Raw genomic sequence first — 89,482 nt, forward strand, 5'->3', positions numbered from 1 at the left:
TCCGTGCGCCAGCTGTTCGGCGAGGCGGGACTGGACAAGCTGATCACCCAGCGCGAAGAGGAAAGCCGCGGCGCGTATGCCTTGGCGTGCTCGGCGCCGGACTTGCCCACGCGGCTGCGGCAGCTGGCGGCCGTGCGCGACGAAGAGGGCTATATGGCGCGCGTGGAAGAGGACGGCGAAGACTGGCTGCTGATCGAAGACCATTGCCCCATCTGCGCCGCCGCGCGCACCTGCCAGGGCTTTTGCCGCTCCGAACTGCAGCTGTTCCAGGAAGTGGTGGGGCCGGGCGCGACCATCGTGCGCGAGCAGCATGTATTGGCCAATGCGATGCGCTGCATCTACCGCATTTCTACCGTGTCTTGAGTGAAACCTTGGGAAACAGGGGCCGGGCCAGCAGCGCCACCAGGCCCGCCAGCCACCAGACGACGGACCAGTTGCTGGCCGCCAGAAGGTGGGGGATGGCGATGGGCGTGAGGAACAGGCCCACGTACACAGCCGTGTTCGCCATGCCCAGGGCCGTGCCCGCGCTGGCCGCGCCAGCCTGCGTTGCCAGTTCCGTGTAGGCCACACCATGCCAGGCGGAAACGGCGATGCCGGAGAGCGCCACGGCGGCCATCAGCAGCCAGCCCGGCGCCTGGCACGCGGCAGCAATGCCCAGCAGCACGAAGGTGGCCAGTGCCACCAGGGCCGAGCCGCGCAGGTAGGCGGGCCGGTTCGCATGGCGGTCCGTGTGGCGTCCACTCCAGATGCGCATCGCCATGGCGCCCGCCTGCAGGGCCACCATCACGGTCGTGATGGCCGCCAGGCCCAGGTGGCCATGGTCGTGCAGGAACACGGTGGCATAGCTGAGCACGGCAAACTGCGGCACGCACAGCAAGCCGATGGCGCCTACCATGCGCCAGACTCCGCGGTTTCTGAGTGGACCTTGCGGCGGCGCCGCTGGCCTGGCATCAGACAGGCCCGTGGACGCGATTTGCGGGCCTGTGGCGGCCTCGGCAGAGAAATCGGGCTCATGCATCCACCGCCATGTAAAAAACGCCGACAGCGCGCATACGCAGGCCAGGGCGCCGAAGACGGGCATGAAGCCGTAGCGCGACGCCAGGTTGGGCAGGACGAGCGCGCCGAGGCCGCCGCCGAGCGGTACGGCCGTCTGGCGGATGCTCATGGCGAAACCGCGTTCGCCGGCGCCGAACCAGCGCATCACGGCGCGGCCGCTGGCGCCGTTCACGCTGCCGCCCAGCACGCCGACTGCCGCCAACCCGGCCGCCAGCGCCCACAACGGCGGCACCGTGCCGTCAGCCGGCGTGATCCAGAAAAGCAGGGCCAGCAGCGCCAGCATCGTGCCCAGCAAGCCTGTCAGCAGCACGGGGCGGTCGCCCCAGCGGTCGGTAGCCATGCCCCACGGCAATTCAGACAGGGCCACGCCCAGGCCCATGGCGCCCAGCGCCACCCCCAGTTGCGTATTGCTCAGGTGATAGCCGCTGCGCAGCCAGATGGCCGTCGTGGGCATGCCGTTGGCGGCGGCGGAAAAGCTGGCGTTGGCGGCCACGCCGACGGCCAGCACCTTCCAGCGGTGCGCGGCGCCCAGGGCGGGGACGGACAGATCGGATGTGGCGGCGGGGCAGGCAGTGCTCATGGTCATGAAGGATAGTGGTTGACCCTGACAGTGTTGCGCGCTACGATCATTCTGAATATCAGATAATTTACGATCCACCATCCCATAAAAGCGGACGATTTACGCCATGAGCCTGCTCAATTTCGACATCGCCTTCCTGCGCAGCTATGTGGCCGGCGTCGAGCTGGGCAGCTTTGCCCGCGCGGCCGACAAGGTGGGCCGCTCCACTTCGGCCGTCAGCGCGCAGCTGAAAAAGCTCGAGGAGCAGGCGGGCCTGCCCCTGTTCCGCAAGGACGGCCGGGGACTGGCCCTGACGCCGGCCGGCGAAGTCCTGCTCGGCTATGCGCGCCGCTTGCTGGAACTCAATGACGAGGCGGCCGTTGCCTTGCGCGGCGTGGAGCTGGAAGGCTGGATCAAGCTGGGGCTGCAGGAGGATTTTGGCGAAGCGCTGCTGCCGGACGTGCTGGGCCGCTTTGCGCGCGCCCATCCGAAGGTGCGCATCGAAGCGCACGTGGCGCGCAACACGGAGCTGATGGAGCGGCTGGCCATGGGCCAGTTGGACCTGGCCCTGTTGTGGGGCGGCGCCTGCATCGCCGACGTGGCCGACTATCCGCTGCTGCAACGGCAACGCATCGCCGAGCCGGACATGCGCTGGATCGCCTCGTCCAGCCTGGCATGGCGGCCCGACTCGGGCGAACCCTTGCCCTTGATTACGTTCGACCGCGAATGCCTGTTCCAGCGCTGCGCCACGCAGGCGCTGGACCGGGCCGGCATCGCCTGGCGCACGGCGTTTACCAGTCCCAGCCTGGCGGGCCTGTGGGCGGCCGCGGCGGCCGGGCTGGGCGTGACGGTACGCACCAGCCTGGGCTTGCCGTCCACCGTGCGCGCCCTCGACGAGGGGGAGGCCGGCTTGCCCGCCCTGCCCGCGCTGGCGCTGGAATTGCTGTATGGCGCCGCCACGCCCAGGCCGCCCGTCGAACGGCTGGCGGCCCTGATCGTCGCCTCGCTACAGGATGGCGACGCTTAAAACTCTTGCACCGTCGGGCGCAGCACGATTTCATTGATGCTCACGCCGTCCGGCTGCTCGATCGCATACGCGACGGCGCGGGCCACGGCGTCGGCGGGAATGGCTTGCTTGTAAAACTCTTGCAAGCCAGCCGCGCTTTCCGCGTGGCTGCTGCCGCCGGCCAGTTCCGTGTCCACGGCGCCGGGCAGGATGGTGGTGGTGCGGATGGTGCCGCCGCTGGCGGCCAGTTCATGGCGCAAGCCTTCCGAAATGGCGCTGACGGCAAACTTGGTGCCGCTGTAGACGGTGCCGCCGGGGCTGAACACTTTCGCGCCCGCCACCGACGAGATGTTGATGAAGTGGCCGCTGTTTTGCGCGCGGAAATGCGGCAGGGTGGCGGCGATACCGTACAGCACGCCCTTGATGTTGATATCGATCATGCGCTCCCATTCCTCGACCTTCAGCGCGTCGATGGGGGCGATGGCCATCAGCCCCGCATTGTTGATCAGCACGTCGACCTTGCCGAACACGGCCAGCGCCGTGTCGATCAGGCGTTTCAGATCGCCAGCCTGGGTCACGTCGGTCTGCACGACGGCCGCCTGGCCGCCGGCGGCCGTGATTTCCTCGGCGATGGTGTTAAGCAGATCCATGCGGCGCGCGCCGAGCACGACGAAGGCGCCCAGTGCCGCCAGGTGGCGCGCGGTGGCTTCGCCCAGGCCGCTGCTGGCACCGGTGATGACGACGACTTTCCCTGCAATTGCTTGACTCATGATGGATTCCTTATGGAGGCAGCACCGTGCTGCGGATGACATCGATCGAGGATGCGAACGCCATGCGGCGTATCGCGCGCAGTGCGGCTGTGCTGGCGAACCAGGCATCGTCAGGAAGCGGCCACGCGGCAGGCATAGCTTAGCGTATTTGCTGTAATAATGATAATTATGCGGTGTGCGCGATCAGCACCTGCACGGGCGCCATGGGGAAATCGCTGGCCTGGTATTGCTCGACGCGTGCAAAGCCGGCGTCGCGCACGTGCTGCGCCAATTCGCCCTGCCGCGTGACGGCGCGGCCTAGCATGCGCATCGGCAAATAGTAGGGCAGCACCCGGGCCGCCGCTTCCGGCGTGGCCGCGATTTCCGCCTGCACGCATACGAGCACGCCGCCCGGTTTCAGGGCCGCGCGCATCTTGCGCAAGGCCGCTGGCATGTCGGGCACGAAGTGCAGCACGGACGAGCACCAGATGAGGTCGTAGCCGCCGCCGATGTCGTCGCTCGCCAGGTCGCCGCCCAGGGTCTCGAGGCGTTCAGATAGTTGCGCGTGAGCGATATTCGCGGCCGCCACGGCCACGGTTTCAGGCCAGTCGAAGACGCAGCCGCGCAGGCCGGCGTGGGCTTGCGCCAGCGCAATGGCAACCCAGCCGGGACCGCCGCCGAGGTCGAGCAGGCGCAATGGCGTCGCGCCTGCCGCAAATGGCGCGATGCGCTGCATCACGGACAGGGCCGCGCGCATGGTGACGGCGCGCTGCTCCTGGCCGATTTGCTGCTGCGCGGCGGCGGCCCAGTTGACGCCAGTGGCCGTGCGGTAGGGCGCCACCTTGCCGCCGTCGCGCACGAGGGGGCCCAGCTGCGTGGCGAAATGGCGCAGCGCATGCAGCCGGTACAGCCAGGCATCGCCGCAAAAGGCGGCCGAGGAGCGGCAGAAATATTGCAAGGTGGTGGCAGTGCAGCGGTAGCTGGCCGCGGTATCGCCGGCGCTGGGGGCCACGCCGCGTTCGAGCACCTGCATGCTCCACAGCAATTCCAGCAGCAGCGCCGTGTGCGGCGCATGCAGCGACAAGGTCTCGGCCAGCTGCGCCGGCGTGTGCGGCGTGGCCAGCACCTCGAAAATACCGAGTTCCAGGGCGGCGGCCAGCGCATCGGCCTGGATGGGCGCGACGGCCAGGTCCCAATACGGTTGCAAGGCGTGCTGTGAAGTGAACGACATGGTGCTTCCTTTCGATATGGTGGGCATGCCGCTCATTTTATGCAACAATGAGAATAATTATCATTTGCATTTGTGTGCGAAACGGCGCATTTCGTCTGCGCGACGGCGCACCAGGACAGGGGGGGAAGCGATGATGGAACACGATAGGGAAGCGGCTGGCTGGACGCGGCGCCAGCTGGATCCGGGGATGGGCACCTGCCGCGCCGACCAGCGGCAGGTGGATGACGGCTTGCTGCTCGTGCATTCCGACTACCGTCCGCGCCTGGCGCTCGTCGAACAGTCGAACCATGCCGATGCGGGCGGCCTCGTGATCACCATCGGCCTCGAAGGCGCGTCCGCCTACGCCACGCGCGATGGCGGGCAATTGCGTTTCCAGGGCGGCCATACGACGGTGACGGTGTTTCGCCATACGCGCGGCGAGCGCCGTTTCGAGGCGAAGCACAGGGCGGCGCAATTGCGCGTGCTGGTCGATGAACAGGCACTGGCGCGCTATTGGCAGCCAGGACTGTCTTCGCTGCTGCCCCACGGCGGCGCGCGCCAGCTGGCGCATGCGGCCACCACGGCTGCCTCGGCACTGCACGCCCGCTCGCTGCTGCGCGCGACGGACCCGCTGGCCGTGCATATCGGCGTGCTCAGTCTGTTGGCGGAGCAGCTGGAAGCCTTGCGCCCGGCGCCCGTGCGCGTGCCGCGCTGGCGCGAGGACGATATCGCCCGGCTCGAGCGCGCATATGCGCTGATGCAGGAGCAGATGGCGCAGGAACTCACGCTCGCTTACCTGTGTGCGCAAGTGGGCTTGAGCTTGTTCAAGCTCAAGCAGGGGTGGCGCTACCGTTACAACGACAGTCCGCAGCGCACCCTGCTGGCGCTGCGCATGCAGCGGGCCAAGTTGCTATTGGAAAATGGTTACCAGGTGGCGCAGGCGGGTTGGCAAACGGGCTATCGCCACCCGGCCAATTTCAGCACGGCCTTTGCGCGCTATTTCGGCTATACGCCGAAGAGCGTGGGGCGCGCGGATCGCTAAAAAGCCGGTGTAGAATCGGCGGGCAGCATTTTTCATCTCACCTCAAGGAGACATGATGGCCCGTAAAATCTTTGTCAATCTGCCCGTGCAGTCGCTCGAGCGTTCCGTGGCGTTTTTCACGGCGCTGGGCTTCAGTTTCAACGCCCATTTCACCGATGAAACGGCGACGTGCATGATCGTTGCCGACGATATCTTCGTCATGTTGCTGACAGAAGACAAGTTCAGACAATTCACGCCCAAGCAGCTGTGCGATACCAAGGTGGCGACGGAAGTGCTGGTGTGCCTGTCGGCCGAGAGCTGCGGCGAAGTCGATGAGCTGGTGGCGAAGGCCGTCAAGGCGGGCGGCAGCATCTACAAGGAGCCCATCGATTTCGGCTTCATGTATGGCCACAGCTTCCAGGACCCGGATGGGCACCAGTGGGAACTGATGTACATGGAGCCGAGCGCAATACCGCAATAGCGGCGCAGGTCGGATTAGCGGCGGCGCGCCGCGTAATCCGACATGATTCGCCTGGCCAGTTTAGGACGCCAGCGCCAGCAGGTCGACCACTTCCAGCCCGGCCAGGTCTTGCGTCGTGTTGCCCGCAAACGCGGCGCGGCTAGGCTGGCCGTTTTTCAGCCAGGTGCGTGTGACATCCTTGATCTGGCTCAAGGTGCAGTTCAGCACGCCGCTGCGGAACTGCTGGCGCACGGCTTCCGTCGTGCCCCGTTGCTGCATGTTCCACGCCGTCAGCGCTTCCGCGTACGGCGAATGCGGCTTGTCGAGGCCCTTGATGACGCAGATGATGGCTTCTTCCACCTGCTCTTGCGAGAAGTCGCCGTCGAGGATCTGTTCCAGGGTCGTGCCGAAGTCGGCGAACGTGCCGGCCAGGCGCGGATCGCGGTAGGAGCTCAGGGTGAACGTGCCGGCGCCGGCCGCATAGCTGGCGCTGCCGCCATATGCGCCGCCTTTTTCGCGCAGGGCCGTATGCAGCACCTGGTTCGTCATCAGTTCGGCCGCGACGGCCAGGGCCGAGGCGTCCGGATTGTGCACGCCGGGCACGGCCCAGGAAACGAAGCAATGGTTAATTTGGCTCGTCGCATGCAGCGCCGTATTGGCCAGCGGCAATGCTGCTGGCGTTGGCACTTCCGCTGGCGCGGCCGTGTCGGCAGTGGCGGCCGGCAATTCCAGCAGGCGCGCCAGGACTTCGCCATCCTGCTCCAGTCCCGCACACAGCACGGTCGGCGGCTGGGCGATGATGTGGGCGTGCAAGGTGTCGAGCTCGCGCGCGATTTCCTGCAAGCCCGCCGACGTCTTGCTCAGCTGCTGCAAGCGGCGGTAGAACGGCAACGCGGCCGGGCCGCCGACGATGTCGTCGAAGCGGCGCGTGGCCGACAGCGGCGCCGTCGACGCCAGCATGGCGTAGCGGTTGCCCGATTCGGCCAGGCTCGAGAGTTTGTCCTGCACCAGGCTTTCGATCAGGAAAGCCAGACGTTCTTCTTCATCGAAGCGGGGCTTGGCGATCCACGCCGACAGCACGGCGGCAATCGCCACGTGTTCTTCGCGCAAGCCGCTGGCCGAGAACGACAATTCCACGCGCATCGCCTGTTGCGGGCGGGGAATGGCTTCCAGGCCGATGTGGAACGATGGCACCATGCTCTGGCGCCAGGCGCTGGCGTCGTCGAACGACATGTCGCCCACGCCCAGTTCCGGCGCCAGGTCCGTGTACAGGCGCAGCCATGGCCACGACGCTTCCGGCAGGCCCGACACGTCGTACAGCACGTTGGCATAGCTGATGCCGTTCGAGGCGATACTGAACGCCACGGCGCCATCGACGGCAGGAGGAATCGGCAGTGCCGGGCGCGGCAGCGCGCTGACGTCGCCGGGGCGGATGCGCGGCAAGACTTCCGAATTCGACGGCAATTGCTGGTGCGCTTCCAGCGCCGCCGATTCGGCGATGATGTGTTCGCGTTCGGCATCCGTCAGGCTCGCCTGCAGGGCCGCCAGCTTGGCGTCTTCCTGCGCGGCGCGGTCCGTGAAGAAGGCGCTATCGGGCACCACGCGCGTGGTCAGGCGGGTCGGGTTGGCGATCAGCTCGCGCACCAGTTGCTTGAAGAATGCCGGATCCTCAATTTGCTGTTCCAGGGTTTCCAGGATGGCCGCATTGTCGAAGGCGTCCATCACGTCGCCGCCATACATGGCCAGCGGCAAGGCGTGCAGCAAACGGCCCAGGCCGTAAGGCATGCGGCCGCTGCTGATTTCGCGCTGGCTGTACTTGATGTCGCGCAAGGCCGCGTGCAGCACGGCGGCCGGGATGCCCTCTTCCGCCGTTTCTTCCAGTGCCGTCCAGATGCGCTGGTGCGCATCGGCGATCTGTTCCTCGGTCAAGCCTTCCATGCCGATGTGGAACACCATCTGGCGGATGCCGGCGTCGCGGCCATTCATGTCCGACGGGCGGCCATAGCCGGCCGATTCCATGGCGCGCATGACGGGCGCCGACGATTCGCCCAGCAAGCCGTGCGACAGCAGGTGCGCGTGGTAGTAGGCGATGGGGTCGCTCGACTCGCCCATCAGCCAGGCGAACTGCAGGCCGAATTCATCGTCGCGTGCTTCCTGCGATGGAATTTTCACTTCGTTTTCCTGCGGCGCCGTCCAGGTGGGCGCCAGCTGCGGCAGGCGGCGCGGGCTAAAGCCGCTGAGCTTGGACAGCACGCGCTCGGCCACCTGCTCCTGCACGGCCGACGCTTCGATATTGCCGGACGTCATGATCACGGCTTGCGACGGGTGGTAGTGGCTGGCGTGGAATTCCTTCAGCATGGCATGCGTGAGTTCCGGGATCACCAGGGGATCGCCGCCCGATTCCACTTCATACGTCGTGCCCTTGAGCAAGGTGCTGGCGATGCCGCTGTCGAGCGCGCGCATGGGGCTGTTGAAGGCGCCCTTCATTTCATTGAAAACGATGCCCTGGTACACCAGCTTGTCGCCTTCGAAAGCATGGCGCCAGCCTTCCTGGCGGAAATTCAGGTAATCGAGGTTCGGGAAGAAGGCCGCATCGAGGTACACGTCGAGCAGGTTGAAGAAATCCTTGCGGTCCGTGCTGGCGAACGGGTACACGGTGCGGTCCGGATACGTCATCGCATTCATGAAGGTGGCCGTCGAGCGGCGCAGCATCGAGAAGAAGGGATCGCGCACCGGATAGCGGGCCGAGCCGCACAGGGCCAGGTGCTCGAGGATGTGGGCGCGGCCGTCGCTTACCTCAGGCACAGTGGGAAAGGCCACCAGGAACACCATTTCAGCCTGTTCGGTATGCATGTGGATATGGCGCATGCCCGTTGCCGGGTCGACGTATTGCTCGATGGTCGCCTGCAAGACTGGAATGAAGTTGCTGCTGACTTTTTCAAATGTGCTCATGCGGTATGGGATCTCTGCGGTAGGTGATTCGGAAATTCGGATTGCGGTGGGCATGCATCACATCTGGGGACAAAGTGGCGAAACGCCAGGGCTAGCCAGCCACGTTGATGCCTGTGTGAAGTTTTTCCCTATTGTACTAGGAGTAGTCCTGCGCCGCCGTGGAAGGCCGCCAGGCGCCGTGTAGCGCTGCAATATTGTAAGATAGGCCACTTTGGGGTCGGTGGCTCCCCGCATGGAACGCTTAGCGTACCATGCGCCTTTTGCTCCGCAGACCGCACCGAAGGCCGTTACCGTGTCCAGACTTTCCTTTCGCCAACTGTTATTCGCCGCCTTCATCCTGACGGCCGGCATCTTGACGGCCACCTCCGTGCAAGCCTTGCTGACCCTGGAACACCTGGCGCGGCTGGGGCGCGAGACGGCGGCGCAGGCGATTACCCTGACGGAACAGTCGCAGCGCCTGTCCGAGCGCACGCTGGCCATGGAGCGCAGCGCGCGCCAATTCCTCGTGCTCGACGACCCCGTCTTCCGCGAGCGTTATGCGGCGGCCCGCGACGAGGCCACGGCGGCCCTGCAACTGCTGAACCGCGCCACGCCCGAGTTCGCCCCGCAGCTGGCCGACGAGTGGACGGCGCAGGCGCAGGCGGCGTGGGAGGTATTGCAGGCGGGAAAGCGCCGCAAGCGCGATGGCCATGCCGTCGTGTACCGTGCGTTTGCCCGCATGACGCAGATCAATGACACCCTGGCGCGCGAAAGCAAGACGGAAATCGGCAGCCGCAACGACGCCTTGCTGGTCGAACTCGAGCGCCAGCGCCGCCTGCTCGGCGCGCTGGTGATCGGCGCCGTGCTGCTGGCGGCCGTGCTGGCCACCTGCTTCGGCTTCTTGCTGTCGCGTCCGTTGCGCCGCATCGAGACGGCCATCGAGCGCCTCGGCGACAAGCGCTATGACCAGCGCATCGTCGTCGGCGGCCCGGCCGACACGCGCCGCCTGGGCCAGCAGCTGGACTGGCTGCGCCAGCGCCTGGCCGACCTCGATGCCGACAAGGAACGTTTCCTGCGACATATCTCGCACGAACTGAAAACGCCGCTGGCGGCCCTGCGCGAAGGCGTGGCCTTGCTGGAAGACGAGGTGGCGGGCAAGCTCAGCGATGGTCAGCGTGAAATCGCCGGCATCCTGCAACAAAACACGGCGTCGCTGCAAAACCAGATCGAGGACTTGCTGCGCTACAATACCGCCGCCTTCGACGCCCAGCACCTGGCGCACAGCAAGGTGGACTTGCTGGTCTTGCTGCAAGAGGTGGTGGCGGAGCAGCGCCTGCAATGGCAGGCGCGCCGCCTGAGCGTCGAGGTGGGGGGCGCCTCGCTGATCGTGCAGGCCGACCGCGACAAGCTGGCCACGGCCCTGGCGAACATCCTGTCGAACGCCGTGCGCTTCAGCCCGGAAGGCGGCACCGTGCGCTTCAGCCTGTCCCGCGAGGCGGGGCGTGCGCGCATCGACTGCACCGACGAGGGTGCCGGCGTGGCGCCCGAGGATGTCGCCCGCATCTTCGAACCGTTTTACCAGGGGCTGCGCCAGGCGGCCGGCGCGCGCAACGGCAATGGCATCGGCCTGTCCATCGTGCGCGAATATATCGCCGCCCACGATGGCAGCGTCACTCTTTTACCGCGCCAGGCCGGCGCGCATTTTCGGATAGAACTGCCCTTATGATGACGAGAATTTCCCTGGCCGGCATGGCCGCCTGCGTAGTGCTATTGGGCGCTTGCGCCGCCAAGCCCGCCCAACAGACGCCCGTGCTGGTGCAGACGCCGCCGCGCGTGGTGGTGGTGACCGATCCCAAGCTGGGCGAGTTGCTGGCATACCAGAACGCCTTGCGCCTGATGACGCCGTCGGAACTGGTGAAAGCCCAGCTCGACCTGGCGAAGGCCGATCACGCGCCGTACAACACGCTGCGCCGCGCCATGCTGCAGGCAACCCTGCGCGGCCCCGGCGACCTGGCCCGCGCGCAAGCCTTGCTCGAGCCGCTGGCCACGGCGACGGGCAGGGACGAGCAGGTATTGGCGCCGCTGGCGCAAATGCTCAGCAGCCAGTATGCGGACTTGCGGCGCCAGGAAGACAGCATCGAGAAACTCAATGGCCAGCTGCGCGACACCCAGCGGCGCATCGACCAGCTCAATGAAAAACTCGAAGCGCTGAAGAACATCGAGCGCAGCCTGTCCGTGCGCCCCGCCGCAGGAGCGCCGAAATGAATGCCCAGACGCATGCCCACATCCTGTTGGTCGACGACGACCCCGACCTGCTGCGCCTGCTGACCATCCGCCTGCAGGCCGGCAACTACCGCGTCACGGCCGTCGGCAGCGCGGAAGCGGCGCTGGCGCGCCTGGCCGTGGAATTGCCGGCGCTGGTCATTACCGACGTGCAACTGCCGGGCCGCGACGGCCTGGCCCTGTTCGATGAAATCCGCCGCCAGCATTCGGCCCTGCCCGTGATCCTGCTGACGGCGCACGGCACCATTCCCGACGCCGTCGAAGCGACGGCGCGCGGCGCGTTTGCCTACCTGACGAAACCGTTCGATGGCAAGTTGCTGATGGAAAAGGTGGCCTACGCCGTCAACCTGTCCACCGTCATGCCGGCGGCCGCCTCGAGCGACGAGAGCTGGCGCGCCGAACTGATCAGCCGCAGTGCGCAGATGGCCGAGCTGCTGGCCGAAGCCAAGCTGGTGGCGGGGTCCGATGCCAGCATCCTGATCCGCGGCCCCAGCGGTACGGGCAAGGAGTTGCTGGCGCGCGCGCTGCACAACGCCAGCCGCCGCGCCAAGGCGCCGTTCATCGCCGTCAACTGCGGCGCCATTCCCGAGCAACTGCTGGAATCGGAACTGTTCGGCCACGTGAAGGGCTCGTTTACGGGCGCCGTCGGCAACCGCGAAGGCTTGTTCCTGGCGGCCGATGGCGGCACCCTGTTCCTGGACGAGATCGGCGACATGCCCTTGCCGCTGCAAGTGAAGTTGCTGCGCGTGCTGCAGGAGCGGGCCGTGCGTCCCGTCGGCGCCGACCAGACGCGTCCTGTCGACGTGCGCCTGCTGTCGGCCACGCACCGCGACCTCGACGTCGCCATGGCGGAAGGGCAATTCCGCGAAGACCTGTATTACCGCCTGAACGTCGTCACCCTGACCCTGCCGCCGCTGGCCGAGCGCCGCGAAGACATCGCCTTGCTGGCGAACCATTTCCTGCACAAGCTGGCGGCCAAGTACCAGAAACCCCTGAACGGCTTCGCGCCCGACGCCTTGACGGCGCTGGTGGCCGCGCCGTGGCCCGGCAATGTGCGCCAGCTGGTCAATGTGGTCGAGCAAGTGTGCGCGCTGGCGACGGCGCCGCTGGTGCCGTTGACCCTGGTGCAGCGCGCGCTGCGCGTGCCGTCGCTCGAGGCGCTCAGCTACAACGAGGCCAAGCAGCGCTTCGAGCGCGATTACCTGATCCAGTTGCTGCGCCTGACGGATGGCAACGTGGCCGATGCGGCCCGCCTGGCCGACCGCAACCGCACGGAGTTCTACCGTTTGCTGCAGAAATACGAGCTGACGCCGGCCCTGTTCCGCACGGATGGCGACCCTGTCGCTGAATAGCGACAAAAATAAAGCGTGTTAAATCAGGGGCTTAGTCAAAAACATTGCCATTGCTGCCATAAGTTGTCGCCGTCTGGCGACAAAAAGCCCCGATTTTCGCGCCGGCGCGCCGCGAAATGGGCCGGAAAAATCGAGCGTGATGCTAAGTCGTTGATTTTGAATGGGTTTTAAAAGCTGGCACGGTGCTTGCTGTATGGGTAGATGTAACGCTTCAAAGTGTTGCTTTATCCAAGTAAGAAGCTTTTAACTTCATTGAGAGGAACTACCATGCAAACATCGAAACTGTTCAATACCCTGGTTGCCGCTATCGTACTGTCGGGCGCCTCGATCACCGCTTCGCATGCAGCTGACTCCGCACCAAAAGCACAAGCTCCTGCTGACACCGTGGTTGCCGCGAATGCCGCCGCTGCCGTGCCTGATGAAACCATCACTTCCTCGGCCAAGGCCGCCCTGAGCGCCGATGCGCAAGCCGCTGCCCTGCCAGTCAAGGTAGCAACCCAGCAAGGCGTCGTGGTCCTGTCGGGCGACGTGCCGAGCGCCGAAGCGGGTGACCGCGTCGTGCAGATCGTCGCTTCCGTGAGCGGCGTGAAAGAAATCAAGAACGAGCTGAAAGTCAAAGCCGCCGGTTAATTCCCTCGCGCTGTACTTTACTCCGGGTTGCCCTGTCTGCGGACAGGGCATTTTTTTTGCCCGCCCGGTTTGCACGGGAAGCCATGCCGCCAGGCAAGGAGCTGGGCAAGGAACCGGACAATGCAGGTAGAATAGCCAGCACTGGCGCCGCTCCTGGCGCTGTTTGTCATCCACGGCACAGTGCTGCACGGCTGCGCCGCTACCAGGCTACTGCATGTCTTCTTTCTCTCCCGCTGCCCTGTTGCGCAATCTGAAACCCGACTCTTTCACCATCGCCCTGCTCGTCACCGTGGCGCTGGCCAGTTTCCTGCCCTGCACGGGCCAGACGGCCGTGGTGTTCGGCAATATCACCACCGTCGCCATCGGCGCCCTGTTCTTCCTGCACGGCGCCAAGCTGTCGCGCGAAGCCGTGGTGGCCGGTGCCATGCACTGGCGGCTGCACCTGCTGGTGCTGGCCAGCACCTTCGTCCTGTTCCCCCTGCTCGGCCTGGCCCTGCGCCCGCTGGCGCTGACCTTCCTCACGCCCGACCTGTACATGGGCATTTTGTTCCTGTGCGCCCTGCCGTCGACCGTGCAATCGTCGATCGCCATGACGGCCATGGCGCGTGGCAATGTGCCGGCCGCCATCTGCAGCGCCTCGGCCTCGAACTTCATCGGCATCTTCCTCGCCCCCATCCTGGTGGGCTTGCTGGTGGCCAAGGGCGCGGAAAGCAAGTCCTCGGTCGACGCCGTGCTGTCCATCGTCATGCAACTGCTGCTGCCGTTCTTGGCCGGCCAGTTCCTGCGCCGCTGGATCGGGCGCTGGGTCGACCGCCACAAGGCCACCTTGAAATACGTCGACCAGGGTTCCATCCTGCTGGTCGTCTACACGGCCTTCAGCGAAGCCGTCAGCGAAGGCCTGTGGCACACGATTTCGGTGGACACCCTGGTGGCGCTGGGCCTGATCAGCATCCTGCTGCTGGCGCTGGTGCTGGGCATCGCCACCTTCGTCAGCCGCCGCCTGGGCTTCAACAAGGAAGACGAGATCGCCATCGTCTTTTGCGCCTCGAAGAAAAGCCTGGCCAGCGGCGTGCCGATGGCCAAGGTGCTGTTCTCCACGCGCTCGCTGGGCATGGTGATCCTGCCGCTGATGCTGTTCCACCAGATCCAGCTGATGATCTGCGCCGTGATCGCGCAACGCTATGCGCGGCGCGACGAGGGGCAGGAAGTGCCGGCCTCGACGCTGTGATGGTTATCGTGCCCTAGCAGCAGCGCCTGCCGCAGCCCCGCCACGATCACTGCGTAAGCCTGGCGCCGGCTTGCCGCATCGGGCGCGCGCAGCACATACGCGGGGTGATACACGGTAATCACCCAGCGCCCGTCGTGCAAGATGGGCGTGCCGATCAGCGGTGTCATGCTCGCCGCGCCATCTTGCAGTAGCGCCTTCAATGCCGTGCTGCCCAGCGCCACGATCACCTGCGGTTTCACGCTTGCCAGTTCCTGTTCCAGCCAGTCATGGCAGGCGAGGATTTCGCGCTGCGCGGGCGTCTTGTGCAGGCGGCGCTTGCCGCGCGGTTCCCACTTGAAATGCTTGACGGCATTGGTCAGATACACGCTGTCGCGCGCCATGCCCGCCTCCTGCATGGCTTGCTGCAGCAGCGCGCCGGCCGGGCCGACAAACGGCAGGCCCGCCAGGTCTTCCTGGTCGCCCGGCTGCTCGCCGATGAGCATGATGCGCGCCTGTTCCGGCCCCTTGCCGGGCACGGCTTGCGTGGCGGTCTTCCACAGTTCGCAGCGGCGGCACCGGTCCAGGGTGGTGGGCAGGTCGCGCGCGGGCTGGGCGCGTTCGGCGGAGATCGGGATCATGGTCGCGCCGCTGCGCTGGCCCACGCTGGCCGTCTGGCCCGTGCGCCGTTCGCCGTTGGCGGCGCCGCTCAGCATGGCGGGCACGATGGCGCCTTCCGGCAGGTTCTTCCAGAAGCGCGAGGGGATATGGCTGTGCAGCAAGCCGGCATTCACGCGCGCGGGGTTGAAGATGCTGCGGTAGTAGGTCAGCCACAGGGCTTCGCCCGCATCGTCGATGTCGGCCGCGCCGCGCAGCAGCGCCGGTCCCGCATGCAGGGTGGCGCCATCCCACAGCATGCTGGCCCGGGGCGTGGCGATCATCCAGCTGATGGCGCCCATGCGGCGCGCAAAGTGGCGCGCCACTTGCGGCAGCACCTCGTGCGCGGGCTCGAACCAGGCGACGAAGCGCGGCGCGCCAGCCGCTTCGTCGCGTTCCCTGAAGCGTACATAGGCATGCATGTCGTGCTCTTCGCGGCGCACGGCCTTGGCCATGGCGTGCAGGCGCGCGCCGTCCGCATCGGCGGGAGACAGTACGTCGTGCTGGCCCAGCTGCCAGCGCCACAGCACCTGGTACAGAAAGGCCCAGCGGTCGGCGGCGTTGAAACAGGCGGCCGCCTCCAGCAGCTCCACCAGCTGGCGCGGCAGGCGCAAGGCGGGCGCCAACATGACAGTGTCGGCAGGCGCGGGGGCGGACGAAAACAGGTCGCCATCATCCGCTTGCGCGTGCCAGGCGACATCGGCAGGTGGCACTTTGCGCGCGATCAATTCGCGGGCGGCCGCGCGCCACTCGTCGAACGATTGCGCCAGCCGCGCCACGGCGTTCATGCCGCCTGCAATTCCGGCCACAAATGCATCTGCCGCGGCGCTTCCGCCATGGCCTGGCGCAGGTGTTCGGAAGCCGTGGTGTCGCGCGCGGGGAAATAATCGGCCGTGATGATGAAGGGCGCGATTTTCTTCATGCTGCAGCGCAGGCGCGACAGGTCGGCGTAGCGCACTTGCCGCAGCCGGCGCAGGTCGACGATGCGCTGTGCGTTGCGCAAGCCGATGCCGGGCACGCGCGCGATCATGTGCTGCGCCGCGTGGTTCAAGTCCAGCGGAAAATGTTCGCGGTGCGCCAGCGCCCACGCCAGCTTGGGGTCGATATCGAGCGCCAGGTTGCCGCCCGTTGCCGGCAGCAGTTCGCTGGCCCGGAAGCCATAGCTGCGCAGCAAAAAATCGGCCTGGTACAGCCGGTGTTCGCGCAGCATCGGCGGCGGCGCCAGCGGCACGCTTTTCGGGCTGTCGGGGATGGGGCTGAAGGCCGAGTAGTACACGCGCTTGAGCTTGTAGCTGCCGTACAGGGTCTCGGCCGTGGAGAGGATCTGCTGGTCGTCGCTGGCGTCGGCGCCGACGATCATCTGCGTGCTTTGCCCGGCCGGCGCGAAGCGCGGCGACCTTGGTTCCTCTGCCTTTTCATCGAGCTTGCGGCGGATGGCGCCCATGGCCAGCTTGATCGTGTGCACGCTTTTTTCCGGCGCCAGTGCTTGCACGCTGTCCTGCGTCGGCAGTTCGATATTGACGCTGAGCCGGTCGGCATAGCGGCCCGCCTGCGCGATCAGGGCGGGATCGGCGTCGGGGATGGTTTTCAGGTGGATGTAGCCGCGGAACTGGTGCACCTCGCGCAGCTCGCGCGCCACCTGCACCAGCTGTTCCATCGTGTAGTCGGCCGACTGGATGATGCCGGAACTGAGGAACAGGCCGTCGATGTAGTTGCGCAGGTAAAAATCGGCCGTCAGCCTGACCACTTCGGCCACCGTAAACCGCGCGCGCGGCACGTTCGAGCTGCGGCGGTTGACGCAGTACTGGCAATCGTACAGGCAGTAATTGGTCAGCAGTATTTTCAGCAGGGAGACGCAGCGCCCGTCCGGCGTGTAGCTGTGGCAGATGCCCATGCCCGAGGTGGCACCAAAGCCGTCCTTGCCGATGGAATCGCGCTTGGGCGCGCCACTGCTGGCGCAGGACGCGTCGTACTTGGCCGCGTCGGCCAGGATTTCCAGCTTGTCCGTCAATTTCATGGCTCACCTCAATATACTGTGTTTATATACAGTATATCAGGGAATGCATGCTGCGCTGTCTTGACTTGTACGATGGCAGAACGTTATATATAAGTGTATATTACGCTCCTTGTTCACCGTTCACTTTACAAGGATACGACCATGCGCCTCACCCCTCTCGCCCAATTCTTCGGCACCGCCCTGCTTGCCACCGTCGCCTCGTCCGCCCTGGCCGGCGAAGTGGTCGTCTCGGCTGCCGCCAGCCTGACGAATGCGTTCAAGGATGCGGCGCAGGGCTATGAGGCGCAGTATCCGGGCAGCAAAGTCTCGCTGAACTTCGCCGCTTCGGGCGTGCTGCTGCAGCAGATCGTCAAGGGCGCGCCCGTCGACGTGTTTGCCTCGGCCGACCAGGAAACCATGGATGCGGCGCAAAAGCAGGGCCTCGTATTGCCGGCCGACCGCCAGGATTTCGTCGGCAACAGCCTGGTGCTGATCGTGCCGCACGACAGCAAGCTCGGCATCAAGAGCCTGACGGACCTGACGCACAAGGGCGTGACCCGCGTCGCCATCGCCAACCCGGCCAGCGTGCCCGTTGGCCGCTATTCGGAAGGCGCGCTGAAGAAGGCCAAGCTGTGGGACGCCGTGCAGACCAAGGCCATCGGCACGCAAAACGTGCGCCAGTCGCTCGATTACGTGGCGCGCGGCGAAGTCGATGCGGGTTTCGTCTATGCCACCGACGCGGCCATCATGAAGGATAAAGTGAATGTGGTGCTGGAAGTGCCGCTGGACGCGCCCGTGCTGTACCCGATCGCCACCATCAAGGACAGCGCCAACCAGGCCGAGGCGAAGCGTTTCGTCAGCTACCTGCAGACGGCGCCGGCGCAAGCCATCCTCGCCAAGTACGGCTTCAAGAAACCATAGTTAGCCAAGTTCCCGCATGGATATCGCCTGGACCGCGCTGGCCCTGTCGCTGAAGGTGGCGGCGTGGGCCACGGCGCTCAATTTGTTGCTCGGCATCGGCACCGGCTATCTGCTGGCGCGTGCCCGCTTTCCTGGGCGTAACCTGCTCGATGCGCTGCTGACCTTGCCGATGGTGATGCCACCCACCGTGCTCGGCTACTATTTGCTGGTCTTGCTGGGCCGGCGCGGTCCGCTCGGTATCTGGCTGCAGGATAACTTCGGCATCAACCTGATCTTCACCTGGCAAGGCGCCGTGATCGCCTCGACGGTGGTGGCCTTCCCCCTCGTCTTCAAGCCCGCGCGCGCCGCCTTCGAGGCCGTCGACGGCCAGCTCGAGCAGGCGGCCCGCGTGCTGGGCATCTCGGAGCTGGCGATTTTCTTCCGCGTCACCCTGCCGCTGGCGTGGCGCGGCATCCTGGCCGGCGTGCTGCTGGGCTTTGTGCGCGCGCTGGGCGAATTCGGCGCCACCCTGATGGTGGCTGGCAGCATTCCCGGCAAGACGCAGACCCTGTCGGTCGCCGTGTATGAAGCCGTGCAGGCGGGCCAGGACGATGCGGCCAACATGCTGGTGCTGATCACTTCCGTCGTTTGCATCGTGGTGCTGCTGGCCGCCGGCCGCCTGGCACCGGGACGCATCGCTCACAAATGACCGCCATGCAACTTGACCTCGACCTCCGCGCCACCTTGCGCTCCGGCAAACGCCGTTTTGACATGCACGTGCAGTGCACGTCCAGCAGCCAGCGCATCGCCATGTATGGCCCGTCCGGGGCCGGCAAGAGCATGACCCTGAAAGCCATTGCCGGCCTCTTCACCCCGGACGCAGGCCATATCCGGCTGAACGGGCGCACCCTGTTCGATTCCGCCGCCGGCATCAACCTGCCGCCGCAGCAGCGCAATGTCGCCTATCTGTTCCAGGACTACGCGCTGTTCCCGCACCTGACGGTGCGCCAGAACGTGGGCTTTGGCCTGGCGCGGGGCTGGTTCAATCCGCGCGCGCGCGAAAAACTGGCCAAGGTCGAGCACTGGCTCGACGCGTTTCACCTGCAGGAACTGGCGCACCAGTTCCCCGACGAGTTGTCCGGCGGCCAGCGCCAAAGGGTGGCGCTGGCAAGGGCGCTCGTGGCCGAACCGGCCGCCCTGCTGCTCGACGAGCCGTTTGCCGCCCTCGATCCGGCCCTGCGTGTCAAAATGCGCCTCGAGTTGAGCCAGTGGCAGCAGCGCCTGGACGTGCCCATGATCCTGATCACGCATGATCCGGAAGATGCGCGCATCCTGGGCGAACATGTGCTTTACTTGCGCGACGGACAAATTGACAGCATGGAAGAGGCATTGGGTGAACGCATTGGATAAATCGGCGGCAGCGGAAATCGGCCTGCAAGGCTCGGTATGGATGACGGTGGGCGGAGAAAATCTGGGCGGCGCCGGACGCGTGGAATTGCTGGGCGCCATCGCCGAGTGCGGTTCCATCACGCAGGCGGCCAAGCTTGTGAAGATGAGCTACAAGGCGGCCTGGGACGCCATCGACGCCATGAACAACCTGGCCGGCGAGCCGCTGGTGGAGCGCTTGACGGGCGGCAAGGGTGGCGGCGGCACGCGGCTGACGCAAAGGGGGCGCCAGCTGGTCGACAATTTCCGTATCATCGAGCGTGAGCATGCGCGCTATCTGCGCCAGCTGGGCAGCCAGGCGGAAGGCATCGCCGACGATCTTTTACTCATACGGAGAATGGCCATGAAAACCACGGCACGCAATCAATTCCTCGGCAAGGTAGCCGACATCAAGGTGGGCGCCGTCAACGACGAAGTCACGCTGGAATTGCCGGGTGGCCAGCAGATCGTCGCCATCGTCACGCGCGACAGCAGCGAAAGCCTGGGCCTGGCCGCCGGCGTGGAAGCGTTCGCGCTGATCAAGGCTTCGTCGATCATCCTCGTGGCCGACAGCGAGGGCGCGCGCTTTTCCGCGCGCAACCAGCTGGCCGGCACCGTCACGCGCGTGCAGACGGGCGCCGTCAACACGGAAGTGGTGCTGGACCTGCCGCGCGGCGGCACCATCGCCGCCATCATCACGAATCAGAGCAGCACGGACCTGGGCATCGAGATCGGCAGCAGCGTGACGGCGATCTTCAAGGCCTCCAGCGTGATTTTGGGTGTGCCGGCATAAATTGCGTAGGCCGGATTAGCGCGGCAACGCCGCGCGTAATCCGACAATATTGTTGGCCGATCATGTCGGACTACGCGCCTGCGCGCTCATCCGACCTACTCTTTCAATCGTGCCAGCCACTCGCGCGCTGCCGCCAGCGCCTGTTCCAGCTCGCTTCCCACCGTCGCCAGCAGCGCCGCCACTGCGTCGAAACGGCCGGCATCGATGGCTTCCTCGGTGGCGAAGGCGGCGCGTATCAGCCGCTTCGTGCCCAGGGTCCCGACGGAGCCGCGCAAGCCGTGCAGGATGCGCGCCACGTCGCTGTGGCGTCCCGCCTGCAAGGCCGTTTCCGCCTCGCGCACGGGCGTCATGCCCTTGTTCAGCGCGTCTTCGACCATGCGCCGCAGCACGCCGCGGCCCTTGGCGTCGCGTCCCATCACGCGCATCAGCGGCGCCATGGAAAACACCTCGTCATCGGCGGGCGGCGCCGCTTCGGCGGCCTGCGCCTGCGGGCGTTTCGGCAGGTGGCGCAGGATGACGTCCATCATCTCTTCCACCACCACGGGCTTGGCGATGAAATCGGTGATGCCGGCCGTCATGCAGCGTTCGCGTTCGGAAGCGAGCACGCCGGCCGTCATGGCGATCACGGGCAGCTGCAGGCGCAGTTCCGTGCGGATGATGTGGGTGGCGCTGAAGCCGTCCATGATGGGCATCTGCATGTCCATCAGCACGATGTCGTAGCGCAGCGCCTCCGTGCGCAGCCGTTCCACGGCCTGCAAGCCGTCGCCCACCACGTCCAGCGTGGCGCCCATGTGCTCGAGGATGCCGCGCGCCACGGCCTGGTTCAGATGATTGTCTTCCACCAGCAGGAAATGCACGCCGGCCAGTTCCGTGCCCAGCGGCTGCTGCAGCATGCGTTGCTCGCCGCCATCGTTCTTGGCGATCAGCGCCTGGTGCAGGGCGTCGAACAGGCTCGACCCCGTGATCGGCTTCATCAGCACCACGTCGGCTTCGGCCGCGCTGGAGATTTCTTCCAGGTGGTTGCGCGCGAAGGCGTTGACCATCACCACGATGGGCTGGCGCTGGCCGGACGCGGCCTGGCGGATGGCCTTGGCCGTGGCCAGGCCATCCATGACGGGCATGTGCCAGTCGGCCAGCACCACGTCGTAGGGCTGCTGCTGCGCCAGGCGTTCGCGGTACAGCTCGATGGCGGCAAAGCCCGAGTCCACTTCGTCGGCGGCCCAGCCCCACGCTTCGATCAGCTTGACGATCAGCTCGCGCGTGGTGCGGTTGTCGTCGGCCACCAGCAGGCGCAGCGGCCCCAGCGACGGCGTGCGGCGCGCCTCGGCGGGCAGGGCCAGCACGTCGAACGGCACGCTGAACCAAAAGCGGCTGCCCTTGCCTTCGCTGCTGGCCACGGCGATCTCGCCGCCCATCATGTGGATCAAGTGCTTGCTGATGGCCAGGCCCAGGCCCGTGCCGCCGAAGCGCCGCGTGATGCTCTGGTCGCCCTGCGAGAAGGCCGTAAACAGCTGGGCCTGCTGCTGGGCCGTCATGCCGATGCCCGTGTCGCGCACTTCGAAGCGCAGCCAGGCCCGCTCGTTCCTGCTTTCGGCCAGGCTGACGGCCACCACCACTTCGCCGCTCTCGGTAAACTTGATGGCATTGCCGGCCAGGTTGACGAGGATTTGCTGCAGCCGCTGGGCGTCGCCGACGAGGCGGCGCGGCACGTCGGGTTCGACGGCGATGGCCAGCTCGAGTTCTTTCTCGCCGGCATTCATGGTCATCGTCGTGGCGAGGGTATTCATGACTTCATCGAGGTCGAACTCGACGGGAGACAGATCCATGCGGCGCGCCTCGATCTTGGAAAAATCGAGCACATCGTTGAGGATGCCCAATAACGACTGGCCCGCCACGCGTACCATGGTCAGGTACTTGCGCTGCTCGGTGTTGAGCTTGGTATTGCCGAGCAAATACACCATGCCCAGCACGGCATTGAGAGGCGTGCGGATTTCATGGCTCATGTTGGCCACGAAATCGCTCTTCGCGCGGTTGGCCGCCTCGGCCCGGTCGCGCTCCTGCTCCAGCTCCGCCGCGCGCGCCTCGAGCTCGTGCTGCAGCCGGTCGCGCTCGCCCATCAGGCCGTTGAACGCCTCCGTCAGCTCGCCGATCTCGTCGCGCTGCTGCACCGGCACGGGGGTGAAGCGGTTGCCCGAGGCGCGCAGCGACAGCAGGGTGTCGCGCAGGCGCACCAGCGGCGACAGCAGGCGCACGGTGACCCAGCCCAGCACGGCCGCGGCCAGCAGCGAGGCGCAGATGCTCCAGAGTACCAGCCGCGACAGTACGCCGTTGAACGGCTCGAACGCGTCGGCCACGGGCAGCGAGGCGGCCAGCAGCCAGTTTACGGATTTCAATCGCTTGAAGCTGTTGACGGCCGTGATGCCGCGGCTGTTGGTGCTGACCATGCTGCCTTCGCCGTCTTCCTTCAGCAGCTGCGTGGTGGTCTGGTTGGCGTTCGGCGCGCGCGGCTGCAGCAGGCGGCTGGTATCGGGGTACAGCACGTAGCGCGGCACGGCTTCGCGCGTGAGGATGAAGTAATAGCCGCTCTTGCCCACCTTGGCCGTGCGCAGGTGGCCCAGCATATTGTCCTTGTACAGGCGCAGCACGCCGATCACGATGCCGGCCACGGCGCCGTTCTTGTCCAGCACGGGCGCGACCATCTGCACGATGGGCAAGTGGCTGGTCTTGCCCAGCATCGGTTGCGTGATCATCGCCTGTTTCGTGCGCATGACGGTATGGAAGTAATCGCGGTCCGTCACGTCGGTGCCGTTGCGTCCCGGCACCTCGGGCACGTTGGCCACCACCTTGCCCTGCGTGTCGAGCACCAGCACGTCGTCGAACAGGGCCAGCATGGCGCGCTGCGTATAGTACTCGCGCAATGCGCCGGCGTCGGCCATGAGGGCGGGCGGCTGGTGGCGCGCCGTCTGGGTGATGATGTCGAGCAGCATCGCCAGCTTGTCGTCGAGCTCTTCGGCCGTGCGCTCGATCAGGGCCGTTTGCTGGACCAGCAGTACTTGCGTGAAATCGTCGCGCATGTGCTTGACCTGGATCATGGTGACCAGGGCGATCATGGCGATCGAGGTCAGGCTGGTGGCCAGCGCGACTTTTGCTTTAATGCCGAGAGGCTTCATGATTTCCTTTTCAGTCCCCGAAGGGACAGGCGGCAGATAATGCTGTCAGGAATTTTCCTATCAATACAGCAACTTGGCAAGCGCCGGCCGCGTAAATTCCCGCCGTCAAAGCAGCAATTGACGATGTTGCCATAAAATTAAATGCAGGACGTCGTTTATTCAGCGAAATTAGCGTGAATGACGGGGAAAATGGCACAGGCAAGCGCGCTATGCAGTAAACTTGTTGTTGCATTTTCAAAAAGGTAATGACATGACAGAAGCGCTACTCTCTCCAGCCTTGCCCGCCGTGAACGTGGAAGCGTTGCGTGCGCGCTGCTCGACGTGCAGCATGCATCAATTGTGCCTGCCGATGGGCCTCGACGTGGGCGACATGGACAGGCTGGACCAGATTATCGGCCGTCGCCGCAAGGTCGCGCGCGGCGCCTCGCTGTTCCGCATCGGCGACTCGTTCCAGAACCTGTACGCGATCCGCCTGGGCCACTTCAAGACTTACCAGATCAATCCGGGCGGCGAAGAGCAGGTGACGGGCTTCCAGATGGCTGGCGAACTGCTGGGCATGGACGCCATCAGCGCCGACCGCCACCACTGCAATGCCGTGGCGCTGGAAGACAGCGAAGTGTGTGAAATCCCGTTTTCCAGCCTGGAACAATTGCTGGGCAATATGCCCACCCTGCTGCGCCATTTCCACCGCATGATGAGCCAGGAAATCACGCGCGAGCAAAGCGTGATGCTGTTGCTGGGCAATATGCAGGCGACGCAGCGTTTTGCCGCCTTCATCGTCAACCTGGCGTCGCGCTACGAGGCGCGCGGCTATTCGGGCAGCAACTTCCAGCTGCGCATGTCGCGCGAGGAAATCGGCAACTACCTGGGCCTGACCATCGAGAGCGTCAGCCGCTTGCTGTCGAAGTTCAAGAAGGAAGGCTGGCTGCGCGTGTCGAACCGCGAGATCGAGATCCTGCAGCCGGCAAAATTAAAAGCCATTACGGCCGGCACCGACACCTGCAAATAACGGCACCGTCAAAACCTGCTGCGCGTCGCGCTTTGCGGCTTGCGTTGCGCGCTGTACACCGGCACAGCTGCGCTTCCCGGCCGTCCATCACTGGCGCCCGCCACGGTTTTCCCCGGCGCTGGCCTTATAGTTCCTCGTCCGCATGCAGCGCGATGCTGCGCTGCGCGGGCCAGGTCCAGATGCCCGACAGGCGCCACTCGCGCGTATTGTTTTCCACCAGCACCTGCCAGCGGCTGCGCTCGAGCATCGGCAGCGCCACCGAGAAGTTGCCCATGGCGTCGGGCTGCACCAGCAGCTTGATATCCTTTTCCGGCAAGGTCGCGTGCGCCAGGTGCAGCTGCAGCGGCGCCTGGTACGCCTTGCCGAAGCTGTGCACGGAGCCCGTCAGGCGTGCTTGCGCCACGTCGTACGCCAGGCTGGTCGACATGGCCAGGTTGCTGGCGGCCGTATCGCGCCGCAAGTCCTGGTTGATGGCCTTGCCCTGCTTGTAATAGTCGCCCACCACCAGCGCGTCAGGTTGCGTAAACGCGATATAGCCCATGAAGCTGCCGACGACGACGGACAGCCCGGGACCGATCATCAGCAGCCATGGCCAGCGGTGCTTGTACCAGGGCGCGGCGGGGGCTTGCAGTTTCAGACTGTCGGACATTGTTTTCTCCTTGTGACGGCGGCAAGAACACGGGGATTCCTGCCGCCTTTCCTGTTTAACGTGGCACGATGAACACGGCGCTTTCGCGCACGTGCAGCGACGGGTCGTCCAGCGACTGCAGCTCGATCGTGATCTTGTTCGAGCCCTTCTCTCCCACGCCGTGCGGCACGCGCAGGCGGATCGGCCAGCCCAGCGTTTCCGTTGCCTGCAAGGTCACTTCATCGCGCGTCAGCAAGGTCAGGCCCGGCAAGCCGGCAACGCTGATCCTGAAGCTCTGGCTTTGCTCCGAAGTGTTCATGATCTGCAGGCGGTAGACGTTCTCGATCATGCCATCTTCCACTTCGCGCCCCATCGAGCCGCGGTCGCGGATGACGTCCATCTTCAGCGGCGTGCGCAGGGCCAGCGAGGTACACACGGCGATGATGATCAGGGCCAGGATGGAGGTGTAGATCAGCACGCGCGGGCGCATGGCGCGCTGGCGGATCTGCTTCGAGTCGAAGTTGTTTTCCATCGCATGGTCGGTACTGTAGCGTACCAGTCCGCGTGGCCGGTCGACCTTGTCCATCACGCTGTTGCAGGCATCGACGCAGGCGGCGCAGCCGATGCATTCATACTGCAGGCCGTTGCGGATATCGATGCCGGTCGGACACACCTGCACGCACAGGGTACAGTCGATGCAGTCGCCCAGCTTGTCGTTGTTGCCGGCCTTCTTGCTCAGCGCACCGCGCGGTTCGCCCCGCTTGGCGTCATAGGTGATGATCAGGGTGTCCTGGTCGAACATGGCGCTCTGGAAGCGCGCGTAGGGACACATGTATTTGCACACCTGCTCGCGCAGCCAGCCCGCGTTGCCGTAGGTGGCCAGGCTGTAGAACAGCACCCAGAACCATTCCCACGGGCCGAAGTTCAGCGTTTGCACGGAATGGGCGAGTTCCTTGATCGGCGTGAAGTAGCCGACGAAGGTAAAGCCCGTCCACAGGGCGATGGCGCCCCACACCAGGTGCTTGGCCGTCTTCTTGGCCGTCTTGCGCAGCGACGGGCCCTGCTTGTCGAGGGCCATGCGCGCGCTGCGCGTGCCCTCGATCTTGCGTTCGACCCACAGGAAGATTTCCGTGTACACCGTTTGCGGGCACGAAAACCCGCACCACACCCGTCCGGCGATGGCCGTGACGAGGAACAGCAGATACGCACAGATGATCAGCAGGGCCGCCAGGTAGATGAAATCCTGGGGCCACAGCACGACGCCGAAAATGTAGAACTTGCGCGTGGTCAGGTCGAACAGCAGGGCTTGCCTGCCATTCCACGTCAGCCACGGCAAGCCGTAGAACGCGAGCTGGGTAAGCCAAACGCATACCCATCGCCAGGTAGCGTAGCGTCCTTTGGCCTCGCGAGGGTAGATTTGCTCGCGGGCCGCATACATCTTGATGACTTGAGGTTCCATTGTTTACTTCGCGGGCGCCTGCGGATTCGACAGGCTCCAGACATACGCCGACAGCACGTGCACCTTCGATTCGCCGAGGAAGTCGCTGAAGGCCGGCATGGTGTTGCTGCGGCCCTTGCGCACGGTTTCCATGATGGTATCGGCGCTGCCGCCGTACAGCCAGATCTTGTCCGTCAGGTTGGGCGCGCCCAGCATCTGGTTGCCCTTCGCATCGGCGCCGTGACAGGCCATGCAGGCGCCGAACTTGGCCTTGCCCAGCACGGACTTGACGGGATCCGACGTGGAACCGGACAGGCTCAGCACGTAATGGGCCACGTTCTCGACATCCTTCTCGGAACCGAGGGCGGCGCCCATCGGCGGCATCTGGCCGCTGCGGCCGTGCATGATGGTGGTCTTGATGACGTCAGGTTCGCCGCCATACAGCCAGTCCTTGTCGGTCAGGTTGGGGAAGCCCTTGTTGCCGCGCGCATCCGAGCCGTGGCATTGCGCGCAGTAGGTAAGGAACAGGCGCTGGCCGATGGCTTGCGCCTGCGGATCGGCGGCCACCGTCTTCAAGTCCTGGCTCAGGTACTTGTTGAACAGGGGACCGTAATCGGCTTCCGCCTTTTTCAGCTCTTCCTCGTACTGGCCCGTCGATTTCCAGCCCAGGCTGCCGGCATAGTTGCCCAGGCCCGGATACAGGAACAGGTAGGCCAGCGCGAAGACGATGGTGATGTAGAACAGCCACATCCACCAGCGCGGCATCGGCGTGTTGAGTTCCTTCAAGTCCTCGTCCCAGACGTGGCCCGTGGTGCCGTCGGCGGGGGCGCCGGCGGCCACTTTCACTTTCGACTGCGAGTACAGCAGCACGCCGCAGCCGATGATGCCCAGCAGGGACAGCACGATGATGTAGATGTTCCAGAAGCCATTCGTAAAGTCAGCCATGGTTGCGCTCCTCCTGTGCTTGCGCGGCCGGGGCCGGATGGTCGAGCGCCTCGTCGGCGAACGGCAAACGTGCCGCCGCGTCGAAGTCGCTATTGCTGCGGCTGAACGTCCACCACAGGATGCCCACGAACGTCGTAAAGGAAACCACCGTCATGACGCTGCTGGCGCTGTCAAACAGGTTTTCGATTGCCATGCTAATTCCTTGTTTTGATTAATGTACCGAGGCCTTGCAGATAGGCGACCAGGGCGTCTTCTTCCGTCTTGTCCTGCAGCTGGGCCGGCGCGGCGGCGATTTCCGCGTCGCTGTACGGATCGCCCAGGCGGCGCAGCGCGCGCATCTTCGGCATGATCTCGTCCGGCACCAGCTTGGTCTTCGCCAGCCAGGGGTAGGACGGCATGTTCGACTCGGGCACCACGTCGCGCGGGTTGTTCAAGTGCGTGCGGTGCCATTCGTCGCTGTAGCGCGCGCCCACGCGGGCCAGGTCGGGCCCCGTGCGCTTCGAACCCCACTGGAACGGACGGTCGTAGACGAACTCGCCGGCGACCGAATAGTGGCCATAGCGTTCCGTTTCCGCGCGCAGCGGGCGCACCATCTGCGAGTGGCAGTTGTAGCAGCCTTCGCGCACGTAAATGTCGCGCCCCGCCAGGCGCAGCGGCGAGTACGGCTTCAGGCCGGCGATGGGCTCCGTCGTGCTCTTCTGGAAGAACAGGGGAACGATTTCGACGGCGCCGCCGATGCTGATCACCACCGTGACCAGGGCGATCAGCAGCCAGGGGTTTCTTTCAATCCATGCGTGTGAAAATTTCATTTGCTTTTGCTCCTATCAGGCGTGCGCCGCGTTCAGTTCCGGAATGCGGGCGACGGGGAGTTTGCTGCCGCGCAAGGTCATCCAGGTGTTGTAGCCCATGATGCACATGCCCGACAGGTACAGCAGGCCGCCGGCCACGCGCACCACGTAGTACGGATACGTGGCTTTCACGCTCTCGACAAAGGTGTAGGTCAGGGTGCCGTCCGGATTGACCGCGCGCCACATCAGGCCCTGCATCACGCCGGCGATCCACATCGCGGCGATGTACAGCACGATGCCGATGGTGGCCACCCAGAAGTGCACGTCGACCAGGCGCGTGCTGTGCATCTGCGTGCGGCCCGCCAGGCGCGGCAGCAGGTAGTAGATGGAACCCATGGTGATGAAGCCGACCCAGCCCAGGGCGCCCGCATGCACGTGGGCAACGGTCCAGTCCGTGTAGTGCGACAGCGAATTGATGGTCTTGATCGACATCATCGGACCTTCGAAGGTGGCGATGCCGTAGAACGACAGCGAGACGATCATGAACTTCAGGATCGGGTCGGTGCGCAGCTTGTGCCAGGCGCCCGACAGGGTCATGATGCCGTTGATCATGCCGCCCCAGCTTGGCGCCAGCAGCACCAGCGAGAAGACCATGCCGATCGATTGCGTCCAGTCAGGCAAGGCCGTGTAGTGCAGGTGATGCGGGCCGGCCCACATGTAGGTGAAGATCAGCGCCCAGAAGTGGACGATGGACAAGCGGTACGAGTACACGGGGCGCTCGGCCTGTTTCGGGATGAAGTAGTAGACCATGCCCAGGTAGCCGGCCGTGAGGATGAAGCCCACGGCGTTATGGCCGTACCACCACTGGATCATGGCGTCCTGCACGCCGCTGTAGGCGGAGTACGACTTGCCGGCCGATGCCGGCATGACGGCGCCATTGACCACGTGCAAAATCGTCACGGCCAGGATGTAGGCGCCGAAGAACCAGTTGGCCACGTAGATATGCTTGACCTTGCGCTTGATCAAGGTGCCGAAGAACACGATCGCATACGCGATCCAGACGACGGCGATGAGCAGGGCGATAGGCCACTCGAGTTCGGCGTATTCCTTGCCGCGGGTCAGGCCCATCGGCAGGGTGACGACGGCGGCCAGGATCACGGCTTGCCAGCCCCAGAACGTGAAGGCGGCCAGCTTGTCGGAAAACAGGCGCACCTGGCACGTGCGTTGCACGACGTAGTACGAGGTGGCGAACAGGCCGCAGATGCCGAAGGCGAAAATCACGGCATTCGTGTGCAGCGGACGCAAGCGTCCATACGTCAGCCATGGTATGTCGAGGTTCAGGGCAGGCCATGCCAGCTGCGCGGCGATGATAACGCCAACCAGCATGCCGATGATGCCCCATACCACAGTAGCGACCGCGAATTGCTTCACGATCTTGTAGTTATAGTTCAGCGATTGATCCACAAAGACTCTCCCTGGAATTACTATTTATGATGGTGGCCAGAGAGTAAGTGTTTGACCGCTAAAAAACTTTGATGTGGATCAAAATTCCCCAGATGAAATAGGCGTAGTTAACTGACATCAAAATAAAACGCGATTCAGCTAAAAAAAGCCATGCAAGATCCCTGCAACACGGGCTGGATGAGGGGCTGAAAGCAGCGCCGCCAGGCAGTCGCAATCAGGCGCGCGGCGCTTCGTCGGATGCCGTCGTCTCGGTCGCGTCGTCGTCCTGCAGCACGCGCAAGCCCGGTCCCACCAGGTCGTCGAACTGGCCGCCGTCCGAGGCCGTGAAGAAGACCCACAGGGCGATGAAGACGACGACGATGCTGAGGGGGATGAGGAGGTAGAGCGCTTCCATGGTTCAGGCTTTCCGCAGGCGCAAGGCGTTGGCGATGACGACGGCCGAGCTGGCGGCCATGCCGACGCCGGACAGCCACGGGTTCAAGAAGCCCAGCGCGGCGGCAGGGATGGCCGTCACGTTGTACAGGGTGGCCCAGCCCAGGTTTTCGCGGATGATGCGCATGCTGCGCGCGGCCGTTTTGGCCGTGTCGAGCACGGAGCGCAGCTGGCTCGACAGCAGCACCGTGTCGGCATGCGCCTGCGCCAGCGCGGCGCCCGAGCCCATGGCGAAGGAGACGTCGGCCGCGCTCAGCACGGCGGCGTCGTTGATGCCGTCGCCGACCATCGCCACCACGGCGCCCGTCGCCTGCAGCTGCTGCACGAAATCGAGCTTTTCATCGGGCAGGCACTCGCCGCAGGCCGTGCCGATGCCCAGTTCCGCCGCCACGCTTTGCGTCAGCGCTTCCTGGTCGCCGCTGAGCAGCACGACCTGCTTGCCGCGCCGGTGGAAATACGCGACGACTTCGCGCGCTTCCGGGCGCAGCGCATCGCTGAGCAAAAAGCGCGTCAGCCAGCGGCCCTGCATGCCCAGGTACAGCGGCGTCATGCCCTGCACGCCGACGGCCGTGTCGCCCAGCGGCGGCCCGGCGATGGCGGCGACAAAGGCTGCATTGCCCAGCCGGTAGCGCACGCCGTCGATCACGCCTTCGAGTCCCTGCCCCTGCACTTCCTGCAAGTTTTCCGCATGCGCGCGCGGCTGTTCCTTGGCCGCATCCATGATCGCTTGCGCCAGCGGATGGGCGCTGCCCGCTTCCAGCGCGGCCGCCACCTGCAGGCAGGCGTCATCCGTCATGCCGCCCAGGCCCTCGACCTGCTGCAGCACGGGCCGGCCCAGGGTCAGGGTGCCCGTCTTGTCGAAGACGATGTGGGTGGCGCGGTGCAGGGTTTCCAGCACATGCGGCTGGACGATCAGCACGCCGCGCCGCAGCAGGCTGTCGGTGGCGGCGGCCAGCGCCGTCGGCGTGGCCAGCGACAGCGCGCACGGGCACGACACGACCAGCACGGCGATGGCCACGGGCCAGGCCTGCGACGCATCGTGCCAGCTCCAGAAGGCGAACACGGCGCCGGCAAAGAGCAGCAGGCCCAGCACGAACCAGGCGGCCACCTTGTCGGCCCACTGCGCGATCTGCGGCTTGCCGCTGCCGGCCCGTTCGATCAGCTTTAACAGGTCGGACAGGGTGCTTTCGCGCGCCGGTTTGAGCACGCGCAAGATGATCGCCGCGCTGGCGTTGATGGCGCCGCCCGGCACCCGTTCGCCTGTTTTCCTGCGCTGGGCCGCGCTCTCGCCCGTCAGCAGCGATAAATCGAGCGCGCTCGTGCCCTCGACGATGACGCTATCGGCGGCGATCGCCTCGCCCGGTTTGACCAGAATCACGTCACCGACGGCCAGGCTGCCGGCCGGCACCAGGGTGGTGGCGCGGTTGTCCGGGAAGCCCGCCATCAGCGAGGCCGAGGCGGGCAAGGCGTGCTGCAGGCGCTCGAGGGCCGAGGCGGCCTTGCGGCGCGCCTGCAGTTCGAAATAGCGGCTGCACAGCAGCAGGAAGATGAACATCGTGGCCGAGTCGTAATACACCTCGCCGCGGCCCGTAAACGTCGCCACCACGCTGCCGCAGAAGGCCGCCAGGATGCCCAGCGCCACGGGCACGTCCATGCCCAGGGTGCGCGCGCGCAGGCTGGCCCAGGCGCCCTGGAAAAACGGCATGGCCGAATAGCAGATGGCCGGCAAGGTCAGCAGCAGGCTGGCCCAGCGCATCAGGCTGGCCATATTGTCGTCCAGCGTGCCATCCTCGGCCAGGTAGGCGGGCGCCACGTACATCATCACCTGCATCATCGACAGGCCGGCGACGAACAGCTGGCGCCCCAATGTCTTGCTGGCTTTCTGCAGGCGCTCGTCATGGCGCACGGCATCGTAGGGATAGGCCGTATAGCCGACTTGCCGCACGGCTTGCAGGATATCGCCCGGTTCGCACTGCGCGCGGCTCCAGCGCACGTACAGGCGTTCCGTGGCGACGTTCAGGCTGGCCGCCTGCACGCCGGGCAGGCGCGTCAGCTGGCGCTCGATCAGCCAGACGCAGGCGGCGCAGCGTATGCCTTCGACGGACAGCGTCGCTTCGCAGCTGCTGGCGTCGCGCGCGAATTGCGCGTCGTCATTGCTGTACAGATGCAGTTCGGGCGGCATCAGGGTGGCATCAAATGCGTTGACGGCGTATTCGTCGCGGTCGCGGTAATACGCGCTCTGGCCGATGTCGACGATGGTCTGCGCCACCGCTTCGCAGCCGGGGCAGCACATGGCGCGCGGCTCGTCGCCTATGGTGACGTACCAGTGGGAACCGGCGGGCACGGGCAAGCCGCAATGGAAGCAGGCGGCGGGTTTCAGGACAGCATTCATACGATTCTCTTCATGGATGGCCCGTGACGCACAGGGCGTCGAGCCAGCCCAGCGATACGCCATGGGCCGCGCGCAGCAAGCCCAGCACGCCAAAGCCCAGCACCAGCACGCCGCTGGCGATGCGCACGGGACGGCGCTGCAGCTGCGCGCGCAGCCGCGTGCCCAGCAAGCCCATGCCCAACAGCATGGGCAGGGTGCCGAGGCCGAAGGCGCCCATGGCGGCCGCGCCGCCCAGGGCCGAGCCTTGCAGCATGGCCGTCAGCAAGGCGCTGTAGACCATGCCGCACGGCACCCAGCCCCACAGCCCGCCCACGGCCAGCGCCTTGCACGGCGTATCCATCGGCATCAGGGGTTTCAATAAGGGGCGCACGCGGCGCCAGATCAGGTTGCCGGCGGCCTCCAGGTGCGCCAGGCCGCGCCAGGCATCCATCAGGTACAGGCCCAGGGCGACGAGCATCAGGTTGGCCAGCCAGTAGCCGGCCACTTGCAGCGCGGCGAGGTGCAGCATGCCGGCGCCGGCCAGGCTGCCGGCCACGGCGCCGGCCAGCATGTAGCTGCCGATGCGCCCGCCGTTATACGCGAGCACGCGCAGCACGTTCGAGTGCAAGGTTGTCTGCCATGCGGGGCGCGCCACGGCGATGGCGATCACGGGGCGGGCGGCCTGTGCCGGTGCAGCGCCGCTGAGCGACAGCGCGCCGACGATGCCGCCGCACATGCCGATGCAGTGCACGCTGCCGGCCAGGCCGACCAGGAACATGGGCACGAGGCTGAGGGCGTTCATCGGCGCTGCGTTACACGGTTTTCGAGTAGCGCAACGGCTGCACGGCGTCCGGCGCGGCGTTGGCGCGGGCCAGGGTCAGGTAGCGGTCGAAGACCATGCAGATATTGCGGATCAGCAAGCGCCCTTTCGGCGTCACCGTCAGCCAGTCTTCCTCGATGACGAGCAGGCCGTCGCGCGCCAGCTCGCGCAGTTTTTCCAGCTCGGCGGCGAAATAGCTGCGGAAGGTCACGGGATGGGCCTGTTCGATGGTGGCGATCGACAGTTCGAAATTGCACATCAGCATCTGGATGATGATACGGCGCAATAAATCGTCCGTATCGAGCTTGATGCCGCGCGCGATCGGCAGCACGCCTTCGTCGAGTCTTTCGTAGTACGCGTCCAGCGTCTTTTCATTCTGGCTGTAGACGGCGCCCACGGAACTGATGGCCGACACGCCGCAGGCGATCAGGTCCGCTTCCGCGCGCGTCGAGTAACCCTGGAAGTTGCGGTGCAAACGGCCCTGGCGCTGCGCCACGGCCAGGTCGTCCGTCGGCTTGGCGAAATGGTCCATGCCGATGTAGACATAGCCGGCCGCCGTCAGGCGCGCGATGCACAGGCCCAGCATGGCCAGCTTGGTGGCGCTGTCGGGCATGTCGGCGTCGAGGATGCGGCGCTGCGGCTTGAACAGGTGCGGCATGTGCGCGTAGTGGTACAGGGCGATGCGGTCGGGACTGGCGGAAATCACCTTGCGCAGGGTTTCCGTCATCGTTTCCAGGTTTTGCTTCGGCAAGCCGTAGATCAGGTCGATGCTGATCGAGCGGAAACCGGCGTCGCGCGCGGCCTGCATGATGGCCACCGTTTCCACCTCCGGCTGGATGCGGTTGACGGCTTTTTGCACGTCGGCGTCGAAATCCTGCACGCCCAGGCTGATGCGGTTGAAACCCTGTGCGCGTAGCGAAAACACGCGTTCGCGCGACACGCTGCGCGGGTCGATCTCGATCGAATACTCGCCATCTTCATCGGAGGCGAAGTCGAAATGCTGGCGCAAATGGGCCATCAGTTCGTCCATCTGCTTTTCGCTCAGGTACGTCGGCGTGCCGCCGCCGAAGTGCAGCTGTTCGATCTGGTTCATGCCGGCAAACAGCTTGCCCTGCATGGCGATTTCCTGCTTCAGATAGCTGAGGTAGGTGGCGGCTTTGCTGCGGTCTTTCGTGATGATCTTGTTGCAGGCGCAGTAGTAGCACAGGGTGTCGCAGAACGGCACGTGCACGTACAGCGACAGCGGACGGCGGCCGCCGCGCATGCGCAGCGCGGCCAGGGCTTCAAGGAAATTACCGTAGCCAAATTCCCCGTTGAAACGGTCGGCGGTCGGGTAGGACGTGTAGCGGGGGCCGGACTGGCTCATCTTGCCGATGATGACCGGGTCGAATTCGACGACCGCATCCAGTTCGGCGGAAGCACTGCTGAGTAGTGTAGGCATGATATGTTTTAAGTCTTGAAAGGTTTAGGCGGCCAGGCGTTTCAGGCCGCTGGGCTTGCCGGCTTGCGTAGCGCTTGCGGCGCCCGATTTGCCGCCAGGCATGGCGACACGGCGCGGCGGCGGCATCTTGCCGAAATTGAACAGGCTCACGGCTTGCGACAGGCTGGCCGCTTCTTCCGCCAGGCGCGTGGCGGCCGCGGCCGCTTCTTCCACGAGGGCCGCGTTTTGCTGCGTCACCTGGTCCATGTGGGCGATGGCCTGGTTGACCTGGTCGACGCCGATGCTCTGCTCGCGCGAGGCGATGGAGATTTCCTGCATGATGGCCGTCACCTGCTGCACCGAGCTGACCACTTGCTCCATGGTGGCGCCGGCGCGGTTGACCTGCAGCATGCCGGCGCCCACCTTGCCGACGGAAATTTCAATCAGCTGCTTGATGTCCTTGGCCGCCAGCGAGGAGCGCTGCGCCAGGTTGCGCACCTCGCCCGCGACGACGGCAAAGCCCTTGCCCTGTTCGCCGGCGCGGGCCGCTTCCACGGCCGCGTTCAAGGCCAGGATGTTGGTCTGGAAGGCGATGCCTTCGATCAAGCCGATGATGTCGACGATTTTCTTTGACGAGGTGTTGATGTCGTCCATGGTGGTGATCACCTCGGCGACGATTTCGCCGCCCTGCACGGCCACTTTCGAGGCGGCCACGGCCAGCTCGTTGGCCTGCACGGAATTGTCCGCATTCTGTTTCACGGTCGACGAGAATTCCTCGATGCTCGAGGCCGTTTCTTCCAGGCTGGCCGCCTGCGATTCCGTGCGGCCCGACAAGTCCATATTGCCGACGGCGATTTGCTTGGTGGCCACGGCCATGGTTTCCACGTTGATGCGCACGTCGCGGATGGTGGCGATCAGGTTGCTGTTCATCTGCTGCAGCGCGCGCAGCAATTGCCCCACTTCATCCGTGCTGTCCGTTTCAAAACTGCCCGACAGGTCGCCGGCGGCGATCGCGCGCGCGCCGTTCAGGGCCTTGCCCAGCGGTTTGAGCACGGACATGCGCAAGGTGTACCAGAGGAAGACGTTGATCAGGAAGCCGAACAGGGTGGCGCCGAAAATGGCGTAGTTGGTGATCTCGCCGCCGCTGGCGAACAGGCTGATGATGCACACCAGCAGTTGCAGGCAGTTGACGATGGAGGTGGCGGCCCAGATGCGCAGGTTCAGCGACATGTGCGTCAGGCTGTGCAGCAGGTGCGCCAGGCCGGGGCGCACGATCTGCCCGTGCTTGATGACGATCTTGCCGTCTTCCTGGTTGCGGATGGCCGCGTACGCTTCCTCGGCCGCCTTCACCTGGTCCTTGTCCGCCTTCACGCGCACGGACATGTAGCCGATGGTCTTGCCCGCTTCGCGGATGGGCGTGACGTTGGCGCGCACCCAGTAAAAGTCGCCGTTCTTGCAGCGGTTCTTGACCAGGCCCGTCCACGGCGTGCCGGCCTGGATCGAGGCCCACAGGTCGGCAAACGCCTCGGCCGGCATGTCCGGGTGGCGCACGATGTTTTGTGGCGAGCCGAGCAGCTCTGCCTCGCTGAAGCCGCTGACCTGGCTGAAGTAGGGATTCACATACACGATATTGCCGTTCATATCCGTTTTCGACACGATGGCCTGATCGTCCAAGACGAGGACTTCACGGTTAGTCACTGGCAAATTTTGGCGCATGGTCGCGGCTTCCTGATCAGTTGAATAAGTAATTGGTGGGTAAGACTTGCACGATTGCAAGAACGGAGATCAGTGTAAGGAGTCGCCTACGCAAATTTATTGATGTAGATCAAAATCCCCCAGATTGGTTCGGCTAATTTGCCGTGGCTCCACTGCGTGTATCGGTTTCCCCATGGCAGGTTTTCGTTTACAGTATCAATTTGGCTATTTCTTTTGCCAGGTATCATCTTTTTCGTACGGTCATCACTGGAGCAGCATGGGTTTTTTCGATTTCTTCCGCGCCCGTCCCACGCCTGACGGCTTTGCGGACCTCGTCCTGCGCCAGATCGGCCAGCGCGGGCCGGCGCGGGCATGCCATTACGAGGCGGCGCAATTTCGCATCATCTTCGACGGCGATGCCCAGCAGATTTTCAACCTGGACAACGCCTACCGCGATTACTGCGCCGCGCCGCGCAAGCAGCGGCCGCACGTGCTGCAAAACTACCTGGCCGGCATCGACGTGCCGGGCTTGCCGGCGACCTTTGCCGAGGCGCGGGACAGCCTGATGCCCGTGATCCGCAGCCGCAGCCAGGGCGACTATCTGCGCCTGCTGGCCTTGCGCCAATCGCCGCGCCCGGCCGTGGCCGATGCCTGGCAAGCCCTCGACGACGATGCCCTGATTCTGCTGGCCTACGACACGCAGGCGTCGATGTCGACCATCGGCCAGGCCACCCTGGCGCAATGGGGCGTGACCTTCGAGCAGGCGCTGGCGGTGGCCATGGACAACTTGCGCGAGCGCACGCCGCACAGCTTCGTGGCGCTTGGGGACGGGCTGATGATGGGCGAATGGCACGATGCCTACGATTCCTCGCGCCTGCTGCTGCCCGACCTGCTGTACCGCGCCTGTGCCGGCGGCGAGCCGCTGGTGATGATCCCCACGCGCGGGCGTTTCCTGCTGGCCTCGTCGCACAATGTGGCGGGGCAATTGGCGATGGTCGCCCTGGCCGACCAGCTGATGCAGGACGAGGGCCGGCACGTGTCGCCCGCCATGTATGGCGTACGGCAAGGAAGAATCGTCGCCTGCCAGCCCACGGACGGGGCCGTTGCTGCGGCCCTGGCGCGCCTGCAAACGATGATACGGGCCCATCACTATGGCGAGCAGAAGCAGGAATGGGATGAACTCAACGACAGCCTCGGCGAGGAGGTGTTCGTGGCTACCTGCATGCTGTTCCAGCCGAAGGAGAGCGAAGGCGTGGTGTCGCTGGCGACGTGGACGCGCGGCGTCGACACCTTGCTGCCGCGCACCGATATCGTTGCCATGGTGGTGCCCGACGCGGCTGGCGGCGACAGCGTCACGAAGATGCTGGCGTGGCACGAGGCGCTGGCTATCGGCGGCGAGCTGATGCAGGAAGTCGATTGCTACCCGGTACGCTATCGCGTGCGCGATTTTCCCGACCCGCAGCACCTGGCGGCGGCGCCGGCCTGGGACAGCTAAGGGCGCCAGCGCCTAGTCCGCGCCGGCCGTCAGCGGGCGCAGCTTGCCCACGGCGTAGCCTTGCGCATAGTCAATGCCCAGGTCGCGGATGATGGCCAGCGTCGCCGCGTCTTCCACGTACTCGGCCACCGTTTGCAGGCCCATCACGTGGCCCACTTCATTGATGGCCTTGACCATGGCGCGGTTGATGGCGTTGCTGGCGATGTCGCGCACGAAGACGCCGTCGATCTTCAGGTAATCGACGGGCAAGGCTTTCAGGTAGCCGAACGAGGAAAAGCCGCTGCCGAAGTCGTCGAGCGAGAAGCGGCAGCCGAGGGCCTTGAGCTTGTGCATGAAGGCCTGCGCCTTGGGCAGGTTGGCGATGACGGCCGTTTCCGTGATTTCAAAGCAGATCTGTTCGGGCGCGATCGCGTATTGCACGAACTGCTCGGTGATGTAGTCCTGCAAGCCCGTGTCGGCCAGCGACATGCCCGACAGGTTGATCGAGTACAGGGCCGGCGCGCGGCGGCGGCTTTCCACCAGTGCGGCGAGCGGCGGCAGGCTGTCGCGCACGCTCTGGATATGATGGCAGACGGCGCGGATCACCCAGCGGTCGATGGACAGCATCATGTCGTAGCGTTCGGCGGCGGGAATGAAGGCGCCGGGCAAGATCAGGTCGCCCTTGCTGTTGCGGATGCGGATCAGCACTTCGTCGTGGTGTTCCGCGCTGTCGCGCAGGTGCACGATGGGCATGGCGTACAGGCGGAAATAATCGTGCGTGAACGCTTCGTTCAGGCGCGAAATCCACAGCATTTCGCCATGCCGCTGCGCCAGCATGACATCCGATTCCTGGTACACGTGGATGCGGTTGCGGCCCTGCTCCTTGGCCAGGTAGCACGCCTGGTCGGCCGCGCTCAGCAGCTCGCTCATGGATTTGCTGTCCTGGTTGATTTCGACGATGCCGATGCTCACGCCCAGCTCGAAGCTGCGTTCGTCCCAGGCGAAACGGAATTCGCGGATGGACTGGCGCAGCTGCTCGCCGATCAGGCGCGCATGCTCGAGCGGACAGTGCGGCAGCAGCACGCCCAGTTCGTCGCCACCGAGGCGCGCCAGGATGTCGCTGTCGCGCATCTGTCCCTGCAGCATTTTCGCGAGCAGCTGCAGCAACACGTCGCCGGCGCCGTGGCCGCAGGTATCGTTGATGACCTTGAACTGGTCGAGGTCCAGGTACAGCAGCGCATGCACGTGGCCATCCTGCTTGGCCGTGCGCAGGGCGCCGGCCACCAGGTGTTCGAACTCGCGCCGGTTGATCAGGCCCGTCAGGGTGTCGTGCGTGGCTTGCCACGACAGCTGCTGGCTCAGCTTGCGCTCGTGGCTGACGTCGCGAAACACGACGACGGCGCCGAGGATGTCGCCGTCGCGCGACCAGATCGGCGCGGCCGATTCCTCGACGGCGATGCGCCGCCCTTCGCGCGTGATCAGCTGCGTGTGCGTGGACATGCCGATGGCCTGGCGCAGGCGCAAACACTTGATGGCCACGTGCTCGGGCGCCTGGCCCGTGTGTTCATCGACCAGGTTCAGCGTTTGCGCAATGTCGAGGCCCTCGGCCATCGGGTGGCTCCAGCCCGTCAACTGTTCGGCCACGCGGTTCAGGTAGCGCGTCTTGCCCTGCGGGTCGGTGGTCATCACGCCGTCGCCGATGGAACTGAGCGTCACTTCGGCCAGTTCCTTGCGCTCGGCAATCATGAGTTCGCGCGCCCGGTGTTCGGTGACATCCCAGATGATGCCCAGCGTGCGCTCGGGCCGGCCTGCCGCATCCATGAACACTTGCGCCTTCGCCGCCAGCCAGTGTTCGCTGCCGTCGGGCCAGACGACGCGGTATTGCAGCGCATAGCCGTCGCGCCGGCGCACGCCCTCCTGCAGCACGGCCACCACCTTGTCGCGGTCGGCGGCATGCACGCAGTCGAGAAAGGCGTGGAAGGAATGCGTGAGGGCGCGCTCCTCCAGGCCCAGCAGGGCCGCCCCCCTGGCCGACCAGCTCACCGAGCCGTCGATGACCCGGCCCGCGACGATGCGCGAATCCCAGATCGCCATGTGCGCCGCTTCCAGTGCCATTTGCAATCGTTTTTGCTGGTCGCTCATCGCCCTTTCCCGACATGGATATGCTCATAGCGTAGACTCGCCGGCACGCATTAGGTTCCCGTCGCCTCGGCCGGCGTGGCCGCCGTGGCGCGCGCCACGTCACGCACGTTCTTTTGCACGGCCACGGCGGCAAACAGGCTCAACAGGAAGGCCATCGCATAGAAGCCCTTTTCGCTGTTGTGCAGGGTGGCATTCCACAGGCCGGCCGTCAGCAGCAGCAAGGCCAGCAGCACGGAAATCCAGCACAGGCCGAAGTAGATGCCGGTGACGGCGATGCCCTCGGCGCGGTCGCGCACGGATTTTTGCAGCGAGATGGCGGCGAACAGGCCGTACAGGAGGAGGGTGAAATAATAGCCCTTCTCGTTGAGCGCCATGGTGGCGTTCCACAGGCCCGACAGGTAGGTGATGGCGCCGATCAGCAGGGCGGCCCAGGAAGCGCCGATAAAGGCGCTGCTCGGGCGTTGGACGGGGGATGGCAGCATAGGATCTCCATGGACGGGCTGGCGCCGCCGGCATGGCCGCAGCGGCAGGCACGGATGCGCCTGCCGCTCCATGAGAACAGAAAGCTTACTTGCCCGGTTTGACCAGGCGCAACAAAGCCGAGACGGCCGTGACGCCGGCCAGCACCAGGCCGCCGGCGATGACGCCGGCCACCGCGTTGATCAGGCTCGGCGTGACGGCCGCCAGCACGGGACCGATGCCGGCCACGCCGCCCACGGCCGCCTCCGCGTGGTGCAGCATGGCGCTGGCCCACGGCCAGCCGTGCGTCAAAATCCCGCCGCCGACCATGAACATGGCCAGGGTGCCCACCACGGAGAGAAACTTCATCAGTTTCGGCGCCGCCGACACCAGCATGCGGCCAAAGCCGCGCACGCCATCCATCAGCGCGCCCGCGCCCTTGCGCGCGGCCAGGTAAAAGCCCGCGTCGTCGAGCTTGACGATGCCGGCCACCAGGCCATACACGCCCACCGTCATGATGATGGCGATGCCGACGACGACGGCCACCTGCTCGGCGAAGGTGGCCGCGGCCACCGTGCCCAGGGCGATGACGATGATTTCCGCCGATAAAATGAAATCGGTGCGGATGGCGCCCTTGATCTTGTCCTTTTCCAGCGCCACGAGGTCCACTTGCGGGTCGCGCAGCGCCTGCGCCAGCTCGGCCTTGTGGCTGTCGTCCGGGTGCAGGTATTGATGCGCGATCTTTTCGAAGCCTTCGAAGCACAGGTAGGCGCCGCCCACCATCAGCAGCGGCGTGATGGCCCACGGCGCAAACGCGCTGATGGCCAGCGCGGCCGGCACGAGGATGGCCTTGTTCTTCATGGAACCGACGGCGACGGCCCACACCACGGGCAACTCGCGCTCGGCGCGCACGCCGGCCACCTGCTGCGCGTTCAGGGCCAGGTCGTCGCCCAGCACGCCGGCCGTCTTCTTGGCGGCCACCTTGGTCATCAGGGAAACGTCATCGAGGATGCTGGCGATGTCGTCGAGCAGGGCCAGCAGACTGGAGCCGGCCATCTCAGCGCGCTCCCATGGCGGCGGCGGGGAATGGTTGGGCTAGGAAAGTGTTGTTTTTCATGATGTTATTCTTGGTTGTACGGCAAGGGATGACGTTGCTAAGGCATGACTGCGATCTTACCCCAGGCATGGCCGGCAGCGCCGCACGGGGCGGGGTAAAATTGCTTTTATTCACCATTTTCTGGACGCCGCATGCATTTTGCCACCTGGATCGCCTTTGTCTTCGCCGCCACCATCATCGCCGTCTCGCCCGGCTCGGGCGCCGTGCTGTCGATGTCGCACGGCCTGTCGTACGGGGTGAAAAAGGCCAGCGCCACCATCCTCGGCTTGCAGCTGGGGCTGCTGGTGGTGCTGTTCATCGCGGGCGCCGGCGTCGGTTCCCTGCTGCTGGCCTCGGAAGTGGCCTTCAATATCGTCAAGACGGTGGGCGCGCTGTACCTGATCTACCTGGGCCTGTCGCAGTGGCGCGCCAAGGTGGCCGTGGCCGGCGACCTGCATGCGGCCAGCGCGCTGCCGTCGCTGCATCGGCGCGTGCTGACGGGCTTCTTGACGAACGTGACGAATCCGAAGGGCATCATCTTCATGGTGGCGGTGTTGCCGCAATTCATTAGCGCCACGGCGCCCGTGTTGCCGCAGCTGCTGATCCTGGCCGTCACCATGTGCACGATCGACTTGCTCGTCATGCATGGCTACGCCTTGCTGGCGTCATCCATGCAGCGCTTCTTCCGCGACGCCCGTGCCGTGAAAAAGCAGAACCGCTTCTTTGGCGGCCTGCTGATGGCCGTCGGCACGGCCTTGTTCTTCGTCAAGCGGGGCGCGCACGCGGCTTCCTGAGCCAGGTCAACATGCAAACATTTGTAAGCCCGCTTGCGATGCCGGCCGAAGAGGGCTGTAATCCAGTCATGTCATCCTTGTAAGTCTTGCCTGGAGCGCTGCCATGCGTCCGACCCTGTCCTTCCCCCTCCTGAAAATCGTGTGCGCCGTGCTGCTGTCGTCGGCGTGCGCGCTGGCCCTGGCCGAGGACCCGCCCGCCCGCGTGGGGCGCCTGTCCACCGTCGAAGGCCAGGTGCTGGTGCGCGCCGGCGATGGCGAGGCGCAGGAGGCCCTGCTGAACTGGCCCGTCACGACGGATAACCGTTTAAGTACCATGCGCGGCGCGCTGGCCGAGTTTCGCGTCGGCGCGGCCGCCGTGCGCCTCGATGGCGATTCCGAGCTGGAAGTGAGCGAACTCGATGACGACAGTTTCAAGCTGCACCTCAGTTATGGCAGCGTCAGCGTGCGCGTGCGCAACCCGGACGCGCTGCGCGGCCTCGAACTGACGACGCAGCAGGCGCGCGTGACCCTGGCCCAGCCGGGCTGGGTGCGCATCGATGCCGGGCGCCAGCCGGGCACCAGCGTCGTCAGCGTGCTCGAAGGCGTGGCCGACGTGGATGGCGCGACGGGCAGCGTGACCTTGCGCGCCGGCAAGCGCGCCGAACTGACGGACGAGGAGCTGCGCACGGGCGCCCTGCAGCGCGTGGCCTTCGACCACTGGCCCGAAGCCTTGCCCGCCGCCGCGCCGGCCCTGCGCTATGTCACCGAGGATACGACCGGCTATGAAGAGCTGGACCGTTACGGCGCCTGGCAGGACGATACCGAGTATGGCCCGCTATGGCTGCCCACCACGGTAGCTGCCGGCTGGGCGCCGTACAGCGACGGGCGCTGGACGTGGATCGCGCCGTGGGGCTGGACCTGGGTCGACAACGCGCCGTGGGGCTATGCGCCTTCGCATTACGGCCGCTGGGTACTGCTGGGCCACCGCTGGGGCTGGGCGCCGGGGCGCGACCGCGCGCGCGTGCCCTGGGCGCCGGCGCTGGTGGGCTGGGTCGGCGGCGCACATGGGCCACAGCATGGATCGCGCCCCGGCGTGGGCTGGTTCCCCCTGTCGCCGCACGACCGTTACGTGCCCGGCTACCGCGCCAGCGCCGACTATGAACGCCGCATCAACCGCGTCGCCGATGGCCGCCGCCCCGTGACGGGCGAACGCGACCGCCGTCCAGGCATGACGATGCTGCCCGGCGAGCGTTTCGGCACGCAGCGCACGGTCGACGTGCCGCGCCGCGACCGCACCACCATGCCGCCGCCCGTCATGCAAAGTTTGCCCTTGAGCACGGCGCCTCCGCCGGCCGGCAACTGGCAGCGTCCGACCGAACGGCCGCGCATGGACAACCGCACGGACAACATTCCCCGGCGCGACTGGGTCAACCGCCCGGGCCGCCTGCAGACGGACGACGGCCAAGCGCGCGTGGCGCCCCGTCCGCTGATGCCGCAGCGCCCGCCCGTGCCGCCGCAGCCATCCGCGCCGCCCGTGCCGGCACAACCCGTGATGCCAGCCATGCCGGCCTTGCCACCCGTGCAAGACCAGGTGGGCCGCCAGCCCGGCTGGCGTGGCGAGGCGTATCCGCGCCATGAGCGGGCGCCGCGTCCCGTGATGGAACGCCCGGCCGATGCGCCGCGCCAGGATGGTGGCCGGTGGGAGCGCGGCAACCGCCGCGAGGTGTTGCAAACGGCGCCGCCGCCTTCACCGCCGCCAGCGATGCCGGCGCCGGCGCCGCGTCCCGCGCCGGAAGCGCGCGGCGGCGAGCGCGGTGCCGAGCGCGCCAGTGCCGCGCGTGAACGGGCGCATGAGCGGGGCAGCGAGCGCGGCGGTCCCGGTCGCAGCGGCCGCGTGCAGGAACAGGAGCGCTGAACGAGGCATTGGCGCCGGGCCGATTCCCGTCTGGTCGCGCCGTATGGACGTTCAGGCCGTCAAACCGGCAGTTCGTCACATGCCGGAGGCAATGCCGCGGTGTTTTCTCTACAGTAGGTGCATTGCAGAACAGCGCAATGCCGCACGTAGTGACAGCACCGATTTTTTCCCGCTATTTTGTCCAAACGAAATAGTTTTAAGCCAGCTTGCATAGCTGGCTTTTTTTTTCGCCATGCGGGCACCATCGCCGGCGCCATGGCAACGGGCGCATGCGTCCCCAAAGTTGGCTACAATACGCTTTTATGCAGCCGCCGCGCGATGTATGCTGCGCCGCCTGTCCTTACCGGCACTGATTGGATTTCCCATGCAAACCACCCCTCCTACCGAAGTCACGATTCCTCCCAGCGAATCGCTGATCGAATACCCGAGCGATTTTCCCATCAAGATCATGGGTCCGACGCATGTCGACTTCGCCCCGACCATGCTGGAACTGGTGATCAGCCACGATCCGACCTTCCACGCGGGCCGCATGGAAGAGCGCCCATCGGGCAAGGGCAATTACACGGGCCTGACCGTAACCGTGCGCGCCGTCAGCCGCGAACAGCTCGACGCCCTGTACATGGCGCTGTCGGGCCATCCGATGGTGAAGATCGTCATGTAAGCGTTGCCGCCGTCACGCTGGCCCGGCTCTTCGTGAGTAGCCAGACGGCGGCAAAGGCGCCACTGGCCGCCGCCGTTACCCACAGCAGGGGCTTTTCGCTGCCGTCGGTGATGGCGGCCAGCAGCGCGCCGCAGGCGGCCGTGATCGCCATCTGCACGAAGAAGAACAGGCCCGAGGCGCTGCCCGCCTGGGCGCCATACGGCTGCAGCACGGCCAGCTGGCAGGCCGGGATGGCCATGCCCACCGACACCATCACCAGCAGCATCGGCGCCACCAGCGACGCCACGTGCTGCGGCGCCAGGCTGCCTGCCAGCAACAAGCTGGCCGCCCCCGCCACATTGATCAGCACGGCCACGCCCAGCATGTGCTCGGCCCCCAGGCGCGGCCCCAGCGCGCGAAACAGGCTCGACCCCGCGATATAGCCGCTCACCGTCAGCGCGAACACCAGCGCATACGCGCCGGGCGACAGCTGCATGCCCCTTTGCAAGAGCACGGACGATTCCGCGATGAACGGGAAGTACGTGCAATACACGCAGCCGATGGCCAGCGCATAGCGCAGGAAATAGGCATCGCCCAGCAGGCGCCGGTACAGCGCCAGGGTATGTGCCTGCGGTGCGGTGTCGACGGGCCTGGTTTCCGGCAAGTAGGCGGCGATCAGTCCCAGCGACAGCCCCCCGAGCAGGCACAGCACGCCAAACACGGCGCGCCAGCCGAATGCCGCGTCGAGCACGCTGCCGGCCAGCGGCGCCAGGATCGGCGACAGTCCCATCACCATCGAGATGCGTCCCAGCATGCGCGCCTGCGTGGCGGGATCGAAGCGGTCGCGCACCATGACCCTGCCGATGATGGTGCCGCTGCAGCCGCCGAACGCCTGCAGCACGCGCGCGGCGATCAGCACGTGCACGTCGGAAGTCACCGTGCAAACGATGCTGGCGAGCACATAAATGCCCGTGCCGGCCAGCAGCACGGGGCGGCGTCCGTAGCGGTCGGCCAGCGGTCCGCAGGCGAGCATCGAGGCGGCCGAGCCGGCCATGAACAGGCTCAGCGTCAGTTGCAACTGCGCATCGCTGGCGTGCAGCGCATCGGCCATGGCCGGCAGCGACGGCAGGTAAATGTCGATGCTGATGCGCGACAGGCAGACCAGCAGCAGCACGATGCTGCCCCAGGCCCACAGCGGCAGGGATGTGTTTTTACTCATGTTTTCCAGACGCAAGATGGCATGGCGCGCCACGCTGGCGCACCGGAACGGTGAGAGTAGAATGGTTGTGGTGTAATGCGAAGTGCCAGTCATCACTTATTTCATTGGACCACTTGGACGACCATCATCATGCCGCGAGGAAAATCACCGCACGCCCTGGACTTGCCCCGCCCTACCAGCTGGCTCGACAAGGCTGGCGTCAACAAGCAGGATGGCGCGTATGAAGCGCTGCGCGCGGCCATCCTGACGAAGATGCTGCCGGCGGGCAGCCGCCTGCCGTCCAGCCGCACCCTGGCGGAACGGTGGGAGTTGTCGCGCGGCACCATCGAAACCGTGTTCGACCGCCTGCACGCGGAAGCGTACGTGACGCGCGTGCCCGGTTCCGGCACGCGCGTGTGCGCCGTCGTGCCGGAACGCTTCCTGATGGCCGGCCTGGATGACGCTCTCCCCGCCACGCTGGCCGCGGCGCCGGCACCCGCCTCGGACACGGGCGTGCGCGACGGCTTGCCCTTCGTGGCCCGGCGCGCCGACGCCAGCCTGTTTGCCATGGCCGCCTGGTCGAAGTGCGCGGCGCGGGCGCTGGCCGCCGCCACGCCGGAGCAGCTGTGCAGCGCCGATCCGGCCGGCCTGCCCCGGCTGCGCCAGCAGATCGCCGATTTCCTCGGCAAGTACCGCGGCATCCGCTGCGACCCGCAAGACATCGTCGTCACCACCGGCATCCGCCACGCGATCGACTTGCTGGCGCGCAGCATCGTGCGCGATGGCGACAAGGTGTGCCTGGAAGAACCGGGCTACCCGGCCGCGCGAGCCCTGTTCGCCCTCAGTGGCGCCGTGCCGGTGGACATTGCCGTCGACGCCGAGGGCATCGATTGCGCCGCCCTGCGCGCCCACGCCGACGCCTGCCTCGCGTATGTGACGCCGGCGCACCAGTCGCCGCTGGGCGTGACCATGTCCGTCACGCGCCGCCTGGCCCTGCTGGAATGGGCGAACGACAGCGGCGCCTGGGTGGTGGAGGACGATTACGACAGCGAATTCAATTACCACAGCGCGCCGCTGGCGGCCCTGAAGGCGCTGGACCAGTACCAGCGCGTGATTTATTGTGGCAGTTTCAACAAGACCCTGTTTGCCGGCCTGCGCGTGGGCTTCATGGTGCTGCCGCCCGGCTTGCGCGCGCAGCTGCTGCGCACCTTGCAGTTGACGGGCCGGTCCGTCGGTGTAACGGAACAGCTGGCGCTGGCCGCCTGGATGGAGGAAGGCGCCTTCGTGCGCCATTTGCGCCAGGCCAGGCTGGCCTACAAGGAGCGGCGCGACCTGCTGCTGGCTGTACTCGAGCAGACCGCGCCCGGACGCTACGCCATTTCCGGCCAGCAAGCGGGCTTCCATTGCGTGCTGTGGCTGCCGCCCGGCAGCGACGAGCGCGCATTTTGCGCGCGCGCGGCGCAGGAGGGGCTGGCGCTGCAGCCGCTCGGCGACTTTTGCCACAGCGCCAGGCTGGCGCCGGCCGTGCTGCTCGGCTACACGGCCCTCAGCGCCGCGCAGATACGCCACGCTGCCCAAAAATTGGGCAGGCTGCTGTTGCTGCCGGCCGCTGCGCCGGAATGAAACGGCGGCCTGGCTTATAATCACGGCTTCGCCGCAGCGTCCGCAGGGCGCCGGCAGCTGACCACAGAACCTGTCATGACCACCACCCGAACCGAAGCGGCGCTGATCCGCGAGCTGGGCCGCGTCGATTACGAGCCGACCTTTGCCGCCATGCGCGCCTTTACCGACGCGCGCACGACGGACACGCGCGACGAACTGTGGATCGTCGAGCATCCGCCCGTGTTCACGCTGGGCCTGGCGGCCGACCGCGGCCATTTGCTGGCCGGCGCAGCGATTGAAGAAAATTCGATCCCCGTGGTGCAGACGGACCGCGGCGGCGAAGTCACATTCCACGGCCCCGGCCAGGTGGTGATTTACCTGCTGATGGACTTGCGCCGCAACAAGCCGGGCGGCAAGCTGTATGCGCGCCAGTTCGTGCATAAAATCGAGCAAGCCATCATCAACGTGCTGGCGGCGTATAATCTCGCTGGCGAGCGCATCGATGGCGCGCCTGGCATTTATATTGCCGGCGGGCCAGACAAGGGTGCGAAGATCGCCGCGCTGGGATTGAAAGTGCGCGGCAATGGCTGCACCTACCATGGCGTGTCGCTCAACGTGGCGATGGACCTGGCGCCGTTTTCCTGGATTAACCCCTGCGGCTATTCCGGCCTGAAGACGGTGGACATGCGCAGCATGGGCGTGGTGGCGCCGCTGGCCGACGTGCAGCGGGCCCTGGCCCGGGAATTGACCGTATTACTCGATGTAACCGAGGTAAACAGCGCCGCAGGCGCGCCTCAGGCAGCGGATGCCTGAGCAAACAAACCAACATCGCCCGCAAGGGCTTGCAGCCATGACTTCTGAGACCATTTCCAGCACCGCCCCCGCCGCGACCGCCGCTCCCGCGTACAACCCGAGCGAAAAGCAAAAAGGCGCCAGCAAGACTTCGCGCATCCCGATCAAGATCATTCCGATCGAGCAAGTCGAGCGCCTGAAAAAGCCGGACTGGATCCGTGTCAAGGCCGCCTCGGCATCGACACGCTTCTATGAAATCAAGGACATCCTGCGCGAAAACAAGCTGGTGACCGTGTGCGAGGAAGCCAGCTGCCCGAACATCGGCGAATGCTTCGGCAAGGGCACGGCCACCTTCATGATCATGGGCGACAAGTGCACGCGCCGCTGCCCGTTCTGCGACGTCGGCCACGGCCGCCCGGACCCGCTGGACAAGGAAGAGCCGGCCAACCTGTCGAAAACCATCGCCAAGCTGCGTTTGAACTACGTCGTCATCACCTCCGTCGACCGCGATGACTTGCGCGACGGCGGCGCCGGCCATTTCGTCGAGTGCATCCAGCAAACGCGCGCCCTGTCGCCAAACACCCGCATCGAAGTGCTGGTGCCCGACTTCCGCGGCCGCCTGGAAAAAGCCCTGAACCTGTTCAAGGATGGCTTGCCGGACGTCATGAACCACAACCTGGAAACGGCGCCGCGCCTGTACAAGGAAGCGCGTCCCGGCTCCGACTACATGCATTCGCTGAAGCTGCTGAAGGATTTCAAGGCCATGTATCCGGACGTCAAGACCAAGTCCGGCATCATGGTAGGCCTGGGCGAGACGGACGAGGAAATCCTGCAAGTGATGCGCGACATGCGCGAGCACGACATCGACATGCTGACCATCGGCCAGTACCTGGCGCCATCGAACAGCCACCTGCCCGTGCGCCGCTACGTGCACCCGGACGTCTTCAAGATGTTCGAGGAAGAAGCGTACAAGATGGGCTTCACCCACGCCGCCGTCGGCGCCATGGTGCGCAGCTCGTACCACGCGGATGAACAGGCGCACAGCGCCGGCGTGGAATCGGCGCTGAATTTCTAAGCACCTTGCGCTGCATCAAAGCCGCCTGCTGAAGCTGGCGGCTTTTTTTTGCCTGTTCGAATCGTATGCGCCTCATCCGGCCCGGCGTTCTATACTGTCGTGTTGAAAAAGCATGGTTGACGGATAAGCTATGAGGTGAGGCATGGACGTACGCATCGATGCATCGTGGAAGGCGCGGCTGGCAGCTGATTTCGCCGAACCTTACTGGGAACGCCTGGCCGCCTTCGTGAAGGCGGACTATGCGGTGGGGCAGTGCTTTCCCCCGGGTAAATACATCTTCCGCGCGTTCGACTTGACGCCATTTGAGCAAGTGAAAGTCGTGATCCTCGGCCAAGACCCGTATCACACGCCGGGCGCGGCCATGGGTCTGTGTTTTTCCATACCGGAAGGCAATCCACCGCAGCCCAGCCTGCAGAATATCTTCAAGGAGCTGTCCACCGATGTGGGCGTGGCGCGCACGCGCACGGATTTGTCCGACTGGGCGCAGCAAGGCGTGTTCCTGCTCAATAGCGTGCTGACGGTGCGCGCCGGCGTGGCCGGCTCGCATGCGGGCAAGGGCTGGGAAAAGCTGACCGACAGCGCCATTCGCCACCTGTCCGCCGAGCGCAGTCATCTCGTCTTCATCCTGTGGGGCGGCTATGCGCAAGCCAAGCGCAGCCTGATTGATCCCGGCAAGCACCTGGTGCTGGCCGCGCCCCACCCTTCTCCCTTGTCGGCCAGTAAAGGTTTCTTCGGCAGCAAGCCGTTCAGCCAGGCCAATGCGTATCTGCAGGCGCATGGCCAGGCGGCCATCGCCTGGGGATAATTTTTGGAACCGGACGGCAACCGACAGCGGCAGGCGTTGCTCCCTGCCGCTGTCTTCGCGCGTAACTTTTAGAAGCTTGTCGACAAGCCGGCGTAGAGGCTGCGGCGGGCGCCATACTGCGGCGCCCCCACGCCGACGCCGGAACCGTCGCGCAGCAGATACGATTTATCGAACAGGTTGATCAGGGCCAGCCGTCCTTCCACCTTGCCGAGCGGCGTGTTTTTCCACGTATGCGTGAGCGCCGCATTGACGGTAAAGTAGCTGGGCAAATGGCCGGAATTCGGCGCGCCGCCCTCCGGAGTCATCCGCAGACCGCTGCCATAGAGGAAGTCAGCGCTCACTTGCGAATCGCCGAAGTGATAATGTCCGCCGCCCGACAGCGTGTATTTCTGGTCATGATCGAGGTAGACATAGTTCTTGCTGATGTAGTTCAACTCATCGGCGCCAAACAGGGCCTGGCCCGAATTGATGTTGCGCCCCTGCGCCTTTTGCGTGCTGGCGTTGAGGAACAGGCCCCAGTTTTTCTCGCTGTAGATGGCCGACAATTCCAGGCCCTTGGCGTAGCCGTCCGCATAGTTGAATGGCGTGAGGATCAGCGCCTGGCCGAACTGGCCTTCGTCGAGCAGGTTGTTGATCTTTTTATAGTACACATCGGCCGTCACGGTCAGTTGCGCATTCACCTGGTGGCTGATGCCGACGTCGTAGTAATGCGTGCGCTCGGACTTGACGTTGTCGGACTGGCCGATTTCCGGCGCGTTCGTCGTGTTCGCGTACAGGTCGATGCTGCCCTGCGCGGCCAGTTCCTGCGGCGGCGGCGTGAAGTAGCGCGAATAGCCGGCGTGCAGGGCCGTGCCCGGCGCGAGCTGGTAGGCCAGGTTGACGCGCGGGCTCCATTGTTGCTCGCTCGTGTAGGCCGAGACCTTGTCGAAGCGCGCGCCGTAGTTCAGGGTCAGGGGCTTGCTGATATGCCATTCATCCTGCAGGTAGAAACTGGCCAGCGTGCCCGTCTTGCCGCTGTTGTCCCGCACCGTGATGGGTGTGGTGGACGTTTGCGCGCCGTCCATGGCGGGGAAGACGGCCACCGTGTTGTCGCTCGTCGTCTTCTGGCGCGTGTAGGCCAGGCCCGCGCGCACGGTGTGGTCCGGGAGCAATTTGTAGCTGGCGTCGAACTGGGCGCCCGAGGCGCTGTTCGAGCGGCGCGAATCCGACGCCACGCCGTTGTAGATCAGGTCGCCAATGGCATCGGGCGTGAAGTGCAGTTCCGAATACTGGTGGAAGGCCGAGACCTGGTAATTGAGGTCGCCCAGGCTCTTTTGCAGCGACAGCACGAGGAAGCGGTTCACCTCGCGCTGGTTTTCATTCAGCTGCGACGACGGCAGGCTGGACGTGCCCGCCTGCGCATCGCTGTGGCCATCGAGCGAGAAGGCGGGCGCCTGGTTCGGATTGTTCGGGATCTGGAAGCGGCCGTTGTAGGTGCCGAACATGGCGCCCAGGCGCGTGTTGTCATCGAGGAAATACGACAGGCTGCCGAAGGACTTGTTCTGGCGCGTCTTGTCGTGCAGGGCGCTGCGCGTGTCTTGCGGGTTTTCCACGCCCAGGGCGTTACCCAGATAGCTGCCGGACAGGTAGTAATTGAACTTGCCGACGCTGCCGAAAAATTCGGCACTCGGTTCCACATGATCGTGGCTGCCAACGAGGATGCCGATGCGCCCGCCCGGCGTCATGCCGCCCTCCTTCGTTTCGATATCGACGATGCCGGCCGTGCGCAGGCCGAACTGGGCCGGCAAGGCGCCCGTCATGAAATCCGTATGGTCGATCAAGCGCGTGTCGATTGACTGGCCGAAGCCGCTGATGCTTTCCGGCAATTGCACGCCATTGATGCGGTATTGCACGTTGGCATGGTCGTCGCGCACGTGCAGGGCGCCGGAACCCTTCGAATCCTGCGACACGCCTGGCAGGCGCAGCAGCACTTCATTGAACGGCGTGTTGTCGCCCTGGCCCAGCATGCCGACCATGTGGCTGTCGATGCTGTAGATGGTGGTGCCGACTTTCGGCGACAGCTCGATGCGCGCGCTTTTCAGGTGGGCGGACGTGACTTCGACCTTTTGCATCTCTGGCGGCGCGGCATCGGCGGCCGTATCGGCAGGAGTGGCATCGGCTGCATGGGCGGACACGGTAAACAGGCTGGCAAGGGCGAGCGACAGCGCGCTCAGACGGGGAGTGTGTTGCATGGTAAACCTCAAAGATAGTCAACGCCAGGCGGCCCGGCGCGCATCGAAGCGCGGCAAGGGACCGCCTGAAAAAAGAAAAACAGCGTGGGAACTACAATGAGGCGGCAGGCGGGCCGCGCACGGGCGGCAGCAGGATGGCGGCGACGGGCGCCAGGGCGGCCGGCGCGGCGGCCAGCAAGCGGTACGGCAGTAATTGGGCGGGCGGCTCGGCGATGGCCGGCGGCACGGCGAAATCGGCCACCTTGTCGATGGCCGTGGCGCACAGCGCGCACTCTTCCGCGTCGAGGCTGGTCTTGTGCAGGTGCGAGGCGGCCGTCGACAGCAGGAACACGAGGGCCAGCGCACTGAACAGTGCCACGCACAGCCGCCACGGCGTGCGCGCGAGGACGGCGGCGCCGTGATGAGCAAGCTTGCGGGTGGGCTGGCGGGAAGACATGGGCGCATAGTAGCAAGAAAATCGCCCCGCTGTCAGCGCCTGTTGCAATTCATTTGCGCTACGGGGGCAGGACAGGATGCCAGCTGATAATGATTTTCACTCCGGGCCTTTCATGCTATCGTTCCGCAGCCCAAAATCCCCAGAGTCCCCCTTCATGTCCAAGCGCCCGATCAAATGGCTGTTAGCCAAGCTGCACCTGTATGCGGGCCTGTGGTTCGGCGCCCTGTTCGTCCTGCTGGGCTTGACGGGCTCGGCCATCGCCTGGATGCCGGAACTCGACGCCTGGCTGAATCCGACGTTGTTGCAGGCGAGCACACCCGCGCCTGGCCAGGCCTTCCAGGTGACGCCGCGCAGCGTGCAAACGGTGGTGGACCAGCTCACGGCCGACCCGGCCTACGGCAAGCCTACGCAACTCAATCCGCCGGCCGACGCGCGCGACGTGTATGTGGCGTCGTACCGCCAGCCAGCCAAGCCGTCCATGTTCAGCCAGGCCATCGTGCGCCAGGTGATGGTCGACCCCTACACCCTGCAAGTGAAGGGCGAGCGCGACTGGGGCCGCTTCGGCCTCACGCGTCCGCTGTTGATGTCAGGCATGTTTCATTTGCACCGCTATCTGTTGTCGGGCGACGCGGGCAAGACGCTCACGGGGATTTCCGGCGTGCTGCTGATGATGATGGCCCTCAGCGGCATCTATCTGTGGTGGCCGCGCCTGCAGTGGAAGGCGATCAAGCGCGCCCTGACGGTGTCGCATGGCGGGTCCTGGCCCCGTTTCAATTATACGTTTCACAAGGCGGCCGGTTTCTTTGCCGCCCCCGTGCTGGCCGTGCTGGCCTTTTCCGGCATCTATTTCAATTTGCCGCAGCTGGTGGTGCCGCTGGTGGCGCTCGTGTCGACGGCGCCGGACACGGCCAAACTGAAAAATCTGCAGAACGATGGCGCCGTGCTCGATGCGGGCCAGGCCATGGCCGCCGCGCAGACGCTGTATCCGCAGGCGCGCGTGTCGCGCATCGTGTTGCCGGCCAAGCCGGACCAGCCGTATGACGTGCGCGTGCGCCAGCCTGGCGAAATCGCCGACGGCGACGGCGCTACGCGCATCACGCTGGACGCGCGCAGCGGCTTGCCCCTGCGCATCCGCGATCCCTTGCGGGCACCGGCCGGCGACGTTTTCCTGGGCTGGCAATTCCCGCTGCATTCGGGGCAGGCGTTTGGCGCGGCCGGGCGCGCCTTCATCACCCTCTTCGGCCTGATGCCGCTGCTGTTCATGCTGACGGGAACCCTGGTGTGGTGGAAACGGCGGCGCGGCCGGAAATAGGCGGCCGCCAAACCGATGCGGGGAAAGTTGCTATCATCATAGTATTCTCCGGCAGATCCGCTGCCCGGATTCACCCGCACAAGGACCAGCATGAGCCATCCCGAGATCACCGTAGCACTGTTGAATGAACGCGGCACCGGCCGCCTGCCCGGCCACCTGGGCATCGTCATCACGGACGTGGGCGACGGCCAGCTGACGGCGGAACTGCCCGTGCTGCCGCATCTGCTGGCACCGAACGGCTATCTGCACGCGGGCAGCGTGGTGACCCTGGCCGACACGGCTTCCGGCTATGGCTGTATCGCCAACCTGCCCGAAGGCGCGAGCAACTTCACCACCATCGAATTGAAGTCGAACCACCTGGGCACGGCCCGCGACGGCACCATCACGTGCACGGCCAAGGTAGAGCACAAGGGCCGCAACACGCAGGTGTGGGATGCCGTGGTGAAAAGCAAGGAAACAGGCAAGACCATCGCCCTGTTCCGCTGCACGCAGATGATTCTGTACCCTAAATAACCGCAAGAGCGACCTCCGGAGTCGTACCCTGCAGGATACGACCCCAGCCCTCGCTTTTGCGCTGCTTAAATTTTCACCCAGTTACCCTTGTACAAGATTGGTCCCGTCGGTCCGTTCGGATCGGGCGAACCGCCTTTCGGCTCGAGGGTGACGGCCAGGAGGGCCACGTCGTCGCCGATGGCGCGCTGGGACAGGGCCAGTTTTATATTGCCCTTGTCGGCGAGTAAGCCGAGCGAACGGGGGTTGCCGCTCTTCGGCACGGCCCACAGTTCCAGGTCGCGGTCGGCAGGCACGGGCGCGTTGCCCACCATGCGCACGTCGAGCGCGCCGTGGCGGCTGTCGGCCGTCAGCAGCAGGGCCGTCTGCGCCTTCTCGTCCGTCAGGCTGGCCACATAGCTGATCTGCGGCGCGTCCAGCAGGCGCGTGGCCACGACGATCACCAGCAGCGCGGCGATGGCGCTCGAGGCCATGCCGAGGCTGCGCCAGAACGACAGTGAATCGCGCCACAGGGCCCAGCCGCCTTGCGGCGCCAGGTGCAGCCGCTGCTCGATCTGCTTCCAGACTCTGTTCGGCGGCGCCACGGGCGTGGCGAATTCCGCCATCGGTTCCAGGCGCTGGCGCCATTCGGCCGTGATATTGCGCAAGCCGGCATCGTTGTGCAGCCAGCCTTCGAAACGCCGCCGGGCACCCCCTTTCAGCGTGCCCAGCACGTATTCGGATGCCAGTTTCTGGCGCAGCGCGTCATTGCCGCGGATATTCATGATGCCTCCCGTTTCGCCAGGCACGTGCGCAGCCGTTCCAGGCTGCGGCGTATCCACGTCTTCACGGTGCCGATCGGCAGCGACATCTGCTGCGCCACTTCGCTGTGCGACAGGTCGTGATAGAACGCCAGGGCGACCACCTGCCGGTGCAGCCCTTCCAGGGCCGACATGCAGAATGCCAGCGCCTTGGCGTCACCGCTCAGCTGCAGCGATTCGATGGGCGTGGCCTGGGGGTCTCGGAGTGCATTCATGACTTCGCTATCAAACTGTTCGGCATCGATTTCCACGGTATCGTCGCTGCGCCGCAGCACATCGAACGCCTTGTTGCGCACGATGGTGGCCATCCAGGTCATCGGCGCCGCCAGATGACTCTGGTAAGTGGCGGCGTTGTTCCAGATGGCGACGAACCCCTCTTGCAAGGCTTCTTCAGCGAGCTCTTGCTTATGCAATATACGCAGCGCGAAGCCAAACAGTTTCGATGAGGTGGAGTTATATAGCTGACGGAACGCCGTGGCGTCCTTGTTGCCGGCGGCAAGCAGCCAGGCTTTCAGTTGCTGCGGGTCGGGCGGTTGAGCGGCTAGGGACACGGCTGGCCTTCACAAGGTGAATGGGATCACGCAAGGGAAGGTTATAACAGATTGGCAACACCTGGCAACAGGGTTTTGCAAGGTGTCTGAGGGGGATCAGCCGGCGATGGCCGTTTCCAGCAGCTTGTGCAGTTCGGCAAACTCGGGCTTGCCCACATAGCGCTTGAGGATCTTGCCTTGTTTGTCGAGCACGAAGGTCGTGGGCGTCAGCGCCACGTCGCCGTAGGCCTTGGCCGCCTCGCCCGTCACGTCGAGCGCCACCTTGAACGGCAGCTGGCGCGTTTCGGCAAAGTTCAGCACGTAGTTGGCCGGGTCGTATTTCATGGCCACGGCCACGAATTCCAGTCCCTGCGCCTTGTACTTGTTGTAGGTGTCGACCATTTCCGGCATTTCCGCCACGCAGGTGGTGCACGAGGTGGCCCAGAAATTGACCATCACCACCTTGCCGCGCAGGCTGGCCGACGTGATTTTCTCGCCATGGATGCCGTGGAAGGTCACGTCCGGCGCGCTCTGCTTGTCGTTCAGCGACAGGTAGCCGGCCGCCGCCACGCCCGCCACGAAGACGGCGATGAGGGCTGGCTTCAGCCAGGACTTGCTTGCAGATGGCGAAGTTGACATGGTTTTCATTTCAAAAGCGCGGCGATGCGGCCACGATGCGACCATTATAGCCGTATCGCCGCGCTGGATCCGTAGGCCGGATGGGGGAGAACGCTTATTGCTGGACGGTATCGCTGACCGTGCTGGTGGTGCGCTGCTGCGGCGCTTCCGGCTGCAATTGCTTCAGTTCCGCTTCCGAGATGTAGTCGAACAGCTTGATCACTTTCTGCACGCCGCTCACGCCCCGCGCCACGTCGGAGGCGACCGTGCCTTCGCGCTGGGTGACGCGGCCCATCAGGAAGACGGTGCCGTTTTCCGTGACGACCTTGAACGAGGCGGCCGAGATGGTTTTCATGTCCACCAGGCTGGCCTTGACCTTGGCCGTGATCAGCGCATCGTTCGAGCGCGAGGTGTAGCTGGCCGGGCCGGCGATGATCAGCTCATTGGCCACCGATTCCACGCCTGCGATATTGCGCACTTCGCGCTCGACGGCATTTTTCATCGCTTCATCGCGCACTTCGCCCGTCAGCAGGACGCGGCGGTTGAAGCTGGTGACGTTCACGTGGCCCACGTCGCCGACGATGGAGGGGATGCGCGACTCGCCTTTCAGCGCGATCGACTTGTCTTCGGTCTGGGCGCCCAGGGTGCGGCGGTCGGCCGCGGCGACGCCGCCCATCACGGCGCCGCCGACCATCAGTTCGATGCAGCCGGTGAGCGAGGTGAGCATGGCGCCGCACAGCAAGGCGGTCGCCAACGGGCGTTGTATGCGTTTCCAGCCTGGGCCAGTACCGAATTTAGTCATTCACGTCTCCTCCGAACAAGGCGACATCGATGCCGTCGCAAATGCAGTGTATGGTTGTCAAATGTACTTCCTGGATGCGCGCCGTGCGTTCGGCCGGCACGCAGATATGCACGTCGGCGTCCGTCAGCATCTTGCCGATGGCGCCGCCGTCCTTGCCCGTCAGCGCCACGACGCGCATTTCGCGCTCCAGCGCCGCTTCCACGGCTGCCATCACGTTGGCCGAATTGCCCGAGGTGGAGATGGCCAGCAGGATGTCGCCGGCCTGGCCGAAGGCTTGCACCTGCTTCGAGAAGATGTCGCGGTAGCTGTAGTCGTTGGCCACGGCCGTCAGGATCGACGTATCGGTCGTCAGCGCCAGCGCCGGCAGCGGAAAGCGTTCGCGCTCAAAGCGTCCCACCAGCTCGGCCGCGAAATGCTGGCAGTCGGCGGCGGAACCACCGTTGCCGCAGGCGAGGATCTTGTTGCCGTTGGACAATGCATAAAACATCAGGTCGATCGCCTGCGCAATGGGTTGCGCCAGTACGGTGGCGGCCTGGATCTTGAGTTCGGCACTTTCGTGGAAGTGCGAGAGGATGCGTTGATTATTCATAGTCTGCCGATTATAGTGCAGGCGCGCGGCATGGCGGACAAGCACTGTTAAAAATGCTTACATATCGAGGATGTTCTTCAGCCAGGTGATGCGCCCGCCATCGATGGCCAGCGCGTCGAAGCGGCATGGCGGCAGCGTTTCTTGCCCCTGCAGCCAGGTTTGCGCCGCGTACACCATGCGCCGCTGCTTGGCTGGCGTGATGCTGGCCAGGGCGCCGCCGAAGGCCCGGCTGGAGCGCAGCCGCACTTCGACGAAAACAATGGAGGGGCCATCGCGCATGATCAGGTCGAGTTCGCCGCCCCGGCACAGGTAGTTGCGTTCCAGCAGCACCAGGCCTTGCAACAACAGATATGCGAGCGCATCGTCTTCCGCCTGCCGCCCGTCCCGTCCCTGCGCGCGCCTGCGCTTGGCGGGGAAGGGCCAGGACGGCATGGCGCCTTGTTCCTATTGCGTCAACGGCAAGGCGGCCGGCACGGGCACTTCCTTCGGCGGCCAGGTGCCTAGCACGCCCTGCTGGTAGCTGGCCGCCTGTTCCGTGCGTTCGAACACGCTTTGGCCATGCTCGAAGCGCACGGCCAGACGGCCCGTCACGCCATCGAGCGTAAACGGCGCGTTCGGCCGCAGCGCCACTTCGCGCGCCACGCGGAAGGCATCGATGCCCAGCGCATACAGGCGTTCCATGTCGGCCGTCAGGCGGCGTTCGGCCGGCTGCGGCGGCTGCGGATACACCATCACCTGCGGATGGTCGCGCTGCACCTGCCACGGCAAGTCCAGCAGGCGCGTGCCGTCGAGCTCGGGGCCGCTGGCGCCGCGCCCCGTGCCCGGATTCAGCGAGGACGTGCCATACAGGGGCAGGTCGCTGCCGATGGCCACGCGCAGCTGGCGCGCCTGGTCGGCGTCGAGCGCGGCAAACAGCAGGCCCGGCGGCGTGGCGGCCAGGCGCGCGCGCAGCTGCACCATCTCGGCATCGCTGAGGTAGCCATTCACGGCCGACAGTTCCACCAATTCGACTTTACCGCCCTGGCGCAGCCATTCCTGCTTGAAGGCGGCGCTGGTGCGGCGCTGCGACGGCGAGCCGGCCGACAGGATCAGCGCGTTGGCGCCCGGCTGTTCGCTGGCGGCCCAGGCGGCGACCTGGCGCGCTTCGGCTTCGATCGACAGGCCCATGATGAGCATTTTTTCGGGCAGGCGCGTCTCGCCGCGGTTGTCGGGATGGTTCAGGGCGATGGTGGGCTTGCGCACCAGGTCGCTATTCGCCACGGCCGTGACGGCGGACCGCGACAAAGGCCCCACGACGATGTCCTGTTCCTCTTGCGCTTGCGCAAACTTGTCCAGGACGTCGCCGCTGCCGTCGCCCGTATCGATCACCGTCACTTCGAAGCCGCTGCGGTCGCGCTCGTACGCAGCCATGAAGCCGGCGCGCAGCAGTTCGGCGGCCGGACCCAGGGACGCCGAGCGCAGCGGCAGCAGCAGGCCGATGTGGCGCACATTGCCATCGGCTGGCGCCGGCGCCGTGGCGGCCGGCATGTCGAGCGGTGTGCCGGTGGCCGGCTTGCCCTTGACGGGCGCCAGCGGCGCGCCACTCTCGTCGTACGAGGTAATATTCGGCACGGCCACGGCAAATGTCACCGGTTCCGGCGCCGGCGGTTTCGGCGGCACGGGCGGCGGCAGCGGCTTCGGTGGCGGTAGTGGCCTTGTGTTAGATTCAATAGGCGCGCACAATTGCCCGGGCGCGTCGCAAGGCGTGCTGCAAGCGCTCAGCATGCCGGTCGCGGCACAAACAAGCAGTAACTTCACACTATTAGCAAGCATTTAACCTCCAAAATGACCGTACAAGAAATCAGTTCCATCGCCAGCCTGCCCATCATGACAGAGGCGGCGCACCAGGTCTATCCTAGCGCAACATTGTATATAGTGGCCACGCCGATCGGCAATGTGACCGATATCAGCTTGCGCGCGCTGCATTTGCTGAGCATTGCCGATGCCGTCGCCTGTGAAGATACGCGCAACACGGCGCACCTGCTGACGCGTTTTGGCCTGAACAAGCCCTTGATTGCGGCACATCAACATAACGAACGGGAAGTGGCGGAAACGCTGATTGCCCGCCTGCACGCCGGCGAACGCATCGCCCTCGTCTCGGACGCCGGCACGCCGGCCGTCTCCGACCCCGGCGCGCGCATCGTCGACGCCGTGCGCGCGGCCGGCCTGCGCGTGCTGCCCCTGCCCGGCCCGTCTGCGGCGATCACCGCCATTTCCGCCAGCGGCCTGTTGAATGACCAGTTTTACTTTGTCGGCTTCCTGCCGGCGAAAGCCAAGCAGCGTGAAAACATGCTGCACAGCCTGCGCGGCGTGACGGCGACGATGGTGTTTTATGAGGCGCCGCACCGCATCCTCGATTGCGCCACGGCCCTGGCGGCAGCGTTCGAGCCGACGCGCCAGGTGGTGTTCGCGCGCGAACTGACGAAAATGTTCGAGGAAATCCACCGCTGCCCCCTGTCCGAGGCGGAAAGCTGGATCCGTGCCGACGCGCACCGCGAAAAGGGCGAATTCGTCGTCCTGCTGGAAGGCGCCACCGAGGCGCAGGACGCGGAAGACGTGGAAGCGGAACGCATCCTGAACATCCTGCTGGCCGAATGCAGCGTCAAGCAGGCGGCGAATCTGACGGCGCAAATCACGGGCCGCAAGAAAAACGCCCTGTATGAGCGGGCGCTGCAGTTGAAGGGGCAGGAATAAGGGGATGGCAAGATACCCGGATGGGGTATGTTGTCAGGCTCACCACTTGCAGCCGCTATCCTTCTTGTCGAGCAACATCAGCACGGGCGCCAGCAAGCCCGCGCCCGCATAGTCTGTCCTGCAATCGCCGCGCTTGCCTTGCGCGATATCGCGCGCCAGCTGGGTTTCCGTGCGCAGCGGCTTGTCGGGGATCTGCCCCACGGCCGTGCCCACCTTGGACGGATCGCGTTCGCCGGCCATCTTGCGCGCCGTTTTCCTGGCCGCTTCCATGTCGAATTTCGGCGTCTCTTGCGTCAATGCATCGGGACTGGCCGCCGGCGCGGCCGGCGATGCCGGTACGACCGTGATGGCTTGCGGGCTGGCCGCTGGCGCCGTGGCCGCCGCTGGCGTTTCCGTGGCAGTGGCGCGTTTCGGCTTGCTGACGGGCTGGGCTTCGCGTTTCGGCTTGACCTCGGCGACGGGTGGCGGGGGTGGCTTCGCCGCCAGCGGGCGTATCCACACGGCAATTGACTCGACCTTGGTGCCCGTTTCGGGCAAGACTGGCGGCTGGACGTGGCGCCACAGGTAAATCAGGGCGCCATGCAGCAGCAAGGACACGGCGATGCCCAGCGCGATACCGCGGCGATTCGAGACGGACCGGCCATCGCCGCCATCTGCGCGTATTCTTGTACTGAACTCCATTGCCGTCGTCGCCTTCATGTCTGATCGGGAAAACCTGCGTGTCGAGTGTCGCATACTTCAATCGTTTTGAAAAATACACGGCTTCCTGTGCTGCCCGTAAATAATTTACACAGAGTTTCACCTGACCCTTGACCGAAGTCGATACGGGCTGTATTATCTTGGTCTTCGGAGTGTGGCGCAGCCCGGTAGCGCACCTGGTTTGGGACCAGGGGGTCCAAGGTTCGAATCCTTGTACTCCGACCAAATTTGTAGAAAAAAACCCAAGAGTTTAGGCTCTTGGGTTTTTTTTCGTCTGTATGGTTCAGGCAGGACTGAATAAGCCGGCGTAGGTCGGGTTAGCGCCAGGCGCGTAACCCGATAACAGTGTTGGCCATGACCTCGGTGACGTCGGATTACGCGTGGCGTTGCCACGCTAATCCGACCTACGCAGCGATGCGTTTTGCCGCGATGGCGTTGCCGGCGCGGCTGGAACCCTTGCGCCCCAGCTGCTGCGAGATGAACTGGCCCGCGTCCACCACCAGGTCGAGGTCGATGCCGGTGGCAATTCCCAGTCCCTGCATCATGTACAGCACGTCCTCGGTGGCCACGTTGCCGGTGGCGCCCTTGGCGTAGGGGCAGCCGCCCAGGCCCGAGACGGACGAATGATAAATCGCGATGCCCGTTTCCAGGCTGGCGTAGATATTTGCCAGCGCCTGGCCGTAGGTATCGTGGAAGTGGCCGGACAGGCCGCCGACATGGAAGGCCGCGATGGCGCGCGCCATCACCGCCTGCGTTTTGCGCGGCGTGGCCACGCCGATGGTGTCGGCGATGTCGATCTCGTCGCAACCGAGGTCGCGCATGCGAGCCACAACGTCGGCCACGGCGTCGAGCGGCACGTCGCCCTGGTAGGGGCAGCCGAAGGCGCAGCTGATGCTGCCGCGCAGGCGCAGGCCGTGTTCCTTGGCCGCCTTCGCCACGCCTTCGAAGCGGGCGATCGATTCGGCGATCGAGCAGTTGATGTTCTTTTGCGAGAACGCTTCGGATGCCGAACCGAAGATCACCACTTCATCGGCCTTTGCCGCCAGGGCGGCATCGAACCCCTGCATGTTCGGCGTCAGCGCCGAATAAATGGTGCCTGGGCGGCGCGCGATCTTTTCCATCACTTCCGCGCTGGTGGCCATCTGCGGCACCCATTTCGGCGAGACGAAGGACGCCGCCTCGATATTGGCGAAGCCCGCCTGCGTCAGGCGGTCGACCAGTTCGATCTTGACGGCGGCGCTGATGGTTTCCTTCTCGTTCTGCAGGCCGTCGCGCGGGCCCACTTCGACGATCTTGACCTGTTTCGGCAAACTAGCTTGAGCGTTCATTTCAATATCCTTGCAAACGGTTGACGATGCCGGCGACCATGTCTCCGGCTTGCAGGCGGCGCATCTTGGCGGCGATCTGCGCCACGCTTTCGCGGCGCAGGGTGGCGGCCGAAATATGCGGCGTGATGGTGATGCGCGGTTCTTGCCAGAACGGGTGCTGCTGCGGCAGCGGCTCGTTGCGGAAGACGTCGAGGGTGGCGCCGGCGATGTGGCCGGAGCGGATCAGGGTCAGCAGATCCGGCTCGGCCACATGCGCGCCGCGCGCCACGTTGATGACGTAGGCGCCCGGCAGCAGCATGGACAGGTGCGCGCGATCGAGCAGGTTGTGCGTCTCCGGCGTGAGCGGCAGCATGCAGACCAGCACGCGCGTGCCGCGCAGGAAGGCTTCGAGTCCCTCTTCGCCGGCGAAGCACGCGACGCCGTCGAGGTCCTTCCGGCTGCGGCTCCAGCCGCGCAGCGGGAATTCGAACTGCGCCAGCGCCTCGAGCACGCGCGTGCCCAGCACGCCCATGCCCAGCACGCCGATGGGGAAGTCCGCCTTGTCGAATGCGGGCAGCGGTTGCCAGATGCCGGCGCGCGCCTGCGCCTCGTAATCGTCGAAACGGCGGAAGTGGCGCAGCACGGCGTGGCTCACATATTCGGCCATCTGCACGCCCATGCCCGCGTCGTCGAGGCGCACCAGCGGCACGTGGCCGGGCAGCGCCTCGCCAAATTTCAGGAGGGCGTCGACGCCCGCGCCCGTGTTGAAGATGGCCTTGACCCCGCTCAATGCCGGCAGCATGGCGGCGGGCGGCTGCCACACGACGGCATAGTCGCATGGCGCGATCGTGTCGCCCTCGCGCCAGAAGACGATCTCGGCCTCGGGCAGCACGTCACGGAAGTCGGCGATCCACGCCGCTTCCTTGCCGTCCGAACGTTGTAGAAGAATGCGCATGGACGTTTCCAAGAGCGCTCCTTATGCGGCTGCCTTGAAGGCCAGCAGCGGTGCGCCATCGGCCACCTGGTCGCCGACCGCATACAGCACGTCTTCCACCAGGCCGTCGTGCGGTGCGGCGATCGTGTGCTCCATCTTCATCGCTTCCATGATGACCAAGGGCTCGCCCTTCCTGACGTCCTGGCCCTTGTTCACCAGCACGGCGACGACCTTGCCCGGCATCGGCGCCGTCAGGCGGCCGCCTTCCGCTTCCGTTTCGCCCGCATGCGCCATCGGATCGCTGTAGTGCAAGGTGTAGTGCAAGCCGTGGGTAAACACGTGGAATTGCTCGCCGTCGCGGCGCACGGTGCCGTGCACGGCGCGCTCGCCGAACTTGATGTGCAGTTCCCCGCCGGTGCGCGCCGTCAGGGTCAGGGGCTGGCCGTTGAACAGCCAGCCATCCGTCCGGTAGGCGATGCGCGCGGCGTAGGCCTGGCTGTCGCCGGCCTGGGTAAATTCGTCGGCAAACGCCAGGCTGCGTCCCAAGGTGCCGTTCAGGCGCCAGCCGAGGGCATTGCCCCACGGGTCGGCGCGGTGCTCCGACTGCGCTTCGGCGGCCGCTTTTTCTTCCAGCAGCAGGGCGACTGACGCCAGCGCCAGGGCCGTGTCGGGTGCCGCCTGCAGGGCGGGGAACAGGGCGTCGTGATTGCGCTCGATCAAACCCGTATCGAGGTCCGCGCTGGAGAATGCCTGGCCTTCGACCAGGCGCTTCAAAAAGGCGATATTGCTGGCCAGTCCCACGATCTGGTATTCGGACAGCGCTTGCGCCATGCGCGCCAGCGCCTCGCGGCGGTCCGCGCCCCAGACGATCAGCTTGGCGATCATCGGGTCGTAGAACGGCGAAATGGCGTCGCCTTCGCGCACGCCCGAATCGATGCGCACGGAGGCCGGCACCACCGCTCCGCCCAGCTCGAACGTGACGGCGGAGGGCGACTGCATATGGCGCAGGGTACCGATCGACGGCAAGAAGCCCTTTTCCGGGTTTTCCGCATAGATGCGCGCCTCGATGGCGTGGCCGTGGATGGTCAGTTCGTCCTGTTTTTTCGGCAGCGGTTCGCCAAAGGCGACGCGCAGCTGCCATTCCACCAGGTCGGTGCCGGTGATCATTTCCGTCACCGGATGCTCGACCTGCAGGCGCGTGTTCATCTCCATGAAGTAGAACGAGCCGTCCTGGTTGGCGATGAACTCCACCGTGCCCGCGCCCACGTAGCCGACGGCCTTGGCGGCGGCGACGGCCGCCTCGCCCATGGCGGCGCGGCGTTCGGCAGGCATGCCCGGCGCCGGCGCCTCTTCCAGCACCTTTTGATGGCGGCGCTGTACCGAGCAATCGCGCTCGAACAGGTAGATGCAGTTGCCGAGCGTGTCGGCAAACACCTGGATTTCGATGTGCCGCGGGCGCGACAGGTATTTCTCGGCCAGCACCTTGTCGTCGCCGAAAGAGCTGATCGCTTCGCGCTTGCACGAGGCCAGCGCGGCCTTGAAGTCGGCGCTGTTGTCGATGACGCGCATGCCCTTGCCGCCGCCGCCGGCCGAGGCCTTCAGCAGGACGGGGTAGCCGATCTTGTCGGCTTGCGTGTGCAGGAAGTCCGCATCCTGTTCCTCGCCGTGGTAGCCGGGCACCAGGGGGACCTGGGCTTTTTCCATCAGCGACTTGGCGGCGGACTTGGAACCCATGGCGCGCATGGCGGACGCCGGCGGGCCGATGAAGACCAGGCCTGCAGCGTGGCAGGCGTCGGCGAAGTCCGCGTTCTCGGAGAGGAAACCATAGCCGGGGTGGATCGCCTGCGCTCCGGTGGCCAGCGCCACGGCGATGATCTTGTCGCCGCACAGATAGCTTTCCTTGGCCGGCGCGGGGCCGATCAGCACCGCTTCGTCGCAGACGGCGACGTGCTTGGCGTTGGCGTCCGCCTCCGAATACACGGCGACGGTCTGGATGCCCATGCGGCGCGCGGTGGCGGCGACACGGCAGGCGATTTCGCCGCGGTTGGCGATCAGGATTTTAGTGAACATGGTCTCTCTCTATTCTCTCAAAGGTGCAGCGGTCTCTTGATGGACCTGGTCTGTTGGCTTGTCGGCTTACGCGCTGCGCGCTAAGCCGACCTACGGATGGTGAGGCGGTATTCGTAGGTCGGGTTAGCCGGCACGGCGTAACCCGACAGGGCTGGATCAGCAGCCGCACTTCTCTTTCTGCACCGAGTCGAGCATGGCGCCGCGCGTCTGCAAGCCCAGCTTGTTCAACAGGGTGCGGTCGTCTTCCGCTTCCGGATTGTCGGTGGTGAGCAGCTTGTCGCCGTAGAAGATGGAGTTGGCGCCGGCCAGGAAGCACATGGCCTGCACGGCTTCGCCCATCTGGCGCCGGCCGGCCGACAAACGCACGCGCGCCTTCGGCATGGTGATGCGGGCCACGGCGATGGTGCGCACGAATTCGAACGGATCAAGCGCCTCCAGGCCATACATCGGCGTGCCTTCGACCTGTACCAGGTGGTTGACGGGCACCGATTCAGGATACGGATTCAGATTGGCCAGCTGGGCGATCAGGCCGGCGCGCTGCAGGCGCGTCTCGCCCATGCCGACGATGCCGCCGCAGCATACTTTCAGGCCCGCTTCGCGCACGCGGCCCAGGGTGTCCAGGCGGTCCTGGTATTCGCGCGTGGAGATGACGTTGTCGTAGAACTCGGGCGCCGTGTCGAGGTTATGGTTGTAGAAGTCGAGGCCTGCGTTCTTCAGGCGGTCGGCTTGCCCCTCTTCCAGCATGCCCAAAGTAGCGCATGTTTCCAGGCCCAGTGCCTTGACCTTGGTCACCATCTCTTCGACTTTTTCCATGTCGCGCTCTTTCGGGCTGCGCCAGGCGGCGCCCATGCAGAAGCGCGTGGCGCCGTTGGCCTTCGCCTGGCGCGCCGCGTCGAGCACCGTGTCGATGTCGAGGATTTTCTTCGCTTCCACGCCCGTGTCGTAGCGGGCCGCCTGCGGGCAGTAGCCGCAGTCTTCCTCGCAGCCGCCCGTCTTGATCGACAACAGGGTCGCCAGTTCCACGTCGCCGTCCGGGAAGTTGGCGCGGTGGGTTTGCTGGGCCTTGAACATCAGGTCATTGAAAGGCAGGTCGAACAGGGCCAGCACATCGGCGACGGGCCAGGTGGCCGCTTCCGGCACGGTGATGCGCGCCGCAGGGCGGTGCAGTTCGACGGTTTTTGCTGCTTCTTGGACGTGAGACATGTGATTCCTTCGCTTCTATTTTTGAGTACGTTCAGTTGTTTGGTTTAATTCTGCGACCGCTGCGCCGGCCAGTTGGGCAGGCCGGTGAAATCGAGATACGCCGCCGCCGCTTCCGCGCTCGGCTGCGCCAGGCGCGGTACCTTGCCCAGCAGCGGCGCCGGGATGCGCTCGATCAGCGCATCGATATTTTCGTCGAGGAAGCGCATTTCCACTTCCAGCGTATTGGCGACCCAGCCGACGACGCTCAAGCCGCGCGCTTCGATGGCTTCCACCGTCAGCAAGGCCTGGCTGATGCAGCCCAGGCGCATGCCGACCACCAGGATCACGGGCAGGTCGAGCTGCTGCGCCAGGTCGGCCGAGTCGAAACCGGGCGACAGCGGCACGCGGAAGCCGCCCACGCCTTCGACCACGACGGCGTCCGAGGCGGCGGCGATTTCCAGGTAGGCGGCCAGGATAGGCACCGATTCGATGCTCACGCCTTCGAGGGCGGCGGCGATGTGCGGCGCCGCCGGTTCCTTCAGCATGTAGGGCGTGGTCAGGCTGCGCAGCATGGTGACGTTGCCGGCGGCGATCAGGCTGTCGGCGTCTTCATTATGCAGCTCGCCGTCGCGCATCTCTGCGCCGGCGGCCACCGGTTTCATGCCGCAGGCGCGCACGCCGCGCGCGACCAGCGCGTGCAGCAGGGCCGACGAGGTCAGGGTCTTGCCGATTTCCGTGTCGGTGCCGGTGACGAAACAGGCAAAGTGCGATGGCAGGCCGCTGGCGGCGGGCGCCGGCTGCACGGCCGGCGCCAGGTCCGCCAGCACCTCGGCCACGATAGGATCATCAAGGCTCATGGCGAGTCCTTTCCAGGGTGTTGACTGCGTTGATCAATTGCGCCACTTCCTGCGCCGTATGGCCGGCCGACAGGGTCACGCGCAGGCGCGCCGTGCCCAATGGCACGGTGGGCGGGCGGATCGCGCCGACCCACAGGCCCTGTTCGTACAGGGTGGCGGCGATGGCCATCATTTCCGCGTTCTCGCCGACGATGACGGGCTGGATGGCGGACAGCGACGGCAAGGCTTGCCAGCGTTGCAGCTGCAAGCCATCGTTCCATTGCGCCACCAGCGCCGCCAGGTGGGCGCGGCGCTGCCGGCCTTCGTCGCCGGCGATGATGTCCAGGCTGGCCAGCAGCGCGTGCGCGAGCGCGGGCGCGGCCGCCGTGGTGAAGATGTAGGGGCGGGCCTTCTGGATCAGCGTTTCGATGACGGCGTCGTGCGCGCAAACGAAGGCGCCGCCCACGCCGGCCGATTTGCCCAAGGTGCCTACATATACGAGGTGCGGCGAATGCAGGCCGAAGTGTTCCAGCGCGCCGCGGCCATGTTCGCCCAGCGCGCCGAAACCGTGCGCGTCGTCGACCACCAGCCAGGCGCCATGCCGCTCGCACAGGGCCAGCAGCGCGGGCAGCGGCGCCAGGTCGCCATCCATGCTGAAGACGCTGTCGGTGACGACGATCTTGTTTTTCGCTGTGCTTTCCGCCAGCAGCGCCGCCAGGGCATCGAGGTCGGCGTGCGGATACACGCGCGTCTTGACGCGCGCCAGGCGCGTGCCGTCGATCAGCGAGGCGTGGTTCAGCGCTTCCGAGAAAATCTCGGTATCCGGGTCGCCCGCCGACAGGGCGGTCAGCACGGCCAAATTGGCCATGTAGCCGGTGCAGAAATACAGCGCGCGCGCATTTTCCAGGTTGACGCCGACAAAATCGGCCAGGCGCTCTTCCAGTTGCGCGTGGGCGCGGCCATGGCCGCTGATCAGGTGCGAAGCGCCGCTGCCGGCGCCATACAGGCCGGCGCCCTCTTGCAGCGCCGCCACGATGCGCGGATGCGATGCCAGGCCCAGGTAGTCATTGCTGCAAAAAGCCAGCATGGTGCGGCCATCGACCGTCAGGCGCGGCGCGCATGGCGTGTCGACGGTGCGGCGGCGGCGGATCAGGCTACGCTCTTCCAGCCCTTGCAGCTGCCGTTGTAATCGCGTGATCAGTTCCATCTCAGGCCCCGATCACTTTGTTGAAGACGGCCAGGGTCTGCCGGCCCAGGCCCGCGATTTCGTCGTCGTCGAGGATATACGGCGGCATCAGGTAGACGGTGGCGCCGATGGGGCGCATCAGCAGCTCGTGTTCCAGCGCCGTGCTGAAGAAGCGGCGCGAGAAATCGGGCGCCGCGTCCACCGCATCGAAGGCCCAGATCATGCCCTGCTGCCTGAAGTTGTGTACTCTTTCGTGCTGCGCCAGCGGCGCCAGCGCTTGCGTGATTTTGGCGGCGCGTTCGCGGTTGGCCACCAGCACATCGTCTTCCTCGAAGATGGCCAGCGTCGCCAGCGCCGCACGGCAGGCCAGCGGATTGCCCGTGTACGAGTGCGAATGCAAAAAGCCGCGGCGCACGTCGGTGCTGTAGAAGGCCTGGTAGATGTCTTCGCGCGTCATCACCAGCGACAAAGGCAGGTAGCCGCCGCTGATGCCCTTTGAGAGACATACGAAATCGGGCCAGATGCCGGCCTGTTCGCAGGCAAAGAAGGTGCCCGTGCGGCCGCAGCCGACGGCGATTTCGTCGAGGATCAGATGGACCTGATAACGGTCGCACAGGGCGCGCACCAGCGCCAGGTACAGCGGGTCGTGCATGGCCATGCCGGTGGCGCACTGCACCAGCGGCTCGATGATGATGGCGGCGATCTTGTCGGCCTTCTGCTGGAACAAACGCTCGACGTCGGCGGCCGCGCGGCGCGCCACGTCCTGCGCCGATTCGCCCTCGGCCGCCTGGCGGAAGTCGGGCGACATCACCGTCTGCGACGCGCGCAGCAGGGGGCCGTAGGCATCCTTGAACAGGGCGACGTCGGTGACGGCCAGGGCGCCGATGGTTTCGCCGTGGTAGCTGCCCTTCAGGCAGACGAATTCCTGTTTCTCGCCCTTGCCGCTGTTGCGCCACGCGTGAAAGCTCATTTTCAGGGCGATTTCCACGGCCGAGGCGCCGTCGGACGCATAAAAGCTGTGGCCCAGCACGCCGCCCGTCAGGGCAGACAGCTTTTCAGACAGCTCGATCACCGGTTCATGCGTGAAGCCGGCCAGCATCGCGTGTTCCAGGCGGTCGAGCTGGTCCTTCAGTTCCGCATTGATGCGCGGATTGGCATGGCCGAACAGATTCACCCACCAGGAGCTGATGGCGTCCAGGTAGCGTCTGCCTTCGTGATCGTACAGCCAGGCGCCGCGGCCATGGCTGACGGGGATCAAGGGGACCGTCTCGTGATGCTGCATTTGCGTGCACGGATGCCACACGCTGCGCAGACTGCGTTCGACCCAGCCCGATTGTTTTTCTGCTTTCAAAACTGCTCCAATGATATTCTTAGTCCATGCGCTAGCCCATGAGCCAACTCGGCTTGCGCTTGTCGAGGAACGATTGCACGCCTTCGCGCCCCTGTTCCGAGGCGCGGATCTGCGCGATGCGCTCGGCCGTGTCCGCCAGCAGCGCGTCGTCGACCGGCAGGCCGGCGATCTCGCGCACCAGCGTTTTCGCTTGCGCCACGGCGTGCGGGCTGTTGCCCGTCAGCGCTTTCAGCACCTCGGCGGTTTTCGCGTCCAGTGCGTCGCCAGCGACTACCTCGTGGGCAAAGCCGATGCGCAGCGCTTCCTGTGCGGAGAATCGCTCCGCGGAGATAAAGTAGCGGCGAGCCGCGTTTTCGCCCATGGCCTTGATGACATACGGTGAAATAGTGGCCGGGATCAGTCCCAGCCGCACTTCGCTCAGGCAGAAATGCACGTCTTCCGCAGCCAGAATGATATCGCATGCGGCGACGAGGCCCATGCCGCCCGCATAACAGTCGCCCTGGATCTTCGCCACCACGGGCTTCGGACACAGGTAAATCGTGCGCAGCATCTGCGCCAGCTGCAGCGCGTCGGCCTGGTTTTCGGCATGCGTGTAGCCTGCCATCTTCTTCATCCAGTTCAGGTCCGCGCCGGCGCAAAAGGCCGCGCCATTGGCCGCCAGCACGATGGCGCGCACCATGTCGCTGCGGCCCAGGCCCTCGAAGGCGCGCGCCAGTTCGGCGATCGTCGTCTCGTTGAAGGCGTTGCGCACGTCGGGGCGGTTCAGGGTCACGGTGGCGACATTGCCCTCGATGACCAGCTTTAAGGTTTCAAATTCCATGATTTTTCTCCCTTATTGCCGGTTACATGCGGAAGACGCCGAACTTCGTGTCCGGGATCTCGGCGTTCAGCGCGGCCGACAGGCCCAGGCCCAGCACCATGCGGGTATCGGCCGGGTCGATCACGCCGTCGTCCCACAGGCGCGCGGTGGCGTAATACGGGTGGCCCTGGTGCTCGTACTGCTCCTTGATCGGCTGCTTGAAGGCCGCTTCCTCGTCCGCGCTCCATGCGCCGCCCTTGCCTTCGATGCCGTCGCGCTTGACGGTCGCCAGCACGGAAGCGGCCTGGTCGCCGCCCATGACGGAGATGCGCGCATTGGGCCACATCCACATGAAGCGGGGCGAGAACGCGCGGCCGCACATGCCGTAGTTGCCGGCGCCGAAGCTGCCGCCAATGATCACCGTGAATTTCGGCACGGCGGCCGTGGCCACGGCCGTCACCATCTTGGCGCCATTGCGGGCGATGCCCTCGTTTTCGTATTTGCGGCCCACCATGAAGCCGGTGATATTTTGCAGGAACACGAGCGGGATCTTGCGCTGGCAGCACAGTTCGATAAAGTGCGTGCCTTTCAGCGCCGATTCGGAGAACAAGATGCCGTTGTTGGCGATGATGCCGACCTTGACGCCATAGATGTGCGCGAAGCCGCAGATCAGGGTGGTGCCGTAGCGCGCCTTGAATTCGTCGAAATCGCTGCCGTCGACGATGCGCGCGATCACTTCGCGCACGTCGAAGGGCTTGCGCGTGTCGACGGGGATCACGCCATACAGTTCCTGCGTCGGGTATTTCGGTTCCACGGATTCGCGCAGCGCCATCTGCTGCGGCTTGGTGCGGTTCAGGTTCGAGACGATGGTGCGCGCCAGCGACAGCGCGTGCAGGTCGTTCTGCGCCAGGTGGTCGACCACGCCGGACAAGCGCGTATGCACGTCGCCGCCGCCCAGGTCTTCGGCCGTCACCACTTCGCCGGTGGCCGCCTTCACCAGCGGCGGGCCGCCGAGGAAAATCGTGCCCTGTTCCTTGACGATGATCGACTCGTCGCTCATGGCCGGCACGTAGGCGCCGCCCGCCGTGCAAGAGCCCATCACCACGGCGATCTGCGGGATGCCCTTGGCCGACAGGTTCGCCTGGTTGTAGAAGATGCGGCCGAAATGGTCGCGGTCGGGGAAGACGTCGTCCTGGTTCGGCAGGTTGGCGCCGCCCGAGTCGACCAGGTAGATGCAGGGCAGGTTGTTCTGGTCGGCGATTTCCTGGGCGCGCAAGTGCTTTTTCACCGTCATCGGGTAATACGTGCCGCCCTTGACGGTGGCGTCGTTGCAGACGATGACGCATTCCTGGCCCGAGACCCTGCCGATGCCGGTGATGATGCCGGCGGAAGGCGCCGCATCGACGCCCTTGGCGTCCTGGTACATGGCGTAGGCCGCCATCTGGGAAAACTCGAGGAAGGGCGTGCCGGGATCGAGCAGCATCTGCACGCGGTCGCGCGGCAGCAGTTTGCCGCGCGCCAGGTGCTTGGCGGCCGCCGCCTCGCCGCCGCCGGCCGCGATTTTTTCCACCTTGTCGCGCAGATCGTCGACGATGGCTTGCATGGCCGCGGCATTGGCCTTGAAATCTTCACTGCGCGGATTGAGTTTGCTTTCGATGTGCGGCATTGCGGTTCCTTTTTCTTATCGCCCGGTCTCTCGGGTCGCGCTATTCGGGAAAACTGCCGTCGAGATAAAACCAGCGCAGGGCGCCACCGCCCTCGCCCGCTTCGCGCACGAAACGGCTCACTTCATGCAGGCGGTGCGCGCGGCCATTGACCTTGTAGCGGGCCACGAATTCCACGCTGTCGCGGTGCATCTCTTCGGCTTGATCTGCTGATATTGCTTTACGTTGACGTAAACGTAAAGCAGATTTTACCTCAAGTCCCAGCCAGTGGACTTTTTCTTCTTCGGCAAATAAAGCGTCGGCGGGACGGGTGCCGGGATGCCAGGTGGCCAGCAGATAGGGCTCGTCGCGCAAGGTGAAGGCCGTGTAGCGCGAGCGCATCAGTGCTTCGGCCGTGGGCGGCAAGGCATCGCCCGCGAGATACGGGCCGCAGCAGCTGGCGTAGGTGGCGCCGCCACAGGGGCAGGCGGCAGAGGTCGAGGGTGTGGGCATGCGGTGGCAGACAGGGAACGGGAAAGTTCCGCAATTATCCGCCATAAAGGCAGCGGCGCGTGCGCGCCGCCTCGCATCGGCCAGGCGCGTGCTACTTTTTCAGGCAGAGGAAGTCCAGCGCAAATGGCGGCGCCTTGCCGGCCATCACATCGGCGAGGATGCGCGCCGTGCCGGCGGCAAAGGTAAAGCCCAGCGGACCATGGCCCACGTTCAGCCACAGGTTGGCGTATTTGCTGGCGCCCACCAGCGGCGCGCTGTTCGGCGTGGCGGGCCGCAAGCCGGCCCATGCCGTGGCCTGGTCGTAATCGGCGCCGCGCGGCATGGCCTCGCGCGCCAGCCGCGTCAGGCCGGCGATGCGGTTCCAGTCGATGCTGTTGTCGGCGCCCACCATGTCGACCATGGCGGCCACGCGCAGGTCGTTGCCGATGCGCGCATACAGCACCTTGCGCTCGAAATCCGTGATGCTGATCTCGGGCGCCTTGTCCTGCGCGCGGATGGGCGCCGTCAGGCTGTAGCCTTTCAATGGATACAGCGGCAGGTAAATGCCCGCCGTGGCGGCCAGGTCGCGGCTCTGGATGCCGGCCGCCAGCACATAGTGATCTGCCTGCAACAGGCCCAGGCTGGTGTCGACGCCCATGATCTTGCCGCGCTGCGTGACGAGGCGGCGCGCCTCGCCCTTGGGCAGCAGTGAAAAATTCGGGTGCTGCAGCAGGCGCGCCTCCAGGGCCAGGCAAAACGCGTGGCAATCGGCCACCGCTTCGCCCTCGGTAAAGATGCCGCCGGCCAGGGAGCCCTGCAGGGCGGCCAGCGCCGGTTCGCGCTGCACGGCTTCCAGCGGGGACAGCACGACGCGCGTCTCTTCCGATTCAGGCCGCGCCACGGCCCGCTGAAAGATGGCGGGCGAGCGGTAGACGATGAGCTTGCCCGCGTCGCGCCACGCATACGCTTCGGGCGGCACCGTCCATTCCAGCTGCGCCATGCCGGCGCGGCTTAATTCGCCGAGCTGCAGCAGCTTGGCCGTCGTGCGCGCATTGCTGGCCGCATTGCAATTGCGCAAGAAACTGGCCATCCAGCGCCATTGGCGCCAGTCGGCCTCGGGGCGGAAGCGCAGCGGGCCATCCTTCTGCAACAGCCACTGCAAGGCTTTCAGGGGCACGCCGGCGTCCGCCAGCGGCGCCACATAGCGATAGCTGAGCTGGCCGCCATTGCGGTAGCTGGCGGCGATGGCCACCTGTTCGTTACGTTCCAGTAGCGTGACCTTGTAGCCGGCCTCGGCCAGCCACCAGGCCGATGTCAGACCGACGACGCCGCCGCCGATGATGATGACTTGTTGCTGCATGTTGCCTCGCTGCGTTGCGCTCCCATGGTGCGGGAACATTCGGTGAGAGCTTAGAGGCTGGCCATCAAGGGAGCCAATGAAACATCATGGTGCAGCCATAACTTTCAGGAATGCACTATTTCAGTGCAAATTATTTATGATTGGCAATTGCACCACGGTATAAGGTGGTGAGGATTAATTCTTCGCTGCGCCCCATGGCGGAATACGTGCCCGGATACCGTGCGGGATCGCTGCCCGTGCCGCCGACGAGGCTGACCATGCCATTCTTGTTGGCAAAATCGAGCACGAAGGCCGAGACCAGGCCATACGCGTCGCCCAAATGGCCGACGGCCGTGAAGCTGGCGCCCTCGACCAGGCGGTTGCCCTGCCCCGTATCGGCATCGAATTGCTGGTTGCCCAGGCCCCAGGCGCGGTACAGGCCCCGTTCGCTGTCGCCATTGCCGCCATCGGGCGCCAGCTGCCATTGCCGGCCAAACATCAAGGCGATGCTGGCGGGTTGCAAGAGCTGTTTCCCCTGGTAGCGGCCGCCATCGAGCAGCATCTGCATGACCTTGCCCAGGCCGGCGGCGGAAATGCGCAAGCCGCCCGTGGGACTGAAGACGGTGGCATTGCTGCCGATCACATAGCGTTCGAGGCCGGCCGGCGCGGCTGGCGCCCGGGCATGAAAATCGTCGACCTGTGCGATCCATGGCCCGTGCGGCTGCCAGACTTCCGTGTCGGGCGCGCGCTTGCGGTATAGCGTGGCCGTGTCCACCACCTCCCCGGCAGAGAATGCCGCCGGGTTATAGCCGCCGCGCAGTGCCAGCGGATCGAGCAGCAGGCGCCGCATCAGCAGGTCGAAGCGCTCGCCCGTGACTTGCTCCATGACGGTGCCGATCACGCCCCAGTTCAGGTTGGCATACGTAAAATAGCGGCCTGGCGCCGCGGCCGCATCCCACATGAGGTCGCCACCGGCCGTAAACACGTCGCGCAGGCTGCGCTCGGGTCCCCAGGCATAGCCGCCCGCGTCGCGCAGCGAGGAGGTATGGCTGAGCAGGCTGCGCAAGGTCACTGGCTGTTGCGGAAAGTGCGGGTTGCGCAGCGAAAAGCCCAGGTATATGCCCACATCCTGGTCCAGGCTCAGCTTGCCTTGCTCGACCAGCCGCATCAGTCCCAGCGTGGTCATCATCTTCGACAGCGAGGCGATGCGGAACAGGGTGGCGGGCGTCACGGGCAAGTTCTGCGCCGGCGTGGCGCCGAGATGCCGGTAGCCAAATTGTTGCTGATACGACAGCTTGCCATGGCGGATCGCCAGCACGGACAGGCTGGCCAGCGGATGCGCCCGGTCCTCGACGATGGCGGACAGGGCCGCATCGAGCGCGTGCTGCCGTGCGTGCAGGACGTTGCCGGCGCCGCTGTCCGATGGCGCGGCCAGCGCCGGCCAGGCGCTGCCCAGCAGTAGCAGGCCGAGCAGGCCCGTCATGTTCTTTTTCATGGTGTCACCGCCCTTGTTGGTTGCCCCGCCAGCATAGGGCGCGATGGTGTCGGACGCCAATGAATATTGCTTATTTATCTATAATGCAAAGCTATATGTATGGTAAAACATTGTTTTTTTAAGTGTATAACCGTTATTTATGGTCATTTTCCATTTATTCATGGGCGGACGGGATACGCGCAAGCGCCATCGCTATTACACTAGGAGGACAAGGAGAACTGTATGAGCCAGACCAGCGTAGAACTCAAGGTCGATTTAAATGACAATTCGCCTTTATATATGCAGATCGCCCGCAAGCTGAGCGATGATGTACGCAACGGCCGCTACCAGGTAGACCAGGCCCTGCCATCCGAACGTACCCTGTCCGAACTGCTTGACGTGTCGCGCGTGACGGCGCGCAAGGCCATCGACCAGCTCGTCGAGCAAGGCCTCGTCGTGCGCCGTCGCGGTTCGGGCAACTATATTGCCCCGCGCATCGAACAGCCGCTGTCGAATCTGTCGAGCTTTTCCGAGCAGCTGCAGCAGCGCGGCTACCGTCCCGGTTCGCGCTGGCTCAAGCGCGAAGTCGTCATCGCCAGCAGCGATGAACAGCTGAGCCTGGGCCTGGCGCAGAACACGAAAGTGGCGCGCCTGGAGCGCTTGCGCCTGGCCGACGACGTGGTGATGGCGTATGAAGTGAGCGTGCTGCCGTTCAGCGTGGTGCCGGACCCGGCCGCCATGGGCGATTCGCTGTATGAATACTTGAGTAGTATCAAGAAGGCGCCCGTGCGCGCCTTGCAGCATATCCGCGCCATGAATGCGACGGCCGTGCTGGCCAAGCAGCTGGGCATCCCCGATGGCCAGGCCGTGCTGTTCATCACGCGCATCGCCTACCTGGACTCGGGCGAAGCGGTGGAACTCACGCATTCGTATTGCCGCAGCGATCATTACGACTTCGTGGCAGAAATGCGCCGCGCCCCCAGTCCCCTGTAAACACCGCGCGCGTCTCCCTGACGGGCCCGCGTTGCTCACCGCACGCCGGTGCGGCGCCGCGGCCCGCCCCGCCAGGAAAGCGCCCGCTACTGTTCGATCAGGCGGATCATGGATTCTGCCACGCCAACGGACGATTCCCAGCTCATGCCCGTCACCAGCCGGCCATCGACCTCGACGTGACTCTTGCCGTTGGCGCCGTGCCTGAATATGCCGCCATGGCGCTTGATGCTGGCTTCTGCCGAGAAGGGATAGGCCTTGTATACCGGCGATTCCTTGTTGAGAAACGCATCGGGGAACGAGGTGAGCACCTTGCCCTGGATGAGGAAAGTACCGTCACGTAGCTTCAGGTTCTTGATGCCCTCGGTGCCATGGCAGATGGCCGCGATCACCCCACCCTGTTGTTCGTAGATACGCAAGGCGATGTCCTGGAGCGCCTTGTTTTCCGGGATGCCGACGATGGCCGCGCCGCCGCCGACGAAAGCCATGCCTGCATAGTCGTCTGCCCTGACTTCGGAGACGGGCTTGGTATGGGCCAGTGCCCACATGAAATCACTGTCGTACAGATGCTTCTTGAGCAGCTCGTCCGACGTGACGATCATTTCCAGGGGAATGGCGCCCCCCTCGGGACTGACGAAGTCGACGGCATACCCTGCTTTGCGAAATGCATCATAGGTATAGGCCAGCTCGGGAAAATTATTGCCTGCATTAACCTTTGTACCGGGATATTGATGCACATTCGACACCACCAGCAGCACCTTGCGTGCCTGGCGCGGGGCGGCCGGCTCGCGATGGGCCGACTTGCTGATGATCTTCCAGTTGCCGGCGATCTTTTTCAAAAGAAACACATCCACATAGCGGACCCCTTGCTGGGGAATGTGGATCTCGGCCTTGGCGCTGGCCACCTTGCCGCTCACATCGACCTTGATCAGTCGCCCGTGGCGCCCATTGAATTGCCCTATTTTCTCTTGGGAAAAGAGTTTGGCGTATTCCGGACCGCTCAACTCCCATTCCGCATCGTTTTTACCGTCCAGGTAAAGGCGGGAGGTTGCGAGGAAGGCCTGGTTGATCTCGCTCTGCACGTTGTAGCTGGTGCCATGCAGATACAGGCGCACGGTCTCCCGGATGGCATTTTCGTCCTGGTCTGCGGTTGCGGCGGTGCCGGCGGCGGTGATGCTTAACAAGCAACAGGCGAATACCGTCCGCAATAAAAACTGAATCATGGCTTTACCCTGAATGAAGAACTACGTTTATCGGAGCAACGACCGATGCTGATCGCTGGTGCTCGATAAGTTATCGAAATACAGGGGAATTGATGTCGCCAAACATGATTTCAGACTCCGGAATGGCGATTCCGGAGAGGTTTTACGCGGAAATGGCCCTGGCCGCCTGGCTGGATTGGGCCCGGAAGCTGGCAGGAGTCTGCCCAGCCACTTTCTTGAAGGTCGAGTAGAAGGTGGAGCTGGAATTGAACCCGCAGCGCTCGGCGACGATATCCATGTTCAATTGCGGCTCGTCGCTCAATACCTGTTTCGCTTCGGCGATACGGTATTCGTTGACGTAGGTAGTGAAGCTCTTGCCCAGCTTGTCATTCAGTACCTGCGACACCTGCGCCTGCGTGCATCCCGCCCGCTTGGCGAGTTGGGCCAGGGTCAGATTCGGATTCAGATAGGATTTCTGTTCGGTCATCAGTTGTTCCAGCGCGGTGAGCACGGCAAGCGTATCTTCGTGCGCCAGTCGGTTATTCCGGTACTTTTGCTTGGGCTCGGATGGCGTCAGGCTTTCCTTTCTCAGCAGAAAGACCATGACCGCCACATGCAGCGAGAAGGTGAACGACAAGGCGCCGACAATATAGGACGTGAACGGCGTGCTCGCGTACGCCACCAGCATGACGCAACTGCCTGCATAGACGCTGAGCGGGAGCACGGTGCTGGCCGCCATCCGATGTCCATCGTTCGACCATACCTGGCGGGTTTGCCAGAGCAACCTGGCGGTCGCCAGCAGGTAGCCCAGCCAGAACACATGAATGGCATGACTCGACAGGTTCCACGCCGCACGATACGCGGGATACGGAAAGGCGACGCCTATGCCGATCAGCAGGAAGGACAAGCCCAGATGCCAACGCCATTGTTGTCCAGCAGGCAGTTGCGAGAGCCCGGCGATGAAAGCGCGCACATAGAGATAGGTCAAGGGACCGATCAGCAGGCAGGCCGACAGGCCCAGCTGGCGGAATTCGAGGGCGATCGCCGGGTTGAAGAAGAGGAAGGCGGACTTGGCGGTGCGCACCCCGACGGCCAGCAGCAAGGCACCCAGCATGCAGTCGGCGAGGCAGCGGGGCCGGCGGCTGAAAAAATAGACGGCCAGGAAAATTCCGTTGATGGCGCCCAGGGCGCTAAACAAGAACAGCAATTGGCGAGCGATCATGGGGCGTGTCGTTGATTATGGCGTCGAACCGAAGTATAGACACAAACGGGGCCAAAACTTGGCCCTGGGCCCCTGAATTAATAATTATGATTATTGATTTCGCAACAATGACTTGCACCGCGGGCGGCGGCAGTGGCCCGTCGTATTTCGAGCGACACAGCCCGATGAGCTTGCCGTGAGCCGACTGGTTTGCCGCCACTGCGGTCAACATCGTTGCCAGCACCTCGCGCACCGGGGAATGGGCGGCGAACGGCCGTAGCGGCACTAGCCATAAACTCCCGTTATGCCCGCCCGCCATCCTTTCATGGCTGGCCGTGCTGGTTGGTATTAAACTGGTTTCACCTTCAACCATGTTCTGAAATCATGTTGAAAACTGAAACCCCGAGCCGGCGGCATCCGGACCTGGACCTGTATCCGGTGGAACAGCTGGTGGCGGCGCTGGTCGATGACCAGTTTTGGGCCGTCGAAGCCGTGCGGCTGGCGTCGCCGCAGATCGCGGCGGCCATCACGGCCGCCCTGCCCCGCATCGCCGGCGGCGGACGCCTGCTGTATGTGGGCGCGGGTACGTCGGGCCGCTTGGGCGTGCTCGACAGCGTGGAACTGAATCCCACCTTTTCCTGGCCGCCGGAACGGGCCGTCGCCATCCTGGCCGGCGGCGCGGGCGCCATGTTTACGGCCGTCGAAGGGGCGGAAGATGATTTATCGCAAGGCGAGGCGGACTTGCTGGCCTTGCTGCCGCAAGAAAACGATGTCGTGCTGTTGCTGGCCGCTTCCGGCGCCACGCCCTATGTGCTGGGCGCCTTGCTGGCCGCGCGCAAGGCGGGTGCCTTGACCATCGGCATTGTCAACAACGTGGATGCGCCCGTGGCGCGCGAGGCCGCCTACGGCATCGTGCTCGACACGGGTACGGAAGTCATTTCCGGCAGCACGCGCCTGAAAGCGGGCACGGCGCAAAAAATCACCCTGAACACGATTTCCAGCGCCCTGATGGTGGGTTTGCATAAAACTTATGGAAACTTGATGGTAGACTTGAAGCCGACCAACGCCAAGCTGATCTGGCGGGCCGTGCGTCTGACCATGCATGCCACGGGCGCCAGCGAGGTGCAGGCCAGGATGGTGCTGGAGCAGTGCCAATTTCACGTCAAGGTGGCGATTGTTGCCTTGATCAAAAAAATCAATACAAACCAGGCACAGGCATTGTTGGCCGGCGCGAACGGCAGTGTGCGGGCGGCACTGGCGGCTTGATCCGATGGCGCGGCATTCTTCTGTCTGGCAGACGATGAAGGATGTATGGAGCTTGTGAAACAAACCGCCCCGGCGCGCGCGAAAAACCCGTGGCTGTGGATCCCCTCCCTGTATTTCGGTCAGGGCATTCCCTACGTGGTGGTCATGACACTGTCCGTGATCATGTACAAGAACTACGGTTTCTCGAATACCGATATCGCGCTGTATACCAGCTGGTTGTACTTGCCGTGGGTCATCAAGCCGCTGTGGTCGCCCTTCATCGACATGTACCGCACCAAGCGCTTCTGGATCGTCGGCCTGCAACTGGTGATCGGCGCCGCGCTGGCGCTGGTGGCCCTGACGACGTCCTTGCCGCACTTCTTCCAGATCAGCCTAGCCATTTTCTGGCTGATGGCCTTCAGTTCCGCCACGCATGATATCGCCGCCGACGGCTTTTATATGCTGGGCCTGGAACAGCACCAGCAGGCCGCCTTCGTCGGCGTGCGCAGCACGTTTTACCGTCTGGCCATGATCGCCGGCCAGGGCGGCCTCGTATACCTGGCCGGCTACCTGACGCATGCCACGGGCAATGTGCAGCTGGCCTGGTCCGTCGTGTTTGCCATCCTGGCGGGCCTGTTCATCGCCCTCTTCCTGTACCACTATTTCATCTTGCCCAAGCCCAAGGATGACCGGCCCAGCATCCAGGAAGCGGGTGTTTCTCCGTTGCAAGAGTTCGTCGCCACCTTTGCCGCCTTCTTCAAGAAGAAGGATATCCTCGTCATCCTCGGCTTTTTGCTGCTGTTCCGCCTCGGCGAAGCGCAATTGCTGAAATTGGCCGCGCCCTTTTTGCTCGACCCCGTCGCCAAGGGCGGCCTGGGTCTCAGCACGGAACAGGTCGGCCTCGTCTACGGCACCATCGGCGTGATTGCCCTGACCCTCGGCGGCTTGCTGGGCGGCTACATCATTTCCCGCTTCGGCTTGAAACGCTGCCTGTGGATCATGGTGCTGTCCGTCCACTTGCCCGACCTGGTCTTCGTTTACCTGGCTACGGCCATGCCCAGCAATATATACCTGATCGCCGGAGGCATTGCGCTGGAGCAATTTGGTTATGGCTTCGGCTTCGCGTCGTACATGCTGTACATGATCATGGTTTCCGATGGCGCGCATAAAACGGCCCATTACGCCATCTGCACGGGCTTCATGGCCCTCGGCATGATGTTGCCGGGCATGGCCAGCGGCTGGATACAGCAAATGCTCGGCTACCAGCACTTCTTCATCTGGGTCTGCATCGCCACCATTCCCGCCTTCATCATGGCCGCGCTGGTCAAGATCGATCCCGAATTCGGCAAAAAGGCGCCCGCCTGATTCTTTTATCGTGTGCGCCCGCAGGGAATGCGGGCGCACAGTAAAATGCCCGCACCGATAGACCTGCGCTCCACCACTGCAAGGAATTGTTTTGTTGTCTACTTTGAAAAAACGCCTGGGCGTCACAGCCGGCGTGCTGGCCGCGCTGGCCGCCGCCACTTTGCTCAGCAGTTGTACCAGCACCAAGATGCCATCCGCAGTGACGCCGGGCGAAGCGGGCTTGCCCGCCGTGCCGCCCGTGCAGCACATCACGGGCGAAGTGCCGCCGCCGGCGCCGCGCGAATTTCGCGCCGCCTGGGTCTCGACGGTCGCCAATATCGACTGGCCCAGCCGCAACAACTTGCCGGTGGCCAAGCAGCAAGCCGAAGCCATCGCCATCCTTGACCGTGCCAAGTCCTTGAATTTGAACGCGATTGTGCTGCAGGTACGCCCCAGCGCCGACACGATTTACCCGTCGCAGCTGGAGCCATGGTCGGAATACCTGACTGGCAAGCAAGGCCAGCCGCCATTGCCCCTGTATGACCCGCTGGCCTTCTGGGTGGCCCAGGCGCATGCGCGCGGCCTGGAATTGCATGCCTGGTTCAATCCTTACCGGGCCCGTCACGCGACGGCCAAGTCGCCGCTGGCGCGCGACAGTTTCGCCTCGACCAACCCGGCGTCCGTCAAGCAATACGGCCGCTACCTGTGGATGGACCCGGGTGACGCCGCCGCTTCGAAGCACACGACGGACGTGGTGCTGGACGTGGTGCGCCGCTACGATATCGATGGCGTGCACATCGACGACTACTTTTATCCGTATCCGATCGACGCGCCCGGCGCCGGCGCCGGCGCCGAAACGGCCGCGCTGGACGCAGGCAATGGCGGCGCCAAGCGCGAACTGCCGTTTCCCGATGAGCCTTCCTGGCAGCAATATCTGCTGGCCGGCGGCCAGCTGGACCGCCCTTCCTGGCGCCGCCAGAACGTCAACCAGCTGATCGAGGCGTTATACACAGGCATCCACCGCGAAAAGAGCTGGGTGCGCTTCGGCATCAGCCCGTTCGGCATCGGCCGTCCGGACCGCCGCCCTGCCGGCATCGTCGGCTTCAGCCAGTACGACAAATTGTATGCGGATGCGGAACTGTGGCTGGCCAAGGGCTGGCTCGACTACCTGTCGCCGCAGCTGTACTGGCCCGTGGCGCAGGCGCCGCAGGCGTTTGGCGTGCTGCTCGACTACTGGCTGGCGCAAAATCCGTATGGCCGCCATGTGTGGCCGGGCTTGTATACGAGTCGCATCGACAATTCCGCCAAGTCCTTCACGCCGCAAGAGATCATCAAGCAGGTCGAAGTGACGCGCACGCGCCCCGGCGCGAACGGGCAAGTGCATTTCAGCATGGTGCCATTGATGCAGAACCGCAAGGGTGTCAGCGAGCAACTCAAGGCCACCGTGTATCAAAGTCCGGCCCTGGTCCCCGCCACGCCATGGCTGGGCAAGGAAGCGCCCGGCACGCCGCAGCTGGCCTTGCGCCGCGATTCCACCAGCCTGAACATCAAATTGACGGCAGGCGGCGGCAAGCCCGTGGCCCAATATGCGGTCTGGGCCCGCTACGGCGAAGACTGGCGCTTTACCGTGGTCACGGGCGTGCAAGGCGAGCTGACCCTGGTTGACGATGCCATCGGTAAAGTCAATGCGGTAGTGGTCAGCGCCGTGGACCGCCTCGGCAATGAAAGCGCGCGCGTCACCGTGCGCGCCCCGTTTACGACCCCTGCCAAGTAGTTTTTTCCGCGTCACCGGCAGTCCATAACCTGCAGGCATGAAACATGCGCAAGCTTTCATGCCTGCCGGGTGCGCTTGGCTTTACACTCATGCCATGATTTCCTTCCCTACAGTCAATAATGGCACTGCCGTGCTCGGCCTCGGCATCGACGCGGGCGGCACGCAGACGCGCTGGGCCCTGGCCGGCGCGGACGGCGCCATCGTGGCCGACGGCGCCGTGGACGGCTTGTCTGCCTTGCAAATGGGCAGCGATGCGGGCCGCGCGGCCGTGCACGCCACATTTGCGCAATTGTGCCAGGCCGTGCTGGCTGTCGGCCAGCCGCGCGCCGTGGTGGCCGGATTGACGGGCTTTGGCGGCGACGATGTTGTGCTGGCGCAAGCGCTGGCCGGGTTGCTGGCGCTCGACGTCACGGATGTCCGCTTGTGCAATGATATTGAAATCGCGTATCGCGACAGTTTTGCGCCGGGCCAGGGTTACCTGGTCTACGCGGGCACGGGGTCGATTGCCGCCTGGATCGATACGGAGGGCGTGTTTCATCGCGCGGGCGGGCGCGGCGTGCTGCTCGATGATGGCGGCGGCGGTTACTGGATCGCCCGTGAAGCCTTGCGCCAGATCTGGCGCCGCGAAGACGAGGCGCCAGGCAGCTGGCAGGCATCGCCCATGGCCGAGGCCGTGTTTGCGCATGTGGGCGGCAGCGACTGGTCGCTGTCGCGCGCCTTCATGTATGGCCAGGATCGGGGTACCATCGGCCGGCTGGCGCTGGCCGTCGCCGCCAGTGCCGAAAACGACCCGCTGGCGCTGGACATCTTGCAGCGCGCGGGGCAGGAATTGGCGCGCCTGGCCCTGGCCCTGGTGGCGCGCCATGGTCCGCGTCCCGTGGTGCTGGCGGGCCGCGCGGCGCAGTTGCACCCGGCGATGGCGGCAGCCATGCGCGCCGCATTGCCGGTATCGTTGCAGATGGAACAAAGAATTGCCCGTCCGCATGACGCCGCGGCCAGGCAGGCGGCCAGCCTGGCGGCCGGCAAAGACTGAACATTTTATTAACCCGATCACGGATCTTTCATGAAAAAAATCGCCCTCGCCATGCTGGTGGCCCTGCTCTCAGCGTGTACCACGCCCGCGCCGCACCTCGACCATAGCTTGAACGCGCGCAGCCAGAGCCCGCGCGTGAAATTCATCGTCATCCATTACACGGTCAGCGACCTGCCCCGTTCGATCAAGATCCTCACGGAACAAGTGGTCAGCAGCCATTATTTGCTGACCGATACGGACAAGCCGAAGTTTTACGTGCTGGTCGACGAATCGCGCCAGGCCAATCACGCCGGTGTGAGTAACTGGAAGACTTATACACAGTTGAATGTCAGCTCGATCGGCATCGAGATCGTCAACCCTGGCTACAAGGACACGCCGGAAGGCCGCCTCTGGTATCCATTCCCGCAGGCGCAGATCGACGAGCTGATCCCGTTGCTCAAGGATATACAGGCGCGCTACAACATTGCACCGGAAAACATCCTGGGCCACAACGAGATCGCGCCGCAGCGCAAGCAGGACCCGGGTCCGCTGTTCCCATGGCGCCAGCTGGCCGATGCGGGCCTGATCGTCTGGCCCGACGCCAACCGCGTGGCCGCGCAGCGCATCATTTTTGATCAGCAAGTGCCGGATGCCGTCTGGTTCCAGAAAAAGCTGGCCCAGCATGGCTATGCGACGCCAAACACGGGCGTGTTCGACGAAGCGACGCGCAATGTGCTGATCGCCTTCCAGATGAAATACCGCAATAAGTTGTTCGATGGCACGCCGGATGGCGAAACGGCGGCCCTGCTGGAAGTGCTGACGACGCCGGCACCCGCTGTTGTAGCAAAGTAGCACGGCCGTTCCAGCCCATGACTTTTTCTTATATGCTGAACTCTTACGGCCTCGACGGTCAAAGCACGGTAAAGGAATAGCTCATGCGGCTGCGTCATATCGAAGTGTTTCACGCCATCATGCAAGTTGGCACCATCAGCGGCGCCGCCCAGGTGCTGCATATCTCGCAACCGGCCGTGACCAAGGTCTTGCAGCATTGCGAGTTGCAACTGGGCATGCCGCTGTTCGAGCGCGTGCGGGGCAAGCTGTATCCGAAGCCCGAGGCGCACCGGTTGTTTGTCGAGACGGAAAAGCTCAACCGTGATTTATTGGGCATCCGCCGCCTGGCGGCCAGCCTGAAGGGCCATGCGGTGGAAACCATCCGCCTCGTGTCCACGCCGACGATCGCCATCAGTGTCTTGCCGTTCGCCATGACCGAGTGGCGGCGGGACTTTCCCCACACGCGTTGCCAGCTGGCCACCCACCACACGGGCGAGATCGTCAATACCCTGCGCCTGGGCGAGGCGGACCTGGCCGTGTCGCTGCAAGACCCGCGCCATCCGGGCATCGTGGCCGAACCGCTGGCCCACGGCGTCATGACGGTCATCGCTTCCGCCGGCACCTGGCATGCGGCCGATTGCGGCACGCCGCTGACGGCGCATGGCCTCAGTGGCGAGCTGATCGGCCATGCCGACAACGATCCGCTGGGCGAACTGGTGGTCGCCGCGTGCGAGGCGCAGGATATCCACCCCGTCTTTTCCACCGTGGTGCAGACCTATCAAATCGCCCGCTCCCTGGTGGAAGCGGGTGCCGGCATGGCGGTGGTCGACCCGTTTACGGCAGCGTCCGGTTCGCCCGAACGGCTGCAGCGCCGGCCCTGGGCGCCAGCCATCCCCATACAACTGTATTTATTGACGGCGAGCCACTCGCCGCTGTCGCATGGTGCGCGGCGTCTGGCCGAGAGCATCGGCGTGGCCGCGCGTAACTGCCTGGAAAGAGGAGTCTGATGTCTGTTGCAAGTTTGCAATTGGAAGAGGTGGGCAGCGATGCGCAATTTCGCCACCTGAGCAGCATCGCCGGCATTGCCGTCGATTTGCGTTATGCCACGCCCGACAATTTCGTCGGCCGCGACTTATACAGCCCCATCGACTGTGCCTGGTTGCACCGCGACGCTGCCGCCGCCCTGGAAAAAGCCGTGGCCTGGCTGGCCGAGCGGCGGCCTGACCATCATCTGCTGGTGCTCGACGCCCTGCGCCCGCAACGGGTACAGCAGCAATTGTGGGATGCGTTGCAGGGAACGGAGCTGCTCGGCTATATCGCCGAACCGTCGCGCGGCTCGATCCACTCGTTCGGCATGGCGCTCGACCTCACCATCGTCGGGGCGGACGGCCAGGAACTCGATATGGGGACGGGGTTTGATGACCTGAGTGAGCGCTCGCACCCGGCACTGGAGCTGGCCTTGCTGGAACGGGGGGAAATTACGGCGGAGCATGTGGAACATCGCCGCCTGTTGCGCGACGCCATGTTCCAGGCGGGCTTTTTCGGCATCAATAGCGAATGGTGGCATTTCGATTGCGGTGACCGGGTGCTGGTGCGCCAGACCTACACCCGGGTGCTCTGATTAAAAGACCTTTAATCCCTTCAGCATCACGATCAGGATCAGCACGGGCGAGACAAAGCGCAGCAGGAACAGCAGCACATGCGCCAGGGTTTTATTTTGCAACTGGCCGTGATTGCCGATCGCCTCAATGAAGTTCTGCTTGCCCCAGGCCCAGCCTGTAAACAAGGCGATGGCGATGCCGCCCACGGGCAGGAAGATATTTGACGAGACAAAGTCGAACAGATCAAACATATTCAAGTGAAACAGCTTGAAATCCGCCAGCGTGCTGTTACTCAAGGCGCACACGGAGCCGAGCACGGCCAGCAGCAGCATGGTCACGATGGTGGCCTTGGTACGCGTCCAGCCGAAACGCTCATGGAAAATCACCACTGGCACTTCCATCAGCGACAGCATCGCCCCCGTGGCGGCCACGGCGGCCAGGATGAAGAACACCACCATCAGGACTTGCCCCATGGGGATTTGCGAAAACACGGCCGGGATCGTGATGAACACCAGCGACGGTCCCGCGCTGGGGGCGAAACCAAACGTGAACACGGCGGGGAAGATGGCGATGCCAGCCAGCATCGATACACCGAGGTCGGCCGCCATCACGCGCAAGGTGGTGACGGGGATATTCTGGTCATCGCGGAAATAACTGCCGTATGTCATCATCGTACCCATGCCGACGGACAACTTAAAGAAGGCCAGGCCCATGGCCGTCAGCACGACGGAGGCCGTCAGCTTGGAAAAATCGGGACGGAATAAAAAGGCCAGGCCTTCGCCGGCTTTATCGAGCGACAGGCTGACCGCGCAGAGCAGGAGCAGCAGCAGGAACAGCAGCGGCATCAGCTTCTTGGCGATCGCTTCGATGCCCTTGGTCACGCCCAGCATCAGGATGCCGCCGATAAACAACAGCACGCCCCATTGCCACAGCAGCGATTGCAATGGATTGCTGATCAGCGAAGCGAAGGCCGCTTCCGTCACCAGCTTGTCGCTGCTGAGGATGGAGCCATCGATGGCCTTGGCGATATAGGCAAACACCCAGCCCACGACTTCCGAATAGAACGCGACGATGAGGAAGGCGGCCACCATGCCGATGAAGCCGACCAGCCACCAGGGCTTGCCCTTGGGCGCCAGCTGTTCCATAGTGGAAATCGGATTGACCTTGGCCCGGCGTCCCAGGGTGATTTCCGCGATCATCACGGGCAATCCCACTAACAAGGTGGCGAGTAAATAAATGAGCAGGAAGCCGGCGCCGCCATTGGCGCCCGTCAGATAGGGGAACTTCCAGATATTGCCGAGACCGACTGCGGAACCGAGGGTGGCGGCGAGCACGCCGAAGCCAGTGGTAAAGCCAGCTCGTTTCAGGGTCAGGCCTGATCCTTGAGCTTGTTGTTTCATGGTGAATCTTCTATGGATGGACGCGGATTTGCGCTGAGGGGGCGAAATTGTAGCAGCTGGCCGCAAATACCCCGGAAAAGCCTTGCTTCTACAGGGGCGCTTTGCTATAGTTCGCCTCCCCAATGAGGCGCACTAGTTTGCGGCACAAAAGGGACAGTCTTTCGGGGCTGGGTAGTAAAAAGAAGGAGTTGACGGACGTAGCAAATTGCTTCATACTCTTCCTTCTTCGCAGCTGACAAACACAACGCTTTGTCGATAGCGCGAAAGTAGTAACCGAATACAGTTCTTTAACAATTAACAGTCGATAAGTGTGGGCATTTGATGTAAGTGCAGCGTCGATCTTCGGATTGGCGTAATACTTAAAATATCAAATGTTCACAAGAAATAATGAAATAGGATACTTCTTCGGAAGTAGCCTGTCAGTTTTTTGAGTGAGCAAATCTTTTGCAATGCAAAAGATTTGGATGGTAGCGATACTGTCCGACCTGTCAGAAATGACATTAAACAGAGATTAAACTGAAGAGTTTGATCCTGGCTCAGATTGAACGCTGGCGGCATGCCTTACACATGCAAGTCGAACGGCAGCACGGAGCTTGCTCTGGTGGCGAGTGGCGAACGGGTGAGTA

80 protein-coding genes, 1 tRNA gene and 1 rRNA gene (1 of these 82 only partly in view) are annotated in these 89,482 nt (G+C 64.7%); 35 read left to right on the forward strand and 47 right to left on the reverse strand.

Annotated elements, in window-relative coordinates; all coding sequences use genetic code 11:
- Positions 1-363 carry the 3' portion of a MarR family transcriptional regulator gene (locus O0880_RS18760; protein ID WP_289888039.1) on the forward strand. It extends 297 nt beyond the left edge of the window, so the window shows 363 of its 660 coding nt (coding positions 298-660); its start codon lies off the left edge, out of view; the stop codon is at positions 361-363.
- On the opposite strand, the gene O0880_RS18765 is transcribed toward O0880_RS18760, so the two are convergent.
- Positions 350-1,636, reverse strand: coding sequence for an MFS transporter (locus O0880_RS18765; RefSeq protein ID WP_289888147.1), 1,287 nt, complete (start codon positions 1,634-1,636; stop codon positions 350-352). The two genes, O0880_RS18760 and O0880_RS18765, sit on opposite strands and share 14 nt — an antisense overlap.
- 106 nt (positions 1,637-1,742) lie before the next feature.
- Between O0880_RS18765 and O0880_RS18770 the strand changes: the two genes are divergently transcribed.
- Positions 1,743-2,642, forward strand: coding sequence for a LysR substrate-binding domain-containing protein (locus O0880_RS18770; RefSeq protein WP_289888040.1), 900 nt, complete (start codon positions 1,743-1,745; stop codon positions 2,640-2,642).
- Here O0880_RS18770 and O0880_RS18775 read toward each other — a convergent pair.
- Together O0880_RS18775 and O0880_RS18780 are read right to left on the reverse strand one after the other, a co-directional pair.
- Positions 2,639-3,391 (reverse strand): SDR family oxidoreductase, encoded by a 753-nt coding sequence (locus O0880_RS18775; protein WP_289888041.1) that lies wholly within the window; start codon positions 3,389-3,391, stop codon positions 2,639-2,641. The two genes, O0880_RS18770 and O0880_RS18775, sit on opposite strands and share 4 nt — an antisense overlap.
- Positions 3,392-3,557: 166 nt before the next feature.
- Positions 3,558-4,601 (reverse strand): class I SAM-dependent methyltransferase, encoded by a 1,044-nt coding sequence (locus O0880_RS18780; protein ID WP_289888042.1) that lies wholly within the window; start codon positions 4,599-4,601, stop codon positions 3,558-3,560.
- Positions 4,602-4,731: 130 nt separating this feature from the next.
- Here O0880_RS18780 and O0880_RS18785 point away from each other — a divergent pair, with 130 nt between their 5' ends.
- Both O0880_RS18785 and O0880_RS18790 read left to right on the forward strand, forming a co-directional pair.
- Positions 4,732-5,622, forward strand: coding sequence for an AraC family transcriptional regulator (locus O0880_RS18785; protein ID WP_289888043.1), 891 nt, complete (start codon positions 4,732-4,734; stop codon positions 5,620-5,622).
- Between the two features lie 55 nt (positions 5,623-5,677).
- A complete protein-coding gene (locus tag O0880_RS18790) occupies positions 5,678-6,082 on the forward strand; it encodes a VOC family protein (RefSeq protein ID WP_289888149.1) in 405 nt (134 codons plus the stop codon).
- A gap of 60 nt (positions 6,083-6,142) precedes the next feature.
- Here O0880_RS18790 and O0880_RS18795 read toward each other — a convergent pair whose 3' ends face one another.
- Positions 6,143-9,013, reverse strand: a complete 2,871-nt coding sequence (locus O0880_RS18795; RefSeq protein WP_289888044.1) for an insulinase family protein — start codon at positions 9,011-9,013, stop codon at positions 6,143-6,145.
- Positions 9,014-9,305: 292 nt separating this feature from the next.
- Here O0880_RS18795 and O0880_RS18800 point away from each other — a divergent pair, with 292 nt between their 5' ends.
- From O0880_RS18800 to O0880_RS18820, 5 genes are all read left to right on the forward strand, one after another.
- Positions 9,306-10,718: an ATP-binding protein gene (locus O0880_RS18800; protein ID WP_289888045.1), complete on the forward strand. Its 1,413-nt coding sequence runs from the start codon at positions 9,306-9,308 to the stop codon at positions 10,716-10,718.
- Positions 10,715-11,257: a hypothetical protein gene (locus tag O0880_RS18805; protein ID WP_289888046.1), complete on the forward strand. Its 543-nt coding sequence runs from the start codon at positions 10,715-10,717 to the stop codon at positions 11,255-11,257. Before O0880_RS18800 ends, O0880_RS18805 begins: the two co-directional genes overlap by 4 nt.
- Positions 11,254-12,627 carry a sigma 54-interacting transcriptional regulator gene (locus tag O0880_RS18810; RefSeq protein ID WP_071325962.1) on the forward strand — a complete coding sequence of 458 codons (1,374 nt, stop codon included), beginning with the start codon at positions 11,254-11,256 and terminating at the stop codon, positions 12,625-12,627. The genes O0880_RS18805 and O0880_RS18810 overlap by 4 nt, the downstream gene beginning before the upstream one ends.
- 267 nt (positions 12,628-12,894) lie before the next feature.
- Entirely contained in the window at positions 12,895-13,257 is a 363-nt protein-coding gene (locus O0880_RS18815) for a BON domain-containing protein (protein ID WP_034752546.1), read from the forward strand.
- A 214-nt stretch (positions 13,258-13,471) separates the two neighbouring features.
- Positions 13,472-14,485, forward strand: a complete 1,014-nt coding sequence (locus tag O0880_RS18820; RefSeq protein WP_289888047.1) for a bile acid:sodium symporter family protein — start codon at positions 13,472-13,474, stop codon at positions 14,483-14,485.
- Here the strand turns inward: O0880_RS18820 and O0880_RS18825 are convergent.
- Together O0880_RS18825 and O0880_RS18830 are read right to left on the reverse strand one after the other, a co-directional pair.
- A complete protein-coding gene (locus tag O0880_RS18825) occupies positions 14,437-15,906 on the reverse strand; it encodes a UdgX family uracil-DNA binding protein (RefSeq protein WP_289888151.1) in 1,470 nt (489 codons plus the stop codon). The genes O0880_RS18820 and O0880_RS18825 overlap by 49 nt on opposite strands.
- On the reverse strand, positions 15,903-17,135 hold the full coding sequence (locus O0880_RS18830) for a putative DNA modification/repair radical SAM protein (protein ID WP_289888048.1): 1,233 nt from the start codon (positions 17,133-17,135) through the stop codon (positions 15,903-15,905). Before O0880_RS18830 ends, O0880_RS18825 begins: the two co-directional genes overlap by 4 nt.
- Before the next feature lie 141 nt (positions 17,136-17,276).
- Between O0880_RS18830 and modA the strand changes: the two genes are divergently transcribed.
- From modA to O0880_RS18850, 4 genes are read left to right on the forward strand one after another with little or no spacing between them, the layout of a single operon-like run.
- Entirely contained in the window at positions 17,277-18,035 is a 759-nt protein-coding gene (modA, locus tag O0880_RS18835) for a molybdate ABC transporter substrate-binding protein (protein ID WP_289888049.1), read from the forward strand.
- A gap of 16 nt (positions 18,036-18,051) precedes the next feature.
- Complete coding sequence (gene modB / locus O0880_RS18840) at positions 18,052-18,723, forward strand: molybdate ABC transporter permease subunit (RefSeq protein ID WP_289888050.1); 672 nt, start codon at positions 18,052-18,054, stop codon at positions 18,721-18,723.
- A 5-nt stretch (positions 18,724-18,728) separates the two neighbouring features.
- Complete coding sequence (locus tag O0880_RS18845) at positions 18,729-19,424, forward strand: ATP-binding cassette domain-containing protein (RefSeq protein WP_071326779.1); 696 nt, start codon at positions 18,729-18,731, stop codon at positions 19,422-19,424.
- A gap of 40 nt (positions 19,425-19,464) precedes the next feature.
- Positions 19,465-20,232, forward strand: a complete 768-nt coding sequence (locus O0880_RS18850; RefSeq protein ID WP_289888154.1) for a TOBE domain-containing protein — start codon at positions 19,465-19,467, stop codon at positions 20,230-20,232.
- Between the two features lie 95 nt (positions 20,233-20,327).
- Here O0880_RS18850 and O0880_RS18855 read toward each other — a convergent pair whose 3' ends face one another.
- Positions 20,328-23,402 carry a response regulator gene (locus O0880_RS18855; protein ID WP_071325968.1) on the reverse strand — a complete coding sequence of 1,025 codons (3,075 nt, stop codon included), beginning with the start codon at positions 23,400-23,402 and terminating at the stop codon, positions 20,328-20,330.
- A 250-nt stretch (positions 23,403-23,652) separates the two neighbouring features.
- Between O0880_RS18855 and fnr the strand changes: the two genes are divergently transcribed.
- Positions 23,653-24,411, forward strand: coding sequence for a fumarate/nitrate reduction transcriptional regulator Fnr (gene fnr, locus O0880_RS18860; RefSeq protein ID WP_071325969.1), 759 nt, complete (start codon positions 23,653-23,655; stop codon positions 24,409-24,411).
- Between the two features lie 124 nt (positions 24,412-24,535).
- Here fnr and O0880_RS18865 read toward each other — a convergent pair whose 3' ends face one another.
- The 11 genes from O0880_RS18865 to O0880_RS18915 form a co-directional block, all read right to left on the reverse strand.
- Positions 24,536-25,060 carry a FixH family protein gene (locus O0880_RS18865; RefSeq protein ID WP_071325970.1) on the reverse strand — a complete coding sequence of 175 codons (525 nt, stop codon included), beginning with the start codon at positions 25,058-25,060 and terminating at the stop codon, positions 24,536-24,538.
- A gap of 55 nt (positions 25,061-25,115) precedes the next feature.
- Entirely contained in the window at positions 25,116-26,498 is a 1,383-nt protein-coding gene (ccoG, locus tag O0880_RS18870; RefSeq protein ID WP_083412060.1) for a cytochrome c oxidase accessory protein CcoG, read from the reverse strand.
- A gap of 3 nt (positions 26,499-26,501) precedes the next feature.
- Entirely contained in the window at positions 26,502-27,422 is a 921-nt protein-coding gene (gene ccoP, locus O0880_RS18875; RefSeq protein WP_289888052.1) for a cytochrome-c oxidase, cbb3-type subunit III, read from the reverse strand.
- Complete coding sequence (locus O0880_RS18880) at positions 27,415-27,615, reverse strand: cbb3-type cytochrome c oxidase subunit 3 (RefSeq protein WP_289888054.1); 201 nt, start codon at positions 27,613-27,615, stop codon at positions 27,415-27,417. Before O0880_RS18880 ends, ccoP begins: the two co-directional genes overlap by 8 nt.
- Position 27,616: 1 nt before the next feature.
- Positions 27,617-28,231, reverse strand: coding sequence for a cytochrome-c oxidase, cbb3-type subunit II (ccoO, locus tag O0880_RS18885; RefSeq protein WP_071325973.1), 615 nt, complete (start codon positions 28,229-28,231; stop codon positions 27,617-27,619).
- Positions 28,232-28,246: 15 nt separating this feature from the next.
- Positions 28,247-29,674: a cytochrome-c oxidase, cbb3-type subunit I gene (gene ccoN, locus O0880_RS18890; RefSeq protein ID WP_071325974.1), complete on the reverse strand. Its 1,428-nt coding sequence runs from the start codon at positions 29,672-29,674 to the stop codon at positions 28,247-28,249.
- A gap of 214 nt (positions 29,675-29,888) precedes the next feature.
- Positions 29,889-30,068 carry a cbb3-type cytochrome oxidase assembly protein CcoS gene (gene ccoS, locus O0880_RS18895; RefSeq protein ID WP_289888055.1) on the reverse strand — a complete coding sequence of 60 codons (180 nt, stop codon included), beginning with the start codon at positions 30,066-30,068 and terminating at the stop codon, positions 29,889-29,891.
- Positions 30,069-30,071: 3 nt separating this feature from the next.
- Positions 30,072-32,498 carry a heavy metal translocating P-type ATPase gene (locus O0880_RS18900; protein WP_289888057.1) on the reverse strand — a complete coding sequence of 809 codons (2,427 nt, stop codon included), beginning with the start codon at positions 32,496-32,498 and terminating at the stop codon, positions 30,072-30,074.
- A 10-nt stretch (positions 32,499-32,508) separates the two neighbouring features.
- Entirely contained in the window at positions 32,509-33,279 is a 771-nt protein-coding gene (locus tag O0880_RS18905) for a sulfite exporter TauE/SafE family protein (RefSeq protein WP_289888059.1), read from the reverse strand.
- A 10-nt stretch (positions 33,280-33,289) separates the two neighbouring features.
- Positions 33,290-34,738 (reverse strand): oxygen-independent coproporphyrinogen III oxidase, encoded by a 1,449-nt coding sequence (gene hemN, locus O0880_RS18910; protein ID WP_289888060.1) that lies wholly within the window; start codon positions 34,736-34,738, stop codon positions 33,290-33,292.
- A gap of 24 nt (positions 34,739-34,762) precedes the next feature.
- The gene (locus tag O0880_RS18915; RefSeq protein WP_289888061.1) at positions 34,763-36,433 is read right to left on the reverse strand and encodes a PAS domain-containing methyl-accepting chemotaxis protein; all 1,671 of its coding nucleotides are present in this window, start codon (positions 36,431-36,433) and stop codon (positions 34,763-34,765) included.
- Between the two features lie 256 nt (positions 36,434-36,689).
- On the opposite strand from O0880_RS18915, the gene O0880_RS18920 reads away from it, so the two are divergent.
- Positions 36,690-37,907, forward strand: a complete 1,218-nt coding sequence (locus tag O0880_RS18920) for a hypothetical protein (protein ID WP_289888063.1) — start codon at positions 36,690-36,692, stop codon at positions 37,905-37,907.
- 12 nt (positions 37,908-37,919) lie between these two features.
- Here O0880_RS18920 and O0880_RS18925 read toward each other — a convergent pair whose 3' ends face one another.
- From O0880_RS18925 to O0880_RS18935, 3 genes are all read right to left on the reverse strand, one after another.
- Positions 37,920-40,028, reverse strand: coding sequence for an EAL domain-containing protein (locus O0880_RS18925; RefSeq protein WP_289888064.1), 2,109 nt, complete (start codon positions 40,026-40,028; stop codon positions 37,920-37,922).
- Between the two features lie 50 nt (positions 40,029-40,078).
- The gene (yiaA, locus tag O0880_RS18930) at positions 40,079-40,510 is read right to left on the reverse strand and encodes an inner membrane protein YiaA (RefSeq protein ID WP_071325982.1); all 432 of its coding nucleotides are present in this window, start codon (positions 40,508-40,510) and stop codon (positions 40,079-40,081) included.
- Between the two features lie 85 nt (positions 40,511-40,595).
- Positions 40,596-41,543, reverse strand: a complete 948-nt coding sequence (locus O0880_RS18935) for a DUF808 domain-containing protein (RefSeq protein ID WP_289888066.1) — start codon at positions 41,541-41,543, stop codon at positions 40,596-40,598.
- A gap of 192 nt (positions 41,544-41,735) precedes the next feature.
- Here O0880_RS18935 and O0880_RS18940 point away from each other — a divergent pair, with 192 nt between their 5' ends.
- From O0880_RS18940 to O0880_RS18950, 3 genes are all read left to right on the forward strand, one after another.
- A complete protein-coding gene (locus tag O0880_RS18940) occupies positions 41,736-42,377 on the forward strand; it encodes a LysE family transporter (RefSeq protein WP_071325984.1) in 642 nt (213 codons plus the stop codon).
- A 103-nt stretch (positions 42,378-42,480) separates the two neighbouring features.
- Complete coding sequence (locus tag O0880_RS18945) at positions 42,481-44,271, forward strand: DUF6600 domain-containing protein (protein ID WP_289888068.1); 1,791 nt, start codon at positions 42,481-42,483, stop codon at positions 44,269-44,271.
- A gap of 364 nt (positions 44,272-44,635) precedes the next feature.
- Positions 44,636-44,932, forward strand: coding sequence for a DUF493 family protein (locus O0880_RS18950; protein ID WP_034782741.1), 297 nt, complete (start codon positions 44,636-44,638; stop codon positions 44,930-44,932).
- Here O0880_RS18950 and O0880_RS18955 read toward each other — a convergent pair.
- On the reverse strand, positions 44,925-46,130 hold the full coding sequence (locus tag O0880_RS18955; protein ID WP_289888069.1) for a multidrug effflux MFS transporter: 1,206 nt from the start codon (positions 46,128-46,130) through the stop codon (positions 44,925-44,927). The two genes, O0880_RS18950 and O0880_RS18955, sit on opposite strands and share 8 nt — an antisense overlap.
- 129 nt (positions 46,131-46,259) lie before the next feature.
- Here O0880_RS18955 and O0880_RS18960 point away from each other — a divergent pair, with 129 nt between their 5' ends.
- The 4 genes from O0880_RS18960 to ung all read left to right on the forward strand — a co-directional run bounded on the left by O0880_RS18960 (position 46,260) and on the right by ung (position 50,383).
- On the forward strand, positions 46,260-47,732 hold the full coding sequence (locus O0880_RS18960; protein WP_289888070.1) for a PLP-dependent aminotransferase family protein: 1,473 nt from the start codon (positions 46,260-46,262) through the stop codon (positions 47,730-47,732).
- 75 nt (positions 47,733-47,807) lie between these two features.
- Complete coding sequence (gene lipB, locus O0880_RS18965) at positions 47,808-48,524, forward strand: lipoyl(octanoyl) transferase LipB (protein WP_071325988.1); 717 nt, start codon at positions 47,808-47,810, stop codon at positions 48,522-48,524.
- Between the two features lie 37 nt (positions 48,525-48,561).
- Positions 48,562-49,578 carry a lipoyl synthase gene (gene lipA / locus O0880_RS18970; protein WP_034782748.1) on the forward strand — a complete coding sequence of 339 codons (1,017 nt, stop codon included), beginning with the start codon at positions 48,562-48,564 and terminating at the stop codon, positions 49,576-49,578.
- Positions 49,579-49,720: 142 nt separating this feature from the next.
- Entirely contained in the window at positions 49,721-50,383 is a 663-nt protein-coding gene (ung, locus tag O0880_RS18975; protein ID WP_289888073.1) for a uracil-DNA glycosylase, read from the forward strand.
- A 68-nt stretch (positions 50,384-50,451) separates the two neighbouring features.
- Here the strand turns inward: ung and O0880_RS18980 are convergent, their stop codons facing one another.
- Together O0880_RS18980 and O0880_RS18985 are read right to left on the reverse strand one after the other, a co-directional pair.
- Positions 50,452-52,614 carry a TonB-dependent receptor gene (locus O0880_RS18980; RefSeq protein ID WP_071325990.1) on the reverse strand — a complete coding sequence of 721 codons (2,163 nt, stop codon included), beginning with the start codon at positions 52,612-52,614 and terminating at the stop codon, positions 50,452-50,454.
- 91 nt (positions 52,615-52,705) lie between these two features.
- Positions 52,706-53,050, reverse strand: coding sequence for a hypothetical protein (locus O0880_RS18985; RefSeq protein WP_289888074.1), 345 nt, complete (start codon positions 53,048-53,050; stop codon positions 52,706-52,708).
- Positions 53,051-53,204: 154 nt separating this feature from the next.
- Between O0880_RS18985 and O0880_RS18990 the strand changes: the two genes are divergently transcribed.
- Entirely contained in the window at positions 53,205-54,362 is a 1,158-nt protein-coding gene (locus tag O0880_RS18990; protein ID WP_289888075.1) for a PepSY-associated TM helix domain-containing protein, read from the forward strand.
- A 90-nt stretch (positions 54,363-54,452) separates the two neighbouring features.
- Positions 54,453-54,875, forward strand: coding sequence for a PaaI family thioesterase (locus tag O0880_RS18995; protein ID WP_071325993.1), 423 nt, complete (start codon positions 54,453-54,455; stop codon positions 54,873-54,875).
- Positions 54,876-54,940: 65 nt separating this feature from the next.
- Here the strand turns inward: O0880_RS18995 and O0880_RS19000 are convergent, their stop codons facing one another.
- From O0880_RS19000 to O0880_RS19030, 7 genes are all read right to left on the reverse strand, one after another.
- Positions 54,941-55,636, reverse strand: a complete 696-nt coding sequence (locus O0880_RS19000; RefSeq protein ID WP_071325994.1) for an anti-sigma factor — start codon at positions 55,634-55,636, stop codon at positions 54,941-54,943.
- Positions 55,633-56,223: a sigma-70 family RNA polymerase sigma factor gene (locus tag O0880_RS19005; RefSeq protein WP_071325995.1), complete on the reverse strand. Its 591-nt coding sequence runs from the start codon at positions 56,221-56,223 to the stop codon at positions 55,633-55,635. Before O0880_RS19005 ends, O0880_RS19000 begins: the two co-directional genes overlap by 4 nt.
- Before the next feature lie 96 nt (positions 56,224-56,319).
- Positions 56,320-56,841 (reverse strand): TlpA disulfide reductase family protein, encoded by a 522-nt coding sequence (locus tag O0880_RS19010; RefSeq protein ID WP_071325996.1) that lies wholly within the window; start codon positions 56,839-56,841, stop codon positions 56,320-56,322.
- Positions 56,842-56,935: 94 nt separating this feature from the next.
- The gene (locus O0880_RS19015; protein ID WP_289888077.1) at positions 56,936-57,622 is read right to left on the reverse strand and encodes a BON domain-containing protein; all 687 of its coding nucleotides are present in this window, start codon (positions 57,620-57,622) and stop codon (positions 56,936-56,938) included.
- Positions 57,615-58,211 (reverse strand): phosphoheptose isomerase, encoded by a 597-nt coding sequence (locus O0880_RS19020; RefSeq protein WP_071325998.1) that lies wholly within the window; start codon positions 58,209-58,211, stop codon positions 57,615-57,617. Before O0880_RS19020 ends, O0880_RS19015 begins: the two co-directional genes overlap by 8 nt.
- Before the next feature lie 57 nt (positions 58,212-58,268).
- Positions 58,269-58,643 (reverse strand): YraN family protein, encoded by a 375-nt coding sequence (locus O0880_RS19025; protein WP_289888080.1) that lies wholly within the window; start codon positions 58,641-58,643, stop codon positions 58,269-58,271.
- 12 nt (positions 58,644-58,655) lie between these two features.
- Complete coding sequence (locus O0880_RS19030; protein WP_289888081.1) at positions 58,656-59,870, reverse strand: penicillin-binding protein activator; 1,215 nt, start codon at positions 59,868-59,870, stop codon at positions 58,656-58,658.
- A 165-nt stretch (positions 59,871-60,035) separates the two neighbouring features.
- Here O0880_RS19030 and rsmI point away from each other — a divergent pair, with 165 nt between their 5' ends.
- Positions 60,036-60,944 carry a 16S rRNA (cytidine(1402)-2'-O)-methyltransferase gene (gene rsmI, locus O0880_RS19035; RefSeq protein ID WP_071326001.1) on the forward strand — a complete coding sequence of 303 codons (909 nt, stop codon included), beginning with the start codon at positions 60,036-60,038 and terminating at the stop codon, positions 60,942-60,944.
- Positions 60,945-60,983: 39 nt separating this feature from the next.
- On the opposite strand, the gene O0880_RS19040 is transcribed toward rsmI, so the two are convergent.
- Entirely contained in the window at positions 60,984-61,643 is a 660-nt protein-coding gene (locus O0880_RS19040) for a hypothetical protein (RefSeq protein ID WP_289888083.1), read from the reverse strand.
- A gap of 148 nt (positions 61,644-61,791) precedes the next feature.
- Between O0880_RS19040 and O0880_RS19045 the strand changes: the two genes are divergently transcribed.
- Positions 61,792-61,868, forward strand: a tRNA-Pro gene (locus tag O0880_RS19045).
- Positions 61,869-62,047: 179 nt separating this feature from the next.
- Here the strand turns inward: O0880_RS19045 and O0880_RS19050 are convergent.
- The 12 genes from O0880_RS19050 to O0880_RS19105 form a co-directional block, all read right to left on the reverse strand.
- Positions 62,048-62,971 (reverse strand): hydroxymethylglutaryl-CoA lyase, encoded by a 924-nt coding sequence (locus O0880_RS19050; RefSeq protein ID WP_289888084.1) that lies wholly within the window; start codon positions 62,969-62,971, stop codon positions 62,048-62,050.
- Between the two features lies 1 nt (position 62,972).
- Positions 62,973-63,905: a glyoxylate/hydroxypyruvate reductase A gene (locus O0880_RS19055; RefSeq protein ID WP_289888085.1), complete on the reverse strand. Its 933-nt coding sequence runs from the start codon at positions 63,903-63,905 to the stop codon at positions 62,973-62,975.
- Positions 63,906-63,926: 21 nt separating this feature from the next.
- Positions 63,927-65,954, reverse strand: coding sequence for an acetyl/propionyl/methylcrotonyl-CoA carboxylase subunit alpha (locus tag O0880_RS19060; protein ID WP_289888087.1), 2,028 nt, complete (start codon positions 65,952-65,954; stop codon positions 63,927-63,929).
- A gap of 156 nt (positions 65,955-66,110) precedes the next feature.
- Positions 66,111-67,157: a biotin synthase BioB gene (bioB, locus tag O0880_RS19065; RefSeq protein WP_071326006.1), complete on the reverse strand. Its 1,047-nt coding sequence runs from the start codon at positions 67,155-67,157 to the stop codon at positions 66,111-66,113.
- Between the two features lie 44 nt (positions 67,158-67,201).
- Complete coding sequence (gene bioD, locus O0880_RS19070) at positions 67,202-67,993, reverse strand: dethiobiotin synthase (RefSeq protein ID WP_071326007.1); 792 nt, start codon at positions 67,991-67,993, stop codon at positions 67,202-67,204.
- On the reverse strand, positions 67,983-69,179 hold the full coding sequence (gene bioF / locus O0880_RS19075) for an 8-amino-7-oxononanoate synthase (protein ID WP_289888092.1): 1,197 nt from the start codon (positions 69,177-69,179) through the stop codon (positions 67,983-67,985). The genes bioD and bioF overlap by 11 nt, the downstream gene beginning before the upstream one ends.
- 1 nt (position 69,180) lies before the next feature.
- Positions 69,181-70,509: an adenosylmethionine--8-amino-7-oxononanoate transaminase gene (gene bioA, locus O0880_RS19080; protein WP_289888093.1), complete on the reverse strand. Its 1,329-nt coding sequence runs from the start codon at positions 70,507-70,509 to the stop codon at positions 69,181-69,183.
- Positions 70,510-70,540: 31 nt separating this feature from the next.
- Positions 70,541-71,329: an enoyl-CoA hydratase/isomerase family protein gene (locus O0880_RS19085; protein WP_071326010.1), complete on the reverse strand. Its 789-nt coding sequence runs from the start codon at positions 71,327-71,329 to the stop codon at positions 70,541-70,543.
- 22 nt (positions 71,330-71,351) lie between these two features.
- A complete protein-coding gene (locus O0880_RS19090) occupies positions 71,352-72,974 on the reverse strand; it encodes a carboxyl transferase domain-containing protein (protein WP_289888096.1) in 1,623 nt (540 codons plus the stop codon).
- 40 nt (positions 72,975-73,014) lie between these two features.
- Complete coding sequence (locus tag O0880_RS19095; protein WP_289888097.1) at positions 73,015-73,464, reverse strand: YchJ family metal-binding protein; 450 nt, start codon at positions 73,462-73,464, stop codon at positions 73,015-73,017.
- 91 nt (positions 73,465-73,555) lie between these two features.
- The gene (locus tag O0880_RS19100) at positions 73,556-74,842 is read right to left on the reverse strand and encodes a D-amino acid dehydrogenase (protein ID WP_289888098.1); all 1,287 of its coding nucleotides are present in this window, start codon (positions 74,840-74,842) and stop codon (positions 73,556-73,558) included.
- A 91-nt stretch (positions 74,843-74,933) separates the two neighbouring features.
- Entirely contained in the window at positions 74,934-76,277 is a 1,344-nt protein-coding gene (locus tag O0880_RS19105; RefSeq protein ID WP_289888099.1) for a serine hydrolase, read from the reverse strand.
- A 222-nt stretch (positions 76,278-76,499) separates the two neighbouring features.
- On the opposite strand from O0880_RS19105, the gene O0880_RS19110 reads away from it, so the two are divergent.
- The gene (locus O0880_RS19110; protein ID WP_289888100.1) at positions 76,500-77,249 is read left to right on the forward strand and encodes a GntR family transcriptional regulator; all 750 of its coding nucleotides are present in this window, start codon (positions 76,500-76,502) and stop codon (positions 77,247-77,249) included.
- An 86-nt stretch (positions 77,250-77,335) separates the two neighbouring features.
- Here the strand turns inward: O0880_RS19110 and O0880_RS19115 are convergent, their stop codons facing one another.
- Positions 77,336-78,469, reverse strand: coding sequence for a nuclear transport factor 2 family protein (locus O0880_RS19115; protein ID WP_289888101.1), 1,134 nt, complete (start codon positions 78,467-78,469; stop codon positions 77,336-77,338).
- Between the two features lie 142 nt (positions 78,470-78,611).
- Complete coding sequence (locus tag O0880_RS19120) at positions 78,612-79,670, reverse strand: helix-turn-helix transcriptional regulator (RefSeq protein ID WP_289888103.1); 1,059 nt, start codon at positions 79,668-79,670, stop codon at positions 78,612-78,614.
- Positions 79,671-80,033: 363 nt separating this feature from the next.
- Between O0880_RS19120 and O0880_RS19125 the strand changes: the two genes are divergently transcribed.
- The 7 genes from O0880_RS19125 (at position 80,034) to O0880_RS19155 (ending at position 87,476) form a co-directional block, all read left to right on the forward strand.
- Positions 80,034-80,915, forward strand: coding sequence for an N-acetylmuramic acid 6-phosphate etherase (locus tag O0880_RS19125; protein ID WP_289888107.1), 882 nt, complete (start codon positions 80,034-80,036; stop codon positions 80,913-80,915).
- Positions 80,916-80,960: 45 nt separating this feature from the next.
- Positions 80,961-82,259, forward strand: coding sequence for an MFS transporter (locus tag O0880_RS19130; RefSeq protein ID WP_289888108.1), 1,299 nt, complete (start codon positions 80,961-80,963; stop codon positions 82,257-82,259).
- A gap of 91 nt (positions 82,260-82,350) precedes the next feature.
- On the forward strand, positions 82,351-84,012 hold the full coding sequence (locus tag O0880_RS19135; RefSeq protein WP_289888109.1) for a family 10 glycosylhydrolase: 1,662 nt from the start codon (positions 82,351-82,353) through the stop codon (positions 84,010-84,012).
- Between the two features lie 94 nt (positions 84,013-84,106).
- Positions 84,107-85,045: a BadF/BadG/BcrA/BcrD ATPase family protein gene (locus tag O0880_RS19140; protein WP_289888111.1), complete on the forward strand. Its 939-nt coding sequence runs from the start codon at positions 84,107-84,109 to the stop codon at positions 85,043-85,045.
- 30 nt (positions 85,046-85,075) lie between these two features.
- Positions 85,076-85,876 carry an N-acetylmuramoyl-L-alanine amidase gene (locus tag O0880_RS19145; protein WP_071326022.1) on the forward strand — a complete coding sequence of 267 codons (801 nt, stop codon included), beginning with the start codon at positions 85,076-85,078 and terminating at the stop codon, positions 85,874-85,876.
- An 83-nt stretch (positions 85,877-85,959) separates the two neighbouring features.
- Entirely contained in the window at positions 85,960-86,862 is a 903-nt protein-coding gene (locus tag O0880_RS19150; protein WP_289888113.1) for a LysR substrate-binding domain-containing protein, read from the forward strand.
- Positions 86,862-87,476, forward strand: a complete 615-nt coding sequence (locus tag O0880_RS19155; RefSeq protein WP_289888114.1) for a M15 family metallopeptidase — start codon at positions 86,862-86,864, stop codon at positions 87,474-87,476. The genes O0880_RS19150 and O0880_RS19155 overlap by 1 nt, the downstream gene beginning before the upstream one ends.
- Here O0880_RS19155 and O0880_RS19160 read toward each other — a convergent pair whose 3' ends face one another.
- A complete protein-coding gene (locus O0880_RS19160; protein ID WP_289888116.1) occupies positions 87,477-88,856 on the reverse strand; it encodes a sodium-dependent transporter in 1,380 nt (459 codons plus the stop codon).
- A 513-nt stretch (positions 88,857-89,369) separates the two neighbouring features.
- Between O0880_RS19160 and O0880_RS19165 the strand changes: the two genes are divergently transcribed.
- Positions 89,370-89,482, forward strand: a 16S ribosomal RNA gene (locus O0880_RS19165); the annotation flags it as partial.

Origin of the sequence: Janthinobacterium sp. SUN118, from assembly GCF_030397695.1 — a bacterium.
In the GTDB taxonomy this organism is placed as follows: Bacteria; Pseudomonadota; Gammaproteobacteria; order Burkholderiales; family Burkholderiaceae_D; genus Janthinobacterium.

Bases quoted from the DNA above. Each gene is read 5' to 3' on its own strand.
- O0880_RS18995 (WP_071325993.1), top strand. From the start codon at position 54,453: ATGAGCCATCCCGAGATCACCGTAGCACTGTTGAATGAACGCGGCACC.
- O0880_RS18815 (WP_034752546.1), top strand. From the start codon at position 12,895: ATGCAAACATCGAAACTGTTCAATACCCTGGTTGCCGCTATCGTACTG.
- ccoP (WP_289888052.1), bottom strand. From the start codon at position 27,422: ATGGCTGACTTTACGAATGGCTTCTGGAACATCTACATCATCGTGCTG.
- O0880_RS19025 (WP_289888080.1), bottom strand. From the start codon at position 58,643: ATGCCGTCCTGGCCCTTCCCCGCCAAGCGCAGGCGCGCGCAGGGACGG.
- ccoG (WP_083412060.1), bottom strand. From the start codon at position 26,498: ATGGAACCTCAAGTCATCAAGATGTATGCGGCCCGCGAGCAAATCTAC.
- O0880_RS18925 (WP_289888064.1), bottom strand. From the start codon at position 40,028: ATGAGCGACCAGCAAAAACGATTGCAAATGGCACTGGAAGCGGCGCAC.
- O0880_RS19140 (WP_289888111.1), top strand. From the start codon at position 84,107: ATGATTTCCTTCCCTACAGTCAATAATGGCACTGCCGTGCTCGGCCTC.
- O0880_RS19115 (WP_289888101.1), bottom strand. From the start codon at position 78,469: ATGATTCAGTTTTTATTGCGGACGGTATTCGCCTGTTGCTTGTTAAGC.
- ccoS (WP_289888055.1), bottom strand. From the start codon at position 30,068: ATGGAAGCGCTCTACCTCCTCATCCCCCTCAGCATCGTCGTCGTCTTC.
- O0880_RS18790 (WP_289888149.1), top strand. From the start codon at position 5,678: ATGGCCCGTAAAATCTTTGTCAATCTGCCCGTGCAGTCGCTCGAGCGT.
- O0880_RS18770 (WP_289888040.1), top strand. From the start codon at position 1,743: ATGAGCCTGCTCAATTTCGACATCGCCTTCCTGCGCAGCTATGTGGCC.
- O0880_RS18880 (WP_289888054.1), bottom strand. From the start codon at position 27,615: ATGGCAATCGAAAACCTGTTTGACAGCGCCAGCAGCGTCATGACGGTG.
- O0880_RS19110 (WP_289888100.1), top strand. From the start codon at position 76,500: ATGAGCCAGACCAGCGTAGAACTCAAGGTCGATTTAAATGACAATTCG.
- O0880_RS18935 (WP_289888066.1), bottom strand. From the start codon at position 41,543: ATGGCCGGCTCCAGTCTGCTGGCCCTGCTCGACGACATCGCCAGCATC.
- O0880_RS19040 (WP_289888083.1), bottom strand. From the start codon at position 61,643: ATGAAGGCGACGACGGCAATGGAGTTCAGTACAAGAATACGCGCAGAT.
- O0880_RS19160 (WP_289888116.1), bottom strand. From the start codon at position 88,856: ATGAAACAACAAGCTCAAGGATCAGGCCTGACCCTGAAACGAGCTGGC.
- O0880_RS19055 (WP_289888085.1), bottom strand. From the start codon at position 63,905: ATGCGCATTCTTCTACAACGTTCGGACGGCAAGGAAGCGGCGTGGATC.
- O0880_RS18820 (WP_289888047.1), top strand. From the start codon at position 13,472: ATGTCTTCTTTCTCTCCCGCTGCCCTGTTGCGCAATCTGAAACCCGAC.
- O0880_RS18955 (WP_289888069.1), bottom strand. From the start codon at position 46,130: ATGAGTAAAAACACATCCCTGCCGCTGTGGGCCTGGGGCAGCATCGTG.
- O0880_RS19150 (WP_289888113.1), top strand. From the start codon at position 85,960: ATGCGGCTGCGTCATATCGAAGTGTTTCACGCCATCATGCAAGTTGGC.
- O0880_RS18985 (WP_289888074.1), bottom strand. From the start codon at position 53,050: ATGTCTTCCCGCCAGCCCACCCGCAAGCTTGCTCATCACGGCGCCGCC.
- O0880_RS19120 (WP_289888103.1), bottom strand. From the start codon at position 79,670: ATGATCGCTCGCCAATTGCTGTTCTTGTTTAGCGCCCTGGGCGCCATC.
- O0880_RS18950 (WP_034782741.1), top strand. From the start codon at position 44,636: ATGCAAACCACCCCTCCTACCGAAGTCACGATTCCTCCCAGCGAATCG.
- O0880_RS19060 (WP_289888087.1), bottom strand. From the start codon at position 65,954: ATGTTCACTAAAATCCTGATCGCCAACCGCGGCGAAATCGCCTGCCGT.
- O0880_RS18845 (WP_071326779.1), top strand. From the start codon at position 18,729: ATGCAACTTGACCTCGACCTCCGCGCCACCTTGCGCTCCGGCAAACGC.
- ung (WP_289888073.1), top strand. From the start codon at position 49,721: ATGGACGTACGCATCGATGCATCGTGGAAGGCGCGGCTGGCAGCTGAT.
- O0880_RS18940 (WP_071325984.1), top strand. From the start codon at position 41,736: ATGCATTTTGCCACCTGGATCGCCTTTGTCTTCGCCGCCACCATCATC.
- O0880_RS19020 (WP_071325998.1), bottom strand. From the start codon at position 58,211: ATGAATAATCAACGCATCCTCTCGCACTTCCACGAAAGTGCCGAACTC.
- O0880_RS19155 (WP_289888114.1), top strand. From the start codon at position 86,862: ATGTCTGTTGCAAGTTTGCAATTGGAAGAGGTGGGCAGCGATGCGCAA.
- O0880_RS19125 (WP_289888107.1), top strand. From the start codon at position 80,034: ATGTTGAAAACTGAAACCCCGAGCCGGCGGCATCCGGACCTGGACCTG.
- O0880_RS18780 (WP_289888042.1), bottom strand. From the start codon at position 4,601: ATGTCGTTCACTTCACAGCACGCCTTGCAACCGTATTGGGACCTGGCC.
- O0880_RS18905 (WP_289888059.1), bottom strand. From the start codon at position 33,279: ATGAACGCCCTCAGCCTCGTGCCCATGTTCCTGGTCGGCCTGGCCGGC.
- O0880_RS19010 (WP_071325996.1), bottom strand. From the start codon at position 56,841: ATGTCAACTTCGCCATCTGCAAGCAAGTCCTGGCTGAAGCCAGCCCTC.
- modA (WP_289888049.1), top strand. From the start codon at position 17,277: ATGCGCCTCACCCCTCTCGCCCAATTCTTCGGCACCGCCCTGCTTGCC.
- bioB (WP_071326006.1), bottom strand. From the start codon at position 67,157: ATGTCTCACGTCCAAGAAGCAGCAAAAACCGTCGAACTGCACCGCCCT.
- modB (WP_289888050.1), top strand. From the start codon at position 18,052: ATGGATATCGCCTGGACCGCGCTGGCCCTGTCGCTGAAGGTGGCGGCG.
- O0880_RS18945 (WP_289888068.1), top strand. From the start codon at position 42,481: ATGCGTCCGACCCTGTCCTTCCCCCTCCTGAAAATCGTGTGCGCCGTG.
- O0880_RS18960 (WP_289888070.1), top strand. From the start codon at position 46,260: ATGCCGCGAGGAAAATCACCGCACGCCCTGGACTTGCCCCGCCCTACC.
- O0880_RS18900 (WP_289888057.1), bottom strand. From the start codon at position 32,498: ATGAATGCTGTCCTGAAACCCGCCGCCTGCTTCCATTGCGGCTTGCCC.
- fnr (WP_071325969.1), top strand. From the start codon at position 23,653: ATGACAGAAGCGCTACTCTCTCCAGCCTTGCCCGCCGTGAACGTGGAA.
- O0880_RS18850 (WP_289888154.1), top strand. From the start codon at position 19,465: ATGACGGTGGGCGGAGAAAATCTGGGCGGCGCCGGACGCGTGGAATTG.
- O0880_RS18810 (WP_071325962.1), top strand. From the start codon at position 11,254: ATGAATGCCCAGACGCATGCCCACATCCTGTTGGTCGACGACGACCCC.
- O0880_RS18805 (WP_289888046.1), top strand. From the start codon at position 10,715: ATGATGACGAGAATTTCCCTGGCCGGCATGGCCGCCTGCGTAGTGCTA.
- O0880_RS18920 (WP_289888063.1), top strand. From the start codon at position 36,690: ATGGGTTTTTTCGATTTCTTCCGCGCCCGTCCCACGCCTGACGGCTTT.
- rsmI (WP_071326001.1), top strand. From the start codon at position 60,036: ATGACCGTACAAGAAATCAGTTCCATCGCCAGCCTGCCCATCATGACA.
- O0880_RS19130 (WP_289888108.1), top strand. From the start codon at position 80,961: ATGGAGCTTGTGAAACAAACCGCCCCGGCGCGCGCGAAAAACCCGTGG.
- O0880_RS19000 (WP_071325994.1), bottom strand. From the start codon at position 55,636: ATGAATATCCGCGGCAATGACGCGCTGCGCCAGAAACTGGCATCCGAA.
- O0880_RS18795 (WP_289888044.1), bottom strand. From the start codon at position 9,013: ATGAGCACATTTGAAAAAGTCAGCAGCAACTTCATTCCAGTCTTGCAG.
- O0880_RS18865 (WP_071325970.1), bottom strand. From the start codon at position 25,060: ATGTCCGACAGTCTGAAACTGCAAGCCCCCGCCGCGCCCTGGTACAAG.
- O0880_RS18915 (WP_289888061.1), bottom strand. From the start codon at position 36,433: ATGCGCCAAAATTTGCCAGTGACTAACCGTGAAGTCCTCGTCTTGGAC.
- O0880_RS18990 (WP_289888075.1), top strand. From the start codon at position 53,205: ATGTCCAAGCGCCCGATCAAATGGCTGTTAGCCAAGCTGCACCTGTAT.
- O0880_RS19050 (WP_289888084.1), bottom strand. From the start codon at position 62,971: ATGAACGCTCAAGCTAGTTTGCCGAAACAGGTCAAGATCGTCGAAGTG.
- O0880_RS18980 (WP_071325990.1), bottom strand. From the start codon at position 52,614: ATGCAACACACTCCCCGTCTGAGCGCGCTGTCGCTCGCCCTTGCCAGC.
- hemN (WP_289888060.1), bottom strand. From the start codon at position 34,738: ATGCCTACACTACTCAGCAGTGCTTCCGCCGAACTGGATGCGGTCGTC.
- O0880_RS19105 (WP_289888099.1), bottom strand. From the start codon at position 76,277: ATGAAAAAGAACATGACGGGCCTGCTCGGCCTGCTACTGCTGGGCAGC.
- O0880_RS19100 (WP_289888098.1), bottom strand. From the start codon at position 74,842: ATGTTCCCGCACCATGGGAGCGCAACGCAGCGAGGCAACATGCAGCAA.
- O0880_RS18775 (WP_289888041.1), bottom strand. From the start codon at position 3,391: ATGAGTCAAGCAATTGCAGGGAAAGTCGTCGTCATCACCGGTGCCAGC.
- lipA (WP_034782748.1), top strand. From the start codon at position 48,562: ATGACTTCTGAGACCATTTCCAGCACCGCCCCCGCCGCGACCGCCGCT.
- O0880_RS19015 (WP_289888077.1), bottom strand. From the start codon at position 57,622: ATGACTAAATTCGGTACTGGCCCAGGCTGGAAACGCATACAACGCCCG.
- O0880_RS19085 (WP_071326010.1), bottom strand. From the start codon at position 71,329: ATGGAATTTGAAACCTTAAAGCTGGTCATCGAGGGCAATGTCGCCACC.
- lipB (WP_071325988.1), top strand. From the start codon at position 47,808: ATGACCACCACCCGAACCGAAGCGGCGCTGATCCGCGAGCTGGGCCGC.
- O0880_RS19145 (WP_071326022.1), top strand. From the start codon at position 85,076: ATGAAAAAAATCGCCCTCGCCATGCTGGTGGCCCTGCTCTCAGCGTGT.
- ccoO (WP_071325973.1), bottom strand. From the start codon at position 28,231: ATGAAATTTTCACACGCATGGATTGAAAGAAACCCCTGGCTGCTGATC.
- O0880_RS18765 (WP_289888147.1), bottom strand. From the start codon at position 1,636: ATGAGCACTGCCTGCCCCGCCGCCACATCCGATCTGTCCGTCCCCGCC.
- O0880_RS18855 (WP_071325968.1), bottom strand. From the start codon at position 23,402: ATGAAGCCTCTCGGCATTAAAGCAAAAGTCGCGCTGGCCACCAGCCTG.
- bioF (WP_289888092.1), bottom strand. From the start codon at position 69,179: ATGGAACTGATCACGCGATTACAACGGCAGCTGCAAGGGCTGGAAGAG.
- O0880_RS18825 (WP_289888151.1), bottom strand. From the start codon at position 15,906: ATGAACGCCGTGGCGCGGCTGGCGCAATCGTTCGACGAGTGGCGCGCG.
- O0880_RS19095 (WP_289888097.1), bottom strand. From the start codon at position 73,464: ATGCCCACACCCTCGACCTCTGCCGCCTGCCCCTGTGGCGGCGCCACC.
- O0880_RS18785 (WP_289888043.1), top strand. From the start codon at position 4,732: ATGATGGAACACGATAGGGAAGCGGCTGGCTGGACGCGGCGCCAGCTG.
- O0880_RS19090 (WP_289888096.1), bottom strand. From the start codon at position 72,974: ATGCCGCACATCGAAAGCAAACTCAATCCGCGCAGTGAAGATTTCAAG.
- bioD (WP_071326007.1), bottom strand. From the start codon at position 67,993: ATGAGCCTTGATGATCCTATCGTGGCCGAGGTGCTGGCGGACCTGGCG.
- yiaA (WP_071325982.1), bottom strand. From the start codon at position 40,510: ATGCTGCCATCCCCCGTCCAACGCCCGAGCAGCGCCTTTATCGGCGCT.
- O0880_RS18830 (WP_289888048.1), bottom strand. From the start codon at position 17,135: ATGAAATTGACGGACAAGCTGGAAATCCTGGCCGACGCGGCCAAGTAC.